Annotated in this window: 105 protein-coding genes (2 of these 105 only partly in view); 54 read left to right on the top strand and 51 right to left on the bottom strand. The window is 61.3% G+C overall.

What is annotated here, in order from left to right:
• Both tkt and ACIX9_RS02150 read right to left on the bottom strand, forming a co-directional pair.
• A protein-coding gene (tkt, locus tag ACIX9_RS02155; RefSeq protein WP_013578831.1) for a transketolase crosses the window boundary here: on the bottom strand, nt 1-1532 show its 5' portion. 466 nt of this gene lie to the left of the window's left edge; the window shows 1532 of its 1998 coding nt (coding positions 1-1532); its start codon is at nt 1530-1532; the stop codon falls past the left edge of the window.
• Nucleotides 1533-1719: 187 nt separating this feature from the next.
• Entirely contained in the window at nt 1720-4200 is a 2481-nt protein-coding gene (locus ACIX9_RS02150) for a glycoside hydrolase family 15 protein (RefSeq protein WP_013578830.1), read from the bottom strand.
• A 322-nt stretch (nt 4201-4522) separates the two neighbouring features.
• Between ACIX9_RS02150 and ACIX9_RS02145 the strand changes: the two genes are divergently transcribed.
• On the top strand, nt 4523-5134 hold the full coding sequence (locus ACIX9_RS02145) for a superoxide dismutase (RefSeq protein ID WP_013578829.1): 612 nt from the start codon (nt 4523-4525) through the stop codon (nt 5132-5134).
• A gap of 199 nt (nt 5135-5333) precedes the next feature.
• Nucleotides 5334-5963, top strand: coding sequence for an Nmad2 family putative nucleotide modification protein (locus tag ACIX9_RS02140; protein ID WP_013578828.1), 630 nt, complete (start codon nt 5334-5336; stop codon nt 5961-5963).
• Nucleotides 5964-5973: 10 nt separating this feature from the next.
• On the opposite strand, the gene ACIX9_RS02135 is transcribed toward ACIX9_RS02140, so the two are convergent.
• The 4 genes from ACIX9_RS02135 to ACIX9_RS02120 form a co-directional block, all read right to left on the bottom strand.
• Complete coding sequence (locus ACIX9_RS02135; RefSeq protein WP_013578827.1) at nt 5974-6882, bottom strand: proline iminopeptidase-family hydrolase; 909 nt, start codon at nt 6880-6882, stop codon at nt 5974-5976.
• A gap of 77 nt (nt 6883-6959) precedes the next feature.
• A complete protein-coding gene (locus tag ACIX9_RS02130) occupies nt 6960-8153 on the bottom strand; it encodes a zinc-dependent alcohol dehydrogenase (protein ID WP_013578826.1) in 1194 nt (397 codons plus the stop codon).
• A 67-nt stretch (nt 8154-8220) separates the two neighbouring features.
• On the bottom strand, nt 8221-8901 hold the full coding sequence (locus ACIX9_RS23385; RefSeq protein WP_157477225.1) for an SRPBCC family protein: 681 nt from the start codon (nt 8899-8901) through the stop codon (nt 8221-8223).
• 148 nt (nt 8902-9049) lie between these two features.
• A complete protein-coding gene (locus ACIX9_RS02120; RefSeq protein ID WP_013578824.1) occupies nt 9050-9853 on the bottom strand; it encodes a helix-turn-helix domain-containing protein in 804 nt (267 codons plus the stop codon).
• 141 nt (nt 9854-9994) lie between these two features.
• Here ACIX9_RS02120 and ACIX9_RS02115 point away from each other — a divergent pair, with 141 nt between their 5' ends.
• From ACIX9_RS02115 to ACIX9_RS02100, 4 genes are all read left to right on the top strand, one after another.
• A complete protein-coding gene (locus ACIX9_RS02115) occupies nt 9995-11164 on the top strand; it encodes a fibronectin type III domain-containing protein (protein ID WP_013578823.1) in 1170 nt (389 codons plus the stop codon).
• Between the two features lie 92 nt (nt 11165-11256).
• On the top strand, nt 11257-12249 hold the full coding sequence (locus ACIX9_RS02110; protein ID WP_013578822.1) for a transaldolase: 993 nt from the start codon (nt 11257-11259) through the stop codon (nt 12247-12249).
• A 234-nt stretch (nt 12250-12483) separates the two neighbouring features.
• On the top strand, nt 12484-12666 hold the full coding sequence (locus ACIX9_RS02105; RefSeq protein ID WP_013578821.1) for a hypothetical protein: 183 nt from the start codon (nt 12484-12486) through the stop codon (nt 12664-12666).
• A 442-nt stretch (nt 12667-13108) separates the two neighbouring features.
• On the top strand, nt 13109-14668 hold the full coding sequence (locus tag ACIX9_RS02100; protein ID WP_013578820.1) for a tannase/feruloyl esterase family alpha/beta hydrolase: 1560 nt from the start codon (nt 13109-13111) through the stop codon (nt 14666-14668).
• A 6-nt stretch (nt 14669-14674) separates the two neighbouring features.
• On the opposite strand, the gene ACIX9_RS02095 is transcribed toward ACIX9_RS02100, so the two are convergent.
• On the bottom strand, nt 14675-15325 hold the full coding sequence (locus ACIX9_RS02095) for a TetR/AcrR family transcriptional regulator (RefSeq protein WP_013578819.1): 651 nt from the start codon (nt 15323-15325) through the stop codon (nt 14675-14677).
• A gap of 59 nt (nt 15326-15384) precedes the next feature.
• Between ACIX9_RS02095 and ACIX9_RS02090 the strand changes: the two genes are divergently transcribed.
• Complete coding sequence (locus tag ACIX9_RS02090; RefSeq protein ID WP_013578818.1) at nt 15385-17241, top strand: S9 family peptidase; 1857 nt, start codon at nt 15385-15387, stop codon at nt 17239-17241.
• 115 nt (nt 17242-17356) lie between these two features.
• Here the strand turns inward: ACIX9_RS02090 and ACIX9_RS02085 are convergent, their stop codons facing one another.
• Nucleotides 17357-18256, bottom strand: a complete 900-nt coding sequence (locus ACIX9_RS02085; RefSeq protein WP_013578817.1) for a polysaccharide deacetylase family protein — start codon at nt 18254-18256, stop codon at nt 17357-17359.
• Between the two features lie 94 nt (nt 18257-18350).
• On the opposite strand from ACIX9_RS02085, the gene ACIX9_RS27260 reads away from it, so the two are divergent.
• From ACIX9_RS27260 to ACIX9_RS02075, 3 genes are all read left to right on the top strand, one after another.
• Nucleotides 18351-20381 (top strand): fused MFS/spermidine synthase, encoded by a 2031-nt coding sequence (locus ACIX9_RS27260; protein WP_013578816.1) that lies wholly within the window; start codon nt 18351-18353, stop codon nt 20379-20381.
• Between the two features lie 290 nt (nt 20382-20671).
• Nucleotides 20672-20965 (top strand): hypothetical protein, encoded by a 294-nt coding sequence (locus ACIX9_RS25540; RefSeq protein ID WP_157477223.1) that lies wholly within the window; start codon nt 20672-20674, stop codon nt 20963-20965.
• Nucleotides 20966-21001: 36 nt separating this feature from the next.
• Nucleotides 21002-21583 carry a hypothetical protein gene (locus tag ACIX9_RS02075; protein ID WP_013578815.1) on the top strand — a complete coding sequence of 194 codons (582 nt, stop codon included), beginning with the start codon at nt 21002-21004 and terminating at the stop codon, nt 21581-21583.
• A 27-nt stretch (nt 21584-21610) separates the two neighbouring features.
• Here ACIX9_RS02075 and ACIX9_RS02070 read toward each other — a convergent pair whose 3' ends face one another.
• Both ACIX9_RS02070 and ACIX9_RS02065 read right to left on the bottom strand, forming a co-directional pair.
• Entirely contained in the window at nt 21611-22255 is a 645-nt protein-coding gene (locus tag ACIX9_RS02070; RefSeq protein ID WP_013578814.1) for a Fic/DOC family protein, read from the bottom strand.
• Nucleotides 22256-22259: 4 nt separating this feature from the next.
• Nucleotides 22260-22568 (bottom strand): hypothetical protein, encoded by a 309-nt coding sequence (locus ACIX9_RS02065; RefSeq protein ID WP_013578813.1) that lies wholly within the window; start codon nt 22566-22568, stop codon nt 22260-22262.
• 300 nt (nt 22569-22868) lie between these two features.
• On the opposite strand from ACIX9_RS02065, the gene rpsD reads away from it, so the two are divergent.
• The 3 genes from rpsD to ACIX9_RS02050 all read left to right on the top strand — a co-directional run bounded on the left by rpsD (nt 22869) and on the right by ACIX9_RS02050 (nt 25377).
• Nucleotides 22869-23492: a 30S ribosomal protein S4 gene (gene rpsD, locus ACIX9_RS02060; protein WP_013578812.1), complete on the top strand. Its 624-nt coding sequence runs from the start codon at nt 22869-22871 to the stop codon at nt 23490-23492.
• 2 nt (nt 23493-23494) lie between these two features.
• Nucleotides 23495-23731, top strand: a complete 237-nt coding sequence (locus ACIX9_RS02055) for a hypothetical protein (RefSeq protein ID WP_013578811.1) — start codon at nt 23495-23497, stop codon at nt 23729-23731.
• A gap of 239 nt (nt 23732-23970) precedes the next feature.
• Nucleotides 23971-25377: a DNA polymerase domain-containing protein gene (locus tag ACIX9_RS02050; RefSeq protein WP_013578810.1), complete on the top strand. Its 1407-nt coding sequence runs from the start codon at nt 23971-23973 to the stop codon at nt 25375-25377.
• Nucleotides 25378-25463: 86 nt separating this feature from the next.
• On the opposite strand, the gene ACIX9_RS02045 is transcribed toward ACIX9_RS02050, so the two are convergent.
• The 5 genes from ACIX9_RS02045 to hslV all read right to left on the bottom strand — a co-directional run bounded on the left by ACIX9_RS02045 (nt 25464) and on the right by hslV (nt 30051).
• Nucleotides 25464-26540 (bottom strand): ATP-dependent DNA ligase, encoded by a 1077-nt coding sequence (locus ACIX9_RS02045; RefSeq protein WP_041596895.1) that lies wholly within the window; start codon nt 26538-26540, stop codon nt 25464-25466.
• A complete protein-coding gene (locus ACIX9_RS02040) occupies nt 26537-26869 on the bottom strand; it encodes a hypothetical protein (RefSeq protein ID WP_013578808.1) in 333 nt (110 codons plus the stop codon). The genes ACIX9_RS02045 and ACIX9_RS02040 overlap by 4 nt, the downstream gene beginning before the upstream one ends.
• Nucleotides 26870-27174: 305 nt before the next feature.
• Nucleotides 27175-28812 carry an ATP-dependent protease ATPase subunit HslU gene (gene hslU, locus ACIX9_RS02030; RefSeq protein WP_013578807.1) on the bottom strand — a complete coding sequence of 546 codons (1638 nt, stop codon included), beginning with the start codon at nt 28810-28812 and terminating at the stop codon, nt 27175-27177.
• A 42-nt stretch (nt 28813-28854) separates the two neighbouring features.
• Nucleotides 28855-29385 (bottom strand): hypothetical protein, encoded by a 531-nt coding sequence (locus ACIX9_RS02025; RefSeq protein WP_013578806.1) that lies wholly within the window; start codon nt 29383-29385, stop codon nt 28855-28857.
• A gap of 30 nt (nt 29386-29415) precedes the next feature.
• Nucleotides 29416-30051: an ATP-dependent protease subunit HslV gene (gene hslV, locus ACIX9_RS02020; RefSeq protein WP_013578805.1), complete on the bottom strand. Its 636-nt coding sequence runs from the start codon at nt 30049-30051 to the stop codon at nt 29416-29418.
• Nucleotides 30052-30135: 84 nt separating this feature from the next.
• On the opposite strand from hslV, the gene ACIX9_RS02015 reads away from it, so the two are divergent.
• The 3 genes from ACIX9_RS02015 to ACIX9_RS02005 all read left to right on the top strand — a co-directional run bounded on the left by ACIX9_RS02015 (nt 30136) and on the right by ACIX9_RS02005 (nt 32025).
• Nucleotides 30136-30579: a hypothetical protein gene (locus ACIX9_RS02015; protein WP_013578804.1), complete on the top strand. Its 444-nt coding sequence runs from the start codon at nt 30136-30138 to the stop codon at nt 30577-30579.
• Nucleotides 30580-30653: 74 nt separating this feature from the next.
• On the top strand, nt 30654-31010 hold the full coding sequence (locus ACIX9_RS02010; protein WP_013578803.1) for a four helix bundle protein: 357 nt from the start codon (nt 30654-30656) through the stop codon (nt 31008-31010).
• Between the two features lie 61 nt (nt 31011-31071).
• Nucleotides 31072-32025, top strand: a complete 954-nt coding sequence (locus ACIX9_RS02005; protein WP_013578802.1) for a cation diffusion facilitator family transporter — start codon at nt 31072-31074, stop codon at nt 32023-32025.
• A 120-nt stretch (nt 32026-32145) separates the two neighbouring features.
• On the opposite strand, the gene ACIX9_RS02000 is transcribed toward ACIX9_RS02005, so the two are convergent.
• From ACIX9_RS02000 to ACIX9_RS01990, 3 genes are all read right to left on the bottom strand, one after another.
• Nucleotides 32146-32958 carry an outer membrane protein gene (locus ACIX9_RS02000; RefSeq protein WP_157477221.1) on the bottom strand — a complete coding sequence of 271 codons (813 nt, stop codon included), beginning with the start codon at nt 32956-32958 and terminating at the stop codon, nt 32146-32148.
• A 360-nt stretch (nt 32959-33318) separates the two neighbouring features.
• On the bottom strand, nt 33319-33744 hold the full coding sequence (locus ACIX9_RS01995) for an OsmC family protein (RefSeq protein WP_013578800.1): 426 nt from the start codon (nt 33742-33744) through the stop codon (nt 33319-33321).
• A gap of 77 nt (nt 33745-33821) precedes the next feature.
• Nucleotides 33822-34952: an A/G-specific adenine glycosylase gene (locus tag ACIX9_RS01990; RefSeq protein ID WP_013578799.1), complete on the bottom strand. Its 1131-nt coding sequence runs from the start codon at nt 34950-34952 to the stop codon at nt 33822-33824.
• Between the two features lie 78 nt (nt 34953-35030).
• On the opposite strand from ACIX9_RS01990, the gene ACIX9_RS01985 reads away from it, so the two are divergent.
• Nucleotides 35031-35306, top strand: a complete 276-nt coding sequence (locus ACIX9_RS01985; protein ID WP_013578798.1) for a type II toxin-antitoxin system Phd/YefM family antitoxin — start codon at nt 35031-35033, stop codon at nt 35304-35306.
• Nucleotides 35307-35309: 3 nt separating this feature from the next.
• On the top strand, nt 35310-35723 hold the full coding sequence (locus tag ACIX9_RS01980; RefSeq protein WP_013578797.1) for a type II toxin-antitoxin system VapC family toxin: 414 nt from the start codon (nt 35310-35312) through the stop codon (nt 35721-35723).
• A 4-nt stretch (nt 35724-35727) separates the two neighbouring features.
• Here the strand turns inward: ACIX9_RS01980 and ACIX9_RS01975 are convergent, their stop codons facing one another.
• The 4 genes from ACIX9_RS01975 to ACIX9_RS25360 all read right to left on the bottom strand — a co-directional run bounded on the left by ACIX9_RS01975 (nt 35728) and on the right by ACIX9_RS25360 (nt 41939).
• Complete coding sequence (locus tag ACIX9_RS01975) at nt 35728-38523, bottom strand: phosphoenolpyruvate carboxylase (RefSeq protein ID WP_013578796.1); 2796 nt, start codon at nt 38521-38523, stop codon at nt 35728-35730.
• Between the two features lie 70 nt (nt 38524-38593).
• Nucleotides 38594-41359: a patatin-like phospholipase family protein gene (locus ACIX9_RS23380; RefSeq protein WP_232298772.1), complete on the bottom strand. Its 2766-nt coding sequence runs from the start codon at nt 41357-41359 to the stop codon at nt 38594-38596.
• A gap of 70 nt (nt 41360-41429) precedes the next feature.
• A complete protein-coding gene (locus ACIX9_RS01965) occupies nt 41430-41663 on the bottom strand; it encodes a hypothetical protein (RefSeq protein ID WP_013578794.1) in 234 nt (77 codons plus the stop codon).
• A gap of 114 nt (nt 41664-41777) precedes the next feature.
• A complete protein-coding gene (locus ACIX9_RS25360) occupies nt 41778-41939 on the bottom strand; it encodes a Trm112 family protein (protein ID WP_013578793.1) in 162 nt (53 codons plus the stop codon).
• Between the two features lie 175 nt (nt 41940-42114).
• On the opposite strand from ACIX9_RS25360, the gene ACIX9_RS01960 reads away from it, so the two are divergent.
• From ACIX9_RS01960 to ACIX9_RS01940, 5 genes are all read left to right on the top strand, one after another.
• Nucleotides 42115-43044 carry a bifunctional 5,10-methylenetetrahydrofolate dehydrogenase/5,10-methenyltetrahydrofolate cyclohydrolase gene (locus ACIX9_RS01960; RefSeq protein ID WP_013578792.1) on the top strand — a complete coding sequence of 310 codons (930 nt, stop codon included), beginning with the start codon at nt 42115-42117 and terminating at the stop codon, nt 43042-43044.
• Nucleotides 43045-43252: 208 nt separating this feature from the next.
• Nucleotides 43253-43891, top strand: a complete 639-nt coding sequence (coaE, locus tag ACIX9_RS01955) for a dephospho-CoA kinase (RefSeq protein ID WP_013578791.1) — start codon at nt 43253-43255, stop codon at nt 43889-43891.
• A gap of 113 nt (nt 43892-44004) precedes the next feature.
• Complete coding sequence (locus tag ACIX9_RS01950; protein WP_013578790.1) at nt 44005-45249, top strand: threonine ammonia-lyase; 1245 nt, start codon at nt 44005-44007, stop codon at nt 45247-45249.
• Nucleotides 45250-45274: 25 nt separating this feature from the next.
• Nucleotides 45275-45544 carry a hypothetical protein gene (locus ACIX9_RS01945; RefSeq protein WP_198152136.1) on the top strand — a complete coding sequence of 90 codons (270 nt, stop codon included), beginning with the start codon at nt 45275-45277 and terminating at the stop codon, nt 45542-45544.
• Complete coding sequence (locus tag ACIX9_RS01940) at nt 45541-46038, top strand: PIN domain-containing protein (RefSeq protein ID WP_013578788.1); 498 nt, start codon at nt 45541-45543, stop codon at nt 46036-46038. The genes ACIX9_RS01945 and ACIX9_RS01940 overlap by 4 nt, the downstream gene beginning before the upstream one ends.
• Before the next feature lie 2 nt (nt 46039-46040).
• On the opposite strand, the gene ACIX9_RS01935 is transcribed toward ACIX9_RS01940, so the two are convergent.
• Nucleotides 46041-46457, bottom strand: coding sequence for a DUF2251 domain-containing protein (locus ACIX9_RS01935; RefSeq protein ID WP_013578787.1), 417 nt, complete (start codon nt 46455-46457; stop codon nt 46041-46043).
• 58 nt (nt 46458-46515) lie between these two features.
• Here ACIX9_RS01935 and ACIX9_RS01930 point away from each other — a divergent pair, with 58 nt between their 5' ends.
• From ACIX9_RS01930 to ACIX9_RS23370, 5 genes are all read left to right on the top strand, one after another.
• Nucleotides 46516-47730, top strand: a complete 1215-nt coding sequence (locus ACIX9_RS01930; protein ID WP_013578786.1) for a glycosyltransferase family 39 protein — start codon at nt 46516-46518, stop codon at nt 47728-47730.
• Nucleotides 47731-48725: 995 nt separating this feature from the next.
• A complete protein-coding gene (locus tag ACIX9_RS01910; RefSeq protein WP_013578785.1) occupies nt 48726-49751 on the top strand; it encodes an IS110 family RNA-guided transposase in 1026 nt (341 codons plus the stop codon).
• 369 nt (nt 49752-50120) lie between these two features.
• The gene (locus ACIX9_RS23375) at nt 50121-51152 is read left to right on the top strand and encodes a hypothetical protein (protein WP_013578784.1); all 1032 of its coding nucleotides are present in this window, start codon (nt 50121-50123) and stop codon (nt 51150-51152) included.
• Nucleotides 51149-51616 (top strand): hypothetical protein, encoded by a 468-nt coding sequence (locus ACIX9_RS01900; protein WP_013578783.1) that lies wholly within the window; start codon nt 51149-51151, stop codon nt 51614-51616. Before ACIX9_RS23375 ends, ACIX9_RS01900 begins: the two co-directional genes overlap by 4 nt.
• A gap of 633 nt (nt 51617-52249) precedes the next feature.
• On the top strand, nt 52250-54127 hold the full coding sequence (locus ACIX9_RS23370; RefSeq protein ID WP_013578782.1) for a L,D-transpeptidase family protein: 1878 nt from the start codon (nt 52250-52252) through the stop codon (nt 54125-54127).
• A gap of 252 nt (nt 54128-54379) precedes the next feature.
• Here the strand turns inward: ACIX9_RS23370 and ACIX9_RS01890 are convergent, their stop codons facing one another.
• The gene (locus ACIX9_RS01890; RefSeq protein ID WP_013578781.1) at nt 54380-55507 is read right to left on the bottom strand and encodes an acyltransferase family protein; all 1128 of its coding nucleotides are present in this window, start codon (nt 55505-55507) and stop codon (nt 54380-54382) included.
• Nucleotides 55508-55562: 55 nt separating this feature from the next.
• Nucleotides 55563-56240 carry a hypothetical protein gene (locus tag ACIX9_RS01885; protein ID WP_157477219.1) on the bottom strand — a complete coding sequence of 226 codons (678 nt, stop codon included), beginning with the start codon at nt 56238-56240 and terminating at the stop codon, nt 55563-55565.
• Between the two features lie 252 nt (nt 56241-56492).
• On the opposite strand from ACIX9_RS01885, the gene ACIX9_RS01880 reads away from it, so the two are divergent.
• Nucleotides 56493-56939 (top strand): nuclear transport factor 2 family protein, encoded by a 447-nt coding sequence (locus ACIX9_RS01880; protein ID WP_013578779.1) that lies wholly within the window; start codon nt 56493-56495, stop codon nt 56937-56939.
• 26 nt (nt 56940-56965) lie between these two features.
• Here ACIX9_RS01880 and ACIX9_RS01875 read toward each other — a convergent pair whose 3' ends face one another.
• From ACIX9_RS01875 to ACIX9_RS01865, 3 genes are all read right to left on the bottom strand, one after another.
• Nucleotides 56966-57691 (bottom strand): Crp/Fnr family transcriptional regulator, encoded by a 726-nt coding sequence (locus ACIX9_RS01875; RefSeq protein WP_013578778.1) that lies wholly within the window; start codon nt 57689-57691, stop codon nt 56966-56968.
• 104 nt (nt 57692-57795) lie between these two features.
• Nucleotides 57796-58521: an ABC transporter ATP-binding protein gene (locus tag ACIX9_RS01870; RefSeq protein WP_013578777.1), complete on the bottom strand. Its 726-nt coding sequence runs from the start codon at nt 58519-58521 to the stop codon at nt 57796-57798.
• The gene (locus tag ACIX9_RS01865; protein ID WP_013578776.1) at nt 58514-59629 is read right to left on the bottom strand and encodes an ABC transporter permease; all 1116 of its coding nucleotides are present in this window, start codon (nt 59627-59629) and stop codon (nt 58514-58516) included. Before ACIX9_RS01865 ends, ACIX9_RS01870 begins: the two co-directional genes overlap by 8 nt.
• A 102-nt stretch (nt 59630-59731) precedes the next feature.
• Between ACIX9_RS01865 and ACIX9_RS01860 the strand changes: the two genes are divergently transcribed.
• On the top strand, nt 59732-60730 hold the full coding sequence (locus ACIX9_RS01860; protein ID WP_013578775.1) for an aldo/keto reductase: 999 nt from the start codon (nt 59732-59734) through the stop codon (nt 60728-60730).
• A gap of 93 nt (nt 60731-60823) precedes the next feature.
• Here the strand turns inward: ACIX9_RS01860 and ACIX9_RS01855 are convergent, their stop codons facing one another.
• On the bottom strand, nt 60824-61531 hold the full coding sequence (locus ACIX9_RS01855) for a DsbA family protein (RefSeq protein ID WP_013578774.1): 708 nt from the start codon (nt 61529-61531) through the stop codon (nt 60824-60826).
• Nucleotides 61532-61781: 250 nt separating this feature from the next.
• Here ACIX9_RS01855 and ACIX9_RS01850 point away from each other — a divergent pair, with 250 nt between their 5' ends.
• The 3 genes from ACIX9_RS01850 to ACIX9_RS01840 all read left to right on the top strand — a co-directional run bounded on the left by ACIX9_RS01850 (nt 61782) and on the right by ACIX9_RS01840 (nt 65339).
• Nucleotides 61782-63170: a TolC family protein gene (locus ACIX9_RS01850; protein WP_232298771.1), complete on the top strand. Its 1389-nt coding sequence runs from the start codon at nt 61782-61784 to the stop codon at nt 63168-63170.
• Nucleotides 63171-63233: 63 nt separating this feature from the next.
• Entirely contained in the window at nt 63234-64550 is a 1317-nt protein-coding gene (locus ACIX9_RS01845) for an MFS transporter (RefSeq protein ID WP_013578772.1), read from the top strand.
• A 57-nt stretch (nt 64551-64607) separates the two neighbouring features.
• Nucleotides 64608-65339: a hypothetical protein gene (locus tag ACIX9_RS01840; protein WP_013578771.1), complete on the top strand. Its 732-nt coding sequence runs from the start codon at nt 64608-64610 to the stop codon at nt 65337-65339.
• Here ACIX9_RS01840 and ACIX9_RS01835 read toward each other — a convergent pair.
• Together ACIX9_RS01835 and ACIX9_RS01830 are read right to left on the bottom strand one after the other, a co-directional pair.
• The gene (locus ACIX9_RS01835) at nt 65336-67051 is read right to left on the bottom strand and encodes a M20/M25/M40 family metallo-hydrolase (protein WP_013578770.1); all 1716 of its coding nucleotides are present in this window, start codon (nt 67049-67051) and stop codon (nt 65336-65338) included. The genes ACIX9_RS01840 and ACIX9_RS01835 overlap by 4 nt on opposite strands.
• Nucleotides 67052-67084: 33 nt before the next feature.
• Nucleotides 67085-68143: a radical SAM protein gene (locus tag ACIX9_RS01830; protein WP_013578769.1), complete on the bottom strand. Its 1059-nt coding sequence runs from the start codon at nt 68141-68143 to the stop codon at nt 67085-67087.
• Between the two features lie 99 nt (nt 68144-68242).
• Between ACIX9_RS01830 and ACIX9_RS01825 the strand changes: the two genes are divergently transcribed.
• The 3 genes from ACIX9_RS01825 to ACIX9_RS01815 are packed head-to-tail and all read left to right on the top strand — an operon-like array spanning nt 68243 to nt 71994.
• Nucleotides 68243-69298, top strand: a complete 1056-nt coding sequence (locus tag ACIX9_RS01825; RefSeq protein ID WP_013578768.1) for a cytochrome P450 — start codon at nt 68243-68245, stop codon at nt 69296-69298.
• A gap of 36 nt (nt 69299-69334) precedes the next feature.
• Nucleotides 69335-71116: an aminodeoxychorismate synthase component I gene (pabB, locus tag ACIX9_RS01820; RefSeq protein WP_013578767.1), complete on the top strand. Its 1782-nt coding sequence runs from the start codon at nt 69335-69337 to the stop codon at nt 71114-71116.
• 53 nt (nt 71117-71169) lie between these two features.
• Nucleotides 71170-71994, top strand: a complete 825-nt coding sequence (locus ACIX9_RS01815) for a GAF domain-containing protein (protein WP_013578766.1) — start codon at nt 71170-71172, stop codon at nt 71992-71994.
• Nucleotides 71995-72012: 18 nt separating this feature from the next.
• Here the strand turns inward: ACIX9_RS01815 and ACIX9_RS01810 are convergent, their stop codons facing one another.
• Nucleotides 72013-73251, bottom strand: coding sequence for a glycosyltransferase (locus ACIX9_RS01810; protein WP_013578765.1), 1239 nt, complete (start codon nt 73249-73251; stop codon nt 72013-72015).
• A 170-nt stretch (nt 73252-73421) separates the two neighbouring features.
• Here ACIX9_RS01810 and ACIX9_RS01805 point away from each other — a divergent pair, with 170 nt between their 5' ends.
• The gene (locus ACIX9_RS01805) at nt 73422-73778 is read left to right on the top strand and encodes a hypothetical protein (protein WP_013578764.1); all 357 of its coding nucleotides are present in this window, start codon (nt 73422-73424) and stop codon (nt 73776-73778) included.
• Between the two features lie 45 nt (nt 73779-73823).
• Here the strand turns inward: ACIX9_RS01805 and ACIX9_RS01800 are convergent, their stop codons facing one another.
• From ACIX9_RS01800 to ACIX9_RS01770, 7 genes are all read right to left on the bottom strand, one after another.
• Nucleotides 73824-74492 (bottom strand): hypothetical protein, encoded by a 669-nt coding sequence (locus ACIX9_RS01800; RefSeq protein WP_013578763.1) that lies wholly within the window; start codon nt 74490-74492, stop codon nt 73824-73826.
• Nucleotides 74493-74617: 125 nt separating this feature from the next.
• Complete coding sequence (locus ACIX9_RS01795; RefSeq protein ID WP_198152135.1) at nt 74618-75742, bottom strand: hypothetical protein; 1125 nt, start codon at nt 75740-75742, stop codon at nt 74618-74620.
• A 179-nt stretch (nt 75743-75921) separates the two neighbouring features.
• Nucleotides 75922-76902, bottom strand: a complete 981-nt coding sequence (locus ACIX9_RS01790) for a PDZ domain-containing protein (protein ID WP_013578761.1) — start codon at nt 76900-76902, stop codon at nt 75922-75924.
• Nucleotides 76903-76945: 43 nt separating this feature from the next.
• Nucleotides 76946-77902, bottom strand: a complete 957-nt coding sequence (locus ACIX9_RS01785; RefSeq protein WP_013578760.1) for a HEAT repeat domain-containing protein — start codon at nt 77900-77902, stop codon at nt 76946-76948.
• A gap of 120 nt (nt 77903-78022) precedes the next feature.
• Nucleotides 78023-78811, bottom strand: coding sequence for an RNA polymerase sigma factor (locus ACIX9_RS01780; RefSeq protein WP_013578759.1), 789 nt, complete (start codon nt 78809-78811; stop codon nt 78023-78025).
• Nucleotides 78812-79012: 201 nt separating this feature from the next.
• Nucleotides 79013-81484 carry a S9 family peptidase gene (locus tag ACIX9_RS01775; RefSeq protein ID WP_013578758.1) on the bottom strand — a complete coding sequence of 824 codons (2472 nt, stop codon included), beginning with the start codon at nt 81482-81484 and terminating at the stop codon, nt 79013-79015.
• 63 nt (nt 81485-81547) lie between these two features.
• Complete coding sequence (locus tag ACIX9_RS01770; protein ID WP_157477215.1) at nt 81548-82978, bottom strand: outer membrane beta-barrel protein; 1431 nt, start codon at nt 82976-82978, stop codon at nt 81548-81550.
• 138 nt (nt 82979-83116) lie between these two features.
• On the opposite strand from ACIX9_RS01770, the gene mfd reads away from it, so the two are divergent.
• Together mfd and ACIX9_RS25535 are read left to right on the top strand one after the other, a co-directional pair.
• The gene (mfd, locus tag ACIX9_RS01765) at nt 83117-86818 is read left to right on the top strand and encodes a transcription-repair coupling factor (RefSeq protein ID WP_013578756.1); all 3702 of its coding nucleotides are present in this window, start codon (nt 83117-83119) and stop codon (nt 86816-86818) included.
• Nucleotides 86819-86834: 16 nt separating this feature from the next.
• Entirely contained in the window at nt 86835-86996 is a 162-nt protein-coding gene (locus ACIX9_RS25535; RefSeq protein ID WP_013578755.1) for a hypothetical protein, read from the top strand.
• A 7-nt stretch (nt 86997-87003) separates the two neighbouring features.
• Here the strand turns inward: ACIX9_RS25535 and ACIX9_RS01760 are convergent, their stop codons facing one another.
• Nucleotides 87004-87945: a hypothetical protein gene (locus tag ACIX9_RS01760; protein ID WP_013578754.1), complete on the bottom strand. Its 942-nt coding sequence runs from the start codon at nt 87943-87945 to the stop codon at nt 87004-87006.
• A gap of 124 nt (nt 87946-88069) precedes the next feature.
• Here ACIX9_RS01760 and ACIX9_RS01755 point away from each other — a divergent pair, with 124 nt between their 5' ends.
• The 10 genes from ACIX9_RS01755 (at nt 88070) to ACIX9_RS01710 (ending at nt 98142) form a co-directional block, all read left to right on the top strand.
• Nucleotides 88070-88948 carry a VOC family protein gene (locus tag ACIX9_RS01755; protein ID WP_013578753.1) on the top strand — a complete coding sequence of 293 codons (879 nt, stop codon included), beginning with the start codon at nt 88070-88072 and terminating at the stop codon, nt 88946-88948.
• 26 nt (nt 88949-88974) lie between these two features.
• A complete protein-coding gene (locus ACIX9_RS01750; RefSeq protein WP_013578752.1) occupies nt 88975-89841 on the top strand; it encodes a sugar phosphate isomerase/epimerase family protein in 867 nt (288 codons plus the stop codon).
• A 451-nt stretch (nt 89842-90292) separates the two neighbouring features.
• Nucleotides 90293-92071, top strand: coding sequence for a DUF885 domain-containing protein (locus ACIX9_RS01745; protein ID WP_013578751.1), 1779 nt, complete (start codon nt 90293-90295; stop codon nt 92069-92071).
• 115 nt (nt 92072-92186) lie between these two features.
• Nucleotides 92187-93065 carry a UTP--glucose-1-phosphate uridylyltransferase GalU gene (gene galU / locus ACIX9_RS01740; protein ID WP_013578750.1) on the top strand — a complete coding sequence of 293 codons (879 nt, stop codon included), beginning with the start codon at nt 92187-92189 and terminating at the stop codon, nt 93063-93065.
• 137 nt (nt 93066-93202) lie between these two features.
• Nucleotides 93203-94249, top strand: coding sequence for a glycoside hydrolase family 43 protein (locus ACIX9_RS01735; protein ID WP_013578749.1), 1047 nt, complete (start codon nt 93203-93205; stop codon nt 94247-94249).
• A gap of 127 nt (nt 94250-94376) precedes the next feature.
• On the top strand, nt 94377-95576 hold the full coding sequence (locus tag ACIX9_RS01730; protein ID WP_013578748.1) for an FAD-dependent oxidoreductase: 1200 nt from the start codon (nt 94377-94379) through the stop codon (nt 95574-95576).
• Between the two features lie 126 nt (nt 95577-95702).
• Nucleotides 95703-96128 carry a hypothetical protein gene (locus ACIX9_RS01725; RefSeq protein WP_013578747.1) on the top strand — a complete coding sequence of 142 codons (426 nt, stop codon included), beginning with the start codon at nt 95703-95705 and terminating at the stop codon, nt 96126-96128.
• 60 nt (nt 96129-96188) lie between these two features.
• Nucleotides 96189-96575, top strand: coding sequence for a hypothetical protein (locus ACIX9_RS01720; protein WP_013578746.1), 387 nt, complete (start codon nt 96189-96191; stop codon nt 96573-96575).
• Between the two features lie 236 nt (nt 96576-96811).
• Nucleotides 96812-97597: a zinc ribbon domain-containing protein gene (locus ACIX9_RS01715; protein WP_013578745.1), complete on the top strand. Its 786-nt coding sequence runs from the start codon at nt 96812-96814 to the stop codon at nt 97595-97597.
• Complete coding sequence (locus ACIX9_RS01710) at nt 97594-98142, top strand: 5' nucleotidase, NT5C type (protein WP_013578744.1); 549 nt, start codon at nt 97594-97596, stop codon at nt 98140-98142. Before ACIX9_RS01715 ends, ACIX9_RS01710 begins: the two co-directional genes overlap by 4 nt.
• A gap of 106 nt (nt 98143-98248) precedes the next feature.
• Here the strand turns inward: ACIX9_RS01710 and ACIX9_RS01705 are convergent, their stop codons facing one another.
• From ACIX9_RS01705 to ACIX9_RS01680, 6 genes are all read right to left on the bottom strand, one after another.
• On the bottom strand, nt 98249-100228 hold the full coding sequence (locus tag ACIX9_RS01705; RefSeq protein WP_013578743.1) for an LVIVD repeat-containing protein: 1980 nt from the start codon (nt 100226-100228) through the stop codon (nt 98249-98251).
• Nucleotides 100225-100902 (bottom strand): DUF305 domain-containing protein, encoded by a 678-nt coding sequence (locus ACIX9_RS01700; protein ID WP_013578742.1) that lies wholly within the window; start codon nt 100900-100902, stop codon nt 100225-100227. Before ACIX9_RS01700 ends, ACIX9_RS01705 begins: the two co-directional genes overlap by 4 nt.
• Nucleotides 100903-101261: 359 nt before the next feature.
• Nucleotides 101262-102626 carry a GGDEF domain-containing protein gene (locus ACIX9_RS01695; RefSeq protein ID WP_013578741.1) on the bottom strand — a complete coding sequence of 455 codons (1365 nt, stop codon included), beginning with the start codon at nt 102624-102626 and terminating at the stop codon, nt 101262-101264.
• A 175-nt stretch (nt 102627-102801) separates the two neighbouring features.
• A complete protein-coding gene (locus tag ACIX9_RS01690) occupies nt 102802-103920 on the bottom strand; it encodes a D-alanine--D-alanine ligase family protein (protein ID WP_013578740.1) in 1119 nt (372 codons plus the stop codon).
• 144 nt (nt 103921-104064) lie between these two features.
• Nucleotides 104065-104394 (bottom strand): hypothetical protein, encoded by a 330-nt coding sequence (locus ACIX9_RS01685; protein ID WP_013578739.1) that lies wholly within the window; start codon nt 104392-104394, stop codon nt 104065-104067.
• Between the two features lie 169 nt (nt 104395-104563).
• On the bottom strand, nt 104564-105262 hold the full coding sequence (locus ACIX9_RS01680; protein WP_013578738.1) for a lipid-binding SYLF domain-containing protein: 699 nt from the start codon (nt 105260-105262) through the stop codon (nt 104564-104566).
• Nucleotides 105263-105446: 184 nt separating this feature from the next.
• On the opposite strand from ACIX9_RS01680, the gene ACIX9_RS01675 reads away from it, so the two are divergent.
• Entirely contained in the window at nt 105447-106289 is an 843-nt protein-coding gene (locus ACIX9_RS01675; protein WP_013578737.1) for an aldo/keto reductase, read from the top strand.
• Here ACIX9_RS01675 and ACIX9_RS01670 read toward each other — a convergent pair whose 3' ends face one another.
• From ACIX9_RS01670 to ACIX9_RS01660, 3 genes are all read right to left on the bottom strand, one after another.
• Nucleotides 106290-107348 (bottom strand): YeiH family protein, encoded by a 1059-nt coding sequence (locus ACIX9_RS01670; RefSeq protein ID WP_232298769.1) that lies wholly within the window; start codon nt 107346-107348, stop codon nt 106290-106292. It abuts the gene before it with no gap.
• A gap of 82 nt (nt 107349-107430) precedes the next feature.
• Nucleotides 107431-108375 carry a LysR family transcriptional regulator gene (locus tag ACIX9_RS01665; RefSeq protein WP_013578735.1) on the bottom strand — a complete coding sequence of 315 codons (945 nt, stop codon included), beginning with the start codon at nt 108373-108375 and terminating at the stop codon, nt 107431-107433.
• Nucleotides 108376-108438: 63 nt separating this feature from the next.
• The gene (locus ACIX9_RS01660; RefSeq protein WP_013578734.1) at nt 108439-109119 is read right to left on the bottom strand and encodes an MBL fold metallo-hydrolase; all 681 of its coding nucleotides are present in this window, start codon (nt 109117-109119) and stop codon (nt 108439-108441) included.
• A gap of 136 nt (nt 109120-109255) precedes the next feature.
• Here ACIX9_RS01660 and ACIX9_RS01655 point away from each other — a divergent pair, with 136 nt between their 5' ends.
• Both ACIX9_RS01655 and asnS read left to right on the top strand, forming a co-directional pair.
• Nucleotides 109256-109816: a carbonic anhydrase gene (locus ACIX9_RS01655; protein WP_013578733.1), complete on the top strand. Its 561-nt coding sequence runs from the start codon at nt 109256-109258 to the stop codon at nt 109814-109816.
• 423 nt (nt 109817-110239) lie between these two features.
• Nucleotides 110240-111574, top strand: coding sequence for an asparagine--tRNA ligase (gene asnS / locus ACIX9_RS01650; RefSeq protein WP_013578732.1), 1335 nt, complete (start codon nt 110240-110242; stop codon nt 111572-111574).
• Here the strand turns inward: asnS and ACIX9_RS01645 are convergent.
• Both ACIX9_RS01645 and ggt read right to left on the bottom strand, forming a co-directional pair.
• The gene (locus tag ACIX9_RS01645; protein ID WP_013578731.1) at nt 111571-112473 is read right to left on the bottom strand and encodes a sugar phosphate isomerase/epimerase family protein; all 903 of its coding nucleotides are present in this window, start codon (nt 112471-112473) and stop codon (nt 111571-111573) included. The two genes, asnS and ACIX9_RS01645, sit on opposite strands and share 4 nt — an antisense overlap.
• Nucleotides 112474-112488: 15 nt before the next feature.
• On the bottom strand, nt 112489-114198 hold the full coding sequence (ggt, locus tag ACIX9_RS01640; protein ID WP_232298768.1) for a gamma-glutamyltransferase: 1710 nt from the start codon (nt 114196-114198) through the stop codon (nt 112489-112491).
• Nucleotides 114199-114343: 145 nt separating this feature from the next.
• Between ggt and ACIX9_RS01635 the strand changes: the two genes are divergently transcribed.
• Complete coding sequence (locus ACIX9_RS01635) at nt 114344-114907, top strand: RNA polymerase sigma factor (RefSeq protein WP_013578729.1); 564 nt, start codon at nt 114344-114346, stop codon at nt 114905-114907.
• Nucleotides 114904-115343: the start of an energy transducer TonB gene (locus ACIX9_RS01630; protein ID WP_013578728.1), read on the top strand. The gene runs 532 nt beyond the window's last position; the window shows 440 of its 972 coding nt (coding positions 1-440); its start codon is at nt 114904-114906; the stop codon falls past the right edge of the window. The genes ACIX9_RS01635 and ACIX9_RS01630 overlap by 4 nt, the downstream gene beginning before the upstream one ends.

The raw sequence follows: 115343 nt of genomic DNA, 5'->3' as shown, positions 1-115343 counted from the left end.
TCCAGCATCAACTGCCAGCAGGTCGTCGTCTCGTTCGCATCCGCCGGACGGAAGTCCGTCAGTTGCGGAATCAAACGCAGACTCGCCAACTGCTCAATGGGCTGGTGCGTCGGCCCGTCAGAGCCCAGGCCGATCGAATCGTGCGTGAAGACATAGAGCGAGTGAGAGCTCTGCAGCGCGCCCATGCGGATCGCGTTGCGGCAGTAGTCGGAGAACGTAAAGAACGTCGAGCCGAACGGAATCAACCCGCCGTGCGCCGCGATCCCGTTCACCGCAGCCATCATCCCAAACTCACGCACGCCGAAGAACACGTTGCGACCCTTAGGATCCACATGGAAGCTCGGTGAATCCTTGAAGATCGTCTTCGTCGAGCTCGTCAGGTCGGCCGCGCCGCCAAACAGCTCCGGCACAACCTTCGCAATCGCGTTCATCACCACATTACCCGCGGTGCGGGTCGCAATCGGCTTGTCCGTCGGAAACACCGGCAGAGCCTTCTCCCAGCCCGCGGCCAGCTTGTGCTCGGTCACGCGGGAGTACTCCGCACCCAGCTCGGGATAGGCCTTCGTGTACTCCGCGAACGTCTTGTCCCACTCCTCATGGAGCTTCTTGCCGCGAACCACGGACTTCTCGTGCCAGTTCTTCCCAGCCTCTTCCGGAACGTAGAAGCTCTTATCCTCGGGCCAGCCCAGGTTGCGCTTGGTCTCCTTGGTCGCTTCCGGTCCAAGCGCCTCGCCATGGACCTTGCTCGTACCGGCCTTGGGGCTGCCGTACCCGATCACCGTCCGCACGCGGATCAGTGAGGGCCGCGTCGTCGCCGCCTTCGCGTTTTCGATCGCATCTTCCAGAGCCTTCAGATCGTTGCCGTCATCCACCATCTGCACATGCCAGTGGTAGGCCTCGAACCGCTTCGTCACGTCCTCGGTATAGCTCAGCTCCGTCGGTCCATCCAGCGAGATCAGGTTGTCGTCATACAGCACAATCAGCTTGCCCAGGCCCAGCGTTCCCGCCAGCGAGCAGGACTCGTGCGAGATGCCTTCCATCAGGTCACCATCGCCACAAATGACATAGGTGTGGTGGTCCACCGGCGTATGGTTCTCATGGTTGTAGAGCGCCGCCAGATGCTTCTCAGCGATCGCCAGACCCACAGCCTCGGCCAGTCCCTGTCCCAGCGGGCCCGTCGTTACTTCGACGCCCGGCGTCTCGCCATACTCCGGGTGCCCGGGAGTATGCGAACCCCACTGCCGGAACTGCTCCAGCTGCGACATCGGCAGATCGAACCCAGCCAGGTGCAGCGCACCATACTGCAGCGCGGAAGCATGACCGTTCGAGAGCACAAAACGGTCCCGGTCGGACCACAACGGGTCCTTGGGGTCATACTTCATGTACTTCGTATAAAGAAGATAGGCAATGGGCGCGCAACCCAACGGTGCGCCGGGATGTCCCTGTTTCGCCTTCTCCACCTGATCAACCGCGAGAAAGCGAAGCGTATTGATCGAAAGCTGATCGAGTTCGTGCTGCTGCGTATCGCTCATGCTGCTCCTGGTCCTGCGTCTTTTAGAATTCGGTCCTGCATCTTTTTGAATTCGCTCGGCGAGGCTTCGTGTTCCCCGCCATGTGCTTGAATCACTGCGTGCTTTAACAGTGTACTAGCGGAGCCCGTACCCGTTTCGATGCCGGCTCCGCTTTCCTGCTCCAAACAATCCGCTTTCCCGGCAAACGCTACGACTGCGGCTTAGCCCCCGCAGGCATCGTCTCCGGCCCCTGCGACGTCACCGCCACCTTATAGTTATGCCCCAGCCAGTGCTCCGGGGCGTCCGCCGTCGTCGGCCAGAACAACGTAAACTCCAGCTCCCCCGGCTCGCCCGGCATCACCACATCCGCAAACGATCCCGGATATCCAACTACCCGCGAGTCCACCGTCGTCGTCGTAGCCCAGCCGTCCAGCGTATAGCTCATCCGGAACCGTGCCCGATCCACAACCCGCAGCGTAAACCCTGTCGGAATCGTCGCAAAAGGCCGCGCCGTCTGGAAGATCTCCACCGTGTTCTGGAACGTCCGCGTCCCTGGCTCGACCGCATACCGCTCCGCCACCACGGAAATCGTATCGAACACCTTCCCATCCGAAACCGACCGCAGCAGCTTCACATACTCCGCATGGGCCCACACCAGAGGCTGCGCAGACCCCGCCGACCGCCCCAGGTACAGCCCTTCCTCCGGCATATCGTCGTGATCCCAGACCTGCTCCGGCAGCATCCCGCCGATCGAAGAAAACTTCTCATACGCCGTAATAAACGGCTTCACATCATGGCCCGCAGCGAGCTCATAGTGCGCCCGTTCGCCGCCCAGCAGAGGCCACGCCCTGCCCTGCCCAAACCCGTCGTAAGGGCCGCCATCCTTCTTCTGCCCATAGCCGTCGTGGTTGTACCTCCGCCAGCAAGGCCCGTAGGGCGTCTCATACTTCAAACAAGCGTCAACAACCTTCAGCGACTCCACCATCAGCGGATCGTCAGCTCGCCGAATCCCGTACCGCACCAGCTCCAGGAATCCGCCGTCCACAACCTCCCGCGCGTCGAACTCCGACTCCTCCTCCGGCCCACGGTTCGCCAGCCGGATAAACCCAGGCTTCACCCCCGGATTATGGAACGGCTCGCCCTCAGCCGGCGGACGAATCCGCATATAGTGCCGCTTCACTCCATCCAGCAGCATCCCGTCTTCGGTCGTCGTCCACTCGTCCAGATGCGATTCAATCCAGTCCGCATAGGTCTCCAGAAACCCAGCCAACTCAGAAGCCTGATAAGCCCGTGCGATATCCGCCGCACAAACCAGCCCTGAGATAACCGCCGCCAGCGTAGAAGGCGAGTACCCCGCATTCTCCTCCCAACGCTCCTGCTGGGTCACCGGCGCATACCGCACCAGGAACGCCGCCGCCTTCTCCACAAACGGGAAGACGTCGAACACCCCCAGCCCATCCACCTTCCAGAGCCGCCACGCCAGGATGATCGGAAACGCCACCTCATCCAACTGAATCCCGGTCCAGTAAGCCGACCCATCGATCCAGAAGTTCTGCGCAAACCCGCCATCCGGCCGCTGCGTACAAGCCAGGTAAACCAGTGCCCGTCGAGCGGTCTCCGTTCTCCCGCAAGCCAGCAAAGCCGTCGCCGACTGCACCATATCCCGAGTCCAAACCAGGTGATACCCACCCAGATCGTCATCCCCCTTCGAGGCCCCCCACGGAATCGAAGCCGAAGCAATAAACGCGCCCGAGTACGTCTTATCCTCATGCGTCAGGATGACGTTATGGCTCACCCGCATCAGCCGCCCGCCGTCGGTGGAAGCCTTGGCCAGCGCCGCCGGCGACTCAGCCCGATGCCACTGGTCGATAAACCGTTTCGCATGTTCGGCATAAGGCGTGGAGAGCGTCTGCATCATCCCGGACAGCGCCGCATGGTGCCCATCGCCGAACGCAATCGCAATCGTGAACTCCCGGTTCCGCGCCACGTCGATCTCGCCCGTCACCGCCACATTCCCATTCAGCGCCTGCCCAAACTGCCACTGCATCTTCATATGCGTGGACAGGTCCTGGTACCCATCGCTCGTCCCCACATACCCGCACGAGCTCCGCGTAAACCCGCAGTCCGCCCCCACCGCCAGCGAGTTGTGCTCGCCCTTCCACGCCAGCAGCGTCCGACGCCCAGCCACGGAAAGCGATCGTGCCGAGTTCCCCGCGCCACCCCCATCCAGGTGCGGAGCCAGCAGCACATAGCACTTCAGCCGGGAGACCACCGCCTCATCCCCGGCGATCTTCACATTCATCAGCACCACCGGATGATGCGGATCGGCAATAAACTCCTTCGTGACCGTATACCGCCCATCCAGGTCAGAAGCCACCACCCTCACCGCCGGAGCACCCGGGTCCACGTAGTGGAAGTCGTACTCGAAATCCCGTTTCTCCTCGTGGAAAAACGTCTCCTCGTCCGTAAACAGAAGCTCCATATCGCGCATCTGTGGACGATCGATCGTCGGGTAGTACACCTCGTTCAACGTCCCGTGCGACACCGTAAACCACACCCGGCTTGATGCCGAGTAAGCCGTCGACACCGCGTCCTTCTTGCTCGAAGTCCAGCGCGGTTCCACACCCGGCGACCCAAAGGCCGCCCCGTCATCATCCAGCCAGCGATAATCCGAAGCTTTCTCGTTCATTCCCCCGATTAGAAACCAAAACCCGCCCAAACGCCGCCCCCGCCCACATGAAAGTCTCGCAACCCTCGCAAAAGAGGTCGTCATTCTGAGCGCAGCGAAGAACCCCCGTAGTTGCCGTTGCTGTTGCTGTTGTTTTGGCCGTCATTCTGAGCGAAGCTCAGAACCTCCGTATTTGTTCTCCTGTCCCAACCCACAACTCCACCCTGTACCCTAGTCACAAGACACAAACTCTTAACATCGCTTCCACCCCCACCCGCATCGAACCACCTGTACGCGGCAAACAGCCGCAAACCTCGCGCAACACCCAACAAGGAGATCCACCGTGGCCTTTGAACTTCCCCCGTTGCCCTACGCCTACGACGCGCTCGAGCCCTTCATCGACGAAGCGACCATGAAGCTGCACCATGACAAGCACCACCAGACCTACGTCACCAACCTCAACGGAGCGGTCGAGAAGTATCCCGACCTCGGCAAGAAGACCCCCGAAGAGCTCGTGAAAGACCTCGCCAGTATCCCCGAAGACGTCCGCAAGGTCGTCCAGAACAACGGCGGCGGCCACGTCAACCACACCATGTTCTGGCAGATCATGAAGCCCCAGGGCGGCGGCGAGCCCACCGGCAACATCGGCCTCCAGATCACCACCGACTTCGGCTCCTTTGAAGACTTCAAGAAGAAGTTCAACGAGACCACCGCCAAGCAGTTCGGCGCAGGCTGGGGCTGGCTCGTATTCAAGGGCGGCAAGCTCGAGATCCTCACCACCGCCAACCAGGACTCGCCCCTCTCCCAGGGCCTCTACCCCATCCTCGGCAACGACGTCTGGGAGCATGCCTATTACCTCAAGTACCAGAACAAGCGCCCCGACTATCTCGCAGCCTGGTGGAGCACCGTCAACTGGGAAGAGATCAATAAGCGCTTCGAAACCGCCCAGAAATAAATCTGTAGTTAAATTCCTATGAAAGGCCGCCCCCAAGGGCGGCCTTTTCTCTGCCGAAGTGTGCGAGCTCGGGTCGCCGTTCACCGGCGTATGAGTCGCCAACAAATCGCACTTCGGCCCGCGCCTGGACAATGGGTTTGCGATCCTACCCCCAGAAGCAGCAAGCCTCCGACCAGCAGCCAGCGTCTAAGCCAGCAACATGCCCCGCACCTACCTCTACAAGCTCACCTCAGACCGCGGCGGCGCACCCTGCGCCATCCAACCCGCACCCGGCGAAGACCCTCTTCTCACCCTCGCCATCTGCAAGCCAGCTATCCGCCGCACTGCCCAGCCCGGCGACCGCATCCTCGGCATCACCAGCCACTCCCTCGCCCACTCCGACGGCTACCCCCTCGGCGCAGTCATCTACGCCGCCATCGTGCGCGAGGGCCTCGACGCCCGCGACTACTTCACCCCCGACCACACCCATCGCCCCGACTGCATCTACCAGTTCCACCAGCACAACGGCACCGCCAGCCACAACGCCCGCAGCCGTCTCCACGCCGCGCCGGAGCATCTCCTCAAAGACCTCGGCACCTACCCGTTCTACCGCAATGGCCGCATCCTCCTCAGCCATGACTTCCGCTACTTCGGCCCCGCGGCCGTGAGGATCCCTGCGCGCCTACATCTCCTCACGCAAGCCGCAGAAGCCTTAGGCCAGGGCCACCGCGTCTACACGGATCGAGACCCCGAATCCAAAGAAGCCGACGCCCTCTTCCGCCATCTCTGGAAGCGCCCCACCGCCTACACCTCCACCCAGGTCGACTCAGACGCATACGAAAAACACTAGCCGACAGGCACTAAAGCGACCGCAGAAACTTCAGCAGCCCCTCAAAGTAAACCGCCTGGTCATCCCACATCGCCAGATGGCTTCCATTCGGGCAATGCAGATGCTCTCCCTTCGGCATCAACTCCGCCATCTTCTTCAGATCCGCCGGGTCCATCGTGTCATGCGCCGCGCCAATCGTCAGCGTCCGCACCCCAATCTCGTGCAGCCGATCCCAGCTCTCCCAATCCTTGAAGTTCCCCGTCACCACAAACTCGCTCTTGCCCTGCATCTCGTTATAGATCGCCAGGTTCGCATCCCGAAACGCCCTCGTCACAGGCTCCGGCCAAGGCTTGGTCCGGCAGATCGTCTGCGGGTAAAGCTCCTCCATCATGATCCGCTGGTACTCAGCCGAGTCGTAGTCCTCCACCGCCTCCAGCCTCTCCAACTCCACCCTCGACTCCGCCGAAAGCAAGCCCTTCAAATAATCCAGCCGCCCCAGGTAAGCCTGTATCCCCGCCGTCATATTGGAGATCACCATCCCCCGCAGATGATGCTGATATTTCAGCGCATACTCAATCGAAAGCATCCCACCCCAGCTCTGCCCATAAAGCACAAAGTAGTCCAACCCCAACCCCACCCGCACCTCTTCCACCTCTTCGCGATACTGATCCCGCGTCCATAACGACACATCATCCGGCTTGTCCGAGTTGCCGCACCCCAGCTGATCGTAGTAATACATCTCGATCCCGGCCTCAGGCAGAAACGACTCCATCGCCTCCAGGTACTGATGCGTGAACCCCGGCCCGCCATGCAGCAGCAGCACCTTCAAAGGCCCGCTCCCCATGCGCTTGGTCCACACCTTGTACTTCCCACCCCGCACCGGAATCATCTTGATCCCAGCCACCCGTATCCCCGCCGGATTCAGCAAGTCATCGCTCATCCCAGCAGTGTATCGCCAGCACAAAGTAAAAGGGGCGACACCGGAATCCGGCACCGCCCCTGTTTTTCCTGCCGCGACTAAGCGATCACGTCCTGCCAGGGATCAATCACAATCTTCGTGACAGCATCTTCCTTATCCCGCCACATCTTGAACGCATCCGGAACCTGCTCAATGCCAATCCGGTGCGAGATCAAAAATGAAGGATCGATCTTCCCATCCTCCACGAACTTCAGCAGCGGAGCCAGGTACTTGTGCATGTCCGTCTGTCCCATACCCATCTTCACGCCCTTGCCAAACGCCGCGCCGAAGTTCACCTTATCCAACACACCGCCATACACGCCCGGGATGGAAAGCGTACCGCCCTTACGCACCGCCTGAATCGCCTGCCGCAGCACAAACGGACGGTCCGTCTCCAGCCCCACTGCCTGCTTCACCGAGTCGTACTTGCCAACGAAAGTATTGGAATGCGCCTCCATCCCCACCGCGTCAATGCAGCTATCCGGGCCGATGCCGCCGGTCAGATCGCGCAACGCCTCCACCACGATCACGTCGTCCTGCGTGTAGTCGATCGTGGTCGCCCCGCAGTACTCCCTCGCCAGCTTCAGCCGCTCGGGATAACGGTCGATCGCAATCACCTTTCCCGCCCCCAGCATGTAAGCGGAAGCGATCGCAAACAGCCCTACCGGCCCGCAGCCCCACACCGCAACCGTATCGCCCGGCTCGATGTTGGCGTTCACCGCCCCTTGGTATCCGGTCGGATAAATGTCAGACAGAAATAACACCTTCTCATCCGGAAGGTCGTTCTCGATCTTGATCGGCCCCACATCCGCAAACGGCACTCGCGCATACTGTGCCTGCCCACCTGCATACCCGCCGTATATATGCGAGTACCCAAACAACGCCGACCCCGAGTACCCGTACATCTCCTCCGCAATATGCGCGTTCGGATTCGAGTTATCACAAAGAGACCAGTTGTCCTTCTTGCAAAACAAACAGCTACCGCAAGCGATCGTAAACGGCACCACCACGCGGTCCCCACGCTTCAGCTTCTTGACCTCGCTCCCCACCTCTTCCACGATCCCCATGAACTCATGCCCCAGGATGTCGCCCGACTCCATCGTAGGAATGTACCCGTCATAGAGGTGTAGGTCGCTCCCGCAAATCGCCGTCCGTGTAATCCGAATCACCGCATCCTGCGGATTGATAATCTCAGGATCTTTCACCGTCTGTATCTCGATCTTCTGTTTCCCCATCCAGCAAACTGCCTTCATCTCAACTCTCCAATCCCGTTTAGAACGCACTCGCATCGCCTGACAACTGATCACAGAGAACTGACGACTACTCCTTCGCCGTCAAAGGCCCTTCACTCGTCCCAGGCGGCGTAGGGTTCGTCTCTCCATACATCCACTCCTTGATCCCGCCAGACATTCCCCGAGGCCCATGCGCCTGCCCCTTCACCGAGGGAATCTCGCCCGCCTCCGCCATCTGCTTGAAGTGCCGCAGATCCTCGATCACCGTCTGCTTCGGCCCACGCTTCGCCACACTCGCCGCAAAGCTCGCCAGCGCACCCACCTTCACCCCCTGAATCAGCGTAACCACTGTCCCACGCCCATCCTTGCGAGCCTTGAACTCAACCGACCCACTCTGCTCCACCTCCCCGCCAGTCGACTTCCAGGCAATCTTCTGTCCCGGAACATCCTCCGTAAGTTCACTGTCGAACTGAATGCGCTTCCCATCCGCATCCTCCGGATCGCCTATCACCCAATGGCTCGTCTTTCCCTCACCCGGAGTGACTGACACCACATGCTCCATCCAGAGCGGGTAGGACGTCTCATCCTTCCAGAGTTCATACAGCGCCTGCGGCTCCACCAGGATCGTCTGACGGGCATGCGCCCACTCCACGCCATCCTTGTTTCCCTTGGGCAGCGCGACATACAAGTCGCCCACCTGCTTCGCATCCGGCAACGGCGTAAAGCTCGTCCGCGCGCTGTTCACCGGGGCCTGCACATCCTCAGCCATGACTCTCTCCTTAGGTTCGGGAAACATCGCCCATCCCGAGACACCACCATGGATGTGCATTCCACCTCCCGCGTTTCCTTTGCCCAAACGCAAAACACCCGCTCAAAACTTGAGCGGGTGTTTTGCATTACCTTACTGAAAAGTTGTCCTACTGAGCCACCTTGCGCGATCCCATCACATCCGTGATCCTCGGCCCGTTCACTGAAGCTGCAGCCGCCGCACGAGTCCGCGCCGAGACAAACCCATTCGGCCGTCCCTGTTGCTGTCCGCCAACCGGCTGCTGCAGCGTCACAATCAAGGCCGTCGCAGAAGCGTCTCCGGTGCACTTGTAACTATGGATCGTCGTCGCATCGAAGTAGATCGCATCGCCCGCCTCAACATGATGCGTGACCTCGCCATGCTGCACATCCAACTGCCCCGTCAGCAGGTAAAGGAACTCGCAACCGACATGCTGATGCGCCCGCGGCTCACGATCGTTCTTCCCCGCCAGAAACTCCGCAAAGTACGGGTCGAGCTGCCGGTCAGGCACCATGTACCCCAGGCTCTCGAAGAAGTACGCCGGGTCGGTTACCCCCGTCTGCGGCAGCCGCACACGGTCCTTCGCACGATGCACCCGGAACAGCGTCTGCGGCTCCGGCTCAAAGAAGAAGTTCAGGTCCTTGGAGAACACCATCGCGATGCGCGCCAGATTTCTGAGCGTAGGCACCACCCGACCCGTCTCCAACTGCGAAAGAAAGCTAGCTGAAAGACCCGTATGCCGTCCCAGCTCCACCAGCCCCATCGACTTCTTCAACCGCAGATACTTGATCCGCTCACCGATGCGCTTCTCCGCGATAAACGACTCCGCAGCCTCGCCATCCACCTGGATAGCAGAGTTATCCGCCTGCGGTTCAGGAAGCGGGTTGATGGGAGCCAAAGATTCAGGAACAGGAAATTCAGTCTTGAGAGACATATTTTTCACCTGCTCAACAGATGTTGAAGCGTCATGAAAAGATGCCCGCTTTCTACGAGGACCCAAGTCTTTTCTCCAAATCGGGACGCCGTTGAGAATTCAGCCTCACCTCTAAATCCTACGAATGCTAGCCTGAACTGGATGTCCCGTTCGCACTCCAAACTCCCGATTCTCCTCGCCGCCAACGCGCTTGCCCTGCTCACCCTCGGCTGCGCCAGCCCCGGCCCCCCGCAGCCCCCATCGCTGCAACTCCCCGCGCCCGCCACCGGCCTCGCCGCCCAGCGCTCCGGAGACCACGTCATCCTCACCTGGAACACCCCCACCACGACCACCGACAAGCAGACTATCCGCAAGCCCATCACCGCCGTCATCTGCCGAGAGGTCGTGGCCCATCCCCGCCCCGGCCCGGCCATCCCGCGCCCCGCCAGCACCCCCGCTCCCTGCACCCCGGTTGAGCGACTCCCCGTAGCCCCCGGCGAGTACCGCCACGTCCAGACCCTCCCCCCGGCTCTCCTCGTAGACCCGCCGCAGCTCCTGATCTATCGCATCCAGCTCCAGAATCCCCAGGGCCGATTCGCCCCGCCACCCCCGCAGGTCTACGCCGCCTCCGGCTCCGCCCCACCCCCCACCGGCTCCATCCACGTCCGCCCCGGCAGGGACGGCGCCGTCATCGAGTGGACCCCGCTCCCCACCACCACGTCCATGCAGCTCCACCGCACCCTCATCGCCGACGTCAAAGGCCCCATCACCCCCCCAGCCACCAAAAAGCCCAAAACCCGCTCCCCCCTCGGCGGCGGACCCGCCCCATCCACCCCGCCCAATCAGGCAACCCTCCGCTCTCCGGACTCCCCCACTGACCCCGGCGGCCTCCTCGACCCCACCGTCAAGCCCCTCGACACCTACACCTACACCGCCCAACGCATCCGCACCGTCACCCTTGGCCGCCACACCCTGGACCTCTTCGGCGAGCCATCTGCCCCCGTCACCCTCACCAATCGCGACACCTTCCCACCCCACGCCCCCACAGGCCTCGCCTCCGTCGCCGGCGGCGGCTTCAACTCACCACCCTCCATCGATCTCTCCTGGGAACCCAACACCGAGCACGACCTCCTCGGCTACAACCTCTATCGCGCCGAAACCCCCGCCGGCCCCTTCCGCAAGCTCAACGCCACCCCGCTCCCCGGCCCGTCCTACCGCGATCTGGCCGTTGAGCCCGGCCACCCGTACCTCTACCGCGTCACGTCCATCGATGAAACCGGAAACGAAAGCTCACCATCCGCCACCATCAAGGACACTCTCCCCGCCCGATAAACGCCACCATGACGCCATCCAATCCATTGCCGCATCCAATCCTTAACGTAGAAGAGATAAAATCACCGCAGCGCAACAACAGGAGCTAAAACGTGCCGAGCCTACTCGAACAACTGAAAACGATGACCACCGTAGTCGCTGACAGCGGCGACATCAACTCCATCAAGCAGTTCAAGCCCACCGACTCGACCACGAACCCATCCCTGATCGCAGCCGCCGCCGCGCTCCCCGAGTACCAGTCCATCGTCGACGACGTCCTCAAGACCGCCCAGAAGGAGCTCGGCTCCAACGCGGACGACAAGGAAGTCGCAGCCCACGCCTTCAAGACCCTCGCCGTAGCCTTCGGCCGCAAGATCCTCGATATCGTCCCCGGCCGTGTCTCCACGGAAGTCGACGCACGCCTCTCCTTCGACAAGGAGAAGACCATCGAGCAGGCCCACGACATCATCGCCCAGTACGATGCAGCCGGCATCGGCCGTGAGCGCGTCCTCATCAAGATCGCCAGCACCTGGGAAGGAATCAAGGCAGCCGAGCAGCTCGAGACCGAGGGCATCCACTGCAACCTGACTCTCCTCTTCGGTCTCCACCAGGCCATCGCCTGCGCGGAAGCCAAGGTCACCCTCATCTCGCCCTTCGTCGGTCGCATTCTTGACTGGTACAAGAAGGACACCGGCAAGGACTACACCGGCTCAGAAGACCCCGGCGTACAGTCCGTCACCACCATCTACAACTACTACAAGAAGTTCGGTTACAAGACCGTCGTCATGGGCGCGAGCTTCCGCAACATCGGTGAGATCACCGAGCTCGCCGGCTGCGACCTCCTCACCATCGCCCCCAAGCTCCTCGCCGAGCTCGAAGCCAGCCAGGACACCCTCACCAGGAAGCTTGACGCCTCAAAGTCCGCCTCCATGGACATCCAGAAGATCCCCATGGACAAGGAGACCTTCGAGAAGATGCACGCCGAGGACCGCATGGCTCACGACAAGCTCAAGGAAGGCATCGAAGGCTTCTCCAAGGCCCTCGAAGACCTCGAAAAGCTCCTCGCCAAGCGCCTCAGCGAGATCAAAGAACCCGTCAGCGCCTAAGCATCAGCACTGCAGCCCACGATGATCTCCGGACAAACTCCGCAGTCATCGTGGGGTTTTTCTTTAGCTCCACACTTAACCCTGGTCCCTTTGTTGTCATTCCCGAAGGGAATCTGCGTTTGCTGTTGCTGTTGCCGTCCGGATTAGAGGTGGGCTTCAGCCCACCGTCAACGGGCAAGGAAGGAGAGGCTTTAGCCCCGGGCACTCCAATTTCAATCCGAGGAACATATCGCAATGACAAATCCCGAGCACCAGCCGCAATTCAATCTCGAAGAAGACGCCAAGCTAAACGCGCTCCGGGAAGCCATCCTGAAAGGCGATGCCAGCGGTATCGCCACCGGCGACGTCTTTGCCGGTGTTCTGGCCTCGCTCCACCTGCAAGACCACCTCGACAGCCATGGTTCGGCACTCCTGTAAGCAGGCGAAATATACCTCAGATTTACGACACTAAAAATTGGACGAAGACTCAAAGAGGCCGCAGGGGATATATTCACCGCTGCATATAAGCTTCTTGACTCAGGGAGTCTAAGCGCAACTGGGTGGAAACACATTCGAGAAACCCTTGATTGGTACAACACTAACCTCCCCGCACCTCCGAAGAACTTCGTGGCTTCCTGCGCGATCTTTTGGTTCAGAACGAGCGCGAAAAAGAATATAACGCGCATGTGGGAGCTTGTGGCAATTCTGCGTGAGCATGACATTCCCGTGAGTGTTCATAAGTGCCGCCACTTGAGGAATATCTTCTAGCGTGATGAGTTGCAGGTTGCTGCGTACCCTTCATCAGAAGACGCAAAAGTCTCGGTGCAGTAGTAGCCCTTCATGCCCTTTTCGCTGTCGGTGATAGACTTCGCTCGACCCCATGCGATCCATCCTCATTCCTCTCGCTCTCCTCATCTCCTCCGCCGCCGCCCACGCAGCAACCTGCGCCAGCCTCGCCGCCCTCTCCCTGCCCGACACCACCATCACCCACGCAGAAGCCGTCCCACCCGGCCCCCTCAAGCCGCCCTACGGCGACCCCATCGCATCCCTCCCCGCCTTCTGCCGAGTCACCGGCATCCTCCGCCCCACACCTGACTCCGAAATTCGCTTCGAAGTTTGGCTCCCAGAAAAGGAAGCCCCCAAGGGCAAACCAGCCTGGAATCATCGCCTCCTCGACGTAGGCAACGGAGGCTTCGCCGGAACCATCGCCTACGGTCAGATGGCCAGCAACCTCCGCAAGGGCTACGCCACCGCAGGCACCGACACCGGCCACCAGGCCGAAGCCGAAGACGCAAGCTGGGCCTATCATCACCCGGAGAAGATCAAGGACTTCGGCTACCGTGCCCTGCACCTGACCACTCAGCGCGCCAAGACCATCCTCGCCGCCTACTACGGCGAGCCCCAGAAAAAAGCCTACTTCGACGCCTGCTCCGACGGCGGCCGCGAAGCCCTCATGGAGGCCCAGCGCTTCCCGGAAGACTACGACGGCATCCTCGCCGGTGCCCCCGCCAACAACTGGACTGGTCTCCTCTCCGCCGGCGTCGACGTCAGCCACACCGTCATCGCCCACCCCGAAGGCTACATCTCTTCCTTCAAGCTCCGAGCCATCAACACCGCTGTACTCAACGCCTGCGACGCACAGGACGGACTCAAGGACGGACTCCTCAACGACCCGCGCACCTGCCATTTCGATCCCGCCACCCTCCTCTGCAAGTCAGGCGACGAGCTCACCTGCCTCACCGCCCCCCAGGTCGCATCTCTCAGCAAGATCTACGCCGGCGGCCACGACTCCACCGGCAACCCCATCTTCCCCGGCCTCATGCCCGGCGGTGAAGCCGACTGGCGCGATTGGATCACCGGCGGCGGCCCCTCGGAGAGCCGTTACATGCTCAACTTCTTCCGCTACATGGTCTACGACGACCCCGCCTGGTCGCCCCTCGCCGCTGCAGTCGACGCCTCCGTCCGCACCGCCCACGAAAAGATGGCCGAGCCCCTCAACGCCACCAACCCGGATCTCGCCCCCTTCATCGCCCACGGCGGCAAGCTCCTCCTCTACCACGGCTGGAACGACCCGGCCATCTCCCCGCTCAACACCATCGCCTACTACCAGCAGGTCGTCGCCAAGGTAGGCCCCGCCCAGGCCGAAGCTGCCGTGAAGCTCTACATGGTGCCCGGCATGGGCCACTGTGCCGGCGGCCCCGGCCCCAGCGGCTTCGGCCAGATCGGCCTTCCCTCCCCCGGCGCAGGTGCAATCGATCAGCTTCAAGACTGGGTAGAGACCGGCAAAGCCCCCACCTCCATCATCGCCGCAAAGTACACCGCGGACAGAAAGATTCAGATGACCCGCCCCCTCTGCCCCTACCCACAGCTCGCCCAATACACAGGCAAAGGAAGCACCGAAGACAGCACCAACTTCACCTGCGCCGCACCACCCCAATAAAGCGCACTAACGTTCGACGACATCAGACCCTGAGTATCCGAGATATCCAAGAAAGCTCCGCGAGACCTCTGTCACAAAATCCTCGTCACTGAGCTGCGTCAACTCGTTCCACATGGAGACCTGCTCCAGCGCACGGACTTCGATCACGGTACCCATCGTGAGGAGCGCAAAGGTGATTGCTTTGCGTGGATCGGGATTCACTATCCGCTCGCGGTAGGCAAGGAGCCCGTCCGTGAGACGTTCGTAGCTGATCGAAATGCTCCGCAACGCCCTGGTCCGAAACTCTTCGTCCGAGTCTGACTCCACAAATCTCGTCAGAGCCCGCATAAGCCCCGGCTGCAACGTGAACTGCTGCAGCGTCAAGGAGACGATTCGATGAACATGAGCCTCTAGCGTCTGCCCACCGGAGTGCTCGTTCACGACATCCTGATCTGCCGCCCGTTCCAGCACATGCAGCAGAGCTACCCGGTAGAGTGCATCCCTGTCACGAAACCGTCGATAGACGCTCGCCGGCGCGATTTTCGCCACGCCTGCGATTCGGGCGATCGTCGCCCCCTCCAAGCCATGCTCTTCCAGGGTCGTGAGCGTAGCGGTGATCAGCCGCGCCAGTGTTTCGCGGCTCCGCTGCTGCTGCGGTTGGAGGAAGCCCTTTGTCATTTGGGGAGGATAGCTGATCCTTGCGCTGAAAGCGAATGCGATGGTACATTCGCATAACAATGAGCAACCCCCTGATCCCACCCATGATTCCCCGCTCCGTAATCTTCGACCACCCTCAGATGGACCACGCACAGCTCTCTCCCAACGGGAAGATGATCGCCTACCTCGCGCCCGCCGCTGGCAAGTTGAGTGTCTGGGTCAGGACCATCGGACAAGCAGACGATCGCGTCGTGGCGCAGGACCCGCGGCGTCCCATTCCCTGGGCTCAATGGCAGGGGGATGGGGAACACGTTCTTTATCTTCAGGATTCCGAGGGAGACGAAAACTATCACCTGTTCCGGGTGAATCTGCTGGGCGGCGAACCGCAGGATCTTACGCCGGGCAGCAATCTCCGGGCCCTTCCTCTAGCGCTTGACTATCAGTTTCCGAATGAAGGTCTGGTCACGCTGAATGCGCGTAACGCCCGCCTCATGGATGTGCATCGCCTTGACTTTGCTGCCAAGTCCAATACACTCGACACCGAAAATCCCGGTGATGTCCTCCTGTGGCTTGCCGACAATGAACTGCGGGTTCGCGCCGCAGTAGCACAGGTAGCCGATGGCAGTTTCGTCATCCGCGTGCGAGATGCGGACGGTTCAGACTGGAGACTTCTGGACGAGATCCCATTCGCCGATGGCAGGCCTCGCCTGGTTGCCTTTTCACCGGACAACCAGTGTCTCTATGTCATCACCGCGAAGGACGCCGATACCCACCGTCTCGTTCAATATGAGGTAAGCAGCGGAGCCGTCACAACGCTCTTTGAAGATCCGGAATATGACGTGGAGAGGGTTTACATCGAACCCGGCACGCGGAAGATCGGCGCTGTCGCCATCTTGCGGGAAAAGCTCGTTTGGACTGCGCTGTCCGTCTCGTGCGAAGCGGCTCTAAGGAGCTTCAAAGAATTGGACCCAGGCGAGTTCTCCTTCGTTGCTGGGACGGGGCGCGGAGACGCCCTGATCCTGCAATGTCAGGGCGACATCATACCGGACAAGTATTACCTTTACGATCTTGAGCAGCATTCCGCAAGTCTGCTCTTCCATACCCGGCCGAAGCTCCTGGACTACACGCTTGCCGCAATGAAACCGATCACATGTACGGCTCGAGACGGATTGCAACTCAGCGGCTACCTCACCTTGCCTGTCGGGATTGAGCCACACGGGCTGCCGACCGTGCTGTACGTACACGGCGGCCCCTGGCATCGCGATCGTTGGGGCTTTGATCCGGTCGTGCAATGGCTTGCCAATCGAGGCTATGCCGTCCTGCAGGTGAACTTCCGCGGTTCGACCGGCTATGGAAAAGCGTTCCTGAATGCAGGCAATCGCGAGTGGGCCGGAACCATGCGAACCGACTTGCTGGATGCACATGACTGGGCCATTGCAGAGGGCTATGCGGACCCGGAACGATTTGCGATCTTCGGCATGAGTTATGGCGGTTATGCCACGCTCACCGCGCTCGCCTGGACGCCGGACGCATTCTGCTGCGGCATCGATGTCGTCGGTCCTTCCGATCTGACGACGTTCATGGCTTCGATCCCCTCTTACTGGGAGCCGATGCGCAAGCTCCTGGAAGAACGCGTAGGCGACAATGACGACTTCCTGAAATCGCAGTCACCGCTCTACCGGGCTTCGGCGATTCGCGCGCCCCTCCTGATCGCCCAGGGCGCAAACGATCCCAGGGTGAAGAAGCGTGAAAGCGACCAGATCGTTGATGCGCTCCGCGAGTCGGGTACAGAGGTTGAGTACCTCGTGTACGAGAATGAGGGACATGGTCTCGCGCATCAGGAAAATCTTCACCACTTCGCTGGCGTAGCGGAGATGTTCTTAGCCCGCCACCTGGGTGGCCGGGCCGAAGCGCCACCAGATCTTCCTGGTCAATGAGACCGGCGCTTCTCAGCGAACGTGGTGAAATCAACGAAACCGTCAACAACAGGATGGAAACGACGACTGGCCGACGTACCGTCCGCTCGTCGTCCATCCTGATTCACCCAAACCCTCACCGGCACATCTTCTCCAGCTCCTTATCCGGCTTATGATTCGCCGGAAACCTAAGCTTCTTCTTCGCCATCATCAACTCCACCTGCGCCCCGCCCCCACGCACCCCGATATCCGGATCATCCGCATACGCCGGGTCCTTCTCAGCCTCCTCCAAACTGATAAAGCTGAATCCCCGAGCCCGGTAAAGCGCCAGCAGCTCCGGCAGCATCCGCGCATCGAACGCCCCAATATGCATCAGCAGAATGTACTTAACATCCCTCCCGTAAACCATCGCAGAAGCCTTCCGAAACACCCCGACATACTCATCCGCCGTCGCCAGGTAGCTGTCGTGCAGCCTCGTAATCGCAGCCTTATCTCCCTTAGCCGAGCAGCGAGCATAAGGGTCATTCCACAGGTAGTCCCCAAAGTCCATGTTCACCTCGGCGATCCTGTACCCATGCCCCGCCAGCCACCCCCGCACCGCCCGCCGCTTTTCCAGCGTCTCGCCCTCATACAGAAACGGGTACCGGAACCAATGCCAGTCCTGCCCATCCATATACTTCTTCAGCATCGGTTCGTTCTTCGCAATCTCCTGCTCAAACGCCCCCGCAGAAACCGCCTCCAGGCTCGGATGACTCCATGTATGGTTCCCCAGCGGCTGCCCCGCCGCCCGCCACGCCTTCAGCACCACCTCTTCCTTCGGCGTCGACGATACCCCAACTGCATTGATGAACCCATACACCGGCGGCATCTTCTCCGCCTCCAGCGTCTTCAAAATCGACTCCGCCACCTGCAGCCGCGTCTCATGCGGCGGCAGACTCCCATGCGCCGGCAGATCGTCGAACGTAATCGCCATCTGCTGCCCACTCGCAGCCCCCAAACAGATAAAGCCCAACAGCACCACAGCCCAACATCTCATCCCTCAACGATAACTCGCCGCTCACTCCGCTCAACCGGTGCGAAGATAATCCAGAACAATTCGCAGCCCCAACGCCGCACTGAAAGGCCCGCTCTTGACCTCTAACCGCCTCCTCTACGGCGTCACCATCTTCACCTCCGCCTTCCTCCTCTTCCTGGTCGAGCCCATGGCCGCCAAGGCCCTCCTCCCCATCCTCGGAGGCTCCTCCGCCGTCTGGATCACCTGCCTCGTCTTCTTCCAGACCATGCTCCTCGCCGGCTACCTCTACGCCCATTGGCTCAGCCGAGGCGGCCCCCGTCACCGCCTCGCCCACCTCATCCTCCTCGCCGCCGCCATCGTCGCCCTGGCCCTCGCCACCCACATCACCCCATCAGGCTCGTCCGCCCATCCCATCCTCACCATCTTCCGAACCCTCACCATCACCATCGGCCTCCCATTCCTGCTCCTCGCCTCCACCAGCCCCCTACTCCAGGTCTGGCTCTCCCGTCGCGAGAGCTCCACCGTCCCCTACCGCCTCTTCGCCCTCTCGAACCTCGGCTCCCTCCTCGGTCTCCTCGCCTACCCCATCCTCATCGAGCCCCACCTCACCCTCCGCGCCCAGCACGCCCTCTGGACCGCCGCCTTCACCCTCTTCGCCATCCTCTCCACCCTCATCACCACCCGCAGCCAATCCCCCACATCCACCCCAATCCAAAGCCCCACCTACATCCCCACCACCCCGAGAACCCGCCTCCTCTGGTTCCTCCTCCCCATGACCGCCGCCGTCCAGCTCGCCGCCGTCACCGCCCACCTCACCTCGAACGTCGCCGCCATCCCCCTCCTCTGGATGCTCCCCCTCGCCGCCTATCTCCTCTCCTTCATCCTCGCCTTCGAGACCCCCCGCCTCTACCAGCGCTCCATCATCCTCCGCGTCCTCGTCATCATGATCGCCTCGCTCGCCTGGCTCCTCACCAAGACCGACGTATCCCTCCCCATCGGCATCGCCATCCCCTTCTTCCTCATCGAGCTCTTCCTAGCCGCCTTCTTCGCCCACGCCGAAGCCCACAAAATACGCCCCAGCACCCCCCAGGAATCCACCCTGTTCTATCTCCTGGTAGCCGCCGGAGGAGTAGCCGGGACGTTCTTCGTCGGCATCCTCTCCCCGCTCCTCTTCCGCAGCAACTACGACCTCGCCCTGGCCTTCCTCCTCACCTCCGCCCTGGCCGCCTACATCACGTGGCGAGAAGCACCCGCCTATCGCATCCTCTGGTCCGCCGCCACCCTCGGCATGATCGCGCTGATCGTAGCTCTGCACATCGCCTACGCCCGCCAGGCCCTCTTCCAGGGCCGCAACTTCTACGGCACCCTCCGCGTCCTGCGCGAGTCCTCCCCCGCCGGCCCCGTCCGCATGCTCATGAACGGCACCATCCAGCACGGCACCCAAATCCTCGACCGCCCCGACCTGGAAACCACCCCCACCACCTACTACGCCGAAGACTCCGGAGCAGGCCTCGCCATCCGCAGCATTCCCACCGACCACCCGCGCAACATAGGAGTCATAGGCCTCGGCGTAGGCACCCTCGCCGCCTACGGCACCCCCGCATACGGCGGCCGCCCCGGCGACCACATCCACTTCTACGAGATCAACCCCCTCGTCAAACCCATCGCGAGCTACTGGTTCTGGTACATGCGCAACACCCAGGCCCAGGTCGCCATCACAGAAGGCGACGGCCGCGCCTCCCTCCACGCCGCCCCACCCCAGCACTTTGACGTCCTCGTCATCGACGCCTTCTCCGGCGACGCCATCCCCCTCCACCTCCTCACCATAGAGGCCATGCAGGAGTACCGCCGCCACCTCGCCCCCGGCGGCGTCCTCGCCTTCCACGTCTCCAACCAGTACCTGAATCTAGCTCCCGAAATCGCCGCCCTGGCCCAGGCCGTCAACATGACCCCTCGCCGCATAGAAAGCCCCGCCCAACCCCAGCGCGGCGAATACCTAGCCACCTGGGTCCTGGCCGCCGACACCCCCACCTACTTCGACCAACCCCTCCTAGCCACCCACACCACCCCCATCGCCACCACCCTCAAACCCTGGACCGACGACTACTCCGCCCTGCTCCCCGTAGTCGAATGGGGCTACCGCTAGAACCGGAGCAAGCTCACCCACACCAAGGGGGGTCATTCAGAGCGAAGCGAAGAATCTCAGTAGCGGCTGTTGCAGTTGCAGTCGAATTACCCCGCGTACACTCCACTCCCCATCACAACCGTCATTCTGCCCCGCAGGGGGAGAATCTCCGTAGTTGCATTTGCGGTTTGTTATTGCAGCGTCAGTTTGTCTTCACAGACCTACTTAGGAAGTTGGGCAGCTAAGCATTCCATTAATCTTTTTATTTACAGGTCTTTTATTGATAAAATATTCTCAACAAGGAGAATGTGGTGAAGAAGACAGAAGCCAAAATTCTCGCGACGGGTTCACCGGGCAATCTCCCGCACCCTGATTACTGCAAGCCTCGTTGCTATAACGGTAAAAAGCTTAGAGGAAAGAAAAAATGCGAATGCAAAAGGTGCAAAGGGAAAGCACATGGACTTGGGTATAAGAATGCACTGGCTCAAGGATTTCTTCCGCACTCTATGGTCGGCTGGCACAAAATACCACCTGATCAAGGATCGCTTTTCGATCAGAAGATAGGAACTGACGAGAAGCTTGAGCGAACCCCAGTATCGGCATAATCTCACGTACGATCAGTCTCGTCAAAGGTTCTTCCTATGAGCAAAACACCGTCATATATTGATCGGAGTTCATTGCCCGCATCATTTCCGACGAACTCACATTCACCTATATTTTGGGAACAATTGGGGCGAACCATAGCTACTTTTGGTTTTTTAGAAGAAATCCTTGGGAAGGCTATTTTTGTTCTCACAGGAACCCGAAGCTATGGTGAATCTGAGATCGAAGACGCATTTGAAAATTGGACTATCGTTCTTGAGAAAGCACTAAGCGACACTCTAAAACCCCTTGCTAAAACATATGGCCAGGCCCTCAAAAGCCATCATGACCCAACGCCCCAAAATATTGATGGGCTAATCCAAAAAATCGAAGATGCGGCTGACATTCGCAATATCTTATGTCATGCCTCATGGCACATTCCGGATGCTGATGGAAGATCATTGCCGTTCTTTGTCAATCGAAGAAAAGAGGTGGTCACGATGAAGTTGAATACTCTCGGATTGCTCCAAATACAGGAGAAAGTCGTTGAACTCGCTTGCGACGTTATCGACACGATCACACAAATGGGTTTCCAGTTCCCCGGCAGCGGTGGAATTGGTGAAAAGCTGTGGCCCTTATAGTGCTGATGCGCATCACTACTCACCCACCTACAGTTGAAACCTCACCCGCAACCGCCGTGCAGTCATCTCCGCCGTAAGCGCACCCGCCCGCACATACGGCAGAATAAGCTGATCCATAATCCCTTTGCCCGGCTGCAACAACTCATCAGTAAGCCTATCCAGAAACTCCCTCTTATCAATGTCCTCCCAGACCACATAGAATCCAGCCCTCCGAGTAAGCTCCGCAAACACCGTCAGAATCGTCCGTCCATTGCCCTCAAGAAACGGATGCGAGTGAGCCAGATACCCAAACACCTCACCAGCTTGAGCGCGAAGATACTTCACATCCTGCCCAAGCCGCAACGCATACTCAGCAGCAAGCCTGCACTCCGCCGGATGCGAGAAGAGGTTGTTATAACCACCCTTGGCAATCGCAATCGTCGGAGCTGTAGCAAAGCGGTCTTGCCCAGCCCAAGGATAGAGAGCAAGGAAAAGCCGGCGATGCGTCTCCAGAACATCTTCGTATCGAAGCACGGAGATACGCCGAAGATGCCTGGTCGCCCCAAGCACCTCCTCCCGAAAAGATGCAGTCTCAAGGTGGCCGACACGCTCCAGGTCATGTAGACCGTAGACATTCCGCAGATAGCCAGCACTCTCATAGTCCCCAAACGGGTCGAGGATCGAAAGTTCCATCTGTCTACCCGAGGTAGTGAACTTGGAGAAGGCCTCGTTGGAACGAGCTGATCACCCCAGCCCTGCTCAACTCCACCAGCAATTCTTCCACGGGATCGAGATCGACCACACCATCAGACAGCCGCGAAACCGCCTTGATGAAAGCATCATTCGGCCTGGGACGAACACGAATCCCGCGCTCCTTGGCCACCGTGTCCGCCCACTGCGCAATCGCCGCCGCATCGTTCCCGGCAACCTCGCGAATCTGCTCATCCGAGAAATCCGGCTCGCGAAACGACGCCTTCGCACTTCTCTCCGCAGTCGCGACGCCCATGAGCACCTCTCCCCTCTATTTTATCGGCCCACACCGCAAACCCCTAACAAATCTCGAACCGGAACAAGCCTAAAATAACAACATTCGCCAGCCTCAAGCTGCCGATCTCGAGAGCCCCGCGGCGCTTCGCCAAAAAGACAGCCGCAGGGCTCTTCTGTTTAACCTCCCGCCACTCCCCACAAAACACTTGCACTCAATCTAGGACCAAAGTAGTCTTATTTCAACAACCAGAGTTCCAAACGGTCTGTCTTTTGGCGAAGCGCCCGTTCGGAACTGAGATCGACAAACTGAGGTGTACAGGTGAGCAACAGAACCAAATTCAAGATGCAGCGCGCCCTCGGGCTCGAGCTTCCCGGACTCGGCAAGCCCGGAGCCCTCGAAAAGCGAAACTTCCCTCCCGGCCAGCACGGCCAGACCACAACCCGCCGCAAGCTGACCCAATACGCAGTCCAACTCCGTGAAAAGCAGAAGCTCCTCTTCCACTACGGCCTCCGCGAAGAGCAGTTGCGCCGCTTCGTCCGCACCGCACGCGGCATGAACTCCTCCAACTGGATTGAATCCCTCATCGCCCTCCTGGAACTGCGCCTGGACAACGTCGTCTTCCGCCTCGGCTTCGCACGCAGCATCGCGGCGGCACGCCAGTTGGTCAGCCACGGCCACGTCCTGGTCAATGGCAAGATCATGACCATCGGCAGCGCCACCCTGCGCTCCGGCACCTTCGTCCGCCTTACCGACTACGCCGCCGGAGCCATGACCGAGGCCGCCCGCAACGCACCCCGCCTGCCCCTGCCCAGCTACCTCCAGTTCGCCCTCGAAGGCGTCAACGACCACGGCGTAGTCCGCATGATCCCCACCCCCGAGCACGTCCCCTTCGAATTCAACCCTCGGCAGGTCGCCGAGTACTACGCAAAACGAGGAGTCTAACCATGGCCGATACCGAATCAGGAGCTCTCACTCTCGCAAAGCACGAAGGTCTAGGCAGCGTCACCGTCTGCAACTGTGGCGTAGTCAGCCTCCACATCGGAGGAGTCACCGTCCGCCTCGAAATGGCCGCCTTCGCCGGCCTCGAAAGCATGGTCCACAAAGCCATGAACGAGCTAAGCCTACAAGCCATCACCGCCCGCAGCACCCAACTCACCCCCATCAACACCTTCACGCATTAGTCGTTTTGAAAGGGCGGGGCTGTCTTGAAAGGGCAGGGCTTCAGCCCCGCCGCAAGATTCCCGATTGATCGCGGCTTTAGCCGCCGAGGGAATTTCTGAACCACCAAGACTTCGTCATTCTGGCGAATCCAGAACCTCCGTATTTGCTTTGGTCCTGGCTTCTCCCTCCATTGTTCGCCCGCCCAATAATCGCTGACCCGCCAATTGAATCTTCCGTCGGACGGCGATACTCTTCCCACGTGCCCAAACAAGACCCATTCGAGCTCCTCGAAGTAGAAGGCCACCAGGTCCGCATCACCAACCCGGACAAGCCCTACTTCACCCGCGAAACTAAGCTCTCCAAGATCGACATCGTCCGCTACTACCTCTCCGTAGCCCCCGGAGCCTTGCAAGGCATTCAAGACCGCCCCATCGTCCTCAAGCGCTTCGTCAACGGAGCCGAGCAGGAGCCCTTCTACCAGAAGCGAGCACCCTCAGACCTCCCCGCATATCTCCGCACCGCCACCCTATCCTTCCCCTCCGGCCGAACCGCGGAAGAGGTCGTCGTAGACACCGCACCCGGCCTCGCCTGGATCGCCAACCTCGGCTGCCTGGAACTCCACCCCCACCCCGTCCGCACCGGAGACCTTGATCATCCCGACGAGCTCCGCGTCGACCTCGACCCCGGCCCCGGCGTCGAATGGCCCGACGTAAAGGCCGTAGCCCTCGAAGTAGAAGCCGTCCTCAAGGAAAACAACCTCATCGGCTGGCCAAAAACCAGCGGCTCCCGGGGCATCCACATCAACGTCCGCATCCACCCCCAATGGACCTTCACAGAGGTCCGCCGCGCCGCCCTAGCCCTGGCCCGAGCCGTCGAACGCCGCGTCCCCACCCTCGCCACCTCCAAGTGGTGGAAGGAGGAGCGCCACGGCGTCTTCCTCGACTACAACCAGAACGCCAAAGATCGCACCACCTGCTCCGCCTACTCTGTCCGCCCGCTCCCCGACGCTCGCGTCTCCGCCCCGCTCTTCTGGCATGAGGTTCCGCAGGTAGAGCCCGCCGACTTCACCGTCCTCACCATGCCCACGCGCTTCGCCACCCTCGGCAACCCCCACGCCGAAATGGACGCCAACCCCGGCGGGCTCGAAGCCCTCCTCGAACTAGCCGCCCGAGACGAATCCGAAGGACTAGGCGACGCCCCCTGGCCCCCACACTTCTCCAAGCAGGAAGGGGAATCAAAGCGCGTAGCCCCCTCCAAGGCCAAAAGCTTCTCCAGCCAGATAAACGAAGGCTTCGGAGCCTACCGCTTCAAAAAGCAATCCAAAGCCGCCGAACCCGATCAATCTTCCGCTGATCCTTCAGCCGAAGCCAAGCCAGCCCGAAAAGCCCGGACCTCCAGGCACCCCCTCATCACCATCTCCCAATCCCCGGACAAAGCCGCAGCCGAAGCCGGCCTCGAACGCTGGAAGCTTCTTTATCCCATCGCCGCCGCCGCCCTCACCCCGGAAGACATCCTCGTAGACCGCATGCGAGGAGCCTCTTACGTCTGGTACCGCATCCGCGTGAACCTCAAAAACGTCCCCGAACCCGACCGCCCACCCCAGCAAACCCCAGATCCAGACGACGATCCCACTCGCGCCTGGAAAGACCAAGAGCCCCCAAAATAAAGTGCAGCCCATGATTGGCCCAAAGGCCGAGGTTCAGACCTAAGCCATATTGAATGAAGACTTTGGACCAAAACAGGGGGTAGGGGTCAAAGGGTCGATTCCCGAAAGATCTCCATCAACTCCTGCGCAGCCACCACCTCCAACTGAGCATACGTACAGTCCTTCGGTGCCTTATCCGTCCGCCACCGCCTGAACTGGCTCATATGCCGAAACCGCATCCCCTGCATATGCTCGTACGCCACCTCCACCACCAACACCGGCCGCAGCGCCACCCAGCTCAGGTCCTTGCTGCCCGTCCACCGGCTCTTCCCGCCCGGCATCCTTCCCTCGACATCCGCCTCCGCCCATCCCGCCCACGGATGCCCCTCCATAGCCCCTTCGCGATAAGGCGCGAGGAACTCCACAAGCTCCTTCCGCTTCGCCGCCGTAAAGCTGGCACAAACCCCCACATGCTGCAAAGCACCCGCGTCGTCATAGAGCCCCAGCAGCAGCGACCCCACCAGCGTCCCCGGCCCATCCTTGTGCCACCGAAACCCCGCGACCACGCAGTCGCAGTCCCGCTCATGCTTCACCTTCAGCATGACCCGCTTATCAGCCTGATACGTCCCGCCGAGCAGCTTGGCCATCACCCCATCCAGCCCCGCCCCCTCAAATCTTTCAAACCAATCCGAAGCCACCGCATGATCCTGAGTGGCGGGCGTGATGTGTACCGGCACCTTAGCCCCCGCGAGCACCTCTTCCAGCCGCTTGCGCCGCTCAGAAAACGGAGCCCCCGTAAGATCCTCATCCCCCACGCAAAGCAGATCGAAGAACACCACCGACGCCGGCGTCTGCTCCGCCAGCATCTTCACCCGAGAAGCCGCCGGATGCACCCTCAGTTGCAGAGCATCAAAGTCCAACCCGCCATCCCGCGCAATCACAATCTCTCCGTCGAGCACGCACCGCGGCGGCAACTCACGCAGCAGCGTCTCCACCACATCCGGAAAGTATCGGTTCAGCGGTTTGGTATCCCGGCTCTGCAGCAGGATCTCGTCCCCATCCCGAAACACCAGCACCCGAAACCCATCCCACTTCGGCTCGAACACCCACCCCTCACCCTCAGGGATCGCAGCCACCCGCTTCGCAAGCATAGGCAGCACCGGCGGCATCACAGGAAGATTCACGAAGCCTCTTGAAGCGCAACCTTTTCCCCGTTCACACCTGACCCGACTTCTTCAAATCCCAGCTCTTTTGCCGCTGCAAAAGCCGCATCATGAAGCTTCGCATTGGTCTGCAGGCAATCTGCCCAGGTATCGCTGTAATGGACCGTCATCTTCGCTTCAGTCAGAGACCAACCATAGATCTCCGCTGCGACCTTAATCGACTGCCCGACCCAAAGGCCATCCTGTCGCATCGCCATGAAAACCTCTTCCTGGCTTGCCCCAGCTTCCTTCAACTCCCGCGCCCGCTCGATGATCATCGGGTCAATAGGTGGTGCTGGATACCTCTTCATACCAACCTCCGAGTCACAGTAATCATACGCCCCGGCCTCGCGCCACCCGTCCGAAAAGCCACAACCGAACACCTGGCAAATCCTTGCTCCCGTGCCTCATCCATCAACGAGCGAAAGATCCTGAAAACTACGCCTGCACCAATCGGCAAGAACGAACCGGTCAATGGATAGAGTGTCAGTCCTTCAAAAACGATGGTCGTTCCTCGAACAAGAACCTTGCTCTGAACCCGCACGGGGCCCGCTTCAGTCTCAAAGAAGTCCTCGAACTCCGCGCCATCGATCAGCACACTTGCCTCACGCCTTCATCACAGGATGTACCGGCTCAGATCCTGATTCTTCACGATCCCCGCAACCTGCTGCCGCACATACTCCGGGTCCACCACGATCACCTTCTCCACCGTCCCATCCTCCTTGCGCCGTTCGATCACCGGCAGCGGCGGCGAGTCCGGCCTCACCTCGCCCCCCAGCGGAGCCGAGTGGCCGACCTGCCCCACCACCCCCTCCTCCGAGCTCTCCCCCTTCGCATTCTTCATCAGATCCGGAGCCTGGAAGCTGATCTCATCCAGCACCCGCTCCATGATCGTATGCAGCCGCCGAGCGCCAATGTTCTCCGTCGACTCATTCACCTTGAACGCAAACTCCGCCATCTCAGCCAGTGCCTCCGGCGTGAACTCCAGCTTCAACCCCTCGGTCTCCAGCAGCGCCGTCGATTGCTTCACCAGCGAGGACTTCGGCTCCGTCAGAATCCTTACAAAGTCCCCAACGGTCAGCGACTGCAGCTCCACCCGAATCGGGAACCGTCCCTGCAACTCCGGAATCAGATCGCTCGGCTTCGACACATGGAATGCCCCGGCAGCAATAAACAGGATGTGGTCGGTCGAAACCATCCCATACTTCGTGTTGACGGTGGTCCCTTCCACGATCGGCAGAATATCCCGCTGAACTCCTTCTCTGGACACGTCAGGGCCGTGTCCACCCTCACGCCCGGCAATCTTGTCGATCTCATCCAGAAACACGATCCCGGACTCTTCAACACGCTCAACCGCGAGCTTGGTCACCTGATCCATATCGACTAGCCGCCCCTCCTCCTCCTGCACCAGGTAGTCGAACGCCTCCGCAACCTTCATCTTGCGCTTCTTGGTCCTCTGCCCAAACAGACCCGGAAGCACGTCTTTCAAAGACATGTCCGATTCATCCTGCCCCGGCGCAGCAATGAACTCGAAGCTAGGCTGATTGCGGTCGCGCACATCGATCTCCACCACCCGCTCATCCAGCTTGCCTTCGCGGAACTGCTGCCGCAGCTTCTCCCGCGTCCGCTCGTAGCTGGTCGGCTCATGCTTCTTGTCCTCGCTCGGCCCAACATCCGCAACCGGCGCAACATACTCAGGCGACTCCGTATCCATCTGCATCGGAAGCTGAATCACATTCGTCCCGGCAACCTCGGTCGCCGCAGCCGCATTGGCAGCGGTCGCAGCAGCCGGCGTAGGAGGCAGCAGCAGATCCAGCAGACGATCCTCTGCATGAAGCTCCGCCTTATCCGCCACATCTTCCAGCTTCTCTTCGCGCACCAGGTCGATCGCAATCTCCACCAGATCACGCACGATCGACTCTACATCCCGCCCCACGTACCCAACCTCGGTGAACTTGCTAGCTTCTACCTTGAGGAAAGGAGAGTTCGTCAGCTTCGCCAGCCGCCGCGCAATCTCCGTCTTACCCACGCCCGTAGGCCCAATCATGATGATGTTCTTCGGCATGATGTCGTCCGCAAGATCCGGCGGAAGCTTCTGCCGACGCATCCGGTTGCGCAGCGCAATCGCCACAGCCCGCTTCGCCGCACCCTGTCCCACCACATACTTGTCCAGCTCCGCAACGATCTCGCGCGGCGTCAACTCATCCAGTGCCAGCGCCTGATCCTCAGCCGCCCCCGGTAAAAAAATAGCCATCTGCTTCTCCTCAAATCTCTTTCGTTCAAACTGCATCCCTGCTTAGTGAGCAGGCGGCGCAGTCGGGTCCACCAGGACCTTCACATCATTGATCAACTCTTTGACCGTCTCAGTAAACGCCGCGTCCCGATGCTTCTTGAAGAACGCAAAGTTTACCTCTTCCACGAAACCCCACAAAGAAACGCGCCCGTGCGGATCGCTCACACCAATCCTGATCTGAGGATGCGGAATCGCAGGCGGGTCGACGAACCGCACCGCAAACACCACATCCGCATCCTTAGGATCGCTCACCAGTTGATACCGGTCCCACGCCTGCATCTGCGCGTAAAACTCTGCATACGCCCGCTCCGGACCGCCGCTATAGCTGGACGGAAACGCAGTGACGTCACCCAGTTCATACGAGATGAAGGCCTTCTTTCCCTTCAGCAGGGGATCGGGCACCGGCGCATGAACGGTGTTGATTCCAACCTCCGCCGAGCTGCGATCGCTCCGGTTGAACTGCGCCCCGGCCGACATCGTCAGCCCCGCTAACACCACACACACCGCTGCCATCCGTCCCAAGTGCATCCGCATGATGAACCTACCCTTCACTCAAACCAATGCTTACAGCGCCTTCAACTCTTCAACCGTGATCCGCTCATTCGTATAGATACAGATGTCAGCGGCAATCTTCATTGCCTTCTCCGTAATCTCACGCGCCGACATCTCCGTATTCTCCATCAGCGCCAGCGCCGCGGCCTGCGCATAGCTGCCCCCGGACCCGATCGCCATGATCCCTTCGCCCGGCCTCATCGCATCCGGTTCGATCACATCGCCCGTCCCGCTCAACATCAGTGTCTGCGAGGCATCCGCAACCACCAGCAGAGCCTCAAGCTGCCGCAGCATCTTGTCCGTCCGCCAGTCCTTGGCAAGCTCAACAGCCGCCCGGCCCAGGTTGCCCGCATACTGCTCCAGCTTGGCCTCAAACCGTCCAAACAGGCTGAACGCATCCGCAGTCGAACCCGCAAAACCCGCCAGCACCTTGTCGTTATAAAGCCGCCGGATCTTCTTCGCGGAGCTCTTCATCACCGTACCGCCCAGCGACACTTGCCCATCCGCCGCCATCACCACGGAATCCCCGCGCCTGACGCAGATCACCGTCGTCGAGCGGATACGCCGCCCCTCGCCCAGATCCAGCGGATGCCCGGAAGGATGCCCGGAGGCTCCAATCCCCACACGTTTCGTCAAAGAATCGCTCATTTTGTCCACTCCCCAGTATACCGCCCGCCTCAACCCCAGCCGAGCACCCTGCATCTCACAAGCATCGACTATCCTGTCAATCAGATGCACCCGCTCTCCATCGTTGTCCGGCACCCCCGTCAGACCGCCGCCGCCGCCACCGGCGCAGCCGCCGTCATCGCCCTTGCTGCCTACGCCATCTTCCGCAAGCGCCCCACTGCGGAAGAGATCGAAGCGCTCCGCCGCGATCGCCTCGCCGCCGCCGGCCGCATCTCCGACGGCAGCCTCCTCGACGCCTTCCCCTCGCTCGACGAGCCACACGTCCTCGTCTACACCTACCGCATCGCCGGCGTCACCTACGAGTGCTCCCAGGACGTCTCACTCTTCGCCGACCGCATCCACGGCCCCCGCGCCGAATCAGCGCTCCTCGACCTTCCTATCCAGGTCCGCTACGACCGCGCCAACCCCGCCGACTCCATCGTCATCGCAGACACCTGGAACGGCCTCTGGAGCGTAGAAACCGACCTCACCAGCCATCCAGACGAATAATCCCAAATCCGGAATCCTCTCACTGCCTCATCACTAACGCATCACTGCCCCAAAACTGCCTCTACACTGTCCTCATGCGCTCCCACCGCCAACTCACCGTCTGGCAACGAGCGATCGAGTTAGCCTTCGCCATCTACGACCTGACAAAGCACTTCCCACCCGATGAACACTTCGGCCTGACCTCACAACTCCGCCGCGCAGCCGTCTCCATTCCCAGCAACATCGCAGAAGGCCAAAGCCGGGACACCCGCGGCGAGTTTCGTCATTTCCTGGGCATCTCCAGAGGCTCCCTGGCCGAACTTCAAACTCAACTCGTCCTGGCCAAAGGCCTGCACTTAGGAGATCCAACCGCAATCGACAACTGCGAATCCCTCGCCACCGAAGTAACCCTCATGCTCATAGCCCTCCAAAACTCCCTACCCAAGCAATAAGCACCTTTCCTGCCCCATCACTGCACCATCACTACCCCCACACTGCATTTACACTGTACTTATGCACATGGTCGCCTCAAACAACCGTACGATGCAGCGAATCCTCAAGACTTCGCTCGCCCTGACGGCCGCCTATGTCATCACCACCTTCTACTTCGGCCTCCGCGCCCACTCCCTCGCTCTCATCTCTGAGGCCGGCCACAACGTCTCGGACATGCTCGCCATCATCCTGAGCTTCGTCGCCGTCTACTTCCAGTCCCGCCCCGCCAACGACCACAAGACCTTCGGCTATCAGCGCGCCGGCGTCCTCGCCGCCTTCGTCAACGCCCTCACCTTGATCGTCCTCGCCGCCTGGATCGCCATCTCCGCTCTCCATCGCCTGTACGCCCCGGTCACCGTCCAGCCCCGCCTCATGATGTACGTGGCCGTCGCCGGCGTTTTGATGAACGGCCTCATCGCCACCCTCCTCTGGAAGTTTTCCGGCGACGTCAACATCCGCAGCGTCTTCCTCCACATGCTCGGCGATACGCTCTCCACCGCAGCCGTCATCGCCGGCGGCGCAGCCATCCTGTTCACCGGCCTCCAGTGGATCGACCCCGTCCTCTCCCTCATCATCGCCGGCATGATCATGATCAGCTCCTACGGCATCGTGCGCGACACCCTCAACATCCTCCTCGAAGGCACCCCCAAGAACCTCAGCCTGCCCGACATCCGCACCGCCATCGAGAGCGTAGAAGGCGTCAACGGCGTCCATGACCTCCACGTCTGGAGCCTCGGCTCCAAGTCCCACGCCCTGGCCAGCCACGTCCTCGTCTCAGAGATGCCCATGAGCGATTGCACCCACATCCTCGACAGCATCCAGAACGCCCTCTGGGACAAGTTCCACATCTCCCACACCACCATCCAGTTTGAAACCCGCGGCTGCGAGACCACCCACGGCTGCTCCGCCCCACCCGAACTAGAGATCGCCGGCGCACACTCCCACGATCACAGCCACCACGGCCACTCCCACTAGCCACGGAACTGGGTGCCCCATGTCTCGCCTCTGAGACATGGGTCTCTGGCCCTGACGATCAACATCCATCAGCGCCCTACTGTACCTTCACTGCCTCTCCACTGCATCCTCACTGTCTCTTCACTGCATTTTTCTGTAAGCCCCAAACCGATACGTCAAACTCACCGTAGGCTCGTTCGTCACCGTGAACTGCTTGCTCACCGGCACGTTTGAGATCACCGCCGCAAAGTCCGGGTTCTTGTAAAACAGCCCCCGATACTCCACCCGCAGCCCCAGGTGATCGCTCAACCGGTAGTCCACCCCACTGCCGAACAGCACAGCCGCACGCACACTGGACGACCCCTGGTACTGCTTCGTCGTCGGCTGAAAGATCAGCATCGCCGGCCCGCCCAGCATGAACGTCTGCAGCCGCCGCGTAGCACCCGGCCCTTTGGCCACATATGCGCCACTCAGCTCATACACGTTCGTCCCAATCGAACCCCGCGTGAACGTCCCCACCGTCGCGCCCGTCGAGGTCGTAGCTCCCCCGCTCTCGCTGATGTAGTTCTCCACCAGCCGCGTATAAGCAAAGTTGACCTCATACCCAGACCACGCATGAAACTGTTGATGAAACGTCGTCAGAAAACCCACGGAAGGTGTCGTCCCCTGGATCTGTTCCCCGCCAAAATTCTGCACCGTCCGCGTAGGCGTCAACTGCGGAAACACGCCCAGCGATAGATCGATCTTCGCCGGATCGTAGAGCCGAAGCTTAGGCCCAACCATCTGCCCCGCCGCCCGCCGCGCCGGTCTGTCTACGCTATTGCCGCCGTCTTCTTCCGCAGTCACGATACTGCTGGAAACAGCAGTCTGCGCCTCACAGAACTTCGGCAACCCTACAGACCCAATCACACTTACAGCAGTTGCAAGCGCAGGAGTCAAAGCGATACGGCTCAAGGAACCCCTACAAAATCTCTGTCGTTCAACCAAGGCGAGTCTCCTCTAAGTCGGGATATCGCGCCCCTGTCCTCTCCAAGGCATAAAACACACTTCGGGCAGCTCACTATGTGTACCGGCTGCATGATTCGTTTGCCGTTGGACTCCCAAATTCAAACTAGGTTTACACCCCACTTACATATTTTTCGCACTAACTTCGACGTGTTTATTAGTTGATCTACAAGCCCGAAGCACCAACAAAGAAGGGCCCGAAGCCAAAGCCCCGAGCCCTTCACAAAAAAGAAATCGAACAAATCAATAAGTTCGTCTCTTATCCCGCTTTTATCCTTCTTATCCGCGTTACGCCTTACTCTGTCTTCTTCAAACCAACTGAGCATCCAACGTGATCTCAGCAGCCTTCAGCAGCCGCGAAATCGGACACCCTTCTTTAGCCTTCTTCGCCAGCTCATCGAACTTATCCTTATCCGCATTCGGCACCCGAGCCTTCGTCACCAGGTGAATCTTCGTCACCGTAGGCCCGTCATCGGTCTTCTCCATCGTCACCACCGCAGTCGTCTCAATCGAGTCCGGCGTCAGCTCAGCCGAAGTTAACTGCCCGCTCAGCGCCATCGTGAAGCAGCCCGCATGAGCCGCCGCAATCAACTCTTCAGGGTTAGTCCCAACGCCATTCTCAAAGCGCGTGCTGAAGCTGTACTGCGCCTCGTGCAACGTGCCGCTCTGCGTTGAAATCGTTCCCTTACCGTCCTTCAGTCCGCCCTGCCAAACTGCACTCGCGCTGCGATCCATAACTCATCTCCTTGAAGCATCCGGCCTGTAGCCGCACTCCATGAGATGCCGCAAAACCCCACCACGCACCCTGATTCCTACTCCCTCAAAGCCTTCCTCACCTCATCCCTCATCATCTCCGGCGACTCCGGCCCCGCCACCCCCATCAGATCCATTCGCATCAACACCTTACGAGCCAGCCCCGTCAGCGGCAGCTCCTTTAGCCTCCCCACCCCCGCCCAGCTCAACGTCTCCCTGGCAGCCGGAATCGCCGCTCTCAACTTCTTATCCCCCATCCCAGGGGCCGTATAAATCTCCACATAGTAGTTCGTGTTCGTAATCGAGTGCCTCACCCGCAAGATCGGCTCCCGCTCCTCCACCGCATCCAGCGGCAGCATCGGCAGCTCCAGCATCCCCGGCATCAGGCTCGATTCATCCCCGCGCCGTTCCAGCAGCACCTCAGTCCTCGCCCCATCCTTCCGAGTCTCCAGCAGATAAGCCACCGTCTGGCTCCGCTGCTTGCCCTTCGGCGCCGTCACATGCTCACCTTTGGTCGCGCAAAGGTCATACACCGGACACCCCAGGCACAGCGGCCCGCGCGGCAGGCAAACCGTCGCCCCCAGCTCCATCATTCCCTGGTTATGATCCCCCGCAGCATTCGAGTGGTGCGCCACCCGCTTATGCGGTACCAGTAGCCCCGCCTGCACTCGTATAAACGCCTTGCCCGCCGCAGTCGCCTCCTCCGCCCGCCCCGTCACGCGCAGCAGCACCCGCTCCACGTTCCCATCCACCACCGCGATGCTCTCGCCAAACGCAATACTCGCAATCGCCGCACACGTGTACTCCCCCACCCCCGGCAGCTTCCGCAACTCATCCGACTGTCCCGGAATCTTCCCCGCAAGCTCCTTTACCACAAACTGCGCCGCCTTATGCAGCATCCTGGCCCGCCTGTAGTACCCCAGCCCGGACCAGGCAGCGAGCACCTCATCCTCGGGCGCCAGCGCCAGCGCAATGATCGTCGGAAACAGCTTCAGAAACCGGTCGTAGTGTTCCAGCACAGCCGCCACCCGCGTCTGCTGCAGCATCACCTCGGACACCCAGGTCTTGTAAGGATCATGCACGCCCCGCCAAGGCAGCTCACGAGCATGCTCCCGATACCAATGAGTCAGCTTCCGCCGAAACGCCAGCACATGCGTACTGTCCAACCCATCTTTCCCCACAACATCCATCTCGCGATTCTATGCCTCGAAAAAGAAATCTGACCATAATGGTCACTTCCGACTAACATGGTCTCTGAGGGAAGCACTATGGCCACATGGGGCATCGCGAAAGCAAAGGCGCAGTTGAGCGAACTGATCTACGAGGCGGAAAAGACCGGCCCGCAGAAGGTAACGCGCAGTGGCCGGGATGTTGCTGTCGTCCTTTCCATCGACGAATGGAAGCGCCTCGCCACACCTGACCGTTCCGAAACCAGACCGCAGCGGTCTGTATGGGACGTGCTGAGTAACTCCCCTTTGCGCGGCTCCAATCTCAAAATTCCACGCCGCAGGCCCAGCACCCGGGTCATCGATCTGAGCGAGTAGTCCGTGCTCTATCTCCTTGACACAGACATCCTCTCCCAGCGCACAAAACCATTCCCTAACCCTCAAGTGAAGGCCTGGCTTGCTGCTACGAACGACTTGGATACTGCGATCAGCGTCATCAATCTGCTGGAACTGCAGCAAGGCGTAGGGGTACTTCCAACCGGAAAACGCAAGAAAAGCCTTGAGCATTGGCTCTCCGTATCCATCTTGGAGATATACGAAAACCGCATCCTGCCGATCAGTCCTGAGATAGCGCTCCATGCCGGCAACCTTGTAGCACTCGCGAAATCTTCAGGACACACCGCCACAGCGGAAGACGCCCTGATAGCCGCAACGGCGCATATCCATGCGCTCACACTGGTGACGCTCAATCGCAAACACTTTCAGCGATTGGGAGCAAAGATGCTCTCCTTCTAAACAATCAGCCCGTATTCCGCAGCCCCGCGCTGATCCCATTGATCGTAGCCGTAATCGCCCGATCGATATTCCCCCGCTCCACCTCATCCGCCTCGCCCAGCCCACGCTTCCGTCGCATCAGTTCCACCTGCAGCAAACTCAGCGGATCAACATAAGGGTTCCGCAGCCGGATCGACTGCTCCAGCACCGCGTTCCTCTCCAGCAGCACGCTCTGGCCCGTCACCGCCAGCACCATCTTCGTCGTCAGCTCGAACTCCCGTTCCAGCGTCCCCAGCACCCGCTCCCGCAGCCCCGCATCCTCCACCAGCGAAGCATACAGCCGCGCAATCCCGAAGTCCGCCTTAGCCAGCGCCATCTCCACATTCCGCACAATGTCGATGAACAGCGGAAACGACCGGAACATCTTCTGCAACAAGTCCAGCCCAAACTCAGCCTCATACAAGGCCAGCGCATGACCCACCCCAAACCAGGCCGGCACCAGGTGCCTCGATTGCATCCACCCGAACACCCACGGAATCGCCCGCAGATCCTCCATCGAGCGCTTCTTCGCCGAGGAAGCATCCGTCCGCTTCGCAGGCCGAGACCCAATCCGCGCATGCTCCAACTCCGCCACCGGCGTAGCCTGCTCAAAGTAAGTGAACGTCTCCGGATCATCCACAATATGCTTCCGGTAGAAAGCGTAAGAGCTCTCACTCAACCCATCGAGCACCCGCTCCCACTCCGGCAACAGCACCCCAGTCAAATGCTCGCCCTTATCCTTTGGCCGTCCCAGCGCATCCAGCGACGCCGCAATCATCAACTCCAGGTTCCGCTCCGCCAGCACCACATCCGAGTACTTCCAGTTCAGCACCTCACCCTGCTCCGTCAACCGCAGCTGCCCGCTGAAACTATCCATCGGCTGTGCATAGATCGCACGATGCGTCGGCCCACCACCACGCCCCACGGTCCCGCCGCGCCCATGAAACAGCCGCAGCGTCACACCACACTCCGCGGCCACCTCATACAGCGCACGATGCGCCTTGAAGATCTCCCACGTACTCGTCATCATGCCGCCATCTTTGTTTGAATCCGAGTACCCCAGCATCACCTCCTGCGCACCGCCCCAGCTCGCAAGCAGCGGCTTGTAAGCCGCCGCACCCCAAAGCTCCCGGCAGATCGCAGGCGCATTTTGCAGATCCTCAATCGATTCAAACAAAGGCACCGGCTGCAACCCTGGATCACTCTCCGATCCCTCCACAGCAACGCCCCCAACCCGGGCCAGCCGCACCACATTCAACACATCCTCGGCAGAGGTCGCGCCAGAGATCACATACCGCGCCACGGATTCAGCCGGATACTCCCGCTTCAGCTTCGCCAGCATCTGGAACGTCTCCAGCACCTCCATCGTCCCCGCGCTCAAGGCCTCAGGCACCTTCGCAACGTCAGATGCCCCCGCCAGCTCTTCAATCGCCGCCGCATGTACCCGCGCATGCTGCCGAATATCCAGCGCCTGCAGGTGCAGCCCATACGTCTTCGCCTCCACCACCAGCGGATCGATCAGCATCGCCGCCAGCCGCTCGCCATGATGCGCCCCCAGCGACGCCCGCAGTACCCGCAGATCCCCCACCAACTCCGTCGCCGCCGTATACGGAGCCAGCGGCGGAGCCTCCAGCTTCACGGAGCTCTGCGGACTCCCACCCAGCCGCAGCATCATGCAAGCCACCAGCAGCCTTACCCGTTCCTGCGGAAACCGCTCCACAAACCGCTGCTCCGCACTTTGTGAGCCCGCCACCCGCAGCTCCGCCAGATAAACCTCCAGCCGAGCCTCCAACTCGTCGGTTACCCCAGCCTGATTCGTCGAGCTCCCAAGCTGATCGAACACAGTCTGCAGCCGCTTCAGATAATGCCCAAACAACAACTCCCGCGCAGCCCCCAGTGCCTCGGCAGTAGTCGCAGGGGTCACAAACGGATTCCCATCCCGGTCCCCACCGATCCAGCTCCCAAACGTCACCAGCAGCGGCAGGTCCTCCAGCTCCACCTTGTCCCCAAGCTCCGCCGCCAGCGCCCCCTCAATCTCCCCATACAAGACCGGCAGCGTATCGAACAGCGAGCTCTCGTAATAATCCAGCGCCATCCGAATCTCGTCGCGCACCGTAGGTCTCTGCGCCCGAACATCATCCGTCTGCCACAGCGCCGTAATCTCGGCCGTCAGATCCCGCTCCAGCGCCTCGAGCGTCGCACCCGGAACCGGAATCCCATCCAGCCGCTCCAACAGCTCGCTGATCCGCCGCCGCTTGAACATCACAGACCGCCGAGCAACCTCCGTCGGATGCGCCGTAAACACGGCCATCACCTGCACCCGCGCCAGCAGCTCCCGAATCTCCTCGCCACTCCGCCCAGCCTTCTTCAACGCCCGCAAAGTCCCCCTCAGAGACCCACGCTGTGGAGCCGCATCCTCCAACTGGTGCGCCAGCCGCCGCCGCTTGCGGTGATTCGTCTCCGCCAGGTTGATCAGCTCGAAATAGAAAGAAAACGCCCGCGCCAACTGATAGGCTCGCCCAGCATCCGCCGCCTCAGCCGCCACGGAAGGCAAAGCTCCCGCATTCGCATCGGAGGACTCCCGCCGCCCAATCGCCGCCAGCCGCAGCCCCTCAACCGACTCATACACCCCCGCCGCAGCCTGTTCCCGCAGCACCAGCCCCAGCAGCATCCCCAGCGATCGCACATCCCGCCGCAGCGGCGCGCCCTTCAACTCACCCGCAGGCGAGAGTAGCTCTTCCAAACGAGACGACCACGAAGCAGGAGACCAAAGTGAGGGCATACCAAATTATGCCTGAGGTCACTGCCCCACCACTGCACCCTCACTTCCCTTCACTGCCTCACCACTGTCTCTAAAACAATCTCCCCAGCGTAAACACAAACTTCCGCTCGTTATGGTCCCCAATCGCCGGCCCAAACGTAATCACCCCCAGCGGAGTCTCCGCAGCCAGCCCCAGAAACACATCCTGCCGCGTAATCGTTCGCTGCCCCGGCGCATACATCTGCCCCGCCTCATACACCAGCCCGACATAGATACTCTGCCCCAGAGGCTGCGGCAACTGCGCAATCCGCCTTAGCAGCCCCGGCTCAACAAGCCAGTAGTCTGTCCCCCGATACTCATCGATCGCCGAAGCCGACAGCCGCACCGGCCCGCCCAGCGTATAGAGAAACGGCTGCGCGACGCTCCGGTGGAACATCGTCCCCGAGTCCACCGCCATGGCAAAGATCTCCTTGCCCTGGTTCGGCTTGGCCTCCACCACATCATCCGGCGCACTCTTCTTCGGCATAAACGTCTTCGCCTCGCCTGGCAGCCGGAACCGATGCGCATACGTCCCCTCGGCCGTGATCTGTGGCGCATTATGAGATCCCACCGCGTCGAACAGATACGCCGCCTCCGTCACAAACCGCACGCCATACTGCGGAATCAGCGCACGATCCTGATCGTCATACGCATACCGCACCCGCGCCCGTTGCGAGTTCCCATAGAACGTCGCCGCGTTATCCTGACCAACCAGCAGATCCCACCGAATATTCGTAAAGTCGTACCCCGCCCTCAGCTCCTGCGTCCTCTGGTTCGACACCCCAATATCCCCACCCACGCCAAACCGCTGCAGCAGCCTGTCCGCCAGCCGAACCTGGTTCGAATAAATCTGTTCCGGCTGCCGCAACACCTGCCCATGCGGAGCCACAAAGTAGTTGAACCCAGGGCTCGAAACCGCATTGAACGGATGGATAAACTCCGTATCGATCGCCGTCTCATACCCCACCCGCACGGACGTCCTCAGCTCATTCCCATACCCACCCAGATCCTGGTCGAGCACAATCGCCTGCAACGTCGCACGAGTCACCGCAGTCGTCTGCGCCCGCACATTCGCGCCCAGTTCCAGGAACGGTGGCCCCGTCTTCTTGTCCGCGACGGTCACCAGAATAATCGGCCGGTCCGCCACGTCAGCCAGCGACTCATTCGTGACCCTCTGCGTAGCCGCCAGCCCCTTCTGGTCCGGAGCATCCGCCACCGCCGCCGTCAGCCCCGGCTGCCCACCCGTCGAAGGAGCATTCGGATTCGGCACCGGCGCACCCGCCCGCTGCCCATTCGCACTCTGCGGAGCAGCATTCGGCTGCTGATTCAACTCCGCCTTCAAGCTATCCTGATCCTTCGCCGGCAACTGGCTCGTAGAAGTAGCGACAGGCACATCCACCGTCCCCTTCTTCCCCAGCCCAGCCCCACTCTGCTGCGCCCTGAACTCCGCCTCCGTCTCATACCCCACGGTATAGTCCGCGTCGTACCGCCCATCCGCCCGCACCTGGTCCAGCAGCGTCTCGATCTTCCGCGTATCCACCGGCTGGTTCACCAGCGGCATAAACAGCCTCTGGACAGCCAGCGTCGCAGACGCGTTCGGAGCCTTCACCCTTACCCGCAACACCGGAGCCGCAGGCCCACGCCTCAAACTCCGCCGATGCACCAGGTACTCCTGCCAATCCGCATCGCTCACCGCATACTTCAGCAGCGCATCCTTGTTCGCCTCCGCAGCCGCATACCCTCGCTTAGCAAGCCCCGCCGTCTTCAAATAATCAGCAGCCGTATACCCACTCACGTCGGGCATCATGACCACGTTCGCCATCTTCCTCTGCTCCCGCTCCGCCCCTTCGATCGCCACGGAAAAAGACCGCTGCAGCACCCCCAGAATCGAATCCAGGCCACCCTTGTCCAGCGGAGAAAGCGGCAGAGACACCGCCAGAATTACATCCGCATCCATCGCCTTCACGGAAGACGTCGGCAGATTGTCCAGCACCCCCCCATCCACATACTCATGCCCATCCATCTCAAACGGCTTGTAAACTCCCGGCAAAGAAACCGAAGCACGAATCGCATCTGGAATCGACCCACGCGCAAACGTCACCGGCACCCCATCGTTCAGATCCGTAGACACGCACCGCAGCGGAATCGGCAGCGCATTGAAGTCCACCTGGTCGTCATACCGCAGAAACTGCCTGTCCAGAAACGAGTTCAACCCCTGGTCCAGCAGCACCGCATTCCTGAAGCTCACCCCATGCTTCAGCCCAATCGTGATCGCATTCGGCAGCTCGCGCGAGTCCTCCCGCCGCCGGAACGACTTCGACGTATACGTCTGCGAGAGCGAAAACACCGACGTGAACACCTTGTCGTTCATCACGCCCGTCAGCTCCTCCGGCGTCCGCCCCGTCGAGTACAGCGCCGACACCATGCACCCCATCGACGTCCCCGCCACCTCATCCACCGGAATATGGTGTTCCTCAAACCACCTCAGCACCCCGATCTCAGAGAGCGCCAGCGCACCACCGCCACCCAGCGCCAGCCCAATCCGCGGTCGCGCAAACACCTTCGCCGGCGCACTCGCCGGAGCCAGCGGAGACACCTTAACCGTCCTGCCGGAAGCATAATCCTTCGTATCCGACCCCGAGGCAGTCTTCGTATCCGGAGCCTGCGACTGGTTCACATGCTGCTGATCCCCTGCGTTCTTCCCACCCGGAGCCCCACCCTGCACCGCTCCGGCACCACCACTCTGCGCAAAACACGCAGAAGCCAACCCAAACACCATAACGAACGACGCAAAACGGCCACGGAAAAAAGAACGCATTCCTTAACGATGCAAAAAGCCGCCTTTGGATGTCGACAACACCCAAATTCTCCGCCAGAAGTGCTGTCAGTTACATCACAAAAGCCAGCGACTCCAGCTCTCTCTGAATGTGCGGCACGGAACATCCCCGAGCCTCCAGCCGCGAAGCCGCACCCCGCGCCTCATCGTTCGACACCCCATACCCTCGAGCCGCCAGAAAAGCCGTCAGCAACTCCCCGGCCTGCCAGCTATCCAGCCCCGCGCTGCGCAGCTCATCCCGAAGATCCGTCAGCTCGACAATCGGAAATCTCTCAAAAGCATCCATCCCTTGTCGGATGCAAATACGCCTCGAACTTGAGAGAAAAGATCGACTCAAATTTCATCCGAATACCATTTCGGATCAAAACTCTCGCATTCCTGTGCAAAATTGCACAGTCCTTCAACCCCGCACAGCCCTATCAGCCAGCAGCACCGGCAGTCCATCCACCACCGGATAGACCCGCCCACATCCCTCGCACCGCACGGTAGTCTCAGCCAGCACGAGCCGCCCAAAACAAACCGGACAAACCAGAAGATCCACCTGCCCCTGCAACAAAGCCATACCCAATGATACCGGCACCCAAACAGAGAACAGAGAACTCAAAACAGAAACGAAACAAGCGAAAACTCCATCAGCTCCTCTCTTATCCCGCCTTGATCGTTCTTATCCTCGTTACGCCTGCTCTGCTCTCCCAAGGGATCACCCCCGCATCCACAAGCGCAGCTATCATTGATCCATGAGCACTCCCCAAATCCTCGACGGCATCGCCGTAGCCTCAGAGATCAAATCCGAGGTCGCCCTCGAAGTCGCCGCCCTCACCGCCCGCGGCATCACCCCCGGCCTCGCCGTCATCCTCGTCGGCAACGTCGCCGCCAGCGAGATCTACGTCCGCTCCAAAGTCAAAACCTGCGGCGAGCTCGGGATCTACTCCGAGATGATCACCCCGCCCGAGTCCATCGCCACAGAAGAGCTCCTCGAAATCGTCGCCAGCCTCAACGCCCGCAACGAGATCGACGGCATCCTCATCCAGCTCCCCCTCCCTACCCACGTAGACACCAAACGCCTCCTCGAAGCCGTCTCCCCAGACAAGGACGTCGACGGCTTCCACCCTGTCAACGTAGGCCGCCTCGTCTCCGGCCAGCCCGGCCTCCAGCCCTGCACCCCCGCCGGCGTGATGGAGGTCCTACGCCGCCGCAACCTCCCCGTCTCAGGCAAAAACGCCGTCGTGATCGGCCGCTCCGACATCGTCGGCAAGCCCATGGCCATGCTCCTCCTGAACGCCTCGGCCACCGTCACCATCTGCCACAGCCGTACCGCCAACCTACCTGAAGTCACCCGCCAGGCCGACATCCTCGTAGCCGCCATCGGCCGCCCCGGCTTCGTCACCCCTGAAATGGTCAAACCCGGCGCAGTCCTCATCGACGTAGGCATCAACCGCCTCACCGACCAGGCCGAAGTCACCCGCTTCTTTCCCAACAACGAGCCCCGCCAGGCCCTCTTCGCCAAGCGCGGCTCCGTAGTCATAGGCGACATAGACCCCGCCGCCTTCCCCACCTCCTCCGCCTACACCCCCGTCCCCGGAGGCGTAGGAGCCCTCACCATAGCCATGCTCATGTCCAACACCGTCAAAGCCGCCACCCTCCGCCGCAGCGGCATCAACTCGTAACTCGAAACTCGCGACTCGAAACTGGTCAATGCCAAGCCGTTGCCTGTTCTTGCCGTTGCTCTTGCCGTTGTCGTTGCCATTGCTCTTACTCTTGCCGTTGCCGTTGCCGTTGCCGTTGCCGTTCGGATTAGAGGGGGCCTTCAGGCCCCCGTCAAGGGCCAAATAAGAAGGGGGCTTTAGCCCCGGGCCTTCTTTCGGAGCCACACACATGTCTCAACGAATCGGCCTCACCGGAGGCCTGGGCTCCGGAAAATCCACCGCCGCCGCCATGCTCGCCGCCCACGGAGCCCACATCCTCTCCGCAGACGAGATCGGTCGAGCCCTCATGCAACCCGGCACCCCCGTCTCCCAAGCCATAGCCCATCACTTCGGCCCCCAAGTCCTAAGCCCAGACGGCTCCTTAAACCGCCCCACCCTCGCCCGCCTGGCCTTCCAGGACGGACGAGTAGAAGAACTCAACGCCATCGTCCACCCCGCCACCATCGCCCGCCAACTCGAACTCACCGAAGCAATCCTCACCCAAAACCCCGCCGCCATCGTAGTCACCGAATCCGCCCTCATCTTTGAAACGAAATTCGGAGACAACTGGCGCGACCGCTTCGACGCCCTCATCCTGGTCACCGCCCCCGACTGGCTCAAGATCCAGCGCCACATCCGCCGAGCCCTCGAACGCACGCCCACCGCCGACCCCGAGACCCTCGCCGCCGAAGCCCGCCGCATCCTCCTCCGCCAGATCCCCGACGCCGAAAAGGCCCCCGAGTGCGACTACATCGTAGAAAACGAAACCACCCTCGAAGCCCTTCAAACCCAAATAGACCACCTCTGGCTCCAACTCTCACGCCACTAGCTCATCGTCTGTCATTCCTCAACTTCCTTTGTTGTCATTCCGCAGCGAAGCGGAGGAACCTGTAGTTGCTTTACTAATAACTGACAACACCGCCCAAGGTTTACCCTTACCCAATGTCTGAAAGCCTTCTCCAAACCCAAGCCATCACCCTCACAGACGTCCTCGCCGCACGCGAGCGCATCCGCTCCAGCGTCTACTACTCCCCCTGCCCCCGCTCCGAGATGCTCTCCAACCTCACCGGCCAGCAGGTCCACCTCAAGCTGGAAAACCTCCAGATGACCGGCAGCTTCAAGGAGCGCGGAGCCCTCAACCGCCTTACGCTGATGACACCGGAGGAGCGTTCCCGGGGAGTCGTCGCCGCCAGCGCCGGCAACCACGCCCAGGGCGTCGCCTATCATTCCACGCGGCTCGGCGTTCGCAGCATCATCGTCATGCCCCTCGCCACACCCCTCGTCAAAGTCACCGCCACAAGAAACTTCGGCGCAGAGGTCATCCTCCACGGAGCCAACTACGACGAGGCCTATGCCGAAGCCACCCGCATCTGCGAGGCCGAAGGCATGGTCTTCCTTCACCCCTTCGACGACCCCGCCGTCATGGCCGGCCAGGGCACCATCGCGCTGGAAATGCTAGAGCAAGTGCCACATCTGGAAGCCGTCATCGTCCCCATCGGCGGCGGAGGCCTCATCGGCGGCATAGCCACCGCCATCAAGGAATCCAACCCAAACATCCGCGTCATCGGCGTCCAAACCTCGCGCCTCCCGTCCATGTCCGCCGCCATTACCGCCGGCCACCCCATCACCATCGACGCCGCCACCACCATCGCAGACGGCATCGCCGTCCGCCGCGCCGGCACCCTCACTTACCCCGTCATCGCCCGTTACGTCGACGAGATCGTCACCGTAGACGAAGACGAAATAGCCTCCGCTATCCTGGTCTTGTTGGAACGCGAAAAAACCCTCGCAGAAGGAGCCGGAGCAGCAGCCCTGGCCGCCCTCCTCCAGGGCAAAACCTCCCTCGGCACCCGCAGCGGCGTCAACGTAGGCGTCCTCGTCTGCGGCGGCAACATCGATGTCACCCTCCTCTCCCGCATCATCGAGCGGGGTCTCGTCCAGGACGGCCGTCTCATCCTCCTCCGCATCCATCTCCTCGATAAACCCGGAGCCCTCGCCGACCTCACCAAGCTCATCGCCAGCCACCGCGCCAACATCGTCAACACCCTCTACAACCGCGCCTACTACGGCGTAAACCTGGGCGACACCGTCATCGACATCACCATGGAAACCCGGGGCAAAGAACAAGTAGCCGAACTCCTGGGAGCCCTCACCAGAGAAGGTTACCGCCACTCCCGCGTCCAATAATCTCTCGGCATATACTGACTTTGAGGTGTTCATGACCATCCCTGAAGCGGTCGAAATCGCAAAAAAGCATTTGGTCGAAGTCATGCCGGATCTTGCCTCCTCGACCATCGAGCTGGACGAGTTGGAGACTCCACCAAGCGGTTCTGCTTGGCGTTTCACCTTTACTGCGATCAGACCATCCGATCCGAACAACTCAAATGTGCTTGAACTCCTGCGGTCCAGGCGCAGCACGAAGTCTGTCGAAGTGAATAGTGTTGACGGGTCTCTCTTGGCTATACGCAATCGTGCAGCATGACTGCCGAAGAAGCGTTCCTGGGCAAGGCTCGTGGAAGCAAGATTCTGCTCGACACCAATCTTCTGCTTCTCTTGCTGATCGGCAGTTTTGATCGCAGCCTCATCACCCGATTCAAGCGAACCTCGCAGTTCACTCCATCCGACTTTGATGCTTTAGTCGAACTCCTCAGCGCATCCCGCCAACTCGTCACCACACCCCATCTGCTCACAGAAGTAAGCAGCCTCGCCAACGCTCTGCCTTCCTATCTAAAGTTGGAATGGCATCAGCATCTGGCTGAACAGACTTCCCGTTTCTTTGAAGTTTTTATTGCTAGCGAAACTCTAATGAAGCAACCCGCCTTTTTAGCACTTGGCTTGGCTGATTCAGCAGTCTTCGCTGCCGCAGCAGAGTCCCTTGTACTCACTGAGGACTACAGGTTGGCAGGCTCCCTAAGAGCAAGCGGAATGACCGCGATGAGCTTTAGCGACCTTCGCGCATTCGTTGAGAACGCCTGACCTCACGCGTACAACCCAGCCTCAAACTTCGCCAGCGCCGCATCACTCCAGGCATGCGTATCTTTCTGCCAGGTATCCCCCTGCTCGCCCAGGAAGTTCGGGAAGTTCAGCCGGCAGTACCCCACATGCGCGTCAAAATCGAACAGCGCCTGCGCCGTCCCATCGAGATACAGCGCCGCCTGCATCCCATTCCGTGACCAGGCCACCGAAGCGATCCGTTCCGTCTCTGGATTCTGCATCACGCCCACGTTATAGATCAGCATCGCGTCCATGATGCTGTTTTCCTGCGTAGTCTGCGAGCGGTCGCACGCATAAAAGTATCCCGCGATCCCCTCATCCTCGAACACAACGGTCCACGGAACAGCGGGTGAGTTCGACGACAAAAAAGCACGGCCAGGGCGAAACGAAAGCGACTCCATATCCTCCACGATACACTCGTACCTGTATGAAATCACTGCACCAGCAAGCCTCGCGCGGATGAAACTCCCCATCATCAAAAACTTTCATCTCGGCAGAGCCCAGCAACTAGCCGCCCTCCTCCTCCTCATCTTCCTCGGCGAGTGCCTCTACGTCGTCGCCCACCAGCACCCCACCTCGGACGACTACCGCTACGCCCGCTGCGGCCGAGAGATGTGGGAGCGCCCATCCCCCCTCGCCGGCTACTTCACCACCTGCGGCAACCTCAACGGCGACGGCACCTTCGCCTACCGCGTCGCATCCTTCCCCCTCACCGCCCAGCGCCTCTTCCTCCTCGCCACGGACAAACTCCGCAAGCCCGCCGACCGTCTCTACGCCGGCGGCACCCTCAACGGCTCCACCTGGGAGGCACGCCACCAGATCACCAGCACCAAGTGGCTCATGCACCTCCCGTTCTGCCTCTTCGCCATGTGGCTGGGAGGAGGCCTCTGGTGGGTCTCCCGCCGCCTCTTCGGCAACGAAGGCGGCTTCCTCGCCCTCGCCCTCTACTGCTTCTGCCCCGCCGTCATCCGCTACGCCGTCACCCCCAACAACGAGATCCTCGCCATGTGGGGCCTCTACGGCACCATCTACACGGCCATGGGCGTCGCGCACGCCATGCAGGGCCCCCGCAGTAAGTGGCGACCCCGCATCCTCCTCCTAGCCCTCGCCATGGGCCTCACCGCCGCCGCCCACCTCACCGCCGCTATGTTCGGCTTCCTCGCCGCGCTCATCCTCATGTTCTACCTCGCAGAGCGCCGCCGCAGCGCCGTCCTCCCCATCCTCACCTGGTCCGCCATCGGCACCCTTGCGATCCTCTTCGCCGCCTTCAGCTTCCGCCCCGCGCCCTTCAGCTACGTCTTCACCGGCGGCGGCGGCCGTTTCTGGTTCTCGCTGGACGGTCTCCACACCATGCTCGCCGACCCCGGCAACTGGCCCATCCTCCTCGGCGCAGCTATCGCCCTCGTCCTCTACGCCGTCATCCCCCGCAGCCGATACTTCGGCAACACCGCACCGCTTCTGATGTTCCTCGCCATCCTCCCCCTCATGACGACGCAGGTCTTCTCAGCCCCCTGGCTCTGGGCCCTGCCGTTCTTACTCACCTTCCTGGGCGGAGTCTTCGCAGACGTCCTCGAATCCAAACACCGCAAGCTCTTCCTGGCCACCACCGCCATGCTCCTCCTCACCCAGGCCGCCATCTGCCTCAAGCTCCTCCCCACCCTGCCCCGTACCTGAACCTCCTCCACCCACACCACAGGGGTCATCACCACCACAGCCGTCATTCTGCGCGAAGCGGAGAATCTCAGTAGCTGCCGTTGCCGTTGGGTGTTCTCCCTCACCCCGAACAAAAGCCCAGGGTGCCCCATCCATCGCAAAGCTTCATTGCGATGGGTGGGAAGTAAACCCTCACCCACACATAGTCGCCTTCGCTTCTGTCGTTGTCTGTCTTACGCCGTCATTCTGCGCGAAGCGGAGAATCTCCGTAGTCGCCGTTGCAGTTGCTGGTCCCATAACCCAGCAACAAAACGCCGTGTGCCCCATCCTCACCGACAGTCCTATCGTCGGTGAGGGTGGGTATCGTTTGCGGAAGCAAACGACGGTCCTCCTGACCTCGCCACAACTCCGGGTGCCCCATGTCCCGCGTTTGGGACGTGGGTTCCGCCGCCCAACCAGCCACCCCCGTCACCCTGTCACGTCCCGGAAGGGCACCCCTTCAGCGGTGCCACAAGCCGTCACCTCCCACCCCATCCTGAGCGGGCTCTTGCACTTGAAAACGTCAAGCAGTTCGCAAAGCGCTGTCCGGATCAATACAGCGCCCTCATCGAGTGCTCGGCCTTCGTCAACTGGCGGCGACTTGAGACAGGAAATCCGCCTGTGTTGGCACTCAGCTTTCATAAGTAGGCGAAGTACTCAGGTTTCCGGGACCAACGTGTCGCGGGAGCTTGTTCCCGAGGGCCCAGGCTTTCAGACGTGCAGAAGCCTGGCTGCCCTGAACTCGCCACAACTCTGGGTGCCCCATGTCCCGAACCTGGGACGTGGGATGGATCACCTCGGCCACACACCGGCATACCGACTCCGCATTGCTAATCCGGCGCTCGATGAGCGCGTTGATTTCGCACTCACCAAGATCAAAACTGACGAGAAGGGCGTTAATGAGATGGTCCGCCGCTTGATTCTCCCGTGTTACCAGGAGGATCGTAGAAGCAGGTTCGACAAGGAGGATCATCGCTATGCAGATACAGTCCGTTGGCATCGACCTGGGGAAGACGACCTTTCATCTTGTGGCATTGGGAGCGGCTGGCAAGCTGCTGGTGAAAAAAAAGTTTTCGAAGAAGCAGCTGTTGGCCTATACGGCCAACTTGCAGTCTTCCCTGATCGGTTTGGAAGCCTGCTCGGGAGCTCATTTCCTCGGCCGTGCCTTGCGGAGTCAGGGCCATGATGTTCGTCTGATCGCGGCGCAGTTTGTGAAGCCTTTCGTGAAGTCGAACAAGAACGACTTCGTTGATGCGGAAGCGATCGCTGAGGCGGTGGATCGCAAGAACATGCGCTTCGTCCCGATCAAGACAGATGACCAGCTGGATCTGCAGGCGATCCACCGTGTTCGTGACCGGCTGATCTCTCGACGGACGGCCGTGATCAACCAACTGCGCGCGTTCCTGCTTGAAAGAGGTCTGGTGTTTGCAAAGACGCCGGCGAAGCTCAAGGCTGCCATGGCCGACATCCTCGAGAACGCGGAAGCCGGCCTGACGCCATTGATGCGTAACCTGATCAACACGCTGTGGGATGAGTGGAAGACCGTCGAGCGGCAGGTCGAAGAACTCAATGACGAACTGGAGCGGATCTCCGCGGCAGATGCTGGCTGCACGCGCATCCGGCAGATCCCAGGCATCGGGCCGGTGGTTGCGACAGCCATCGTTGCTGCAATCGGCAACGGCGCTGCTTTCCGCAAGGGCCGCGAGTTCGCTGCGTGGCTGGGCGTTGTGCCGCGACAGTATTCGACTGGAGGCAAGGCGAAGCTGCTCGGCATCAGCAAGCGAGGCAACGTCTACCTGCGCAAGATCCTGATCCACGGCGCCCGAGCTGCCGTGCTGCGCATCCGGCGAGACCGTGCGCCCATCGGGGCCTGGCTAGACAAGCTGGACGCCAGGGCTCATAAGAACGTCGTCGTAGTCGCCATGGCCAACAAGCTCGCCCGTGTCGCCTGGGCGGTACTGTCGAGCGGCAACGAGTACAGGTCAACAACCGTGCCAGCCTGAGCAAGTGAGGAAAAGACGCCTTCGGCTTGGAAACGCTTCGCGTTCCCACTTTCCCTCACTCCGACGACGGATCTATAAACTTTCCCCACCGAAGTCTGCATAGGACAGCAAGGACGAAAGAACAGTCACAACGGCGTGTCTAAGAGCCTGATCCTGATAATGGTCTTCAACGACCGAGGCGTTTATAAGGCCACACACACGCGCATCTCATCATGGCCAGGAGGAAGCATCTCCACTCAAAGGCCGAATACATTTGCGCAGACTTGTCTTCTCGCCCAAACTAACCCTTGCAGTCGCGCGGCGGACCATACATTATGAGGATTCATTTAGCTGCGGTTACTCTTTAGGTCAACGGCGTAAAATCGCTCCATGCCTAGACCTGCGAGTTGCTATGAAGTCCTGATCGCTTCGCCCGGCGATGTCCTGGCAGAACGACAGATTATCGTCGATTGTATTGAAGACTGGAATGCGGCTCATTCAAGGTCAACAAACGTGATTCTTCAGCCCAGGCGATGGGAGCTGGATGTCTACCCAGAAATGGGAGACAGGCCGCAGGAAATCATTAACAAGCAGATAGTGGACAACGCTGACATTCTGTTCGGGGTCTTCTGGCATCGTGCTGGCACTCCGAGCGGCGTCGCACAATCAGGGACCATTGAGGAAATCGAGCGATCAGTAGACCGAAAGAAACTGGTATTCCTGTACTTCTCTCAGGCTGCGGTGCCAATGACTCACGACGCGGCACAACTAGCTGCCGTGCAGGACTACAAGGGGCGGATGAGGCAGCGCGGCGTCGCCTTTGATTTCCCAGATGTTCATGAGTTTCGAAGGATGGTTTCTCGCCATCTCGCGATCAAGATGAATGTCCTGCTGGAAGCGTCAGGTGCTAGCCAAGAGACGACTGCGCCTGAAGAGAATAATCTGGCTCGTGTACGGGTTCGAGTCGGCCAAAAGGGCCGCAATGGCGAAGTCACCACCATCAATGTCATCGGAGAGTTGCAGAATCTGACGACTTCCACAAGGATTCGTGAGTACGGGTGCCAGTTGATGGTGCCAGCGGCGTTGCTGAAGTTTGCCTCAGTAAACTACATGGCTGAGGTTAAGTCGGAGCGAGCGGGGATAAGGGTGTTCCGGCATACCGAAGCAAATTTCAGCAATACACCGATATTTCCGGGCGATTCCCTCCAGATCGTGTCAGTAGAAATCGCAATCGGCCACCTCGAAATGAAGGAGCTGACGGGTCTGATCAGGCAAGAAGCCTACGACTTGACGATGAACGGTGTAATCGTGGCGGAGGCCACCGTTGATGGCAAGCTCTTGCGAGCCGAGAAGCCGATTAGGGAGATATTCAGTCTCGCGGGTGGAAGCGGCCGTGTCTCTTCGAGGAGCATCATGGAATGATAACCGTACCGTTGGGCTCCCTTCTGAATGGCTTTGCGACAACAGAGTGGGGTGCTTGCCTTGAGGCCGCTCCAGCCGATTCGGGCACTCATGTCTACGCGATTATTGTGACGGCGAACACTGGTCAATTTCCTCTATACGTCGGGCAAACTGGTCGACTTTGCGACAGGATAGGCGACTACACCACAGCTCAGTTTCATGCCCCAACAGATTTCCGTGTGGGGGAAGCTATTAAATACCTGCGAACTCAAAAGCCATGCCGTGTCGATTTCTTCTACCGACCGTCAGAAGCGCATTTACAGGACGAAAAGGTTCTGATTCGTGAATTCCTGTTGGCCGGGTACACCTTGCTGAACTTTCTCGCTGCGTTCGACTACAAGACCGCGAACCGGGATGAGGAGCGTTCGCTAATACACAAGTTTTGCGACATGGCGCTCTTGCGCTCGAAGATCGAACGGACATGACCGGCTCCTGACAGTCTGGTGAGTCATCACTTATTAGTCCTCATAATTCGGCTTATGGGAAGCAACAGGTAGTCGTCTCGACTAGCGATAACAGGCCAATGCGCTCATTGAGCACTCGCTCAAGCGGTCCGGACGGGATTTGTACCGCGAAATGCTTGTGCTGATCCAAGCTGTCAGCGTTTGTGACATCCGCAAACTGGCATGGCAGGCACAAGCGACAGACCGTCCTGACGCAGACCACTCAATATCTGAAAGGTCGGACCTTTTCTCCGAACCTGTACATCGTATTCCCACTTCACCAACCTATCGACAGACCACACTCATAGCTGCCCATCGTCCGGCCATCCCATCAAAAACGTGGTGATTTGTGGTTCGTTCATGGTGAGTTTGTGGTGATTTGTGGTACGTTAATGTTCCCCCTTTGTTCGCTTTTTGCCTACGCTACCCGAAGTAACAGGTAAGAAAACCGGTGAAACACCCAAAACTCACCACAATTCACCACAAACCCCGAAGATCCGCTTTCAGCCGCTCCGAAAAACACACCCTCATTTTCGCGCGGTCTTTACCCTGTTTCATGGCATCCTACTGTGCATACGAAACTTACAGCTCCAACCTCAAGGAACGCGGCCTCTCATGATGAACCCAAAGTTTCGTAAAGCCCTTACTCTCTCTGCGCTCTCGCTGGTCCTGCTTTCAGGCGGCTGCAAGCGCTTCCGCAAGACCCGTTCCAAGCCCAAATCAGACGCCTTCGCCGACCAGCTCAAGCCCATCGTCGCGTCCAAGACCATCAAGGTCATGCACTGGCCCAACTACGCCGACTACCAGCCTCTCGTCCAGACCTTCTACGACGATCGCAACTATGAGGTCGCATGGGTCGATAACGGCCAGCCAACCGCGCAAGCCGCAGCCTTCATCCAGGCCTTCCAGTCCGCCGCCGCCAAGGGCCTCAACGCGGAGGACTACGACGCCTCTCTCTGGACTGATCGCACCAGGAAACTGGCCGCGAAAGACGATAACGACACCGCCACCTTCGACGCCGCCATGACCGTCTCCGTCATGCGTTATATCTCCGATCTTCGCATCGGCCGAGTCAATCCCACGCACTTCAACTTCGACATCGACGTCCAGCAGAAGAAGTACGACCTGCCCGAGTTCGTCTCCGACAACGCCGTCGACGCCGACGACGTCCCCAAGCTCATCGCCTCTGTCGAGCCCGACTCCGATCAGTATCGCGAGACCGAAAAGGCCCTCGCCCATTACAACGATCTCGCCAAGCAACAAGGCACCCCGGAGCCTCTGCCGGCAGTCGACAAGCCAATCACCTCCGGCGGCCACTACCCCGCAGCCGAAGCCCTGGCCGCCCGCCTTCAGCTTGAGGGCGATCTCGCCGGCGAGCCAACCGCACCGGAAGCACCCGCGCCGGCACCCGCTCCTGAAGCGCCGAAGCCGACCCGCACAGCCGCCGCCAGGGCCTCCATCGGCAAGGCCTTCGCGCGAGCCCGCGGCAAGTCCCAGGCCGCACCCGCAGCCACTGAAGCCGCTGCACCCCCGGCCCACGTCCCCAGCACCGTCTACACGGCAGACCTCGCAGACGCGGTCAAACACTACCAGTCCCGCCATAGCCTTACTGCCAACGGCCAGCTCACCGCTGCCACCGTCACCTCGCTCAACGTCCCCCTCACGGCCCGCTCCCAGCAGCTCGCAGACTCGCTCGAGCGCCTCCGCTGGCTGCCCGACCCTTACCTCCACGCACCGCTCCAGGTCAATCTACCCGAGTTCGTCCTGCGCGGCTTCGGCGAAGATCACCAGCAGCAGTTCAAGATGAACGTCGTCGTCGGGCAGGTCGTCGGCGAGCACCAGACGCCCGTCTTCACCCACATGATGAAATACGTCATCTTCCGCCCCTTCTGGAACGTGCCCGTCTCCATCATCAAGAAGGAGCTGGCCGGCCACATCGCCAAGTCCGGCGTAGGCTACCTCGAAGCCCACAACTTCGAGACCGTGGACGCCAAAGGCGCGCACGTCAACGCCTCAGCCGAATCCATAGAACGTGGCGGCGTAGTCGTGCGCGAGAAGCCCGGCCCCAAGAACTCGTTAGGCCTCATCAAGTTCATGTTCCCCAACGAGTACGACATCTACCTCCACTCCACCCCGGCCCAGCAGCTCTTCGCCCGCTCCCGCCGAGACTTCTCCCACGGCTGCGTGCGCGTCGAGCACCCCGACCAGCTCGCCGTCTGGGTCCTGCAAAACACACCCCGCAACTGGGACCTCCAGAAGGTCACCGACGCCATGCAGAACGGCGCCGACAACCACCAGGTCAACCTCACCAAGCAGATCCCCATCGTCATCTTTTACGCCACCGCCCGCGTCGATGAGAACGGCCAGGTGGACTTCTTCGACGACATCTACCACTACGACAAACAACTGGAAGACGTCCTCGCCAAGGGCATGCCTTACCCCTCCCAGCAACAGCACGTAGACCCCAAGACCAAGTTCGGCGACACCACCTAAGCCCGGGCTTGCAGGCATTTGTGGTGACTTGTGGTGAGTTTTACCTTTTTCTCCCGCTTTGATCCCTGTTTAATCGGGTGGCATAGGCAAAAATGCGACTAAACAGCCACAATTACGCACCGCAAATCACCACAAACTCACCATAAACCCACCACAAAAGCACCACACTTTGCAGCGGTGTTTCTCGACGGAGCGACACCCGATCAGGAAGGCAACGATCCGAAAAGGTCCTAACAGTGGAATCCTTCTTCACTATCCTGCTGTGCTAAAAGTCCGTTGCAACCACTTCCTCACTGGCTCGTCATACAGCTTCAGGCAGGCATATGCGATCGCCACTGCCGTCACCACCAGCCCCACGCCCACAACAGCCCCTTGTGCCGCCGGGACCTTATTCTTGATCGCCCAGGCTGTGTAGATGTAGATCAGCGGGTAGTGCGTGATGTAGAGCGGATAAGAGATCTCACCGAAGAACTTGCAGAGTTTGATTGCGAAGCGTCCCCGCACCTGATCCCCTGCGCCCATTGCGACGATCACCGGGAACAGCACGACGATGCAGGCCGCCTCATAGAGCCCGTTCATCCAGAGATGCTCCGGGCCGCCGATTCTCGGCATGGCGAGCAACGCCACCAGCAACAGACTGCACCAGAGAAACGCTCCGCGCAGATGAATGCGTTTACCCAGCCGCATGAGGAGCATGCCCGCAAAGAACGGGTAGAGCAACCGGGCGAAGCCGATGTGCAGCTGCGTGTGGTCTACAGCCCACCCGCCGATCACATCCCCCTTCGGACCCCAAACCAGATACTGCACCAGGAACGCTCCGGAGAGCGTGACCAGCACTCCCAGCGCCTTGTTGGAGAGCTTCCGAATCCCGACTGCGTACAGAATATTCGCCACGTACTCAAAGAACAGGGACCACGCCGGTCCGTTCAGAGGATGCATCTCGTGCCAGCCGCGGATGTCCATGGACGGCAGCAGCGGAATCATCGTGAAGCCCACCAGCATGACGAGGAGCATCTTCCAGACCGGCACTGTCGCGATCATGGGCCACAGGGGGCCGGCCTGGAAGTAGAAGAGCGCCGCTCCAATCACGCTGCCTGCGATCACCATCGGCTGCAGGCGGATCAGACGTCTTTTGTAGAACTCCCACTGGGTCATACGGCCCCAGCGGTCGTCATACGCGTACGCCACCACGAAGCCGGACAGCAGGAAGAAGAAGTCCACCGCCAGGTAGCCGTGGTTGATGATCTGCTTGAAGCGGTTTTCATCCGCAAACGCCTCAAAGCAGTGAAAACACACCACCATCAGCGAGGCCACACCACGCAGTCCATCCAGAATTTCGTAGTGACTCTTCTCTTTCAGTTTCCCGCCAGCTTGATTCATATGGATGGCAGCCAGCTTACACTGGCCGCCATACCGCTGGCCAAGACCGAAGAACCTACTTGGTCTGCTTGAAGGTCAAGTACCCGTTGTTATCGATGAACCCGCGACCCGGCTGGTAGGTCAGCGAGTAACGCGTTCCCGCGAAGACAATCACGTAGCTCTTGGAGTCCTCGTCAAAGACCTTCCACGTTCCGGTCTCGTTGGTCGTCGCGGTAATCTGGCCATCCGCCGTAAACTTCGCGATGCCGACGTGTCCGCCAATGCCGATCTGGTAGATTCCGACCGGCGATGGACCCGCAGACGCACCCGCAGCCCCGCCAAACGCAACCGCCCCCGTCACCTCGATGGTGTAGGAGGTCGTCTGCCGCACCAGGGAGCCCGGCGCCGGAGTCACCGCCAGCTCCAGCCTCGACGCCTTCGTCGCCGTGCCGCTCCATGTCGAACCACCGGGAAAATCCGCATGCGTCAACGTGGTCCCGTCCACCTTCGGCTTGAACCCCGCAAAGAAGTTCGGCCGTCCACCGGTGTTGAAGCCCTCCTGCGTGCCGCCGAAGTGGAAGGTCGCGGTAAACTTGCCCGGACCAACCGTCAGCACCCAATACTGGTTCCCACCGAAACTATCGATCGTCGCCGAGTTCAACCCGGCACGCAGGGGAGCCGGATCATCCAGCTTCAACGACTGACCCAGCAGCGCAGGTGAGCCGGCACAGAGAAGACCCGCACACAGAGCCATACCGAAATACTTGGAAAAAGAACGCAGAAGCGACATAAACAACCTCAAATCAGGGATTTGTCTCGTTTGTCTAGTTGTCTACAAGACACAGCCATCCTATAACGCGGCACATGGGTTCGATCTCAAGTCGATCTCAAGAAATCAGCATTTTCTGCTCAATTTGGTGCCTTACCCTCAGTTAGCTGGTTTGAATCGACCGTCACGTCCGCCTTGCCTCATGAATGAGCCTTGGCCTCCCATACAATCACACCCATGAAACTCCTTCCAGTCCTCCTGCTTGCCGCCATCCCTGCGCTGCTGCCCGCCCAGACGCCGGACGAAAGGGCCGTCCTCACACCCGTCGATGCGCTTTTCGTTGGCATGGCCCACCGCGACGCTGCCGCCATCAAGGCTGCCTTCATCCCGGGTGCGACCCTGGTTCTCATGCGGGACGGCAAGCCCTCGCAGATGACCTTCGAGGCCTTCGCCGAGCGCATCGGCAAGCCCAGCACAACGCAGATTGAAGAACGGATTCACGATCCCCTCATCCGCGTCGACCACGATCTTGCAGTCGTCTGGGCGCCCTTCGACTTCCTGGCCAACGGCAAGGTCGACCACTGCGGGACGGATCTCTTCAACCTCGTGAGGGTGGACGGGAAGTGGCTCATCGCCAGCGTGGCCGATACCGGCAGCAATACCTGCGGCGTGGCTGCACGGTAGGCTTCCGCACAAGCGTCAGGATTGACTCAGGCGGCTGGTGTGGCCAGGCCGCTGTCATATTGGGTGATGTCGTGGAGGTGGTTGCGCAGGACGCGGTAGCACTCGCATGCGACGCTTTCCAGGCCGGTGCGATTCAGAATGCGGATGGACCCGCGGGTGTATTCGATGTAGCCCAGGTCCTTGAGATGGCCGGCGGCGACGGTGACGGTGGAGCGGCGGGAGCCGAGCATGTCCGACATGAACTCGTGCGAGAGGGCCAGGGTATCCGTTTCGGTGCGGTCCGCGCAGAGGAGGAGCCAGCGGGAGAGGCGCTGCTCGACATCATGGGTGGCGTTGCAGCCGGCGCTTTGCATGGACTGCAGGAGTTGGGCCTGGACTGCTCGCAGCGCGAAGGCCTGGAAGCGCCCGCCCAGGTGAAACTCAGCTGCGGCATGGGCGACGGAGGAGAGATAGCCGTGGCCGGCGATCTGGATGTAAGCCGCGTTGAGGCTTTCACGCGTGCCCATGAAGGCGGAGATGCCGCTGAGGGAGTCGCAGCCAAACATGCCGGCCTCTACCTCTGAGCCGTCCTTAAATTGGGTTGTAACGCTGACGATCCCGGTTTCGAGGAAGAAGATGTGACGGATGGGGCTGCCGGGAGTTTCGATGGGGTGGCGTACCTCAAGGGTGACCGGGCGCAGTTGGAGGCGAGCGAGGCTGCCCTGCGAGAGATTCTGGAGGATGGCGTTGCGGAATGGGCCTGCGTGCGTCATCTGTACCTGCTTGCGACGGTCCGAGGTACGGGCGCTGGCTTCAGGGCTTGGGATGAGTATGCGCGTTCCGCTTTGTTATGTACAGCACAGAGGGAAACGCTGGCTTAGGCGACGACCTTGCCGTCGCGCATCTGGATGGTGCGGTCGGCGTAGGCGGCGGCCTCAGGATTGTGGGTAATCATCAGGATCGTCTGGCCCAGGCGCTTGTTCAGATCGCGCAGCAGAGTCAGGACGACGTCCGAGTTCTTGCTGTCCAGGTTCCCGGTGGGCTCATCCGCCAGCAGGATCGCGGGGCCATTGACGATCGCTCGTGCGATGGCAACGCGCTGTTGTTCACCGCCGGAGAGGGCGCGGGGCTTGTGGGACATGCGCTTGTCGATGCCCAGCATGGCGAGGATTTCACGGAACTGATCGTCGAAGGCAGTGGGGCGGCCGGCGACGTCGCGCACGATCTGGATGTTCTGCTCTGCCGTCAGGGTCGGCAGCAGGTTGTACTTCTGGAAGACGAAGCCTACGGTGCGCTTGCGGAGATCGTTGCGCTGGGTGTCGGTCATGTGCGAGAGATCGCGGCCATTGATGGAAACCGAGCCGGAGGTCGGCGGTGTGAGGCCGCCGAGGATGTTGAAGAGGGTCGATTTGCCTGAGCCGGAGGTGCCGACGATCGAAAGGAACTCGCCACGCGCCACGTCCAGGGAGACACCGTTGAGGGCGTTTACGTCGACTTCACCGGCGCGGTAGGTCTTGATGAGGTTGCGGACTTCGATGATGGGAGCGTTGACGATGGGTGCGTGAAGGGGCTCGAGTGTCTGGTGGCCGAGGTCGTTATTCATAGGAGAGGGCCTCGGTCGCGTCCTGGCGGACGGCTTTCATGGCTGGAACCAGGGTGCCGACGATGGCGCCGACGATGGCAATAGCCGCGGCGCGTGGCCACCAGCTATAGACCGTCTCCTGTACCAGCGAGGCGGGCACGGCGTGCAGCATCAGCCACTGCGTGCCGTACGTCATCAGGATGCCGAAGGCGGTGCCGATGAGGGCGAGCAGAATCGTCTCGCGAAAGAGGATGTTGAGGATGTAGCCGGGGCCTGCGCCGACGGCTTTGAGGATGCCGATCTCGCGTGTGCGCTCAAGGACTGCCGTGTACATGGCCATGAAGACCACGATGAAGCCGACAATCGACGCGATGCCGATGACGACGTAGATGAAGTCCTTCAGCATCGTGACGGAGTTGACCGTGAGCTGTGAGGTGAACTCCTCCACGGTCATGATCTGGTAGCCGTGGTCGGGGTCGCCGGGGTTGAGGTCCTGCTTGAGGCGCTGGACGAAGGCGTCGGCGTGGGCGGGGTCGTCGAGTTTGAGGTAGACGGCGGAGATCTTGCCCTCGTTGCCGGTGAGAGCCTGGAGGGTGGACATGGGCGCGAGAATGCGGGCCAGCTTGCCCGACTCAAAGATGCCGGCCACGCGCCACTGGTGATTGATCAGCTTGACGTAGTCGCCGGGGTGAACCTTTTTCTGCTTGGCGTAGTACTCGTCGACGAGGATATCGTCAGGCTGCTGGAAGGGACCGCCCTCCAGAAACTTGAAGCCGCCTGCCATCTTGTTCATGGTGGGAAAGTCGACGCCCTGGATGGACTCGAATACGCCGCCGGCGGACTGAACCATGGTGCCGGTAGCAAGAGCAACGCCGGGCTTGGCGCCGAGAATGGGGATGATCTTTTCGCTCATGGGTGCGGAGGAGAGCGTCATGGCGGAGGTGCCGGGAGGCCGGACAAAGACGTCCGCGCCGATGCCGCGCGCGCGTCGCGCGCTGGCGTCCAGTGTGCCGTACGAGACGCCGACCAGCGTGAGGATCATGGTGACCTCAACGCCAATGGCGAGGACGGAAAGAAAGGTGCGCAGGGGACGGTGGCCGAGATTCGCGAGTATGAGTTTGTTAACCAAGAGAGCTTCAGTATATCTGTTAGGGCTCTTCGAATGCCGAAACGATGGTCACCACTTGGTGAATCCGGGAACTTCACACCGCGCCGCCGCGTCTAATCGCGCATGAGCATGAAGACAGTCAAGCTTGGTTCACAAGGCGCAGTGGTGTCCCGCGAGGGACTCGGCTGCATGGGGATGAGTGAGTTTTACGGCGAGCGGAACGATGAGGAGTCCACCGCCACGCTGCACCGGGCGATCGACCTGGGGGTCACGTTCTGGGATACCGCCGACACCTACGGCATCGGCGATAACGAGGAACTCCTGGGCAAGACCCTCAAGACACGCCGCGACGAGGTCTTTCTGGCCACGAAGTTCGCCAATCACCGCAAGAAGGAAGACCCCAAGTTCTGGGAGATCAACGGCAAGCCGGCGTACGTCCATGCGGCCTGCGATGCATCCCTGAAGCGCCTCGGGATCGACTATATCGACCTTTATTATCAACACCGCGTGGACCCCAACGTCCCGATTGAAGAGACCGTGGGAGCGATGGCGGAGCTGGTCAAGGCCGGCAAGGTGAAGTATCTCGGCCTGTCCGAGGCCTCGCCCGCGACCATCCGGCGTGCGCACAAGGTGCATCCCATCACCGCGCTCCAGACCGAGTACTCGCTGTGGGAGCGGCATGTGGAAGCTGAGATCCTCCCCACCGTCCGTGAGTTGGGGATCGGCTTTGTTCCGTATAGTCCCCTGGGCCGTGGCTTTCTGACCGCGACCATCACCAAGAAGGAAGACCTGGGGCCGGCTGATTTCCGTGCCGAGCGCTACCCGCGCTTCTCCGGCGAGGCCTTCGACAAGAATCAGGTACTCGTGGAGCGGGTGAAGGCGATCGCAGAGAAGAAGGGCGTCAAGGCCGGGCAACTAGCTTTGGCGTGGGTGCTCGCCAAGGGTGAGGACCTGGTGCCCATCCCCGGAACGAAGCGGCGTAAGTATCTGGAAGAGAACGCCGCAGCGGCGGAGATTCAGCTTTCTGCCGCGGAGATTGCGGAGCTTGAGGCTGCGGTGCCTCTCGATGAGATCGCCGGGGAGCGGTATGCTCCGGCTAATTTGAAGTCGATCGATAAGTAACCAGCAACACCTTTCAAACAGAACAGCGCGGACGGGACTCAAGGTCCTGTCCGCGCTGTTTTATGCCTGCGATCTATATCCGTATGGGGATTCTTACTTGGCGGGTGCCGAGACCTTGTGCATGTTGTGCGCCGGTGCGGGCGTTGCGGGAGACTGTGCCAGGACGTTGTCGATGGTGGTGTAGAGCTGGGTCACGTCGTTCACCTCAACCCAGCCGTGCGGACCGGCAACGACGATGGTGGGGGTATGCTGCACGCCCAGGCGCTCGCCGAGAGTGTAGTCGCCCTGAACCTCAGCCGCGAAACGGCCAGCCGGGTCCATCACGAACGGAACCTGCTGGTGATGCGCTCCGAACCACTGCCGGGTGTAGTTGGAGAGGTCGTCCTTGGACGCGATGCTGATCTGGTGCGCGAAGACATCACGGCGGAACTGGTCCGCCAACTCCGGCGAGACCTTGTCCTGAAGGTAACGCGCGGTGATGGCTGCGTCACGGCTCCAGATGTGCATCTGGAGGGGGAAGTCATGGCGAATGAAGGGGATGTGGTAATGCTCGATGGCCTGATAGACGATGGGCGCTGCGTGGGCGCAGGCGGGGCACTCCAGGTCTTCAAACTCGAAGATGGCGGCGCGCTGGCCGGCGGGAAGCTTGATGACGGAGGTGTCGCGGAAGGGGTCGGCGTGTCCAGGCGGAGCGGACTCCTGGGCGTGGGCGGCCGGGGTGAGAGCGAAGGGCAGCGCAAGGGCGGCAACGGCGGCGGCATGGATGAGGCGGGTCTTGAATGTCATGGGTATCGGACGCATGGGACTCCTATGAGTATTTTAGCGGGTGCGACGGCGGAGTTGGGAACAGCAGGCTGGAAGCGGCAGAACTGTGCATGCTCCGGGGAATAGTACGGCGTAGTATTTTTTCGGGGTTATTTCGCAACCGGGGGATGGGCGTGGCACTCTAATGGTTGTGGCTATCCAGATAAAGAATCAGAAGAGAGCTGGCGTGGGTGCGTGCCTGAAGGTACTGCCGCCGGTTTTTGCAGGCGTTTTTTGTGGTTTTGCAGTGGCACAACAGCCGGATCCGGCTCTGCCCACGGCTCCCAGCGCGGTGGTTCGTCCGCTGCAGCTTGCCAGCGGTGTCGTCATCCCGCAGGAGACTCCGGGAGCTATGCCGCTGACGCTGGACCAGGCCATCACGCTCGGCTTGAAGTCGAACGCGCAGATCCTCATCCAGGGCCAGCAGGAGCGCTCCGTCAAGGGCCAGACTCTCTCCGTGGAGAACGCGCTGCTGCCGTCGCTGACCGCAAGCGCTTACACCCGAGCGCAGGAGATCAATCTCGCGGCGATGGGCTTCAAGCCCAGTGCGCTGGCCGGGCTTTCCATCCCCGGCTTCAACATTGCGGATATCCAGGAGATCGTCAAGGTCAATACGACCAATGCGCAGCTTGCGCTCAACCAGCAGCTCTTCAATGCGCCCGCCTACTTCCTCTATAAAGCGGCCAAGAAGGCCAGTGACGCCGCCACCTGGAACACACTGAACGTGCGTGGAGGCGTGGTGCTGGCCGTCGGAGGCTACTATCTGCGGACGCTGGCCGACCAGGCCCAGTTGAAGAACGCGCAGGCGCTGGTCAAGCAGGATCAACTGGTCTACGACCACGCCAAAGCCGAGCGCGACGCCGGCGTTGGCATCAACCTGGACGTCCTACGCGCGCAGGTGCAACTGCAGAATGAGCAGCAGGAGACCATCCGGGATGAGGCCGCGGTCGCCAAGGACAAGATTGCGCTGAACCGGCAGATGGGTCAGCCCGCAGGACAGGAATTGGATCTTGTCGATACGGTCCCGTTCGCCGAGTACACCGGGCTTTCGCTCGAAGACGAGAGGGCGCTGGCGTTCACCCGCCGCAAGGATCTCCTGGGACTGCAGTCGCAGCTTGACGTCGCCACCCAGACGGCCCGCGCCGTGAAGTACGAGCGGCTCCCCACAGTGGGCGCAGGCGGCTTCTACGGCGTGCTGGGCGAGACCACTGGCCTCTATCACGGTGTCTTCGCAGCCCAGGGCAAGGTTCAGTTCCCCATCTTTGAAGAGGCGGAGCTGCGCGGGCAGAAAGAGGTTGCACAGGCTCAGATCATCGGCCTGAAGCGCAACATCGATGGCCTCAAGGTTCAGATTGAGGCCGACATTCGCTCCGCCCAGCTTGACGTCGATACCTACGACGAGCTCGTCAAGGTGGCACGCAGCAACCAGGATCTCTCCGCACAGGAGCTTCAGGACGCCACCGACCGCTACAAGGCTGGAGTCGACGACGATCTGCCCGTAGTCCGCGCGCAGGCCACCCTGCAAGGCGCTGAGGCCCAGGTCATCCAGGCCGAGTTCCAGTACAACTACGCCAAGCTGCGGCTCTCCCGCAGCATCGGGGTGACGGAGACGCAGTACAAGCAGTTCCTGCGCTAGGCCCGTAAACAGCCCTCTTGAAATTGCCTCCGTTGTAACCGAAGTATGAAAGCATAGTAGGCAATGGCGAGTACCAACACGGTGTCAGGCTTACGGGCCGGTGGGGCGCTTCAATCGCGGGACTTCCGGCTGTATCAGGCCGCCCGCTTCATGGTGATCCTGGGGGCTGAGGCGCAGTCCGTTGCGGTCGCGTGGCAGGTCTATCAACTCACTCACTCGGCCCTCAGCCTTGGCTATACTGGCCTGGCGCTGTTTCTGCCCGGACTCTTCTTCGTCCTGCCTGCGGGTCATGTGGCGGATCGTTATGACAAGCGCTGGGTCATCCTGGGGTGTTATGGCGCGCAGATCGTCTGCACCTTCATTCTGCTGTGGATTGCACTGCATCCCGTCGCGAGCATCGCGCCCATCTACGTTGTGCTCTTCCTGATGGGAATGGGCCGCTGCTTCTCCGGCCCGGCCGCCAGCGCGATGGTCCCCATGCTGGTGCCCAAGGAAGACTTCGTCAACGCCGTGACCTGGGGCGCGACCGTCTATCAGACCGCTAACGCCACCGGCCCTATGGTCGGCGGGCTGCTCTTCACTGCGACGCTGGGAGCGGCCTTTGGGCATTGGGGCGGAGCGCCTATCGTCTATCTCTTCACCCTGGTGATGCTGGCCGGCTTCATGGTGCTGGTCGGGGCCATCCGCGTGCGCGCTGTGACCGGGGAGAAGAAGGCCTTCAACGCGAACACCATGCTCGCGGGCATGAAGTACGTGCTGAAGACGCGGCTTCTGCTGGGTTCGATCTCGCTCGATCTCTTCGCCGTGCTGCTCGGCGGCGCTGTGGCGTTGATGCCCATCTTCGCTCATGACGTGCTGCACGCGGGCCCGCAAGGTCTCGGGCTGCTGCGTGCGATGCCAAGCCTGGGCGCATTGGCCGTCAGCATCACGTTGATCTTCCGGCCGCTCAAGCGCAACGCCGGCAAGACGATGCTGTGGTGCGTCGCCATCTTCGGCGCGGCGACGATCCTCTTCGGGCTCAGCCACACTATCTGGATCAGCATGGTCGCGCTGCTGCTCGTGGGCGCCAGCGACATGGTCAGCGTCGTCATTCGTTCGAGCGTGCTGCAACTGGCCACGCCGCCCGAGATGCGGGGCCGCGTCAGCGCCGTCAACTGGCTCTTCATCGGCGCATCCAACGAGTTCGGCGAGTTTGAAAGCGGCGTCACCGCGCATTGGTTTGGAGCGGTTCGGGCGGTCGTGCTCGGCGGCATCGGCTCGCTGCTGGTGACGGGCGCGGCGGCCGTGCTCTTCCCCGCCCTGCGCAACGCGGACCAACTCACGGCTGAGTCGCTGCGCGCGGCTGAGGTTGAACTGGCCGAGGCAGAACCGATCGATTGAGAGTAGACGCCTGAAGGTAGCCGTCGAATTGCATCTTAGGTTTCAGGAGAGAACTGCATGGCGATGAAGACAGGTCCGAAGGTTGCGTTAGGTTCCCTATTGTTGTTGTTTGTGGCGGCTGGCGCGGAGGTCGCGTGGATTCACCATCGCAACCATGCAGATGATGCCCCGGTGGCGAAGGCAGAGTACAAGAGCGATCCGGACGACCTGGTCTTCCTGAAGAAGGAGCACCCGGACTCGCTCAAGGACGCCAAGGACCTCAAGGGCCGCACGCTCTGGGTCTCAGCCGGCGGCCAGATGGACTACTTCCCTTACACGGGCCACAAGGTTGACTTCGCCAAGAGCGAAGGCGTCCTGCTCGGCGCGGAGAAGCTTGAGGTGAAGGATGCGATTGAAGCGGTCGCACCCAAGAAGACGGCCTTCCGCATCCCCGCCGGCGATAAGCAGGTCCTGCTGGTCTTCACCAAGGCCGGTGCGCCCACCGAGTATGCGGTCCCCGTCGGTTATCACGAGGACGGCCGCTACAACTTCATGACCGACGAGATCTTCTTCTACGACGATCCGCACCAGCTCTTCAACTACTGGAAGCCCGAGATCTGGGCAGGCATCGACGCGCACAAGGCCGTCCCCGGCATGAACGAGCGTCAGGCCGAGATGGCCCTCGGCCAGGTCGTCACCCCGCACGGCGATACCCCCGGCGACCGCACCATGGACTTCTACAACGAAGGCCACCCGGTCACGATCACCTTCGTCCACGGCAAGGCGACCACCATCACCCCCGGAGCTTAACGCGATCCGGGGTTTGCGATGAATCGCGGCGGAGCAGTCTCCGTCGCGAATTGCCACGTCGATAGATACGCCAGTTGCAGGATCTTCTGCATCTTCACAAAGTCGATCTTGTCCACCGTATCCGTCGTATGGTGATAGTCCGGGTGGAAGCCCGTGAACCACCAGAACGCCGGGATATTGTGCAGCACAAACGGAAACTGGTCTGAGCGGAAGAAGACGTTCAACGCGGACTCATGATCGAAGCGATCGTCCAGCGTCAGCCCCACCGTCTTGTTCGCCTCCACGACCGTGCGGTTGTAGTCCGGCGAGTACAGCGCGCCAATCAGATTCAGCCGGTTGGTCGTATCCTTCGGAATCTCGATCAGCCCATCCGTCTGCGGGCTCGCCGCCTCATCCCGTCCGATCATGTCGAAGTTGATCTGCGCACGCGTCAGCGCCAGCGGCCGCAGCGGATGCGCCGCCATCCAGTACGCTCCAAGCAGCCCACGCTCCTCGCTGGCAAAGACCACGAATAGCACAGACCGCTTCGGCTTCACGGGATTCTCCGCGAACGCACGCGCCAGAGCCACCACGCCCACCGTGCCCGAGCCGTTATCATCCGCGCCATGCCAGATCTGCGGGCAGGGATGCGGGTCGGGCGGATTGGTCACCGGCGGATGAGCCGGATCGGCGCATGCAGCCTCGCCGTCATGGTCATGATGCGCGGAGATCAAGATGGTCTCAGGTGCCAGCTTCGGATCGGAGCCCGGCAGAAGTGCGACCACGTTGTTCGTCACGCCTGTGCGCTCGGACACGTTGCGAAGATGCAGCGACAGCGTCGTATCCGGCAGCGGCATGGACTGCGCCTTCAGGTCGCGGTCGATGATCGTCTGGGCCGCGGCAGGAGTCGTCCCGGAGGTCGCAAACAGCTCAGCGGCCACCGCATCCAGCACCAGCCCGGAGGGGATATGAATCTCGTCATCCTGGATCGCCTGGATCGGCAGTTGAATCGGCCGCACCGCGCTGGACCCGATCCGCGCAGACCGCTCCGCATTGGTCAGATGCTTCCGGTTCGGCTCCGCCACAATCAGCACCGCCACCGCGCCATGCGCCTGCGCGTTCAGCACCTTCACCCGAGCCGTCGCATAGCGGGTATTCCCCGTGCCGTTGAAGACCGAGTGCGCATCATCTTCCTGAGGCTCATGGTCGAAGATCAGTACGATCTTTCCCTTGGCATCCAGATTTGCGTAGTCGTCATAGTGCAGCTCCGGAGCCGTAATTCCGAAGCCCGCAAAGACCACCGGCGCAGTCACATCGACCGCGCTCTTGTAAGCCCCAAACGCCTGCGGCGCATGGTATTCCGTGGTCTTGCCCGCACGCTTCAACGTGATTACGGAAGCCGCACGATCCGGCCGATACTCAATCAAGGTGAACGGCTGCAGGAAGCTGGGCTTCCCTGCCGCATCATGCCCGGCAGGCTTCAGCCCGGCCTTGGCGAACTGCTCGGCAACCCACTTCGTCGCAGCCTCGTCCCCCGGCTGCAGACTAAGCCGCCCTTCCAGGGCATCGGATGCGATATAGGTGAGGTCGGTGCGGAGCTCCGCCTGCTGAATCGTGGCGAAGCCTTTGGCCTCAGCGGCTGGAACCTGCGCCCGCAGCGGCGGAGCACTGAGCAGCACGGCAACTGCGGCCAGCGATAAGGCCGGTGAACGAACCGATGTCGGAAAGGTCATGGCACATCGTAAACGATCTACCTGCCTCCACCCTTACTGGATTTGGACTAACTCCGGCGGTGCCCCGTGTTTCGCGCCCGGAGGATGATTGCTGAACACCTGCGGTGCGCGCCAGTGATCGATATAGCTCACCTGATGGACGCAGGAGATCGTGCAGTTCGGCGCACAACCCTTCTCCGTCAGGAACTCCCGCTTTACGTCGGCGCGCTTGTAGTCGGCCAGCGGCACACCGGGATAACCCCGCTGCTGCGAGCAGTAATGCACCAACCCAAACTCACAGATATACAGGTACCGAGCACCCGCACGGCAACGCCAGTCGTTCGGCTTTCCGTTCGCAATCGCTTCCTGAAAATGGTTGAAGCGGCTGTAGCTCCGGCGCGTCAGCTTCCGTACCCGGTCCCAGACCGTCCGTTCCTCATCGCCCAGCGGCTTCAACTGCCCGCTGCCGTCATGGATAATGCCAATCGTGGACGAGAACCCCAGCGCCAGCGCACGTTCGCTCACCGTCAGCGCGTCGGTCGGGTTGGCAATGCCGCCGCCGACAACGGAGTTGATGTTCACATGAAAGTCCGCGTGCTGAGCCAACATCTTCAGCTTCGCATCCAGCACCTTGAGGCTCTTCTTCGAGACCTCATCCGGCATCACGTTGTCGATCGAGATCTGCATATGATCGAGCCCGGCCTTGTTCAGCCGCTCAATCCGGTCCGGCATCAGCAGGTATCCGTTGGTGATCATGCCCGCAATCGCGCCGGTCTTGCGGATGCGGGCGATGATGCGGTCCAGCTCCGGATGCAGCAAAGGTTCGCCGCCGGAGATCGTAATGACCGCCGTGCCCAGCCGTCCCAGCTCGTCGATCCGCCGTTCCATCTCCACGATCTCCACCGGATCGGAGGTCTGGTCGAACTCGTTACAGTACGTACACGCCAGGTTGCAGCGGCGCATCGGCACAATGTGCGCCATGTAGGGGTGCCCGGTATCCAGCAGCGCGGACCCAATCGAGCCCAGCTCCCGCATCTTCCGCGTAGCCGCAATCAGACGCCGCCGCGCCGTCCACTTCCTCGAATCAGGCGCTTTTGCAATCGTCTCAGCCATCCCTAAAGTATAAATCCCTCCGCCCCCTCACCGAAACAAAGACAAAATCAAGACACCCATATCGCCACCCGCACCCGCACACTGAATTTGAGAACCTCCATGCAGCGCAACGACCTCCTCATACCGTCCTGGCCCGGCGATCAACTCGACTCCCCAGAACCACCCGCCCCGGAGCCGCCCAGCTTCGACGCCGCACTCGGAGCCTGGGTTCTCAGCCGTCATGAAGACGTCCTCGCCGCCTTCCGCTCCTCCGCGCTCGCCCCCGCCGGCCCCCACACCAAACGCCCCCGCACCGCAGAGGACCAATCCGCGCGCCGTCCCATGCGCGCCGAAACCCTGGAAGCTCTCTCCCCAGCCCAGCTTCGCGACTGGTCCGCCCAACTCACCCCCTCCATCGCAACCCGCATCTCCAGCCTGCCGGAAGATGCGCCCGTCGATCTCGTGGCCGACTATCTCAGCCCCCTTTGTCTCGAGCTCGCCGTCCTCGTCACCGGCATAGATCCCATTCACGCGGCGCACTACGCCCGCATCGCCGAGCCCATCTCCGCCTCAGCCGCGGAGCCCTACGACCTCGCCCTGCGCGACTCCGCAAAGACTGCCACCGCCCAGCTTCAGGGCTGCTTCCACTCCCGCACCGAAACCCTGCGCGATTCAGGCTTCGTCGCCCTCGCCTACACGCTGCCCTGCCTCATCGCCAACGCCTGGTACGCCCTGTTTCTGCGCCCGGAGCAGTGGACCCTGCTCCACACCCAGCCCGACCTCACCGACCAGGCCATTGAGGAGCTTCTTCGCTTCGCCGGGCTCACCCGCATACTCTTCCGGCAAGCCACGCAGGATCTTGCGATCGGCCCCGCCACCATCCGACAGGGCGACCGAATCATCCTTCGCCTCATCGCCGCCAACCGCGATCCCGCCCGCTTCCCCAACGCCAAGACGCTCGATATCACCTCGCGCGAACCGGGCCAGCTCTCGCTTGGCGCGGGCGCTCATGCGTGCGTGGGAGCCAGCCTCATCCGCATGGCCGCCATCCTCCTCACCCGCCCGCTCGCACAGGCCTTCCAACAGATCACGCTCGGCCAGACGGTGGAATGGCAAGGCGGCTCGGGATTCCGTTCCCCCAGGCATCTTCCCGTTCGCCTCGTCCGTAAGCCATAATCCTTGCCCGATACTCGATAATGAATTGGGCAAGCCATGAGCGACACAGCAAATTTGCGGCGTCTCGCCGCCAGCCAGCCCCGGACCATCCTGCTTGAAGACTCCCGCCCCAGCTCCGCCCGCTCCTTCTTCTTCCAAAGCCCCGTCGAGTGGCTGGAAGTTCACACCCTGGACGATCTCCCCGGCCTTTTCACCCGCATTCAGACTGCGCAGGCGGAAGGCCTCTGGGCCGCAGGCTACCTCTCCTACGAGTGCGGCCTTCACTTCGAACCCAAAGCCGTCCCGCACGTCCCGGGCCCGATCCCCCTCGCCGCCTTCGGCCTCTACACCGCCCCCAACCTCTTCACCGCGCGGCCCACCCCGGAAGCCCCGTCCAGCGGCCTCAATGACCTGCCTTTCAACATCACGCCCGAAGCCTTCACCGCGAAGATCGCCCAGATCCACCGCTGGATCGAGGCCGGCGACACCTATCAGCTCAACCTCACAGACCGCATCCTCGCCGAACTCCCCGGCACCCCAGCCGAGCTCTTCGCCCACATGATGCAGACCCAGCCGGTCGAGTTCGGGGCCTTCCTCAACCTCGGCGACGGCCAAACTATCCTCTCCGCATCGCCCGAGCTCTTCTTCCACCTCGACCAACGCCACATCACCGTCCGCCCCATGAAGGGCACTGCCCCCCGAGGCCGCACCCCGGAAGAGGACGCGCTCAACGCCCAGACCCTCGCCGCAGACCCCAAGAACCGCGCGGAAAACCTGATGATCGCGGACCTCATGCGCAGTGACCTCGGCCGCATCGCGGAGATGGGCAGCGTCCGCGTCGACAAGCTCTTCCACGTCGAGCCGCTCCCATCCCTGCTCCAGATGACCACCGAGATCTCCGCGACACTCCGGCCTGAGATCACCCCCTACGACCTCTTCGCCGCGCTCTTCCCCGCCGGCTCCATCGTCGGCGCACCCAAGCTCCGCTCCATGCAGCTTCTCCGCACGCTCGAGGCCCGCAATCGCGGCGTCTACACCGGCTCCATCGGCTTCTTCTCGCCGCATGGTGAAGCCGTCTTCAGCGTAGCCATCCGCACCGCTGTCCTCCACGGAAAGCAGCTTGAGATGGGCATCGGCGCAGGCATCACCTACGACTCAGACCCCGCAGCCGAGTACGCCGAGTGCCTCCTCAAGGCCGAGTTCCTCCGCGAAGCGCCCACCACCCTTATCGAGACGATGCGCTGGGAGAACGGCACCTGCACCCTCCTGCCCCTGCACCTCGACCGCCTCGAGGCCTCAGCCAACCACTTCAAAATCCCCTTTGACCGCGAAGCGATCCTCAAGACCCTGCAACAAGCCGACCCCAGCTCCCCCACCAGACTCCGCCTCACCCTCAACAGAACCGGCATCAACCTCACCTCCGCCCCCATCCACCCAGACCCACCTGCCCTCAAAGCCATGCTCTGGCCCAAGCCCGTCACGTCCACCGACCCCTTCCTCCGCCACAAAACCACCCGCCGAGCCCTCTACGACCAGGCTCACCAGGCCGCCACCGCCCAGGGTTGCATCGACGCCATCTTCCAGAACGAGCAAGGCCACCTCACCGAGGGAGCCATCCACAACCTCTTCCTCCGCCACGGCGGGCTCTGGCGCACCCCGCCTCTGGAATCCGGCGTCCTCCCCGGCGTCTACCGCCGCCATCTGCTTGAAACCCAGCCTCACATCCAGCAAGCCATCCTCACCCTCGCGGACCTCCGCTCAGCCGACGAAATCTGGCTCACCAACGCCGTCCGGGGAATACGCAACGTTGAATTGGAACCGCCGTTCCCGGCCTTTTAGCCGCATCCTTTTCACATATCCAACATCTCTTTCCACGTGGTACAAACATTCTAATGAGCGCACTTTACCCCAGCCCGGAGCAACCTGTAGACACCGGCCTGGAGGTGCTCGAACTCTCCACCGATCCATCCTTCACTGCACGCCAGCTCCACACCCGCGATCTGGCCGTCCAGATGGAGGGCATGCGCCGCCTCACCCACGCCTTCGTCTCCTCGCCCGAGACCATCCTGCAGGAGCTCGTCAACGCCGCCATCGATCTCTGCGGCGCGGACAGCGCGGGCATCTCCGTCGAGCAGGAGAACCGCACCGAAGAAAACTACTACCGCTGGGTCGCCACCGCAGGCGAGTTCGCCGGCTTCCTCAACGCCACGCTCCCCCACCATCCCAGCGCCTGCACCCTTACGCTGGAGCGCGGCCGCCCCCAGCTCTTCCGCGTGACCAAGCCCTTCTACGACCTCCTCGGCGTCTCCGCCCCCGTCGTCACCGACGGCCTCCTGCTTCCGTGGCAGGCAGACGACACGCGCGGCACCATCTACGTCGTCGCGCACGGCCGCCCGGAGGCGTTCGACTCCGAAGACCTTCGGCTCATGCAGGTTCTCGCCGACTTCGCCGCCATGGCCGTCCGCCACCAGTCCCAGCAGAAGACCCTCCTGCAGCAGGCCAGCAACACAGCCGCAGCCGCCATGGCCCACACCCTGGCGCACGAGATCAACAACCCGCTCCAGAGCCTCACCAACGTCGTCTACCTGGCCTCCGAGGGTCACAGTGCTGCTGATGCCACTGCCCTTGCCAACGACCTTTCAGCCCCGCTGCAGCGCCTCTCCGGCCTCGTCAGCAAGCTGCTTGCGCTCCCGTATGACACCCTCAGGAATCGCTAAACGCTGAGCGCGGTCAGGCTAGGCAAACCGCTTCACCAGCTTGCTCCGCTCCGCAAAGACCGCCTCATCCGTGAAGCGCCGCCCGTTCGCCGCGGCCTCCAGCGTCAGCCGCCGTAGTCTCGTCCGGTCACGCGCCATCTCCGCAATCAAAGCCCCCAGGCCCCCGGTGTCATGCACCTCCACCAACTCCCCCCCGCCCTTCCCCGCCAGCAGATTCTTCGCATACGCATTGGCGTACCCCAGGATCGGCGTCCCTGAGACCAGCGCCTCAATCAAGATCCTCGGCGATTCCGGCGTCACATGCGTGAAGACCAGTGCATGCGCCCCGCGCAGATGCTCCAGCATCGCCGCCCTGTCCGCCACAAAACCGCCAAAACGGATCACCCTCTCCAGCCCCACCCGTACACTCTCCCGCCGAGCATCATCCAGCATCGCGCCCTCTCCATACCAGACCGCCTCCAGCTCCACCCCGCCATCCCTCGCCGCCCCAATCGCCGACACCCACTCCAGCGGAGCCTTCATGGGGTCCAACCGCCCCGCATACACGACCCGCAACGCTCCTTCGCGTTCAAGGTCCTCGAGCTTCTGCACCAGCTCCACCGCGCCAATCAGGTCGTTCGCCTTGGTATGAACGTCATGCACCAGGTGACTCTCGTCGCACCACGGTGCATAAGCCCTGTAGCAGTCATCCCCATGCCACAGCCCCAGCGAGCAGCCCTCGATCACCCACCGGTGATACCGCTCCATCAACGGAGCCTCCACCATCACCCGCAGCCGCCGCATCAGCGACGCCCCCTTCGCGGTCTTCCGGATCAGCTCATGCTCCACCCGGTCGGTATGGATCGCATACTTCCGCTTCTGCTTCCTGGCTTCGAGCGCCGCCACCGCAGCCCAATCCCCCACCAGCCCGCCGATGGCAAACTGCAGATGCTCCGCGCCCGCAATCGAGGCCGCCATCATCTGCCGCACGCGCCTCATCTCCCGCAAAAACGTCCCTGGCGAGTAAGCCCACGGCAGCGCCTGCACCATCACCCGCGTCCGATGCTCCAGCGTACTCAAGCTCCGCCAGACAAACCCGGAAAGCCTCGCGACCATCTCCTCCGGAATCACCGGCGCAGCCACCACCAGGCGCTCAAAGTGATCCGCCCAACGGTCCAGCCCATTCGCGGCCTGCGCCTCAACAAAGTACTCGCCGTTCACCACCCGGAACGGCACCGGCAGCACCAGGTACATTCCCTCCCGCTGAACCTCTGCCATACGAAAACTCCTAAAGAAACTCCAGCCTATCAGCCGTTCCACCGCAACTTTTTATTCGGTTCACTTTCCTGAAGATCGCGCAACCTTATCACGCGACCGGGGGTTCTCATAGGGGCACGCTGTAGACGCCAAAACAAAGGGCATCTGCATAAAAATAAAGGAGCAATGCCATGAAACTCACTTCCCTTTTTCTTGCGGTCTCGCTTGCAGTCGCACCCGTCTCCGCAGCGTTTGCGCAGCACACCACCTATGCCCAGCGCCACTCCATCCGCGCGCGCCAGACCAACCAGCAGGCCCGCATCAACCACGGCGTACGCGACGGCCAGATCACGCCCAAGGGTGCAGCCCACGCGGAAGCCAACCAGGCCCGCATCTCGTCAGAGGAGCACAGCATGCGCGCCGCCGATAACGGCCACCTCACCGCGCAGGATCGCCACACCGTCGCCCGCCAGCAGGACCGCACCTCCAAGGGCATCTACGACCGCAACCACAACGGCTACACCGACCCCGGCGTAACCCCCAAATAAGCCGCACCTCCAAGGCCCCGCTCAACCCATGAGCGGGGCCTCCCTTTACTCCGAATGTGCCGCCAGAAACTTCTTGTACTCCTGGTCCAGCCCCTTCACCAGCGAGTCCACCAGCAGCAACTGTCCCTGGAGCACCTCGATCTTGTCCTTGATCGCATTGGCTTCCGCCGCATCCGGATCGGGGTCCTTCTCCTCCGAATTCATAAACGGCGCCAAGCTGATAATGGCATCCCGTGCAGCCACCTGCTCCGCCGCCTGCAACTCATCCTGCGTCGAGTAGATCTCCGCAAACTCCTGCGCCTTGCCATACGGCATATAGGCCAGCGCGCCGGTCGATTGCGCCGTCTTCCAGCTCACGCTATCGAAGTTCGAGATATGGAATCCGATCTCCATCGTTCCATGCTTCGGCTTCGGCTTCGCCATGAAGCCCTTCAGCGTCACCACATCCTGCTTCAGCAGCGACTGCTGTTTCTCCACCTCGGTCAGCATCTTCTGAAGCCCGTCGGAGTTCGACTTGATCTCCGCGTGGAGACTCGCCTCAGCCTCATGCACCAGGTGGCGATGATGCTCCCACTCCACCATTCCTTCGAGGCTCAGAGCAATCAGCAGCCCAATCGTGATCGTCAGCAGGTGCAGTAAAAAATCGCGCCAGCCATGAACCGCTTCATGCGGGGGATGCACATCGAGCACAGGAACCACCTCATCAATCGACATTGCCCTTAGCCTAGCAAATACCCGGCCTGTCCAAACAAACGCACCTGCTCGTGTTGTCGCTTTTGTTGTCATTCCCGAAGGGAATCTGCGTTTGCCCTTGCTTTTAGGTTGTCCACCAACGGAAGCTATCTTTCCCCAATGTAGTTCCATAAAACCCCATTGTTCTGGAGATACTGATAGACCACCGCCACGACCGCATATCCGCCGGAGAACACCGCATACTGCGTTCCCGCCTCGGCATCGCCCACCAAAATCGGCCTTGCCATCGTGTCGCCTTGTACCCGAGTCCCCAGCAGAATGACTCCACTATCGGCTGCCTGGCTGTTAGCGGTGGCCGTGATGATGTAGCCTTCGCTCGCCAACTCCTGCGCTGCGGTTAGAGCAGTAGAGAGCGTGGCAAGCATTGCCTTGGCCTCGTATACGGTGGAAGGATCGCCCTTCCATCCATAAGACAAGAACGTCGCCTGACTCCCGTCATAGGAGATCGCCGTCACCACTCGTCCTTTCAGCCCCTCCTGCGTAGCCGCCGCCTGCAATCCGGAGGCTGGCAGCGTATACGTCGCGCGATCGAAACCGGAGGAATTATCGCTGTTAATGAAACTAAGCGCGACTGTGTTATTCACTGGGTCGAGGTTCAGCGAGTTGATCACCGAACCTGGATCGTTCGGTGCTGGGGAGTTGGGCGGCAACAACGTCCCATCGAGAACGCTTTGATAATCCGGCAAGCCCACATCGGCATAGCCAACGCTCAGCCCTGTGGTCCCGGCAGGCAGATCGAATGTATCGAACTGATAAGAACAATGGTCGTTTGCAAGATAAAAGGCCGTGCCTGTAGCAGACTTGCCTGTAACCGTGGTGCCTCCACCGCCTTGTAGAGGACATGCCACATCATGAAGTAGGCCGTCATCGAATACATATCCGTTAACCGTGGAAGCCGCATCCACCTGCTGAAACCGCAGGTCTCCCGCCTTCGGAGCACGCGCCGTCACCGTCAGCGACGCGGCGTTACTTGCAACAGAACCAGAGGCGTCACTGACGAGCACCGTGAACGTGGACCCACTATCGCTGAACGCCGTCGCTGCCGTTGTATAGCTGCTGGAAGTCGCCCCGGCAATTAACGTCCCATTGCGGCTCCATTGGTAGTGAAGTCCAGCCCCGCCCAGCGAATCATCCGCCTGTACTGTGAAGCTCCCACTCAGCCCCATGGGCACACTCTGATTCTTAGGCTGCACCACGATCGCAAGTCCCAAACCCGAAGAGGCTGAGGAACCAGCACCAGCCCCACATCCCGCAACACAGACAATCATCAAGGCCGATATACATCTCAAAAGGCCGTACACAACGCGATTCATAGATCCTCACTCGGGATAGAGTGTACCGCCAGATCTTTACATTCGCCTAAAGCCAGTACAACCCTTGCAGCCTCACCCTACAACCCCACCAAGCCCGCCACCACAACCCCATCCCCCGCCATATCGTACCCGGTCCCCTTCCGTTCCAGCCCAGACCGCTTCTTCCCGTCCGGCACCAGCGTCAGCGTCCGTTCCGACTTATCCCGCAACACCGTTACCGTCACCGGATGCCCCTTCGCCTCTTTGATCTGCTTCGCCCAGTCCCCCATGCTTGCAACCATCTGCGCGTTCGCCTTCACCACCACATCCCCGGCCTGCATCCCCGCCTGCGCCGCCGGGCTGTTCACCTCGACGCTCCGCACCAGCAGCCCACGCCCGTTCTGCGAGCCAAAGAACGAAGCCAACTGCGGCCCCATCTTCTCCAGCACCACGCCCGTATAAGAAGGGCTCATCAACAGCGTCCCCAGAAATCCCTTCGAGTACTTCCCGCCATTGACCGGCGGCCCAACCGTCCCACCATCAATGACTTCATCATCGACCGATCCGGCAGGCAGCCCAGCAGCCAGAGCCTGCGGCCCGCCACCCACCGCATCGCCCGGCCGGAGATGGTTCGCCCAGGCCTGCTGCTCCACCTTCGTCCGGTCCGCCATCTGTGCTGTCACTGTCATCTGCCCGGAGCCATCGCGCACGATCACCAGTGATACGTTCCGCCCCGGCGGCATATCGCGCAGCATCCGCCGCATCTGTTCCTCGCCTTCGATCGCAACGCCATTCATCTGCAGCACCACGTCATGCTCGCGCAGCCCCATCTTGCCGGCCGGCCCATCGTGATCCACCTGCACGATCTCCGCGCCACGCCCATCCTTGAGCTTCAGCGCAGCCACCCGCTCCTCGCTCACCGTCCGCACATTGATCCCCAGGTACCCCGGCACCGTATGCGAGCCAGCCCCATGCAGTCCCGCAACCACCCCCCGCGGCCTCCCCAACCCAAACGCCGCCGAAGCCAGCCCCAGGCCAGCCGCAACGACAATCACCCCAACGACCAACCGCCTATCCATCGCACTGCCCCTTCACTCCTGACCACTGCCCCACACTGCCCTTTTACTGGAGTGAAGCGCTATCCCCCAGCGCCTGCATGCTCACCGTGCGCAGATAAGGATTCACGTCCGTCGTCGAGACCGTCCTGAGCGCCTGACGCACGCTGGAATCCGACTGCACCGGCTGCAGCACAGCCACCGCCTTGGTCCGCACCGCAAGGCTCGCATCCGTCAGCAGCGCCTGAGACACCGCATCCCGCACACGTTCATCCTGGCTCACATAAGGCTGCAATCCTTCAAGCACCTTCATCCGGACCACCGGGCTTTTGTCCGTGCGCAGCGCAGTCAGCAGCGTCTTGCGCACGTCGCCGTCGTCCTCACTCCTGCACGCATGACCCGTCTTGCACTGGTCTGCAAGCAGAACAACCGAGTCCAGACGAACGACGGGCGTAGCCGCCGCCATCGTCCCCACCATCAAGAGTTTCTTGATCTGCGGATCGTCCAGTGAACCCTGCGCCATCTCCGGCACCATCCGCTCAAAGCTGACCTGCACCATATCGCCCGGAAGCGACTGCACCCCGGTCACCGTCCTGATCCCGCCGCCCGTCGTATCCGTCAGCACCATCGGAAACGGCACCTTGGCAGCGTGATCCACCTGATACCGATGCGTTAGATGACCGCCAATGAACCCCACACCCACCAGTAAGGTCGCCAGCGCCGGCGCACCGCTGAGATGACCCCACCAAGCCCCTGCGTTCGCTCGGAAGACCATCCACGCGCTGCCCTGCGGGATAGCATCCAGTGCCTCGTCCAGCTTCATCCGGCTCTGCGCCAGAAAGTTCGGGTCCGGTTCCATCACGGGATTCAGCGCCATCAGCGAATCCATCTCACGCAACGTATTCAGCTCCTGAAGGCACTCCTGGCAGCTCGCCAGATGCAGCTCCAACCCGATAGCCTCTTCATCCGGCAGCTCTCCGTACGCCGCCAGGATAATGTGATCCCGTGCCCCTTCGCAGTTCATGATCTTCGCCTCGTCCAGCCTCTAAATTTGCCTTGCTACTCCCAGGTCTATCGCCCAGTGAGCCAATACAGAACACAATCCTTGCAACGCTTTCCAGTCCCTGGTCCCTGGTCCCTGCTTTTACAGCCCCTTCAACTCCACCAGATTCAGCCTCAACTTCCGCGTAGCCCGGAACAAAGTATTCTTCGCCGTCTCCTCGGTCGTACTCAGCATCTCGCCAATCGTCCGAAGCTTGAGCCCTTGGTAGTGCTTCAACTCAAAGACCGTCCGTTCCCGCGGCGTCAGCTTCTCCAGCGCCGAGGCAATCCTCTCGCCCATCACCTTCCGGTCAAGCTCACGGCCCGGATTCGCCATCGCCCGGTCATCCGTCACGTTGGCCATCAGGTCCATCTCATCGCCGCTCGAATCGAGCACCGTCGCGGGATCTTCCCGGCGAGACTTCCGCCGCCGCAACTGATCCAGGCAAAGGTTCGTCACAATCCGGTAAAGCCACGTATAAAACGAGCACTCAAACCGGAAGTTACCCAGGTGCCGATACGCCTTGATGAACGCCTCCTGATGCACGTCCTGCGCGTCCTGTTCATTGCCGAGCATATGCAGAGCCAGCCGCAAGACGCTCTGGTCGTAGCGCCGAACCAGCGAATCGAATGCAGTGCGCTCGCCCTTCTGCGCCTGACGGATCAGCTCATCGTCCTCAACCCGCTGGAGCGCACGAGCCTCCAACTGGGCTGCCGTCAGCTTCCCGCCATTGCGTGTCCCGGGTTCGATCGCTGCCTTCGCCATTACCGGAGATTCTACCGCTCCGAGCACTAAACTGGCAGCAAACGTACTAATCCCAGGCCGACGAATCGTCGCAAGCACCGGCGACAACTCTCCCTCAACGCTCAATCCGATCGCTTCAGTACCCATACTGTTTCCCGACTCCGGAGTCAGAAATAACCAACTGAACAGATAGACCCACCATCGCCAAAAAGGTCATCAACCTCTTATCTCCATCCTTCTTATCCGCGTGACTTGTTGCCCATCACCAATGGGCACCACAATCGCGTATCAAGACCTAACCCATTTCCTTTGAATAGTTTGGATCAAAAATGGGGTGGAGGGGGGGGACTACTGGACCGGCTTCACATACGTGTCCAGCCAACGGTCCATCTCCCACAACATGTGCTGCAGGCTCTCATGCGCCACGTAGTGGTGAGCTTCGAGCGGCAGAAACACCAGCCGCACCGTCGCGCCCTGCCCCTTCAGCGCCGCGTAGAACCGCTCGCTCTGGATGGGGTAGGTGCCGGTGTTGTCGTCCGCCTCTCCGTGGATCAGCAGGATGGGCGTCTTGATCTTGTCCGCATAGCTGAAGGGCGACATATCGAAGTAGACCTTGGGGTCCTGCCAGTATGTGCGCTCCTCGTTCTGGAATCCGTACGGAGTCAGCGTGCGGTTGTAGGCACCGCTCCTGGCGATGCCCGCCCGGAAGATGTTCGTATGCGCCAGCAGGTTCGCCGTCATGAACGCACCGTAGCTGTGCCCCATGACCGCTACCCGCTTGGGATCGACTACACCCAGCGACACGCCATAATCCACCGCAGCCTTGGCCCCATCGACTAGCTGCTCGACATAGGTGTCGTTCGGCTGCGAATCGCCCTCGCCGATGATGGGGATGCTCGCATCCTGCAACACGGCGTAGCCGACCTGCGCGAAGTATACCGGAGAACCCCAGTTGATCCGCGGGAAGCGATTGGGAGAACCCGCCACCTGGCTCGCAGCGCTGCGCGTCTTGAACTCCGCCGGATACGCCTCCATCAGCGTGGGTAAGGGTCCCTGGCTCTTGTCGTAGCCGTACGGCACCCATAGCGTCGCCGTGAGATCCACGCCGTCCTTGCGCTTGTACTTTAGAAGCTGCTTGGTCGGCATATTGATGCCCGCGTACGGTGAAGCGAACTGCGTCACCTGCACCGCCGCGCCTCCCGTCAGCGCCTCCGCAAAGTAGTTCGGCGACCTCGCCGCGCTCTCCCGGCGGATCAGCACCTTGTCGTCTGACAGCAGCGCAACCGGCTCGTCGTAGTAAGGATCGGCAGAGCGCACCAGGATCTTCTCAGCTCCGCCACCCACCGGCATCACGCCCACAAACGGCCGGTCTCCGGTGGGAGAAGAACCCAGCGAAGAGAAGTAAATTCCAGTCCCATCGCCCGTGAGCTTCAGCACCATCTGCCCGGTCGCGTTCATCATCGTCATCGGCCGTCCGGGATTCTTATACCGGTCCTGAGAGGAGCCCGCATAAAGTGTCTTCGTCTTGCCCACGGCCGACGGATCGAACGCCACCATCATCGTCTTGCGGTCGGAGAAACGGGCCTCAGTTACGAGGGCAAGGTGATCGTTGCCCCACTCGATCCCACGCGCGCCGCCAAAGCCGCCGCGCGAAATCCGCAGCGAGGCCTCATAGATCACCTCACCTTTGCCCTCGAACGGAGCAGGCAGTGCCATGATGCGATCAGCCACGCCCTCCTTCACCGGCATACCATTGTTGGCCGCCTCAACCCACACAAGGGTTGCAGGCACATCGCTCCGCCACTGGTAGTCGCGCGGGCCTGGCTCGACGGCATCACGGCTGATCGGCAGATTGTCGACGAGCGGGCGGTCGTACACGTCCTTCGCCGTGCCGGTCTTCAACGTCACGATCTCCGTCTTGCGCGGAAATCGCTCATACGGAACCGTGAAGCCGAAGGGACGATGAATCACATCCACCAGCGCGTACTTGCCATCGGGCGATGGCCGCGCCGTATCGATCAAGCCCTTCACGGGCAGCAGCTTCACCGGGCCCGTGAGCGGTACGATCGCAAGCTGTGAGGTCGAGTAGTACTCAAACTGGTCCGCATCCTGCGCGGTCTTCAGCATGTCCTCATACGTCGGAGCAGGCGTAGCCTTGCCCAGGTTCTCCTCGACGTTCGGCCCCGCCGGCACGTCGCTCAACCTGGGCGCAGCGCCCCGCACCGGTACGACGTGGCACAGCACGGCCGCGCTATCCGGCATCCACGCACACGGCGAGCCCAGCACGCCATTCAGCTTCACCAACCCCACCCGATGCGCCGCCCCGCTCGCCGCATCGATCACCCACAACTGAAGCCCGGGCCCGCCCGGTGCGCTCGCATCGACCCGCTGAACAAACACCACATGCTTGCTATCCGGAGACCACATCGCGTTCGTAGCCTTCAACTTTGCCGGCAGTCCGGTCACCGCCCTGGCCGCACCGCCCTCCACGCCTTGCAGCTTCAGGCTGATCGAGTAGCTATCCCCACTGCCCGCCGGTGCGCTCGCCACCGGGTTGAACCGAATCCCAGCCAGCCGCAGCCGGGGCTGCGCCACATCCGCAATCGTAGGAAACGAGGCGGGCTGCTCGATCAGGAGCATCTTCCGGTTCGGCGAAACACTCACCAAGGGAGTCTCCGGCGCGTCCAGCAACTGCTCGATTGCCGCCGGTGGCTTCTGATACGCGGTCGCCGTCTGCGCCCTGGCAATCTGAAAACCGGCTACCGGAACAACCGCCACAGAAAACACCAACGCCGCCGCACCCAGAAGCTTCATCGCCATGGTTCGCCTCACCTCAATTTGTTTGGATCTTTGAGATGAAATATATCAGTCGCTCAAATGCCCTTAGAAATGAAAAATCAGATCGGACGCCACCGTGAACTGATTCTGGTGCGTTCCCTTGCCATAAGCCGCCCGGTCCCACGCCCGGTCGAACCGCATCTCCGGCCGCAACTGCACGGTAGTCCCCCACCAGTGCGTCCACGAGACCGTCTCCTCCGAGTAGCGCGTCTGGTACGCCGTCCGCTGGCCTTTCTTATCGTTCAGAAAGTCAGTCCGCAGGCTGAAGAAGTTATGCGCGTTCGCTTCGTATTGCAGGAAGTTCACCGCCGCCCACTCCGGAGCCGTACACCGATTCACCCCCGCACGGCAGAACGCCCCATTGGCCCCCGTCTCCGGCACAACCGGCCCCGCCACCGAAGGCACATCCCGCTCGTACATGAAGTACGACTCAGTCGCGGAGTGCAGCCGCTTCGAGAACTTGTGATACCAGGTCGCGTCATACTGCTGCAGGTTGTTGTACGCGTACTTACCGCTGTTGATGCCGTTCGCGCACACGTAGACGTTGTCGTTCACGGACTTCGTCGTATAGCTCACGCAGGCCGTGCCGGAGGGCTTCGCATCGCTCGTCCACGGCGCGACATCATGCCCCGCGCTCAAGCCTCCCTGCACCAGCCACTGATCCGTCAGCTTCACCGTCGCGAGCACGCCCGTATCCGTAAATGGATCGATCGAGTACAGCAGCGAGTGCGAGAAGGTGTAGTTGTTCGGCGCAAGCTGAGCCTCAATCCCCGGGATCGAGATATACCGCCCCACCCGCACGTTCATCCCCTTCGCCACCTTCGGGAAGTAAAGGTCCACATACTCAAGCGATGGATCGAACCCATAGCTGTTGTTCTTGTTCAGCAACTGCCCGGAGAAGTAGCCCTTGCCGGTCGTGAAGCGGTAGTCCGTCCCCACCAGCGACGTCAGATGGAAGCCCCAGTCGAAGTGCTTCTGCTGCACTGTATCCGGCAGCCGTTCCACATAGAGGACAAACTGGTTCAGCTCCAACCGATTCGCCGTCTCATCGTTGGCCACCGGGAAGTTGTCATGCGCGGACGTGCTCCCATTCACCGTAGGCTCGACCCATCCATAGACCTTCACGCGCGACTTGGCGCCATTGATGGCTGACATCAGCGGATAGCTCTGCCCGTCCGGCTCGCCAATCACCGGCGACCCACCATACGACCAGTCCGAGTTCGGAAACGGGGGCGAATCCAGAGGCGATGGCAGGCCCCGCCGCGTTGGAGCAGCAGCCGCATCCTGCGCCGAGGCTGCCTGCACCGCAGGAGGTGCCCAGTCTCCGCGATAAAAATCTCCCCAGCGCGCAAAGAACGGCTTCGCAGCGGGTGCCGGGGGGGCCTCCTGCGCGCCCGCACCTTGTGCCATCAAACCAGCCAGTGCCGCCAGGACACCGCAGCCCAGCAGGCCGTACCATCGCTTTATTCGTGTCATCTTGATTTTGAATGCCCCGTTCCCAGCCAACTCAGCGATAGGATGCAGCTTCCACCGCATCGAAATCCTACGCTTCTTCGGTTACAGAACCACCGCCGACCACGCCTGAAAGCGGCTCTCTTATAAACTAAAGCCAGCATGATCCTTCCCTTCGTCCGCGATCTCGTCGCCGACCTAAAACTCTCTGCCTCCTACGACCGCGTTCGCCGCCACCTTGTCTCCGGCCAGGGCCGCCGCCGCGTCGCCGGTCTTACCTTCACCGCCCGCGCCCTGTACCTGCCGCTCTTCGCCGCCGCGTCAGAGAGCCCCGCGCTCATCCTCGTCGCGGACAACAAGGCCGCCGAGGCTCTCCATCAGGCCATCCTCGCCACCTGCGAGCTCACCGGCGCGCTCGACCCCGCCTCCATCGTCCGCCTCCCGGCTCACGATGTCCTGCCCTTTGAAAGCCTCTCTCCGCACCCCGAGATCCAGGAGACCCGCGCCGCCTCCCTCTGGAAGATCACCAGCAAGTCGGCCAAGCTCGTCATCGCGCCCATCGAGTCGGCCTGCCTCAAGCTCTTCCCCGCAGACTTCTACTCCGCCCTCGCGCTGCGCCTGCGCGTCAACGAAGAGTACCTCCCGGACATGCTCGTCGAGCACCTCCTCTCCGTCGGCTACACCCGCGTCGACGTCGTCGAGATGCCCGGCCAGCTCACCCTGCGCGGCGGCATCCTGGACGTCTACTCGCCCGAGATGGACCGGCCCATCCGCATCGACTTCTTCGGCGATGAGATCGAGTCCATCCGCAAGTTCGACCCCGAAACCCAGCGCAGCAGCTCGCAGCTCGACACCGCACTCCTGCTCCCGCTGACCGAGATCCCCATCACGGAAAAGGTCCTCGAAGCCATCAACGCCCGCCTCACCCGTTCAGGCTCCGCAGCCGCAGCGATCCTGGAAGGCGGCGATACGCCGGCTGAGCTCCAGACCCACGTGTCCACCCGCACCGGCGCAGATGCAACCGTCTTCCCCGGCTGGGAGTTCTTCGCGCCCGTCGCCGGAGCCACCAAGACGCTCCTCGACCTCCTCGGCCCGCAGACCCGCGTCTTCGTCGAAGAGCCCTCCATGCTCAAGAATCAAGGCGAGCGCTGGTGGAATAAGGTCGAGCAGCGCCATGAGCGCAGCGGCATCGGCAACCTCATCCGGCCGGAAGACCTCTACGTCTCCCCCTGGGAGCTCGATGACCGCATCCGCGGCTTCTGCGGCGCAGAGCTCGACCAGCTCGGCGCGGTAGACGTCCTCGACGCCGACCGCAGCGATCTCTCGGAGGTCGAGTTCCACTCCCGGCCGACGATGCGCTTTCACGGCTCCATCCCGGCCCTGATCGATCAGCTCAAGACCCTTACCAGCCCCAGCGCGGACAACCGCATCCTCCTTACCGCGCCCAACCAGGGCGAGGTCGAACGCCTCGCCGGCCTGCTGCAGGAGTATGGGGTTCCCTACCGTCTCGGCTCCCGCAATATGGCCCCGGGTTCCGAGACCATGTACTCCGAGTCCTCCTATCTCGCCGGCAACGTCAGCACGCCGGTCATCGTGCGCGTCCCCATCGCCAACGGCGTGCAGATTCTTGACCTGATCCCAAGCACCGCCCGTCAGCTCATCGTCTTCGGCGCGAACGACCTCACCGACGAAGCCGACATCACCGCCCGCCCCGCCACGCGCAAGTCCAAGACCTCCGCCTTCATCTCCGACTTCCGCGACCTGGCTGTCGGGGATTACGTGGTGCATGTAGAACACGGCATAGCCCAGTACTGCGGCCTGCGCGTGCTGGAAGAAGACACCGACAACCCTCTCGAGCTCATGATCCTCGAGTTCGCAGACCAGGCCAAGCTCTACGTCCCCCTGACCCGCCTGGACCTCATCCAGAAGTACCGCAGCACGGAGACCGGGCCTGCGCCCGTGCTCAACAAGCTCGGCAACCCCGCCTGGCAGAAGACCAAGGCCCGCGTCAAAAAAGCCATGGCGGATATGGCCGGCGAGCTCATCAAGCTCTACGCCCAGCGCAAAGCCGCGCAAGGCACAGCCTTCAGCCCGGACAACAACCTCCAGCGCGAGTTCGAAGACGCCTTCCCTTTCAATGAGACAGACGACCAGCTCGCAGCCATCGCAGACATCAAGCGAGACATGGAGTCCACCCAGCCCATGGACCGCCTCCTCTGCGGAGACGTCGGCTACGGCAAGACAGAGGTCGCCATGCGCGCGGCGTTCAAGGCCGTGCAGGACTCCAAGCAGGTGGCAATCCTTACCCCCACCACCGTCCTCTCCTTTCAGCACTTCGAGTCCTTCAAGAAGCGCTTCGCCAATTTCCCCGTCAAGGTGGAGATGCTCTCCCGCTTCCGCACTGCCAAGGAAAAAGCCGAGATCATGGAGCAGACCGAGCAGGGCAAGGTCGACATCCTCATCGGCACCCACGCCGTCCTCGGCCAGAAGCTCAAGTTCCAGGACCTCGGGCTGCTCGTCGTCGATGAAGAACAGCGCTTCGGCGTCCGTCACAAGGAGCGCCTGAAGCAGATGCGCGCCGCCATCGACGTCCTCGCCATGTCCGCCACGCCCATCCCCCGCACGCTCCACATGTCGCTCGTCGGCCTGCGGGATATGTCCGTCATCGAGACTCCGCCCAAAGACCGCATGGCCATCCAGACCATCGTCGCCAAGTTCGACGAGAAGCTGGTCCGCACTGCCATCGAGATGGAGCTCGAGCGCGGCGGCCAGTCCTACTTCGTCCACAACCGCGTCGAGACCATCTATGAGATGGCCAGCATGATCCGCGAGCAGGTCCCCTCAGCCCGCGTCATCGTAGGCCACGGCCAGATGCCGGAGGCCGAGCTCGAACGCGTCATGCTCGCCTTCATGAACCATGAGTACGACGTCCTCGTCGCCACCAGCATCATTGAAAACGGGCTCGACATCCCGCTCGCCAACACCATCATCATCAACCGGGCTGATCGCCATGGGTTATCGGAGTTGTACCAACTCCGAGGGCGCGTAGGCCGCAGCAATCGCCGCGCCTACGCCTACCTGCTCATCCCGCCTGACACCGAACTCACCGAGATCGCACGCCGCCGCCTCGCCGCCCTCAAGGAGTTCTCGGACCTCGGCGCAGGCTTCAAGATCGCAGCGCTCGACTTAGAGCTAAGAGGCGCGGGCAACATGCTCGGCGGCGAGCAGTCCGGCCACATCGAAGCCATCGGCTTTGAGATGTACACCACCATGCTGGAAGAGGCCGTCAACAAGCTCAAGGGTGAGCAGGACAAGCCTTCCGAGACCACCGTCCTCAACCTCGGCATCTCCGTCCGCATCGACGCCGACTACATCCCCGAAGAGAACCAGCGCCTGCGCATGTACAAGCGCATCGCCGGCGCACTCGACCAGGCCACCATCGACGACGTCCGCAGCGAGCTTCACGACCGCTACGGCGCACCACCCGAGACCGTATTGAATCTCCTCGCAGCCGGCGAGCTACGCCTCCAGGCAGAGCGCCTCGGCATCGCCCAGCTCGACCGCAAGCGCACCCAGATCGAGCTCCCTAACCCAGCCAACCGCAAACAACCCATCAAGACCTTCGTCGAGATGCTCCACATCCGCTTCGCCATCCCGGAGAAGAACGTCTTGGGCGATACGTCCCTGGCCAGCGCCACGGTCGATCCCGGCCTGCTCATGAAGATCATCGCCCGCAACGCCAAACGCGGCGCCCAGTTCACCCCCCAGGGCATCCTCCGCTGGCCCCTCACCAGCCCCAAAGCCGAAGAAGTCCTCGCCGAGACCCGCGCCCTCCTAGACTCCCTAACCCCTGCAACTCCGTAGTCAAGCCGACGCCATCGTGTGCCCCATCCTCGCATACGAGGCCGGACCCTTGCACTTCGGCATGACCTGCAACCTCGCCGACTTGGCCACCGGCCGCAAACTCACCACCGTAGACTGCTACACCGCCTCAAAGGAATCTCTCCCCGCTTGGGCCAACGCCCTTCAACAGGAGCCCTGACGCTCAATCACCACCCACCCCATGCCTTCCCATTCATCACTCTCACGGCCGGCGGCAGGCCACCCTCCTCATACGGCTCTGCGTAGACGTACCGAACTTCATCTTCACGTCCCTTTGGCCGCACTCCAAGCTCCACCTCCCGCACATTCACCGGGACTGCCACCTTCAAATCGTAGTAGCCGTTTGCATCGTTCAGCGCGTCCCGCACCGCACCGCTGAAGCTGCCTTCTTCAGTCTCTCTACCCCGTTTTCGGTATGTCGAAAGGCCGCCCGGAATCACGATCCCTCCATTGACGGCATCTGTGGCCCCGTTCGTCACCGGCGGGCTCATACTGGCATTCTCATCGGTCGATTCCTGAATCAGCGGATTCCCTCCAACGTGATAGACCGTAACCCCGGACTGCAGCAGGCCTCGCGCCGTGGGCCCACCCAGAGCCGCCCCAGGCTGCGTCACCACAAACACCACGCGCCGTCCGGCAAAGCTCGTCAACCGCCCCACCGCCGCCCTGGGCGAGCTTCGCCGTTCCACCCCCGCCAGCGCCAGTCGTAAAGCAGGCGCAGAGGATACATACCCTGACTCCATCCCCTGTGCGTCCAGCACGCTCACGCTCCAACCAGCCTTCCAGACCTTTCCCAGCTTCGCACCAACCGACGCCCTCCCCTCCGGATCGACGTTCTGCAACACCACCAGCAGACGAGTTGGCACCCCGGCCGCCTGGTGATGAGCCCCTTCCACCGGCTGCCTCACCTCGCCCGGCAGCGTCATCGAGCCACCCGCCAGCACCTTGAAGTCCCTGGCCTCCAGATCCGTCACAGGATCGCCATTCTCGGTTCGCAGTTGCACCGCAACATGCACCTCACGCACATCAGCCGCGCGAGCAGTCACTCCCTGCGCCCCCGCTACCCCGCCAAGCACCACCAGAAATCCACCAACCCAGCCAACTCTCATGGCATCCTCGCTGCAGTAAGAATGAGATGTCGCCACAAACCCGCCGGAAGTCCAGCATCGATCAAATAGAAATATCGTTTCCCGTCTTTGACCATCCTCCCCACCATCCCGTATCGTCCTCCGCATGCGATTCCTAGCCCTTACCGCGCTCGCACTTCTCACCCTCCCCACTCTTGCCCAGCCTCCACGCCCCAAAATCACCGGCATCGCCTACGTCCGCTTCTACGAGTCCGACCTCCCCGCCGCCAAGGCCTTCTACGCGCAGCGCCTCGGGCTTCCTGAAATCGATACTCCGCAAGGTGCCGTCTTCACCGTAGGCGCACGTCAGTCGATCCGCATCGCTCCGCTCCCATCCCCCGCTCCGCCCAACCGCCTCGCGGAAGCCGCCTTCCTCACTCCGGACATTCCCGGCATGAAGCGCTTCCTCACCGCCCACCACATCCCCTTCGAGCCCATCTCGCCCGCCGAGATCCGCCTCAAAGACCCTGAAGGCAATCCCATCGGCTTCCTCAGTGAGCAGCACCTCCCCGCCCCAGCCCATGTCGCCACCACTCAGGTCGCGTCCGCCACCCGCATCATCCACGCCGGCTGGGGCGTCCACAGTGCCGCCGCAGAGGACGCGTTCTTCCGCGACCTCCTCGGCTTCCGCCCGTACTGGCACGGCGGCATGACCCCGGACAAGACCGACTGGATCTCCCTCCAGGTCCCAGACGGACAGGACTGGATCGAGTACATGCTCGAATACTCCCCCACCGACTCCCTCAAAAAACTGGGCGTCCTCGACCACGTCTCCCTCGGCGTCGTCAAAATCACCGACGTCACCGACCGCCTCGTCGCCAACGGCTGGACCGACCCCGACACCCGCAAATCCCAGATCGGCCGCGACGGCAAATGGCAGCTCAACGTCTTCGACCCCGACCAGTCCCGCATCGAGTTCATGGAGTACACCCCCACTCGCAAGCCCTGCTGCTCCGACTTCACCGCCAGCAACCCCACACCCTAAACCAACCTGATCTGATCGGACGAAAAATGACGACCCGCCGCCGCTTTCTCCAACTCTCCGCCGCAACAGCAGCCGCCACCGCAACAGCAGCCATGCCCAGAGCCTTCGCCGGCCCCGGCCAGAAGATCCCCACCCTCACCTATGGCGTCCAGCTCTACATGCTCCGCAAGCAGGCCGCCACGGATCTTCCCGGTGTCTTCCGCGCCATCCACGACGCCGGCTTCGCACAGGTCGAGCTCTACCCCATCGCCTACCGCGAACCCGCCCAGCACCTCCGCACCCTCATCGCAGACTCCGGCCTCCAGCCCTCCGTCTCCGGCCACTTTGACTACTTGGGCCTGGAGGCCAAGCTGGACTATGCCCACACCCTCGGCCTCAAGTACTTCGTCTGCCCCATGATCCCCAAGGATCAGTGGGAGACCCTCGCCGGCTTCAAGAAAGCTGCGGACTTCTTCAACAAGATCGGTCAGGGAGCCAAAGACCGCGGCATGGAGTTCACCTTCCATAACCACTGTTACGAGTTCAAACCTCTTGACGGCACCACCGGCTGGAACGTCCTCATGAAAGAGACGGACCCCGCCCTCGTCAAGCTTGAACTCGACTGCTACTGGCTCACCCAGGGCGGTCAGAATCCCATGTCCATCCTCCGCGACCATAAAGACCGCGCCGTCCTCCTGCACCTCAAGGACCGCATCGCCAACTCCCCCGTCAGCTTCGACATGGGCACCCCCCAACACTTCACAGAGCTTGGCAAAGGCAATATCGATTGGCCCGGCATCCTCGCCCAAGGCTACAAGCAAGGCATCCGCTACGCATTTCTCGACCAGGACGGAACCACTATCCCCATCCCGGAGAGCATGAAGATCAGCGCAGACTACCTCCACTCCCTCTAACACCTGAGGAGAGTTTCGTCGTCGGTGCTGCGCCTAAGTGTTGACAAAGAACACTATGCGAGCATCAACTAAGGATGGAATTAAGTAGGAATCACAGAATTGACCCCTGGGCGGTTGCGCCCGACCCAGAGGCTTCATGCTTTAGAACAACAGCTTCACTACGATAACCACAGCAACAAGCACCAGTGCAGTAACGACGACAACAAGTGTCCCCGAAACTGTAACCGATCCTTGAGCTTTGGCGTTTCCAAGTTTGCTCATTGATCTAGTCTCCTTTCTACGGAACGCCCCGGAGCGCTAACTCCGGGGCGTTCTCTATTTCGCACAAGGCGAAATCTGTGAACGGTCCGGCTTTATGCCCTGCGCGCAGCAACCAGAAAGAAGACGCCCCAGTATCTCACCGCCCACGCGGAGCTTCAGTTCCCTCACGGCTCTCAAGTAAACTAACCCCATGCGTCATCTTCCCCGCATCATCCTCCTAGCCGCCGCAGCAACAGCCACCCTCTTCCCCACCCTCGCCCCAGCCCAGCGCGTCTCCGCCGACGGCTCCCCCCAGACCTTCACCTTCCTCGCTAACAACTTCCTCTCGGAAGCCCTTTACCCCTTCTCGCCCACGGCAGGCACCGGCGCGGGCCTCCACGAGTACGACACCAGGCTCGAGGACTACTCCCCCGCCACCATCGCCAAACAGATCGCCATCTATCGCTCCTACGAGAAGAAGATTTCCGCCATCGACGGCTCAGCCCTCGACGCACCCGTAGCCGCCGACCGCGAGATCCTCCTCTCCTCAATCCGCTCCACCCTCCTTACGCTGGAAACCATCCGCCCCTTCGCCACTAACCCCGACAACTACTCCTCCGGCATCACCGCCTCCGCGTTCAGCATCATGGAGCGGCCGTACGCCCCCGCCAACACGCGCCTCCGCGCCCTGGTCGAGCGTGAAAAGCTTATGCCCGCCCTCCTCCAGGAGGCCCGCACCAACCTCAAGAATCCCCCGCACATCTACACCGAGATCGCCATCGAGCAGGTCGACGGCAACATCAGCTTCTTCCAGAACGACGTCCCCTCCGCCTTCGCCGACGCCACTGACCCCGAGGTCAAAGCCGCCTTCGCGAAGTCCAACGCCGCCGTCATCGCCGCCCTCAAGGACTATGCCGCCTGGATGAAGTCGGATCTCCTCCCACGCTCCAACGGCGACTATAAGCTCGGCACTGACACTTACCGTAAGAAGCTCGCCTACGACGAGATGGTGGATATCCCGCTCGATCGTCTCCTCGAGATCGCCACCGCCGACCTCCACAAAAATCAGGCCGAGTTCGCCCGCATCGCCAAAGAGATTGATCCCAGCAAAACCCCGCAGCAGGTCCTCGCAGAGCTGGCCACCATCCACCCTGCCCCGGACCAACTCCTCAACACCTTCCGCGACCAGTTCTCAAGCCTCATCGCCTTCATCAACACCCACCACATCATCACCATCCCCAGCAAGGTAGAGCCCACGCTGGAAGAGACGCCGCCCTTCATGCGTGCCACCACCCAGGCCTCCATGGACCCTCCGGGCCCCTTTGAGACCCACTCCACCAAGGCCTACTTCAACGTCACCCTGCCGGAAAAAGACTGGACCCCGGCCCACATCGCCGAGCATATGGCCGCCTTCAACGTCGGCACCGTCACCTCCACGGCCGTGCATGAGGCCTACCCCGGCCACTACGTCCAGTTCCTCTGGATGCCGCAGTTCTCCTCGCCCATCCGCAAGGTCTTCGGAGCCAGCACCAACATTGAAGGCTGGGCCCACTACTGCGAGCAGATGATGCTGGACGAAGGCTACCTCCCGCCCGGCACGGTCGCCGGCAGCAAGGAGGCCAAGCTCATCCGTCTCGGCCAGCTTCAGGACGCCCTCCTTCGCGACGCGCGCTTCGTCGTCTCCATCCGCCTCCACACCGGCGTCGGCGGCGCACTCACCATTGCCCAGGCCGCCGAGCTCTTCGTCAAAGAGGGCTACCAGTCTCCCTCTATCGGCATGATCGAGACCAAGCGCGGCACGTCCGATGCCATGTACCTTTACTACACCCTGGGCAAGCTCCAGATCATGAAGCTGCGCGCCGATCTCCAGGCCCAGCAGGGCTCCTCCTTCAGCCTCCAGGCCTTCCACGACTCGCTCATGCGCCAGGGCTTCGCACCCATCAAGGTCGTCCGTAAAGCCATGCTGCACAATGACTCACCGACCCTATAAACCCTTTCGTCACCTACACCAAGGTCGCAGACTGCATCACACCTTCTGACCTCCCTGTGGGAGCTGCTGTTTGCTAACCTCGTACCAGAACGACCCTGAGAGACCTGAAACTCAAATGACACCAAAGAAGATCCGTAAAGCAGTCTTCCCCGCAGCGGGATTGGGGACTCGTTTTCTCCCCGCCACCAAGGCCACTCCCAAAGAGATGCTCTGCCTCGTCGACAAGCCCCTCATCCAGTACGGAGTTGAGGAGGCCGTCGCCGCCGGCTGCACTGAGATCATCATCATCACCTCCCGCGGCAAGACCACCATGGAGGATCACTTCGACTCCAATCCGGAGCTCGAAGCCTCGCTGGCCGCCAAGAACAAGACCGCGCTGCTCGAGATCGCACGCTCCGTCTCCAAGCTCGCCAAGATCACCTTCACCCGCCAGTCGCAGCCCCTCGGTCTCGGCCACGCCGTCCTCATGGCCAAAGAGATCGTCGGCGACGAGCCCTTTGCTGTCCTCCTCCCGGACGATATCGTCGACGCCGATACGCCCTGCATGAAGCAGATGGTGGAGGCCTTCAACGAGACCCAATGCAGCATTCTGGGCTCAGAGGTCGTCGAAGGCGACGCGATCTCCGCCTATGGCTGCCTCGACTGCTCCGTCGAACCTTCCAATCCACGCCTCCTGGCCGTCAAGGGCATGGTCGAAAAGCCTAAACCCGGCACCCAGCCCAGCCAGAACGCCATCATCGGCCGTTACATCCTGACCCCGCGCATCTTCGAGATGATCGAGCACATCACTCCCGGCGCAGGCGGAGAGCTTCAGCTCACCGACGCCATCAAGGCCCTGCTCCAGCACGAAAAGGTCTACGGCTTCAGCTACGAAGGCAAGCGCCACGACGCCGGAGACAAGCAGGGCTTTCTCCGCGCAACAGTAGAACTAGCCCTCAAACACCCCCAGCTTGGCCCTGACTTCCGCACCTGGCTCAAGAACTTCCCCGCCTAATCAAACTCGATTCCGCTCAAAGGCCTGAAGCCAGCCGCTTCAGGCCTTTGCTCTTTGCCGGTCTCGGTCCGTTTGACGTGTAGGTTCCCGTAGGGGCATCATCATCTCGCCGATCAAACCCCTCACAGGACGTTCCCTTGCTCAAGTCCCTCGTTCTACTCTCCGCCCTCGCCCTTCCCTGCACCGCCTTCGCCCAGACCGCAATCCAGCCCGCCTCCTCGCCGTCCGCCACCTTCACCAACCCTCTCCTTCAAGTCGGACCAGACCCCTGGGTCACCTCCTGGAAGGGCGTCTACTATTACACCAACTCCTCCGGCTCCAACCTCACCCTGCGCAAGACCACCGACATCACGGATCTTCGCAACGCAGAAAACAAGATCGTCTGGACGCCTGAGCCCGGCCATGCGTGGTCCAAAGAGCTCTGGGCACCGGAGCTGCATCGCTGGGGCAACAAGTGGTATATCTACTTCGCCGCAGACGCCGGCCAGAACGCAGACCACCGCATCTACGTCGTTGAAAATCCGAGCGACGATCCCACCCAGGGCACCTGGACCCTCAAAGGCAAGGTCGCCGATTCCACCGACCACTGGGCCATCGACGCCACCACGTTCGACGTCAACGGCCAGCACTACATGGTCTGGTCCGGATGGAAGGGCGACGTCGACGGCGAGCAGGACCTCTACATCGCGCACATGGCCAATCCCTGGACCATCGACTCCCCACGCACCCTCATCTCCAAACCCACCTTCCCCTGGGAGCTTCACGGCGATCTCCCAGGCCGCCACGTCAACGTCAATGAAGGTCCGGAGTTCCTGCGCCACGGCAACGATCTCTTCATCGTCCACTCCGCCTCCGGGTGCTGGACAGACTTCTACGCTCTCGGCCTCCTCCGCGCCCGCGCCGGCGACAACCTCCTGGACCCCGCCGTCTGGTCCAAGCCGGATCACGCCTTCTTCAGCACCAACGCCGCCGCCCATGCCTACAGCCCCGGCCATAACGGCTTCTTCAAATCGCCGGACGGCAAGCAGGACTGGATCATCTACCACGCCAACCCGGAGCCCGGGGAAGGCTGTGGCAACCACCGCACGCCCCGCGCCCAGCCCTTTACCTGGAACCCCGACGGTACACCCAACTTTGGCTCGCCCCTCCCCATCGACCAGCCTCAGCCCAAGCCCTCCAGATAAACACCCCTCATCCACCCCACCTCACGGAGGCGCAGCGACCCACGCGCGCCTCCGTTCCCATTGCGCTATCCTTAAGTTGATTCACGTAATTCCAAATTCGTCACACCGGGAGGGCTGGAAGAACGCAATGAACCGACGTCAATTTCTCCACTCCTCCGCCGCGGCCGCAGCCGCCCTTACCGCCACCGGCTGTCACCCCAAGCCCATCCTGGCCAAAGCGAGCACCCCAACCTTGCCTCCATACGACACCCTCCCGTACCTCGCACCCATCCGCGCCCATACCGACCGCCTCTTCCGCATCACCGTCTGCATCCGCCCCTTCCGCGCGGAAGGCCCGCGCATCGAGCCTGAGCGTGTCGGCGATAAGCTCGTTATTCATCACTACGGCCATGGCGGCTCCGGCTGGTCGCTCTCCTGGGGCTCCGCCGCCCTCGTCGTCCCCATGGCCATGGCGGACGGCCAGCGCGACATCGCCGTCATCGGCTGCGGTGCCATCGGCCTCACCACCGCCGCCATGCTCCAGCGCGCGGGTGCCCGCGTCACCATCTACGCCAAAGAGCGCCCGCCCTACGTCCGTTCCTCCCGAGCCACAGGCTCCTGGACGCCTGACTCCCGCGTAGCCCTCACCGCCAACGCCGCCCCGGATTTCGCCGCCAAGTGGGAGAAGATGGCACGCACCTCCTGGGCCATGTATCAGCAGTTCCTCGGCGCATCCGGCACCCCGGTCGAGTACTCCGACCGCTACGCCCTCTCCGCCCTGCACCCGGACGCCGCCATCGCCAAGAAGGAGCGCGAGGACCCCATCGGCTTCGCCCGTTACAACCACCTCCTCGACGACCTCACCCCCAAACCCGTCGACTACGGCCCCGGCGAACACCCCTGGCCGAAAGAGCACTGCCGCCGCTTCACCAGCCTCCAGTTCAACATCGCCGACTACTCCCGCCAGCTCATCACGGACTTCCAACTCGCCGGCGGGAAGATTGAAACCTGTGAGTTCCACACCCCCGCCGACTTCGCCGCGCTCCCCCAGAAGGTCATCGTCAACTGCACCGGCTACGGAGCCCGAGCCCTCTTCAACGACAACTCCATCACCCCCGTCCGCGGCCAGATCGGCTGGCTCATCCCTCAGCCTGAGGTCAACTACGGCATCTACTACGAGAACCTCAACATCCTCTCCCGCCGCGACGGAATCGTCGTCCAGTCCAGCGAGCAGGGCGAGGCCTCCGGCTGGAACGACACCAACGAGCAGCCCGACCGCCGCGAAGCCGAAGACGCCGTCCGCCTCCTGGCCACCATCTACGCCGGCATGAAGCCTCAAAAGGTGTAGCAATAACCGGATGCCCCATCCTCGACGCAGCTTCATCGCGGCAGGGTGGGGTATCGTTTGCGGAAGCAAACGACCCAGCCACAAATTCCTCCGCCTGCGATAAACTCCTCCCATCCGGAGGAACTCATGGCACCCACACCCCCTGCCCGCCCCGCACCCCCCGCCGCGCCAAAACCCCAGCCTCAACTCAATGAAGTCTTCGTCGGCTTCAAAATCGGCAACGACGGCAAAGACGCCGACACTGCCCTCACGATCACCCTCACCTTTCCCAACAAGATCATCTTCGCCCAGAGTTCCGGTACCTTTGGCGAGTTCGAGTCCCACGGCTCCTACGGAAACTACAACATCCCCATCGTCGGCTCCACCCCGTTCCTCTACAACCAGGGCTGCAGCCTCACCATCTCCATCGATCCCGTCGGCCATGACACCTGGAACTTCGACTGCGATCTCTGGCTCATGTTCCCTGGCGGCATCAATCGTCAGTACAACTTCACCGGCCACACCCTGAACCAGAACGTCCGCTCCAACACCTTCCAGATTCCCCCCGTATAGGCCCCAGCAACACCCGTGCCTCTCCCCTGCATCCAATCCGATGTAAAGGAAATGCATGCCATGAAATTAGCTCTCGCCTTAGCAGCACTGACCCTGTCCCTCCCAGCACTGGCCCAGACTCAAGCTCCAGCCCAGCCCCAGGCCCCCGTTCGCACCCAGACCGCCACCCCGCAGCAGGCCTATCCCGCCGCCCAGGGCCGCAGCCCCGGCGGTGACATCGGCTCCGGCTCAGGCGATATCGGCAAGGGGGCCGCAGGAGGCGCAGGCCAGGTCGCCAAGGGCACCGGCAAGGGCGCGGTCGACCTCGTCACACTTCATCCCATCAACGCGGCCGGCAATGTAGGCAAAGGCGCGGCAGTCGGCGGTAAGGACGTAGGCGTTGGCGCCGTTAAGGGCACCGGCAAGATCACCAAGGGCGTAGGCCGAGGGATCAAGCACGTCTTCTAGCACCCAGGCCCCTCACAATTAGAAGAATCAGCCGTGATCGCTTTTATCAATCGTTATCAATTCAATCTTTCGCCAGGGACCAGCACCCCTCATCCCTCCTTATCCGTAGTGATCCCTTCTATCCGCGTTACGCCTTCCTCCCCGGCACCACGACGACTCCCCACGCCACCGATTCTTCCGCTAACATCGTCTGTACGCCCCTGGCCGTAGCTCCTGGGGCTGCAGGAGCCACACGCATGCATGAGGATCTACAGAAACTGATGGCCCTCCAGGCCCTCGATCTCGAAGCAAAGAAGCTCCGTGACGAGATGGCCGCACTTCCCAAACACGTCGCAGACCTGGACACCAAGGCCAAGGCCATCGCCGGCCAGCGTGCCGTCGTCCTGGACCTCATCGCCAAGGAAGAAGCCCTCCGCCGCCGCCAGGAGTCCGATGTCAAGGACCAGCAGGCCAAGGTCGCCAAGGGCAAGCAGAAGATCGGCAATGCCATCAACACAGTACAGGTCACGGCCTTCGAGCACGAGATCGCCTTCGCAGAAAAGGAGATCAGCCGCCTTGAAGAGGCCGAGCTCGAATCCATGATGCGCTCCGAAGAGCTCGACGCACAGAAGACGGTTGCCGACAAAGCCCTGACCGCCGCCGAGTCCACCCACAAGTCCGAGCGCGAGCGCGCCATCGCCACCATCGCCGCAGACAAAATCGCAGTCGCAGCCGTGGACGTGCAGCGCACCGCCCAGCGAGCCACCATCGGCGAAGACGCCCTCAGCCTCTACGACCGCATCGCCAAGGCCAAGGGCACCGGCATCGCCGAAGCCCTCAACCAGAAGTGCACCGCCTGCCAGATGATGCTGCGCCCCCAGCGCTGGAACGACATCCGCGAGCGCGACCACACCGAGATGACCACCTGCGAGAGCTGCGGACGCCTCCTCTACTACGACCCCGCACGCGACTCCCCGCAGCGCAAGACCGTCACCCCCGAACGCACCGAAAGCATCGCCGCCCAGATCGTGAGGGGGCTGTGAGCGACGCACCGAAGAAACGTATCTGCATCGACATGGATGAGGTCATCGCAGACGCCGTAGCCGAGCACGTCATGCGCTATAACCGCGACTTCAACGAGAACGTCACCCTCGCCGACCTCGAAGGGAAATGGCTCTGGGACGTCGTCCAGCTTGATCGCCACCCCGCCCTCGAAGCCCACCTGCGCTCCGAAGACTTCTTCGCCGTCCTCAACGTCATGCCGGACTCCCAGCGCGTGATCAAGGCCCTCCAGGAGCGTTACGAGGTCTTCATCGCCACCGCCGCCATGGAGGTCCCCACCTCCTTCATGGCCAAGTACAACTGGCTCGCACGCCACTTCCCTTTCATCTCCCCGTCGCACATCGTCTTCTGCGGAGACAAGTCCATCTTGCAGGCGGACTACCTCATCGACGACAACCCCCGCCAGCTCCGCCGCTTCCACGGCGAAGGCATCCTCTTCCACTCCCCCCACAACATGCACACCCCCGGCTTCCGCCGCGTGCACAATTGGCAGGAAGTAGAAGACCTCTTCCTCAAGCAGCAATAAGCAGAGTCTCTCTTCTCCTCCGTGCCCTCCGTGGTTCGCTTTCCTCTCACCAACAAAAAAGAGCCCCGGCATAAGCCGAGGCTCTTCCCTTTACAGCCACTAAAAACTACATGCCGCTCTGGCTCATGATCTTAGCCAGCTCATGCATGCGCTCTGCATCCTTCGGCGTCTTGGCGGTGGCAGCGTCCTTGTCCAGACCCTTCGCCATCGCCTTCAGCTTCGCGCTCTTGCTCTTCGCAAGCTCCGCATTGATCGAAGAAACCTGCGCCGCCGTAAGGCTGTTGTCCCGGGCAAGCTGATCCACATACGCACGAGCCGTCACAGCCGTGGAAGGCCATACGATCTTCGGCTGATTCTGCACGTTCAGCTCAGGCAGGTTCACCTGCGCCGCCGCGTCAATCTCCGCCTGCGTGATGTACTTGCTCGGCACCAGCTTGAACACGTCTACGCCGCGCGCAATCTCAGAGCCATAGATATAGCCGTTGTAGTAGTAGGTCGACCACTGCCCGCCCATCGCCGGCCGCGAATCATCCACCGGCCCACGATCGAAGTAACCGATCTCGAACGGGTGCGACGCATCCGTGTAGTCCATGATCGAGATCCCTCCCTGGTACCAGGACTGCACCTCGATATCGCGTCCCGGAATCGGAATCATCGATCCGTTGTGCGCTACGCAGTTCTCCTTCTCCGTCTGCGGAGCCGGCATCTTGTAGTACGAAGCCAGCTGCAGCTTGTCGTCCTTGCTGATGCGGAAGATGGCATCCGCGCCCCAGTTCATCGGATCGCTCTCACGGCAGCGAGGCTGTCCGCCCCCGCCCCACTCGTCCGTAAACATCACCTTCGTGCCGTCGTTGGAGAAGTTGGCGGAGTGCCAGAACGCATAGTTCGGATCGGTCACCGCGTCGATGCGCTTCGGGTGAACCGGGTCCTTGATGTCCAGCAGAATGCCGTTGCCGGAGCAGGCGCCAGCAGCCAGACCAATCGCCGAGTACACCGTGATGTCATGGCAGCCGCGCGTAGCAGAAGTCGTCTGCGTGCCCTCGCCATGGTTGCCGCCCTTCCAGAGAGCGTCCATCTTACCCGTCTCCGGATCGCTGAAGATGCGCGGGCTGCTGACGACCTTCGCCAGCTCAGGATGCGCCAGCGGCACCTTGATCACGACGATCGTGAACAGCGCCGTATCCGGGTCTATGTTGGGATCGCCGCCGGTGCAACCGCCCAGCTCCTCAGCCGGACGAACCCCAGCCGAGCCCGAAACATAGACGTAGATGTTGTCCTTATCCTTCGGATCGACGAGCAGCGTATGCGTGTGCGATCCACGGCAGGTCTGCACATCGGCCACCTGCTTCGGATTCTTGATGTCCGAGATGTCGAAGATCCGCACACCCTTCTCGCGGTCATGGCTGGCGGGGTCCTGCGGACGCGCTGGACGGGGCGCACCGGCAACCGGCGGAGCCATCATTGCGGCTTCCTGCTCGGGGGTGGGAGGAGGTGCCGTCGGCATACCCTGCGTCCCGCAGTCCAGACGCCCATTGGCCGCCTCAACCGACATGAACAGCAGATGCCCATAGACCGAAACGTCGCCCTGTCCACCCGGGCACACGACAGAGGTAATCAGCTTCGTCTGCGCGGGATTCGAGATGTCATAGAAGTTCACCCCGTTATAGTTCCCCACAAACAGATGCGTCGCGCCAAAGGCGATGTCGGAGTTCGTGCCGCCATAGCTCGGCCCACGAGCTCCACGCACACGCGGAGCGCCCGGCGCCGGCGGAGCAGGAGGAGGCGTAGCATCCGCAGCCTTGATCGCCGCTACGTCCGGCTCAAAGCCTGCAGGCTTCGGCAGAGAGACCAGCCGCTGCATCCCCAGGATCGCCTCCTGCGCGTCATACAATCCGCCCTTCAGGCCAACACGCGGATCGTCGCTGCCGGTGCGCGGGTTGCTGTAGACAAAAGAGGGTGCCGTCGCGTGCGGTGCCGCAGGCGCAGCCATCGCCGCACTCTGTCCCGAACACAGCACCGGGGTGAACGTAGAGAGTGCGAAGGCTACCGCACCAACGGTAAATCGAAAGCCGCGTCCTGAAGTCATTTCTTCTCCTTGAGCATGTGCCGCATAATGTCGATCTCTGCCTGCTGCGTGTTGTCTACGTCACTTGCAAAATCAAAAAGCTGTGGGTCCTGGCCCGCACCCGGGTTGGAAAACAACTCCTTCACCATCGTTAGAGCCCCGGTGTGATGTTGAATCATCCCGGTCAAAAAAAGGTGGTCGAAGTCGGCTCCGTGCGCCTTGCGCAGCGTCGCCATCTGCGCCGCCGTCAGCATGCCCGGCATCGCAGGCATCGCCATTGAACTCATGTCCATGTTCGGGTTCTTGGACATATCCATCCCCGCCATCGGGTCGTTCTCAAGCGGCAGATCGCGATCCGTCAGCCACTGCTTCATGTACCGCATCTCGTCCGTCTGCGAGACGTCGATGCGCAGGCCGAGCCCCTTCACCTCAGGATCTTTGCCCTGCACCTTCAGCAGCTCCGTCATCTCGACGGCCTGATTGTGGTGCATGATCATGCCCTGCATGAAGTCGACGTCAGCCTTCGATGGCGCGCGCTTCACACCATTCGCCGTAGCCGGAGTCAGCATCTTGTTCGCTTGTCCCGGGGCCCCCGGCTGTACGATCGGCACCTGCTGCCCGAAGCAACTGGCAGCACATAGCGCCAGCGCACCCGCCAGCCATACCCTCATCACGATGAAATCCTTCAGCGCCAACCCTAACCCTCCACACAAAGCGTTTGAACGGTCGTCAACAGCGTGGAATGCACCACAGACACCTTCGCCGGAGCCTGTCTGCATCCATCAGAAAATCCGGGAGCCATCAGCAGTCGAAGAGCCCTCAGCAGCCGAATAGCGTGGATCGAACAGCCAGCCTGCTCAAAAGAGAGGCCCGCTTTCGTCATCTTGTAATAAACGATTGTCTGTATCTAATCATCGAAGGCTTCCCAGCACAACCAGGAAACTCAGGGCTCCGCGCAAAGGCTTGTGCCTAAAGAGCTTGCCCGCGCAGCCCCAGATCACCCTGCTCCGTACTTCTACTGAACCGCGATATTTGCCGGAACACTCGGCCCAGCCTACCCGCGCGAAGCCCGCCCACGCCCGCCCGTCATCGGCAGCTTCATCTGCAAAATGGGAGCAGGCACATGGGCCGGCCGCGCAACCATCAGGTCGTCCTTGTCCTTCGCGTCCCCCGCAAACGCCAGCAGGTTCCCACCCCTGCGCTTCGCGCGATACATCGCCTCATCCGCAGCCTCGCGCAGCCCTTCAATGTCGTCCGCGTGATCCGGTGAAAGCGCAATCCCCATGCTGATGCGCACGTCGACCGACCGCCCATCCGCCGCAATCGGCACGCTCGCCGCAGACATCATCGCACTCGCAATAAAGCGCAGGTGATGTTCATCGGTCACCCCGGCGAGCATCGCCGTAAACTCGTCCCCGCCCGTCCGAGCCAGGATATCCCGCGGACTCATATGCCAGGACAGCCGCACCGCCAGCGCCCGCAGCAGCTCATCGCCCACCGCATGGCCCATCGTGTCGTTGATGTGCTTGAAGTCGTCCACGTCGATCACCAAGCACGCAATCGTGGTCTTCTCCCGCCGGGCCTCCTCCATCGCCGCCGCAAACCGCTCCTCAAACAGCCTGCGATTCGGCAGGTCCGTCAGCGCATCGTGCATCGCCATCCGCTCCGTCCGGATCACATGCTCTTCCAGCAAGGACAGGATGCTGCCCGCCACCACCGCATACTGCGGCAGAACCATCAACCCGTGCTCCAGGTGAACTCCCGGATAGAAATGATGCATCGCCGCGACGAACGGATACTTCAGCCCCCACAGCGCCATCCCCACCACCGTGGTCACCACACCCTTGGAGAGCCGCGTCGCATTCCGCAGACAGACATACGCCGCGCTCAGGTAAACCATCGCCAGCGCCGCGACCGTCACCATCCCCGGATCGCGAACCACCACCGGCAGATTCACAATCCCAAACAGCGCAAACACGATCCCCAGCGGCATTAGCCCCTGGCGCCGGCTCAGACGATGCGAAAGCACATGCAGCAGCGGCACCACGAACAACGCCGACACAACATACCGCGCCGCCTCAAACCCTGCGCCGGCAAACCCGCTCAGCGCCACCTGCGCCACCAACGGAAGCGCCATCTCAAACGCCAGCAACGGACGGATCGCACGTTTCGGTGAGTTCGCGGCAGCCAGAATGAAGGCCACTCCGCAAAGCTCCAGCGCAGCCACCCCCACCAGGTGCAGCACCATCCTCCGCAGTCCGGGCGGCCCCTCAAACAGCACCGCAAACGCCTGCACCAGCACGAACGCCCACCCGACAAACCACAGGTTGACATGTGCGCCGGCGCGCCGCACCAACGGCCGGTACGCTCCGATCAACAGGCTCAACGCAAAAATATCGGGTAGAACCGATAGATCCACAGGAACTCCTCAGCGGTCTGCTGGACTCTCACTCATGACTCTAGTCGCAACGATTGTGAAACGCTGAGGAAAATCGCTCCCCGCGCTCTATCGACCGCCGAACTTTTGTGTCATTGCGGAAACCAGAAGAAGACCTCCGCCAAAGCTTCCCGAAATTCTACCAAGTCCTCCAGCATTACTCTCGGGCAAATGCCGTAGCCATCTTCTCCGCATGACGCTCCTGCGCCAGCACAATCAGACGATCGATCAGCTCCGTATACCCCACCCCGCTCGCACCCCAAAGCTTCGGATACATCGAGATCGAAGTGAATCCCGGCATCGTATTGATCTCGTTCAGATAGAACTTCGCCTTCTTGCCCTTCGCCGCAGGCTCCATCAGAAAATCCACCCGCGCCAGACCCGAGCAGTCACAAGCCCGAAAGGCCTCCATCGCCATCGCCCGCATCTGCTTCTGCTCGCTCGCACTCAGCTTCGCCGGAATGATGCATACACTCTCGTCCGGCCCATTCATCTGGTACTTCGCCTCGTAGTCGTAGAACTCCTTCGCCGGCACGATCTCACCCACCACGCTCGCCTCCAGCGTTTCGTTCCCTAGCACCGCCACCTCCAGCTCCCGAGGCTTCGCCCCCGGCCCGCCCACTCCCTGCTCCACCACCAGCTTCCGGTCGAACCCCGCCGCCAGATCCATCGCAGCCGCAAGCTCATCCCGTCCATGCACCTTGCTGATCCCCACCGAGCTCCCCAGGTTCGCCGGCTTCACAAACAGCGGATACTCCAGAGCCTTCTCGATCCTCTTCCTGCACCCCTTCGCATCCGCCTTCCACTCACTCCGCAGCACGCTCAGGTACGGCGTCTGCGGCAGACCCGCCGCCGCAAACAGCTTCTTCATCACATCCTTGTCCATCCCGGCCGCCGACCCCAGCACGCCCGACCCCACATAAGCTAGGTCCGCCAACTCCAGCATCCCCTGGATCGTCCCATCCTCGCCAAACGTCCCATGCAGCACCGGGAAGATCACATCCAGCGCACCAATGACGCCGCCGCTCTGCTCAATCAGCCCCGTCTCGGTCACCTGCGCGGAAGCACTCAACGTCAGACCGGAATCCCCCGTCAGCAGCCCCTTGGCCCCATCGCCCCCCAGCCACCGGCCCTGCTTGGTGATCCCAATCGGCACCACCTCATACTTCTTCCGGTCGATCGCCTTCAGAATCGAGTTCGCTGAAAGCAGCGAAACCTCATGCTCCCCACTCCGCCCACCAAACAAAACGCCAACCCGCAGTTTCTTCTTAGCCATAGCCTTAAGCCTACCCCCAAAATCCACCTGAGACTCAAGAGGAAACCACCCAGCCACCCCCTCCACAACGCCTATTGAACCGGAGGGCCGTCATTCTTAGCGAAGCTCAGAACCTCAGTATTTCGTATTTGCTGTTGCCTGTTCTCACTGAATCAAATCCGATCCCTTCACAATCCTCTTCTTCTCCACCTCCACCCCAAAGCTCCGCACTACAACCCCTGAAGTCTCAAAATGCACCACCCGATGCCCATCCGAATGCCCCATAAAAATAGCCTTCTTCAGCAACATAATTAGCTTCCGGGACTCCTCCCCAAAATGCCTACCCACTGAAGCCTGATAATCCACGATCAAGTTATAACTTGCATCGCACTTCGGGCAGATCAGTTGCTCATCCAGCGTCGTATGAAACGCCCCCTCCGGCAACGTCCCCACCGCATCAAATCCCGTCCGTATAGCAGCAATCGTCAAACCCATAAACAAATCATAGCCGAGCAGAACCTCAGCCTTAGCCCACCAGATAATCAGCCTTGATCGCTTTTATCAATCTTTATCAACTCAGGCCGTCCCCAAACCCGGCACAAAACAAAAGGGGCAGGTGACAGAGCCAAAGCTCCATCCCCTGCCCCGTCACACCCACTAAAGCCTAGCGGCTACGAGCGATATGGAAGTACCGTGCCAGCGTGCCCACAAAGCCCTTGGCAGAAGCCGGGACCGGCTGCTTGCCGTGCAGGATCGTCTCGAAGTTCTCACCCTTCGTGCCGTAGTACAGGTCGGTATCGTCCTGATTCTGGGAGATGCTGATGCCGTTCAAATCGATACCGGCAAACAGACCCTTCGCACGCGAATACGTCAGCAGCTCAGCATTCAACTGGATGTCCGTACCAGCCTGTGCATTGCGTCCAACCGGACCCGCGGCAGCAGAAGCATCCGCGCCAATCTTGAACTTCGACTTCAACAGATCCTGGAAGCCCTTATCGTTCACAGCCACGAGAATCAGATCCGTAGCCTGTCCGCCAATCTGGAATCCAAAGCTTCCACCCGCCAGGCGGATGAACACCGGAGCGCTCCAGCCATGGCCCGTGCGGCAGCTCACAACGCCCTGACCGTACTCGGCCCCAACCAGGAATGCACCCTTCTTCACGCTCGGGATCACGCCCACGCAGACAGCATGGCTTACGATGCCATCAGGAATGCCCTTATCCGGCGTGCTTGCAATCTGGTCGATCACCTTACGAGCCTGCAGCAGACGGTCATCCAGGTCGCTGCGGTCGGAGGAGGCAAACATCGGGGTAGCAGAAAGCGTAGCAAGCAGCATTGCGCCGGCAAAAATTTTGGTCTTCATTGGTAGTTCTTCCTTTTACTTCAGAGATCGATCAACGCGCGCCGATCCCATGGCCTTACTCATCAGTAAGGAATCGAGATAATCCCGCCGTCATATCGTCGTTACTGGTAAGTCAGATGCACACCTGCACTTACGCGTCTACACAAAAAGAAAAATGCTTTCAGCTGCAAGCATCAAACTTCACATGCAATCTTTCCTCCTCGCCAACGACCTCCCTCTCTCCCGCATCGGCTACGGCACCATGCGCCTCATCGCCGACGGAGCCTGGGGCCCGCCCCTCGATCCCACCGCAGCCAAAGCCATCCTCCACCGAGCCCTCGATCTCGGCGTCAACCTCATCGACACAGCCGACGCCTATGGCCCGCAGGAACTGGAGCGCTTCATCGGCGAGACCCTCGCACCCTACCCCGCAGGCGTAGTCATCGCCACCAAAGCCGGCCTCGCCCGCATGGCCCCTGCCAAGTCCGAGCCGCTCGGCCGTCCCTCCTACCTCCGCCAGCAGGTCGAGATGAGCCTCCGCTACCTCAAGCTCGAGCAGCTTCCCCTCTGGCAGCTCCACCGCATCGACCCCCAGGTCCCCCTTGAAGACTCTCTCGGCATGATCCGGGACCTCCAGCAAGCCGGCAAGATCCGCCACGTAGGCCTCTCTGAAGTCAACGTCGCCCAGATCGAGCAAGCCCGCCGCATCCTCCCCATCGTCAGCGTCCAGAACAAGTACAACCTCACCGAGCGCAAGCACGAAGCCGTCCTCGACTACTGCACCCAGAACAACATCGCCTTCCTCCCCTGGTACCCCGTAGCCGCCGGCAAGCTCAACGCCCCTGGCAGCAAACTCGCCGCAATCGCCACCCGCCTCGGTGCCACTCCCACCCAGCTCCAGCTCTCCTGGCTCCTCCACCGCTCCCCGGTCATCGTCCCCATCCCCGGCACCAGCTCGTTAGCCCATCTCGAAGAAAACTGCGCCGCTCTCAACCTGACCCTCACGCCGCAAGACCTTCAGGAGATCGAGTCCGCCGTAGCCCCATAATTAGATCCCGATCAGCCCCATATCGATCGCAACCAGCGAAACCGTACCCACCATCACCCAAAGAATCACCCCCTGCAGAAACGGCTTGATCCCCACCGCCTGCAGCGTCTTCTTTGACAGCGAGGTTCCGATCAAAAACAGCGTAGCCGTCAACCCCGCCTTACCCAGCCTGTTCAGATCCAGGTAAATCCCCATCAGCCGCGGCACATAAGTGCTCAGCACTGACGCCCCCACAAACAGAAAGATGAACCAAGGCACCTTGACCTTCGCCACCTGTCCCTGCCGCCCCTCACGCCTCGCTGCCCTGCTCATATAAGCCGCAGTCACCAGCGACACCGGCACGATCCAAAGCGCCCTTGCCAGCTTCACCGTCGTCCCGATCGCCAGCGCCTGCGGCCCATACTTCGCCGCCGCGCCCACCACGGACGACGTATCGTGGATCGCCAGCGCAGCCCATAGTCCAAACTGGTTCTGGCTCAGGTGCAGCCACCATCCAATCGCCGGAAACACCAGCAGCGCCACCGAGTTCAGCAGAAACACCGTTCCCATCGACACCGAAATCTCTTCCTCATTCGCATCCGTGATCGGCGCAATCGCCGCAATCGCCGATCCCCCGCAGATCGCCGTCCCCAGCGTGATCAGATAGCTCGCCTTCCCCCCAACCTTGAACACCTTCCCCAGCAGCAGCCCCAGCCCCACCGCACAGCAGATGCTCACCGCCGTATAAACAAACCCCGATCGCCCCGCATGAATCACCTGCTGCAGATTCAACCCAAACCCCAGCAGCACCACGGAGATCTGCAACAGCAGCTTCGCCAGCGAGCTCGCCTCCTTCCGATACGGATGAACCACCGAAAACCCAAACGCAATCCCGCCCACCAGCGCCACCGGCGGCGAGACAAGCCCACTCCCAGCCAGCAACAGTCCCAGGAAGAAGATCGACCGCGCATCGAACGCCTTCTTCGGCACGCCCGGTCCCGTCTGCCCCAGCTCCTCAACCGTCTCGGTAAACAAATAATCGTCTGTTGCCGTAAGCTCCTGCGTCATCGTCTCAGTCACGTCTCTATTCCTCTAACGTGACTATCGACTCGCCCAAAGACCGCGTCCAAGTAGAACTTCTAATGCCCGATTAGCCCACCTTCTACCCCTGACCCAGCCCTTGCTTCTTCGTAGCCCGTCGAGGAGCAACCGAAGCCGCATACCCCACCAGAAACGACCGGAAAGCCCCCACGCTCCCTATAGGCTCCGGCCCCGCCGGGTACGCCACGGAGAAGCTCCGTGAAAGCTTCAGCCCCTCCACCCGAGCCAGCGTCAACGTCCCCAGCGCAAGCTGATTCCGCACCGCCCAACGGGAAACAAACGTCACCCCCAGCCCAGCCTCCGCCCCATTCAGCAGCCCCTCAGTCGAATCCAGCTCCATCCGTATGTTCAGATCCTTCGTCTTCAACCCCACACCCGCCAGCGCCTGCTCCACAATCCGCCGCGAGCCCGACCCAAACTCCCGCACCAGCAGCGGCTGCGTCCGCAACTCGTCCAGCGTCACCTTCCGCCCCGCCCACTCATGGCTGGCAGGAACCACCAGCACCATGTGGTCTTCCATGAACGCCTCAATATGCACGTCCGTCCGCAGCTCCGGACCCTCCAGCAACGCAACCTGGATCTCGCCGGAGACCAGCGCCGCCAGCATCTGATCGCTGTTGCCGATTCGCACCGTGATCCGGACATCCGGGTTCCTCTGCAGAAACGCCGCCAGAAAAGTCGGCAGCAGGTACTGCGCAATCGTCTGCGAAGCCCCCACGCTCAGCTCCCCGGCCTCCTGCCCATAAGCCTTCGCCACCGCAGTGAATGCCTCCTCGCTCAACACCTTGATCTGCTCCGCAAACGGCAGCAGTGCCGCGCCTCCCGGCGTCAGCGAGATACGTCCCCCGCCACGATGAAACAGCGGATGCCCAAACTGTTCCTCCAGCGCCTTGATCTGCTGCGTCACCGCCGGCTGCGTCAGCAGCAGCTCCTCCGCGGCCCGGCTGAAGCTGGAATGCCGCGCCACAGCACGAAAGACGATCAACCGAAAGTTTTCAATCGTCAACTTAGTTCCACCTCACCACGAACCCACCTTCTTCGAATGCAGACCTTCACTATCGCCCTGAGTCTATCCCTTCGCCCGATCGATCGCCCCCTGCACCAACTCCCTTCCACCCTCCAACACCCGTCCATGCCCGCAAGCCACACGCTGCACCGGATACCCCTGCAGCTTTCTCGCCGTGTCCTTCGCCTGATCGCGATTCGAAAACGCCTTCAACGGAAACCACCACGGCATGAAACCCGTGATGTTGAACTTCCCCAGCGACCCGAACTCATCGCCCGCATAGAGCGTCCCGTCGCGTTCATCCAGAAATGCCTGGTGCCCATGAATATGCCCCGGCGTATCGATCACCAGCAACGACCCTAAGCGATCACCCTCCGCCACCGTCTGGCTGACCTTCGTCGCAATCCCCGGCGTCCCCCCACGGATCGGCCCCACCTCTCCCGGCCTCAACGAAAGGTCCGGCGGCACCTGCAGGATCGGGATCGATCGTTCCGAAGCCAGCAGCTTCAACCCCGCAACCCTCGCCATCAGCGCATCGACACTTCCCACATGATCGACATGCGGGTGGGTCAGTAGAATCCGCCGAATCGGCACATCCCCCGCCGCCCGCAGAATCTCATCCTCAGTTCCCTTCAAGTTCCCGTCGATCAGCGTGTAGCCATCGTCCTCAAGCACCAGAAAGCAGTTCACCGCCCCCAAGCGCGTCAGTTGCTTCCCATACTCCCCCACGGAACTGATCTTCATCGCAAGCTGACCTCCACAACAAAGTACCCGGAAACATACGGTGCAGCATGACTCTACACCGCCCGGAAATCTGTTGGTCCAACGCGCCAACCCCCCGCATCCAAGCACGGTAATCCACCTGAAAGGACACCCGCAGATGAGCAACCTTGACTCCATGCTCGAACGCAACAAAGCCTTCGCCGCCCAGCAATCAGCCGCAGGCACCCTCATGCCCTCGCTCGCGGACGCCGCCCACCACGCCAAAGCCATCATCATCGGCTGCGCGGATATGCGCGTCGATCCCGCCGACATCCTCGGCCTGCACCCTGGCGAAGCCCTCGTCATCCGCAACATCGGCGGCCGCATCACCCCCGTCCTGATCGAAGAGCTGGGCCTCCTCGGCCGCATCGGCAAGGTCACCCAGCAGCCCGCCGGCGGTGGTGGCGAGTTCCACCTCATCGTCTTCCAACACACAGACTGCGGCATCACCCGCCTCGCCGGCGACCCCGCCATGCTCGCCCACTACTTCCACATCCCGGAGGCCGACGTCCCCGGGAAATCCGTTACCGATCCCCACGCAGCCGTCATCGGCGACGTCGAACTCCTCCGCTCCATCCCCGCCCTGCCCGCCTCATGGCTCCTCTCCGGCCTCGTCTATGACGTCGCCACCGGCCTCGTTGAAACCGTGGTTCCCGCCGCCCCGCTCCGTTCCGCCTGAGGTAAAAACCAGCCCTGACGGCCTTTGCGCCATCCCGTCAGGGCCTCCAAAACCCGCGCCAGACGCCGCATCCAGCCCAGAACCCTCAAAAACACCAGCAAATTCGCTTGTCAAGCCCCCAGACGCGCCAAAAACGAGCTAACTCCTTCATTCAAATAGAGATAAAAGCTGAAAATAGTTGGGGTATTTACCTTGGCCAACTTGGTAAAATAGAAGTACACCCAAAGACAACCAGGAACTCATTCCATCTTTTTACGAAGGCCTAAACCCTTTGCAATGAAGACTTTGGACGCAACCCTTTTATTTTGAATACTTTAACCATGTCCCGACCTAAATTCAATGGAATGAAGACTTTAGAGGTAAAGCGGGGGGGGAGGGGGTACCCTCATAAGCCGCCAAAGCGGAAAGTGAGAAACTAGAAGGATGTCAGAAGCAGTCATCACCGCACGCATCTCGGAGCTCGCAGCGCATGAAGGACAAAGCGTCACCCTCAAGGGCTGGCTCTATAACCTCCGCGCCAGCGGCAAGCTCCTCTTCCCCATCTTCCGCGACGGAACCGGAACCATCCAGGGCATCGTCCCCAAGGCCGCCGTCCCCGAAGAGCTCTTCGAAACCCTCAAGACCCTCACCTTGGAATCAAGCCTCGAAGTCACGGGCAAGGTAAGAGCCGATGCCCGCGCACCCTCCGGATTCGAGCTCGACGTAGAAGGCCTCAAGGTCATCCAGCGCGTCCCCGACGAGACCCCCTTCCCCATCCAGCTCAAGGAAGCCGGCGTTGACTTCCTCATGGAGCACCGCCACCTCTGGATCAGGACCCCCCGCCAGTCCGCCATCCTCAGAGTCCGCGCCACCATCATGCGCGCCGCCGCCCAGTACTTCGATGACAACGGCTTCGTCCGCACCGATCCACCGATCCTGACGCCAAATGCGTGTGAGGGGACTTCAGAGCTCTTCGAGATGGACTACTTCGACGACGACAAGGCCTACCTCACCCAGTCCGGCCAGCTCTACATCGAAGCCACCGCCCTCGCGCTCGGCAAGGTCTACTCCTTCGGCCCCACCTTCCGCGCGGAAAAGTCCAAGACCCGCCGCCACCTCACCGAGTTCTGGATGGTCGAACCCGAACTCGCCTTCGCCACGCTGGACGACCTGCTGGTGCTAGCCGAAAACTACCTCAGCTTCATCGTCGCCGCCGTCCTGGAGAAGCACCAGGCAGACCTCAAGGTCATCGGCAAGGACGTCTCCAAGCTCGAGACCATCAAGGCCCCGTTCCCCCGTCTCAGCTACGACGATGCCCACAAGATGCTCGTAGAAGCCCACGCGAAGGGTCTCGTCGAAACCCTCCACAAGGACGGAGACGACTTCGGCTCACCCGACGAGACCTACATCTCCAACCAGTTCGACCGTCCCGTCATGGTCCACCGCTACCCGTCAGCCATGAAGGCCTTCTACATGCAGCCCGACCCCGAAGACCCCACCAAGGCCCTCTGCGTAGACGTCCTGGCCCCCGAAGGCTACGGAGAGATCATAGGCGGCTCCCAGCGCGTAGACGACTACGACCTGCTGAAGTCCCGCATCGAGCACCACGGCCTCCCGCTTGACGCCTTCCAGTGGTATCTCGACCTCCGCAAGTACGGGTCGGTCCCCCACGGCGGCTTCGGCATGGGCATCGAGCGCGTCGTAGCATGGATCTGCGGCCTGGACCACGTCCGCGAAACCATCCCCTTCGCCCGCACCCTCAACCGCATCTACCCTTAGCCTTGTCCCTCATCGAACGCGGCCGCTTCCTCAAGTAGCCGCGTTCGATGCGACAGCACCTCACCCGTCATCCGCGAGACAGCCTCCGCCGTCTCAAAACCTTCATACCCGATCTCAAGCACACCACGCGTAGCCGCCGGAAGCGTATCCAGCAGCCGGTAAGTCTCCGCCCAGTCGATGGAGCCTTTGGCAGCCGCAACGCTCCTCTCGCTTCCACTGGCAGGCCAAAGATGCTCATCGCGCATCCCATTATTGTCGTGCAGATGCACCTCAACAACGCGCCCCTTGAGCACCTCGAACGCACCCGCAATCCCACCCTCACTCAGGTGAGCATGCCCCGTATCCAGGCACACCCCCACCGAGTCGAAGTGGCCGATCCGCAGTATGTCCACCAGGTGCTCCGGGGTGGCCACCTCATTCTGCAGATTCTCAAGCAGCAGCTTCACCCCCAGCGGTGAAGCGAACGCCTTCACATGATCCACCGCGGTCAGCGCGAACTCCAGCGTAGCCTCGGACCACTTGTCACCCTTCATCCCCAAGTGAAGCACACAGCTCTCGAACGGAATCTGCTCCGCCGCCTCGAGCGCACGCTTCACCTCATCCATGGCCTCGATCCGGTGCATCTTCTCCCGGTCGATCAGGTCCAGGCTCATCGCCGCGTGGCGTGAGAACGTGGTCTCCGTGGTCAGCGGCTGGTGCAGGCTGGCGGTCACCGGGTTGGACCGGAACCACCCCGCAATCTCCTTCACCTGCGCCCGGTCGGCGTAGTCGAAGTGATACCGCGCCGCAAAGACCTCGATGGTCTTCGCGCCACCATTCGCCAAGGCATCGAGCAGCCCCGGGTGCAGCCGCTGCGGCAGAAACACATGCGTTGAACTTCCCAGAATCATCTGACCCATTGTGTCCAGCCTACCTTAGTAGCTCGCAACCTTCCCAAACTTCCGCCGGTTGTCGTGGCCGCCTTCTAGCGCCCCCGTCTTTGGGTTCACCTCGATCAGCTCACTATCCCCCCATACCCCCGGGTTCTTCTCATCCGCCTCATTCGCCCGCGAAACCTTGTAACCAGCCGCCCGCAACTCCTCCACCACGGGCACCGGAAACGCCTTCTCCACATCAAGAACATCCGGCAGATACTGATGATGGAACCGCGGAGCATCAGCTGCCGCCTGGACACTCAGTCCGTTGACGAGGATACTCAGCAGGTCGTTGATGACGGTGGTGATGATGGTCGAGCCACCAGGCGAACCCAGCACCAGCCGCAACTCCCCCGGCTTCCCATGCTTGCTCGCAGCCGTAACGATCGTAGGAGTCATGCTGGAGAGCGGCCGGTGCCCCGGGGCAATCGCATTCGCCGGCCCCTGAATCAACCCGAACATGTTCGGAGACCCGGGCTTGGAACTGAAGTCGTCCATCTCGTTATTCAGCAGGAAGCCGAGTCCCTCCGCCGTAGCGCCGCATCCGAAGAGGCCATTGAGCGTATAGGTCGTGGACACTGCATTGCCATCGCTATCCACCACGGAGAAGTGGGTCGTCTGCGTGGACTCCTTCACCGGCGTCACAGCCGGGGGCGGCGGCATGAACCCTGCCGGCCTCCTGAGTTCTGCTGAAGGAGTCGGTTTAACCGGATCGATCGTCTTCCGCCATGCAGATGCGTAGCGCTCGTTACCCATCTGCGCCAGCGGCAACACGGTGTAATCCGGATCGCCAAGATAGTCTCCGCGATCCATATACGCGCGGCGAAATGCCTCGGTGATGATGTGCATCTGGGCCTCGCTGCGATCGCCGCCAAGCTTAGGCAGGTCGTACCCACTAAGCATGTTGAGCACCTCCAGGAGAACGATGCCACCGGAGCTCGGCGGTGGTGAGGTCACTACATCGTATTTCTGCCCGCCCGTCGAGTAGTGTCCTACCAGCGGCTTACGATCGGCCACGGTGTACGCCGCTAGATCTGCCTCCGTCAACAGCCCACCGTGTGTATGCACGGTGTCTGCAAGCTGCTTCGCCATGGGCCCTGTGTAGAACTCCTGAGGATTCGCGGCCAGTCTTTGCAGGGTCTTCGCGAGTTCCGGCTGCACAAAGGTGTCGCCAGTCTTGTAGTAGTCGCCATCCCGTTGGAAGATGCGGTGTGACTCAGGAAACTTGGTCAGGTTGGTCGAGTGCAGAGCACGCGCTTCTTCCTCTGACAGCGTGTAACCCATCTTCGCCAGTTTGATCGCAGGCGCCATGTCCTGTGCAAGTGTGAGCTTGCCGTAGTGCTTCTGAGCGTAAGCAAAGCCTGCCACGGAGCCTGGAACACCGATCGCCAGGTAGCCGCGAGTGGAAAGCCCAGGGATGATGTTTCCGGCCTGGTCGAGGTACATGTTGGGGGTGGCGCCCGCTGGGGCCTTTTCTCGGAAGTCGAGGAAGTGGGCTTCGCCGTTGTGGTCGCGGATGAGCATGAAGCCTCCGCCACCCAGGTTACCGGCCTGGGGAAGCACCACTGAAAGGGCGAAACCGACGGCAACGGCAGCATCTACAGCATTTCCGCCCTGTTTGAGAATCTCAAGGCCGGCATCCGAGGCGTCGTGGTGGATCGAGACGACCATGGCGTGCTTTTGAGGGGCAGCACCTGCTGAAACCGCCATTATCCCCGTCACACCAAAAGCAACAGCTTTCCTGAAACAACTCATATCCGCTCCCTCGCAAGTGTTTGGCTAAGAATAACCCGACCTGAAAATAATCCCGAACATTCCGGCTGCTCCTCCGGTCTTAGCTAGTGAACGGGATTCAATGGGCGTGCAGGCAAACGGGCAGCAGACAGATACGGCGACACTCTTCACGGCACTCGTGGACCGGCACTCCCGGTTCCTGTACCGCGTTGCGTTCTCACTGCTCAACAACCGCCAGGACGCGGAGGACGCCGTCCAGGAGACTTTCATGAAGCTTTATCGTACGGGCCTGTGGCAGCAAACCATGAACGATGAGCGAGCCTATCTCGCACGGGCGGTCTGGCGCTCCGGGCTCGACCGCATCGCTACCGCGCAGGCCAAAGCTATGCGCCGGGCCGAAGACATCGCCGAGCTTGAGCTTGCCTCCGACTTGGCCTCGCCGGAACAAGACGCTGTGGATCAGTCTGACCGCACGTTGCTTCGAACGCTCATCGATGCACTTCCATCCGACCTGCGTCAGCCGCTTCTGCTCAGCGCCCTCGAAGATATGCGTTCCTCTGACGTGGCTGTCACTCTCGGCATTCCCGAGGCCACGGTGCGCACACGCATCCATCGCGCCAAGGCTGAGCTTCGCCGGCGTTTCGAGGCGCTCGCAACTCGAAGAGCAACGGAGGTTCTTTCATGACGATTGAACTCAACGGCGCAGATCACTTCGAGCTACTGCTCCAGGAAGTGCTCTACGAAACCGCCAACCCTCAACCTCCTCTGCATATCGAGTCTCGTATTCACGCTGCACTCTCCCTTCAACCTGTTCCAGAAAGAGGTCCTGCCATGGTCAATTCCGCTCCTGTTTTGCAATCGCAATCCATTCTCTGGGATGGCCCATCGGCCTCACCGTGGAACGTCCGGGGCCTCGTCGGCGCGGCTTTCATTCACGCACTCGCGATCTTCCTGATCGTCTTCGCCATCCTTCATCGCACACAACTTGTTGCCTCGGTTCATACGCCGCAGGTGGCTATCCTTACTGTTCCGCCTCTGCCTCCTATCGCACCACGTACGCTTGCAGCCGGTGGCGGAGGAGGCAATGTCAGCTCCACTCCTGTTACCCGTGGCAATCCGCC

The sequence above is a fragment of the Granulicella tundricola MP5ACTX9 genome (assembly GCF_000178975.2).
Taxonomy (GTDB): domain Bacteria; phylum Acidobacteriota; class Terriglobia; order Terriglobales; family Acidobacteriaceae; genus Edaphobacter; species Edaphobacter tundricola.
Note: the sequence above shows the minus strand (reverse complement) of the source record. Positions and strands in the feature narration are given on the sequence as shown.

Bases quoted from the DNA above. Each gene is read 5' to 3' on its own strand.
- ACIX9_RS02150 (WP_013578830.1), bottom strand. From the start codon at position 4,200: ATGAACGAGAAAGCTTCGGATTATCGCTGGCTGGATGATGACGGGGCG.
- ACIX9_RS02140 (WP_013578828.1), top strand. From the start codon at position 5,334: ATGCCCCGCACCTACCTCTACAAGCTCACCTCAGACCGCGGCGGCGCA.
- ACIX9_RS02135 (WP_013578827.1), bottom strand. From the start codon at position 6,882: ATGAGCGATGACTTGCTGAATCCGGCGGGGATACGGGTGGCTGGGATC.
- ACIX9_RS02130 (WP_013578826.1), bottom strand. From the start codon at position 8,153: ATGAAGGCAGTTTGCTGGATGGGGAAACAGAAGATCGAGATACAGACG.
- ACIX9_RS23385 (WP_157477225.1), bottom strand. From the start codon at position 8,901: ATGGCTGAGGATGTGCAGGCCCCGGTGAACAGCGCGCGGACGAGCTTT.
- ACIX9_RS02120 (WP_013578824.1), bottom strand. From the start codon at position 9,853: ATGTCTCTCAAGACTGAATTTCCTGTTCCTGAATCTTTGGCTCCCATC.
- ACIX9_RS02115 (WP_013578823.1), top strand. From the start codon at position 9,995: ATGTCCCGTTCGCACTCCAAACTCCCGATTCTCCTCGCCGCCAACGCG.
- ACIX9_RS02105 (WP_013578821.1), top strand. From the start codon at position 12,484: ATGACAAATCCCGAGCACCAGCCGCAATTCAATCTCGAAGAAGACGCC.
- ACIX9_RS02100 (WP_013578820.1), top strand. From the start codon at position 13,109: ATGCGATCCATCCTCATTCCTCTCGCTCTCCTCATCTCCTCCGCCGCC.
- ACIX9_RS02095 (WP_013578819.1), bottom strand. From the start codon at position 15,325: ATGACAAAGGGCTTCCTCCAACCGCAGCAGCAGCGGAGCCGCGAAACA.
- ACIX9_RS02090 (WP_013578818.1), top strand. From the start codon at position 15,385: ATGAGCAACCCCCTGATCCCACCCATGATTCCCCGCTCCGTAATCTTC.
- ACIX9_RS02085 (WP_013578817.1), bottom strand. From the start codon at position 18,256: ATGAGATGTTGGGCTGTGGTGCTGTTGGGCTTTATCTGTTTGGGGGCT.
- ACIX9_RS02075 (WP_013578815.1), top strand. From the start codon at position 21,002: ATGAGCAAAACACCGTCATATATTGATCGGAGTTCATTGCCCGCATCA.
- ACIX9_RS02070 (WP_013578814.1), bottom strand. From the start codon at position 22,255: ATGGAACTTTCGATCCTCGACCCGTTTGGGGACTATGAGAGTGCTGGC.
- ACIX9_RS02065 (WP_013578813.1), bottom strand. From the start codon at position 22,568: ATGGGCGTCGCGACTGCGGAGAGAAGTGCGAAGGCGTCGTTTCGCGAG.
- ACIX9_RS02055 (WP_013578811.1), top strand. From the start codon at position 23,495: ATGGCCGATACCGAATCAGGAGCTCTCACTCTCGCAAAGCACGAAGGT.
- ACIX9_RS02040 (WP_013578808.1), bottom strand. From the start codon at position 26,869: ATGAAGAGGTATCCAGCACCACCTATTGACCCGATGATCATCGAGCGG.
- hslU (WP_013578807.1), bottom strand. From the start codon at position 28,812: ATGGCTATTTTTTTACCGGGGGCGGCTGAGGATCAGGCGCTGGCACTG.
- ACIX9_RS02025 (WP_013578806.1), bottom strand. From the start codon at position 29,385: ATGCGGATGCACTTGGGACGGATGGCAGCGGTGTGTGTGGTGTTAGCG.
- hslV (WP_013578805.1), bottom strand. From the start codon at position 30,051: ATGAGCGATTCTTTGACGAAACGTGTGGGGATTGGAGCCTCCGGGCAT.
- ACIX9_RS02015 (WP_013578804.1), top strand. From the start codon at position 30,136: ATGCACCCGCTCTCCATCGTTGTCCGGCACCCCCGTCAGACCGCCGCC.
- ACIX9_RS02010 (WP_013578803.1), top strand. From the start codon at position 30,654: ATGCGCTCCCACCGCCAACTCACCGTCTGGCAACGAGCGATCGAGTTA.
- ACIX9_RS02005 (WP_013578802.1), top strand. From the start codon at position 31,072: ATGCACATGGTCGCCTCAAACAACCGTACGATGCAGCGAATCCTCAAG.
- ACIX9_RS01995 (WP_013578800.1), bottom strand. From the start codon at position 33,744: ATGGATCGCAGCGCGAGTGCAGTTTGGCAGGGCGGACTGAAGGACGGT.
- ACIX9_RS01990 (WP_013578799.1), bottom strand. From the start codon at position 34,952: ATGGATGTTGTGGGGAAAGATGGGTTGGACAGTACGCATGTGCTGGCG.
- ACIX9_RS01985 (WP_013578798.1), top strand. From the start codon at position 35,031: ATGGCCACATGGGGCATCGCGAAAGCAAAGGCGCAGTTGAGCGAACTG.
- ACIX9_RS01975 (WP_013578796.1), bottom strand. From the start codon at position 38,523: ATGCCCTCACTTTGGTCTCCTGCTTCGTGGTCGTCTCGTTTGGAAGAG.
- ACIX9_RS23380 (WP_232298772.1), bottom strand. From the start codon at position 41,359: ATGCGTTCTTTTTTCCGTGGCCGTTTTGCGTCGTTCGTTATGGTGTTT.
- ACIX9_RS01965 (WP_013578794.1), bottom strand. From the start codon at position 41,663: ATGGATGCTTTTGAGAGATTTCCGATTGTCGAGCTGACGGATCTTCGG.
- ACIX9_RS25360 (WP_013578793.1), bottom strand. From the start codon at position 41,939: ATGGCTTTGTTGCAGGGGCAGGTGGATCTTCTGGTTTGTCCGGTTTGT.
- ACIX9_RS01960 (WP_013578792.1), top strand. From the start codon at position 42,115: ATGAGCACTCCCCAAATCCTCGACGGCATCGCCGTAGCCTCAGAGATC.
- coaE (WP_013578791.1), top strand. From the start codon at position 43,253: ATGTCTCAACGAATCGGCCTCACCGGAGGCCTGGGCTCCGGAAAATCC.
- ACIX9_RS01950 (WP_013578790.1), top strand. From the start codon at position 44,005: ATGTCTGAAAGCCTTCTCCAAACCCAAGCCATCACCCTCACAGACGTC.
- ACIX9_RS01940 (WP_013578788.1), top strand. From the start codon at position 45,541: ATGACTGCCGAAGAAGCGTTCCTGGGCAAGGCTCGTGGAAGCAAGATT.
- ACIX9_RS01935 (WP_013578787.1), bottom strand. From the start codon at position 46,457: ATGGAGTCGCTTTCGTTTCGCCCTGGCCGTGCTTTTTTGTCGTCGAAC.
- ACIX9_RS01930 (WP_013578786.1), top strand. From the start codon at position 46,516: ATGAAACTCCCCATCATCAAAAACTTTCATCTCGGCAGAGCCCAGCAA.
- ACIX9_RS01910 (WP_013578785.1), top strand. From the start codon at position 48,726: ATGCAGATACAGTCCGTTGGCATCGACCTGGGGAAGACGACCTTTCAT.
- ACIX9_RS23375 (WP_013578784.1), top strand. From the start codon at position 50,121: ATGCCTAGACCTGCGAGTTGCTATGAAGTCCTGATCGCTTCGCCCGGC.
- ACIX9_RS01900 (WP_013578783.1), top strand. From the start codon at position 51,149: ATGATAACCGTACCGTTGGGCTCCCTTCTGAATGGCTTTGCGACAACA.
- ACIX9_RS23370 (WP_013578782.1), top strand. From the start codon at position 52,250: ATGATGAACCCAAAGTTTCGTAAAGCCCTTACTCTCTCTGCGCTCTCG.
- ACIX9_RS01890 (WP_013578781.1), bottom strand. From the start codon at position 55,507: ATGAATCAAGCTGGCGGGAAACTGAAAGAGAAGAGTCACTACGAAATT.
- ACIX9_RS01885 (WP_157477219.1), bottom strand. From the start codon at position 56,240: ATGGCTCTGTGTGCGGGTCTTCTCTGTGCCGGCTCACCTGCGCTGCTG.
- ACIX9_RS01880 (WP_013578779.1), top strand. From the start codon at position 56,493: ATGAAACTCCTTCCAGTCCTCCTGCTTGCCGCCATCCCTGCGCTGCTG.
- ACIX9_RS01875 (WP_013578778.1), bottom strand. From the start codon at position 57,691: ATGACGCACGCAGGCCCATTCCGCAACGCCATCCTCCAGAATCTCTCG.
- ACIX9_RS01870 (WP_013578777.1), bottom strand. From the start codon at position 58,521: ATGAATAACGACCTCGGCCACCAGACACTCGAGCCCCTTCACGCACCC.
- ACIX9_RS01860 (WP_013578775.1), top strand. From the start codon at position 59,732: ATGAGCATGAAGACAGTCAAGCTTGGTTCACAAGGCGCAGTGGTGTCC.
- ACIX9_RS01855 (WP_013578774.1), bottom strand. From the start codon at position 61,531: ATGCGTCCGATACCCATGACATTCAAGACCCGCCTCATCCATGCCGCC.
- ACIX9_RS01845 (WP_013578772.1), top strand. From the start codon at position 63,234: ATGGCGAGTACCAACACGGTGTCAGGCTTACGGGCCGGTGGGGCGCTT.
- ACIX9_RS01840 (WP_013578771.1), top strand. From the start codon at position 64,608: ATGGCGATGAAGACAGGTCCGAAGGTTGCGTTAGGTTCCCTATTGTTG.
- ACIX9_RS01835 (WP_013578770.1), bottom strand. From the start codon at position 67,051: ATGACCTTTCCGACATCGGTTCGTTCACCGGCCTTATCGCTGGCCGCA.
- ACIX9_RS01830 (WP_013578769.1), bottom strand. From the start codon at position 68,143: ATGGCTGAGACGATTGCAAAAGCGCCTGATTCGAGGAAGTGGACGGCG.
- ACIX9_RS01825 (WP_013578768.1), top strand. From the start codon at position 68,243: ATGCAGCGCAACGACCTCCTCATACCGTCCTGGCCCGGCGATCAACTC.
- pabB (WP_013578767.1), top strand. From the start codon at position 69,335: ATGAGCGACACAGCAAATTTGCGGCGTCTCGCCGCCAGCCAGCCCCGG.
- ACIX9_RS01815 (WP_013578766.1), top strand. From the start codon at position 71,170: ATGAGCGCACTTTACCCCAGCCCGGAGCAACCTGTAGACACCGGCCTG.
- ACIX9_RS01810 (WP_013578765.1), bottom strand. From the start codon at position 73,251: ATGGCAGAGGTTCAGCGGGAGGGAATGTACCTGGTGCTGCCGGTGCCG.
- ACIX9_RS01805 (WP_013578764.1), top strand. From the start codon at position 73,422: ATGAAACTCACTTCCCTTTTTCTTGCGGTCTCGCTTGCAGTCGCACCC.
- ACIX9_RS01800 (WP_013578763.1), bottom strand. From the start codon at position 74,492: ATGTCGATTGATGAGGTGGTTCCTGTGCTCGATGTGCATCCCCCGCAT.
- ACIX9_RS01790 (WP_013578761.1), bottom strand. From the start codon at position 76,902: ATGGATAGGCGGTTGGTCGTTGGGGTGATTGTCGTTGCGGCTGGCCTG.
- ACIX9_RS01785 (WP_013578760.1), bottom strand. From the start codon at position 77,902: ATGAACTGCGAAGGGGCACGGGATCACATTATCCTGGCGGCGTACGGA.
- ACIX9_RS01780 (WP_013578759.1), bottom strand. From the start codon at position 78,811: ATGGGTACTGAAGCGATCGGATTGAGCGTTGAGGGAGAGTTGTCGCCG.
- ACIX9_RS01775 (WP_013578758.1), bottom strand. From the start codon at position 81,484: ATGGCGATGAAGCTTCTGGGTGCGGCGGCGTTGGTGTTTTCTGTGGCG.
- ACIX9_RS01770 (WP_157477215.1), bottom strand. From the start codon at position 82,978: ATGACACGAATAAAGCGATGGTACGGCCTGCTGGGCTGCGGTGTCCTG.
- mfd (WP_013578756.1), top strand. From the start codon at position 83,117: ATGATCCTTCCCTTCGTCCGCGATCTCGTCGCCGACCTAAAACTCTCT.
- ACIX9_RS01760 (WP_013578754.1), bottom strand. From the start codon at position 87,945: ATGAGAGTTGGCTGGGTTGGTGGATTTCTGGTGGTGCTTGGCGGGGTA.
- ACIX9_RS01755 (WP_013578753.1), top strand. From the start codon at position 88,070: ATGCGATTCCTAGCCCTTACCGCGCTCGCACTTCTCACCCTCCCCACT.
- ACIX9_RS01750 (WP_013578752.1), top strand. From the start codon at position 88,975: ATGACGACCCGCCGCCGCTTTCTCCAACTCTCCGCCGCAACAGCAGCC.
- ACIX9_RS01745 (WP_013578751.1), top strand. From the start codon at position 90,293: ATGCGTCATCTTCCCCGCATCATCCTCCTAGCCGCCGCAGCAACAGCC.
- galU (WP_013578750.1), top strand. From the start codon at position 92,187: ATGACACCAAAGAAGATCCGTAAAGCAGTCTTCCCCGCAGCGGGATTG.
- ACIX9_RS01730 (WP_013578748.1), top strand. From the start codon at position 94,377: ATGAACCGACGTCAATTTCTCCACTCCTCCGCCGCGGCCGCAGCCGCC.
- ACIX9_RS01725 (WP_013578747.1), top strand. From the start codon at position 95,703: ATGGCACCCACACCCCCTGCCCGCCCCGCACCCCCCGCCGCGCCAAAA.
- ACIX9_RS01720 (WP_013578746.1), top strand. From the start codon at position 96,189: ATGAAATTAGCTCTCGCCTTAGCAGCACTGACCCTGTCCCTCCCAGCA.
- ACIX9_RS01715 (WP_013578745.1), top strand. From the start codon at position 96,812: ATGCATGAGGATCTACAGAAACTGATGGCCCTCCAGGCCCTCGATCTC.
- ACIX9_RS01705 (WP_013578743.1), bottom strand. From the start codon at position 100,228: ATGACTTCAGGACGCGGCTTTCGATTTACCGTTGGTGCGGTAGCCTTC.
- ACIX9_RS01690 (WP_013578740.1), bottom strand. From the start codon at position 103,920: ATGGCTAAGAAGAAACTGCGGGTTGGCGTTTTGTTTGGTGGGCGGAGT.
- ACIX9_RS01685 (WP_013578739.1), bottom strand. From the start codon at position 104,394: ATGGGTTTGACGATTGCTGCTATACGGACGGGATTTGATGCGGTGGGG.
- ACIX9_RS01680 (WP_013578738.1), bottom strand. From the start codon at position 105,262: ATGAAGACCAAAATTTTTGCCGGCGCAATGCTGCTTGCTACGCTTTCT.
- ACIX9_RS01675 (WP_013578737.1), top strand. From the start codon at position 105,447: ATGCAATCTTTCCTCCTCGCCAACGACCTCCCTCTCTCCCGCATCGGC.
- ACIX9_RS01660 (WP_013578734.1), bottom strand. From the start codon at position 109,119: ATGAAGATCAGTTCCGTGGGGGAGTATGGGAAGCAACTGACGCGCTTG.
- ACIX9_RS01655 (WP_013578733.1), top strand. From the start codon at position 109,256: ATGAGCAACCTTGACTCCATGCTCGAACGCAACAAAGCCTTCGCCGCC.
- asnS (WP_013578732.1), top strand. From the start codon at position 110,240: ATGTCAGAAGCAGTCATCACCGCACGCATCTCGGAGCTCGCAGCGCAT.
- ACIX9_RS01645 (WP_013578731.1), bottom strand. From the start codon at position 112,473: ATGGGTCAGATGATTCTGGGAAGTTCAACGCATGTGTTTCTGCCGCAG.
- ggt (WP_232298768.1), bottom strand. From the start codon at position 114,198: ATGGCGGTTTCAGCAGGTGCTGCCCCTCAAAAGCACGCCATGGTCGTC.
- ACIX9_RS01635 (WP_013578729.1), top strand. From the start codon at position 114,344: ATGGGCGTGCAGGCAAACGGGCAGCAGACAGATACGGCGACACTCTTC.